Annotated in this window: 116 protein-coding genes, 1 tRNA gene and 1 riboswitch (2 of these 118 cut by a window edge); of the genes, 74 read left to right on the top strand and 43 right to left on the bottom strand. The window is 51.5% G+C overall.

Annotation, left to right across the window (positions count from 1 at the left end; all coding sequences use genetic code 11):
• Positions 1 to 1438 carry the 3' portion of a murein biosynthesis integral membrane protein MurJ gene (murJ, locus tag B152_RS0101070; protein WP_020590519.1) on the top strand. It extends 194 nt beyond the left edge of the window, so only the last 1438 of its 1632 coding nucleotides appear in the window; the start codon falls outside the window, past its left edge; the stop codon is at positions 1436 to 1438.
• A 56-nt stretch (positions 1439 to 1494) separates the two neighbouring features.
• Here the strand turns inward: murJ and B152_RS0101075 are convergent, their stop codons facing one another.
• Positions 1495 to 2103: a 2-hydroxychromene-2-carboxylate isomerase gene (locus B152_RS0101075; protein WP_020590520.1), complete on the bottom strand. Its 609-nt coding sequence runs from the start codon at positions 2101 to 2103 to the stop codon at positions 1495 to 1497.
• A gap of 315 nt (positions 2104 to 2418) precedes the next feature.
• Between B152_RS0101075 and B152_RS0101080 the strand changes: the two genes are divergently transcribed.
• The 8 genes from B152_RS0101080 (at position 2419) to B152_RS0101115 (ending at position 10847) form a co-directional block, all read left to right on the top strand.
• Positions 2419 to 3189, top strand: coding sequence for a DeoR/GlpR family DNA-binding transcription regulator (locus B152_RS0101080; RefSeq protein ID WP_020590521.1), 771 nt, complete (start codon positions 2419 to 2421; stop codon positions 3187 to 3189).
• Positions 3190 to 3345: 156 nt separating this feature from the next.
• Positions 3346 to 4854, top strand: a complete 1509-nt coding sequence (gene glpD, locus B152_RS0101085) for a glycerol-3-phosphate dehydrogenase (protein ID WP_020590522.1) — start codon at positions 3346 to 3348, stop codon at positions 4852 to 4854.
• Positions 4855 to 4925: 71 nt separating this feature from the next.
• On the top strand, positions 4926 to 6017 hold the full coding sequence (locus B152_RS0101090; protein WP_020590523.1) for an ABC transporter ATP-binding protein: 1092 nt from the start codon (positions 4926 to 4928) through the stop codon (positions 6015 to 6017).
• Position 6018: 1 nt separating this feature from the next.
• Entirely contained in the window at positions 6019 to 7098 is a 1080-nt protein-coding gene (locus B152_RS0101095; RefSeq protein ID WP_026261170.1) for an ABC transporter ATP-binding protein, read from the top strand.
• Positions 7099 to 7100: 2 nt separating this feature from the next.
• On the top strand, positions 7101 to 7970 hold the full coding sequence (locus B152_RS0101100) for a carbohydrate ABC transporter permease (RefSeq protein ID WP_020590525.1): 870 nt from the start codon (positions 7101 to 7103) through the stop codon (positions 7968 to 7970).
• A 3-nt stretch (positions 7971 to 7973) separates the two neighbouring features.
• Complete coding sequence (locus B152_RS0101105) at positions 7974 to 8771, top strand: carbohydrate ABC transporter permease (protein ID WP_020590526.1); 798 nt, start codon at positions 7974 to 7976, stop codon at positions 8769 to 8771.
• Between the two features lie 17 nt (positions 8772 to 8788).
• On the top strand, positions 8789 to 9067 hold the full coding sequence (locus B152_RS0101110; protein ID WP_020590527.1) for a DUF2160 domain-containing protein: 279 nt from the start codon (positions 8789 to 8791) through the stop codon (positions 9065 to 9067).
• Between the two features lie 70 nt (positions 9068 to 9137).
• Complete coding sequence (locus B152_RS0101115) at positions 9138 to 10847, top strand: ABC transporter substrate-binding protein (RefSeq protein ID WP_020590528.1); 1710 nt, start codon at positions 9138 to 9140, stop codon at positions 10845 to 10847.
• An 88-nt stretch (positions 10848 to 10935) separates the two neighbouring features.
• On the opposite strand, the gene B152_RS0101120 is transcribed toward B152_RS0101115, so the two are convergent.
• A complete protein-coding gene (locus B152_RS0101120) occupies positions 10936 to 12936 on the bottom strand; it encodes a bifunctional alpha/beta hydrolase/class I SAM-dependent methyltransferase (RefSeq protein ID WP_020590529.1) in 2001 nt (666 codons plus the stop codon).
• A gap of 169 nt (positions 12937 to 13105) precedes the next feature.
• Here B152_RS0101120 and B152_RS0101125 point away from each other — a divergent pair, with 169 nt between their 5' ends.
• Positions 13106 to 14515: a phosphatase PAP2/dual specificity phosphatase family protein gene (locus B152_RS0101125; RefSeq protein WP_020590530.1), complete on the top strand. Its 1410-nt coding sequence runs from the start codon at positions 13106 to 13108 to the stop codon at positions 14513 to 14515.
• Positions 14516 to 14627: 112 nt separating this feature from the next.
• Here the strand turns inward: B152_RS0101125 and B152_RS21995 are convergent, their stop codons facing one another.
• Entirely contained in the window at positions 14628 to 14936 is a 309-nt protein-coding gene (locus B152_RS21995; RefSeq protein WP_020590531.1) for a hypothetical protein, read from the bottom strand.
• A 214-nt stretch (positions 14937 to 15150) separates the two neighbouring features.
• Here B152_RS21995 and B152_RS0101135 point away from each other — a divergent pair, with 214 nt between their 5' ends.
• The 9 genes from B152_RS0101135 (at position 15151) to B152_RS22010 (ending at position 23336) form a co-directional block, all read left to right on the top strand.
• A complete protein-coding gene (locus tag B152_RS0101135) occupies positions 15151 to 15675 on the top strand; it encodes a GbsR/MarR family transcriptional regulator (RefSeq protein WP_026261173.1) in 525 nt (174 codons plus the stop codon).
• A gap of 79 nt (positions 15676 to 15754) precedes the next feature.
• Entirely contained in the window at positions 15755 to 16507 is a 753-nt protein-coding gene (locus tag B152_RS22000) for a DUF4166 domain-containing protein (RefSeq protein WP_020590533.1), read from the top strand.
• On the top strand, positions 16455 to 17945 hold the full coding sequence (locus B152_RS22005; protein ID WP_083921761.1) for a TIGR01777 family oxidoreductase: 1491 nt from the start codon (positions 16455 to 16457) through the stop codon (positions 17943 to 17945). The genes B152_RS22000 and B152_RS22005 overlap by 53 nt, the downstream gene beginning before the upstream one ends.
• Before the next feature lie 104 nt (positions 17946 to 18049).
• A complete protein-coding gene (gene trpS, locus B152_RS0101150; RefSeq protein ID WP_020590535.1) occupies positions 18050 to 19078 on the top strand; it encodes a tryptophan--tRNA ligase in 1029 nt (342 codons plus the stop codon).
• 302 nt (positions 19079 to 19380) lie between these two features.
• Complete coding sequence (locus B152_RS0101155; RefSeq protein WP_020590536.1) at positions 19381 to 20298, top strand: sulfite exporter TauE/SafE family protein; 918 nt, start codon at positions 19381 to 19383, stop codon at positions 20296 to 20298.
• Entirely contained in the window at positions 20295 to 21062 is a 768-nt protein-coding gene (locus tag B152_RS0101160) for a TIGR02186 family protein (protein WP_020590537.1), read from the top strand. The genes B152_RS0101155 and B152_RS0101160 overlap by 4 nt, the downstream gene beginning before the upstream one ends.
• A 3-nt stretch (positions 21063 to 21065) precedes the next feature.
• Complete coding sequence (locus tag B152_RS0101165; protein ID WP_020590538.1) at positions 21066 to 21590, top strand: universal stress protein; 525 nt, start codon at positions 21066 to 21068, stop codon at positions 21588 to 21590.
• 131 nt (positions 21591 to 21721) lie between these two features.
• On the top strand, positions 21722 to 22285 hold the full coding sequence (locus B152_RS0101170) for a NifU family protein (protein ID WP_020590539.1): 564 nt from the start codon (positions 21722 to 21724) through the stop codon (positions 22283 to 22285).
• 19 nt (positions 22286 to 22304) lie between these two features.
• Complete coding sequence (locus B152_RS22010) at positions 22305 to 23336, top strand: glucosaminidase domain-containing protein (protein WP_169337400.1); 1032 nt, start codon at positions 22305 to 22307, stop codon at positions 23334 to 23336.
• Between the two features lie 73 nt (positions 23337 to 23409).
• Here the strand turns inward: B152_RS22010 and B152_RS0101180 are convergent, their stop codons facing one another.
• A complete protein-coding gene (locus B152_RS0101180) occupies positions 23410 to 24486 on the bottom strand; it encodes a polysaccharide deacetylase family protein (RefSeq protein ID WP_020590541.1) in 1077 nt (358 codons plus the stop codon).
• Between the two features lie 215 nt (positions 24487 to 24701).
• Here B152_RS0101180 and tsaB point away from each other — a divergent pair, with 215 nt between their 5' ends.
• From tsaB to B152_RS0101310, 26 genes are all read left to right on the top strand, one after another.
• A complete protein-coding gene (tsaB, locus tag B152_RS22015; RefSeq protein ID WP_020590542.1) occupies positions 24702 to 25406 on the top strand; it encodes a tRNA (adenosine(37)-N6)-threonylcarbamoyltransferase complex dimerization subunit type 1 TsaB in 705 nt (234 codons plus the stop codon).
• A 1-nt stretch (position 25407) separates the two neighbouring features.
• The gene (rimI, locus tag B152_RS22020) at positions 25408 to 25899 is read left to right on the top strand and encodes a ribosomal protein S18-alanine N-acetyltransferase (protein ID WP_020590543.1); all 492 of its coding nucleotides are present in this window, start codon (positions 25408 to 25410) and stop codon (positions 25897 to 25899) included.
• A gap of 167 nt (positions 25900 to 26066) precedes the next feature.
• Positions 26067 to 26486: a Ros/MucR family transcriptional regulator gene (locus tag B152_RS0101195; RefSeq protein ID WP_020590544.1), complete on the top strand. Its 420-nt coding sequence runs from the start codon at positions 26067 to 26069 to the stop codon at positions 26484 to 26486.
• A gap of 108 nt (positions 26487 to 26594) precedes the next feature.
• Positions 26595 to 27017, top strand: a complete 423-nt coding sequence (locus tag B152_RS0101200) for a Fur family transcriptional regulator (RefSeq protein ID WP_020590545.1) — start codon at positions 26595 to 26597, stop codon at positions 27015 to 27017.
• 59 nt (positions 27018 to 27076) lie between these two features.
• Complete coding sequence (locus B152_RS0101205) at positions 27077 to 27895, top strand: GNAT family N-acetyltransferase (protein ID WP_020590546.1); 819 nt, start codon at positions 27077 to 27079, stop codon at positions 27893 to 27895.
• A gap of 1 nt (position 27896) precedes the next feature.
• Positions 27897 to 28733 carry a lysophospholipid acyltransferase family protein gene (locus tag B152_RS0101210; protein WP_020590547.1) on the top strand — a complete coding sequence of 279 codons (837 nt, stop codon included), beginning with the start codon at positions 27897 to 27899 and terminating at the stop codon, positions 28731 to 28733.
• 58 nt (positions 28734 to 28791) lie between these two features.
• On the top strand, positions 28792 to 30210 hold the full coding sequence (miaB, locus tag B152_RS0101215; protein ID WP_020590548.1) for a tRNA (N6-isopentenyl adenosine(37)-C2)-methylthiotransferase MiaB: 1419 nt from the start codon (positions 28792 to 28794) through the stop codon (positions 30208 to 30210).
• Positions 30207 to 31250, top strand: a complete 1044-nt coding sequence (locus tag B152_RS0101220) for a PhoH family protein (protein WP_026261175.1) — start codon at positions 30207 to 30209, stop codon at positions 31248 to 31250. The genes miaB and B152_RS0101220 overlap by 4 nt, the downstream gene beginning before the upstream one ends.
• 86 nt (positions 31251 to 31336) lie before the next feature.
• Positions 31337 to 31900: an rRNA maturation RNase YbeY gene (ybeY, locus tag B152_RS22025; protein ID WP_425402020.1), complete on the top strand. Its 564-nt coding sequence runs from the start codon at positions 31337 to 31339 to the stop codon at positions 31898 to 31900.
• Positions 31893 to 32834: a hemolysin family protein gene (locus B152_RS0101230; RefSeq protein ID WP_020590551.1), complete on the top strand. Its 942-nt coding sequence runs from the start codon at positions 31893 to 31895 to the stop codon at positions 32832 to 32834. The genes ybeY and B152_RS0101230 overlap by 8 nt, the downstream gene beginning before the upstream one ends.
• A 7-nt stretch (positions 32835 to 32841) precedes the next feature.
• On the top strand, positions 32842 to 34458 hold the full coding sequence (gene lnt / locus B152_RS22030; protein ID WP_020590552.1) for an apolipoprotein N-acyltransferase: 1617 nt from the start codon (positions 32842 to 32844) through the stop codon (positions 34456 to 34458).
• Between the two features lie 102 nt (positions 34459 to 34560).
• A complete protein-coding gene (locus tag B152_RS22035) occupies positions 34561 to 35043 on the top strand; it encodes a helix-turn-helix domain-containing protein (RefSeq protein ID WP_020590553.1) in 483 nt (160 codons plus the stop codon).
• Positions 35044 to 35231: 188 nt separating this feature from the next.
• A complete protein-coding gene (metK, locus tag B152_RS0101245) occupies positions 35232 to 36404 on the top strand; it encodes a methionine adenosyltransferase (RefSeq protein ID WP_020590554.1) in 1173 nt (390 codons plus the stop codon).
• Positions 36405 to 36426: 22 nt separating this feature from the next.
• Complete coding sequence (trmB, locus tag B152_RS0101250) at positions 36427 to 37134, top strand: tRNA (guanosine(46)-N7)-methyltransferase TrmB (RefSeq protein ID WP_020590555.1); 708 nt, start codon at positions 36427 to 36429, stop codon at positions 37132 to 37134.
• A gap of 284 nt (positions 37135 to 37418) precedes the next feature.
• On the top strand, positions 37419 to 37940 hold the full coding sequence (gene rimP / locus B152_RS0101255) for a ribosome maturation factor RimP (RefSeq protein ID WP_020590556.1): 522 nt from the start codon (positions 37419 to 37421) through the stop codon (positions 37938 to 37940).
• Positions 37941 to 38047: 107 nt separating this feature from the next.
• Positions 38048 to 39595, top strand: coding sequence for a transcription termination factor NusA (nusA, locus tag B152_RS0101260; protein ID WP_020590557.1), 1548 nt, complete (start codon positions 38048 to 38050; stop codon positions 39593 to 39595).
• Between the two features lie 17 nt (positions 39596 to 39612).
• Positions 39613 to 40266 carry an RNA-binding protein gene (locus B152_RS0101265; RefSeq protein ID WP_020590558.1) on the top strand — a complete coding sequence of 218 codons (654 nt, stop codon included), beginning with the start codon at positions 39613 to 39615 and terminating at the stop codon, positions 40264 to 40266.
• Positions 40267 to 40283: 17 nt separating this feature from the next.
• On the top strand, positions 40284 to 42953 hold the full coding sequence (gene infB / locus B152_RS0101270; protein ID WP_020590559.1) for a translation initiation factor IF-2: 2670 nt from the start codon (positions 40284 to 40286) through the stop codon (positions 42951 to 42953).
• 36 nt (positions 42954 to 42989) lie between these two features.
• Positions 42990 to 43442 carry a 30S ribosome-binding factor RbfA gene (gene rbfA, locus B152_RS24720; protein ID WP_083921764.1) on the top strand — a complete coding sequence of 151 codons (453 nt, stop codon included), beginning with the start codon at positions 42990 to 42992 and terminating at the stop codon, positions 43440 to 43442.
• Positions 43442 to 44371 (top strand): tRNA pseudouridine(55) synthase TruB, encoded by a 930-nt coding sequence (gene truB, locus B152_RS0101280; protein WP_020590561.1) that lies wholly within the window; start codon positions 43442 to 43444, stop codon positions 44369 to 44371. Before rbfA ends, truB begins: the two co-directional genes overlap by 1 nt.
• A 36-nt stretch (positions 44372 to 44407) precedes the next feature.
• A complete protein-coding gene (gene rpsO, locus B152_RS0101285; protein WP_020590562.1) occupies positions 44408 to 44677 on the top strand; it encodes a 30S ribosomal protein S15 in 270 nt (89 codons plus the stop codon).
• Between the two features lie 236 nt (positions 44678 to 44913).
• Positions 44914 to 47034: a polyribonucleotide nucleotidyltransferase gene (pnp, locus tag B152_RS0101290; RefSeq protein ID WP_020590563.1), complete on the top strand. Its 2121-nt coding sequence runs from the start codon at positions 44914 to 44916 to the stop codon at positions 47032 to 47034.
• 174 nt (positions 47035 to 47208) lie between these two features.
• A complete protein-coding gene (locus B152_RS0101295; protein WP_020590564.1) occupies positions 47209 to 47961 on the top strand; it encodes a glycerophosphodiester phosphodiesterase family protein in 753 nt (250 codons plus the stop codon).
• Between the two features lie 193 nt (positions 47962 to 48154).
• Positions 48155 to 48463 carry a DUF1272 domain-containing protein gene (locus B152_RS25720; protein ID WP_083921765.1) on the top strand — a complete coding sequence of 103 codons (309 nt, stop codon included), beginning with the start codon at positions 48155 to 48157 and terminating at the stop codon, positions 48461 to 48463.
• Positions 48464 to 48622: 159 nt separating this feature from the next.
• Positions 48623 to 49240 (top strand): pyridoxamine 5'-phosphate oxidase family protein, encoded by a 618-nt coding sequence (locus B152_RS0101305; protein ID WP_020590566.1) that lies wholly within the window; start codon positions 48623 to 48625, stop codon positions 49238 to 49240.
• 29 nt (positions 49241 to 49269) lie between these two features.
• Entirely contained in the window at positions 49270 to 49677 is a 408-nt protein-coding gene (locus B152_RS0101310) for a GFA family protein (RefSeq protein ID WP_020590567.1), read from the top strand.
• 95 nt (positions 49678 to 49772) lie between these two features.
• Here B152_RS0101310 and B152_RS0101315 read toward each other — a convergent pair whose 3' ends face one another.
• From B152_RS0101315 to fabA, 3 genes are all read right to left on the bottom strand, one after another.
• Positions 49773 to 50555 (bottom strand): enoyl-ACP reductase FabI, encoded by a 783-nt coding sequence (locus B152_RS0101315; protein WP_020590568.1) that lies wholly within the window; start codon positions 50553 to 50555, stop codon positions 49773 to 49775.
• Positions 50556 to 50638: 83 nt separating this feature from the next.
• The gene (fabB, locus tag B152_RS0101320; RefSeq protein WP_020590569.1) at positions 50639 to 51862 is read right to left on the bottom strand and encodes a beta-ketoacyl-ACP synthase I; all 1224 of its coding nucleotides are present in this window, start codon (positions 51860 to 51862) and stop codon (positions 50639 to 50641) included.
• Between the two features lie 75 nt (positions 51863 to 51937).
• Positions 51938 to 52450 (bottom strand): 3-hydroxyacyl-[acyl-carrier-protein] dehydratase FabA, encoded by a 513-nt coding sequence (fabA, locus tag B152_RS0101325; RefSeq protein ID WP_026261180.1) that lies wholly within the window; start codon positions 52448 to 52450, stop codon positions 51938 to 51940.
• Between the two features lie 465 nt (positions 52451 to 52915).
• Between fabA and irrA the strand changes: the two genes are divergently transcribed.
• On the top strand, positions 52916 to 53362 hold the full coding sequence (gene irrA / locus B152_RS0101335) for an iron response transcriptional regulator IrrA (protein ID WP_020590572.1): 447 nt from the start codon (positions 52916 to 52918) through the stop codon (positions 53360 to 53362).
• Positions 53363 to 53459: 97 nt separating this feature from the next.
• On the opposite strand, the gene B152_RS0101340 is transcribed toward irrA, so the two are convergent.
• Both B152_RS0101340 and B152_RS22045 read right to left on the bottom strand, forming a co-directional pair.
• A complete protein-coding gene (locus B152_RS0101340; protein ID WP_020590573.1) occupies positions 53460 to 53669 on the bottom strand; it encodes a hypothetical protein in 210 nt (69 codons plus the stop codon).
• Positions 53662 to 54204 (bottom strand): SH3 domain-containing protein, encoded by a 543-nt coding sequence (locus B152_RS22045; RefSeq protein WP_020590574.1) that lies wholly within the window; start codon positions 54202 to 54204, stop codon positions 53662 to 53664. Before B152_RS22045 ends, B152_RS0101340 begins: the two co-directional genes overlap by 8 nt.
• Positions 54205 to 54540: 336 nt before the next feature.
• Between B152_RS22045 and B152_RS0101350 the strand changes: the two genes are divergently transcribed.
• The gene (locus tag B152_RS0101350) at positions 54541 to 55527 is read left to right on the top strand and encodes a 2-hydroxyacid dehydrogenase (RefSeq protein ID WP_020590575.1); all 987 of its coding nucleotides are present in this window, start codon (positions 54541 to 54543) and stop codon (positions 55525 to 55527) included.
• Positions 55528 to 56031: 504 nt separating this feature from the next.
• Here the strand turns inward: B152_RS0101350 and B152_RS22050 are convergent.
• The 6 genes from B152_RS22050 to B152_RS24845 form a co-directional block, all read right to left on the bottom strand.
• Positions 56032 to 56679, bottom strand: coding sequence for a glutathione S-transferase family protein (locus tag B152_RS22050; protein ID WP_020590576.1), 648 nt, complete (start codon positions 56677 to 56679; stop codon positions 56032 to 56034).
• 115 nt (positions 56680 to 56794) lie between these two features.
• Positions 56795 to 57583 (bottom strand): transporter substrate-binding domain-containing protein, encoded by a 789-nt coding sequence (locus B152_RS0101360; protein ID WP_020590577.1) that lies wholly within the window; start codon positions 57581 to 57583, stop codon positions 56795 to 56797.
• Between the two features lie 158 nt (positions 57584 to 57741).
• Entirely contained in the window at positions 57742 to 58407 is a 666-nt protein-coding gene (thiQ, locus tag B152_RS22055) for a thiamine ABC transporter ATP-binding protein (RefSeq protein ID WP_020590578.1), read from the bottom strand.
• Complete coding sequence (gene thiP, locus B152_RS22060) at positions 58397 to 60094, bottom strand: thiamine/thiamine pyrophosphate ABC transporter permease (protein ID WP_020590579.1); 1698 nt, start codon at positions 60092 to 60094, stop codon at positions 58397 to 58399. Before thiP ends, thiQ begins: the two co-directional genes overlap by 11 nt.
• Positions 60095 to 60109: 15 nt before the next feature.
• Positions 60110 to 61141, bottom strand: a complete 1032-nt coding sequence (gene thiB, locus B152_RS0101375) for a thiamine ABC transporter substrate binding subunit (RefSeq protein WP_020590580.1) — start codon at positions 61139 to 61141, stop codon at positions 60110 to 60112.
• Positions 61142 to 61223: 82 nt separating this feature from the next.
• Positions 61224 to 61336, bottom strand: a riboswitch (TPP riboswitch).
• A 115-nt stretch (positions 61337 to 61451) separates the two neighbouring features.
• Complete coding sequence (locus tag B152_RS24845) at positions 61452 to 62531, bottom strand: helix-turn-helix transcriptional regulator (RefSeq protein WP_020590582.1); 1080 nt, start codon at positions 62529 to 62531, stop codon at positions 61452 to 61454.
• A gap of 87 nt (positions 62532 to 62618) precedes the next feature.
• Between B152_RS24845 and B152_RS0101390 the strand changes: the two genes are divergently transcribed.
• Positions 62619 to 63014 (top strand): hypothetical protein, encoded by a 396-nt coding sequence (locus B152_RS0101390; RefSeq protein WP_020590583.1) that lies wholly within the window; start codon positions 62619 to 62621, stop codon positions 63012 to 63014.
• A gap of 137 nt (positions 63015 to 63151) precedes the next feature.
• Here the strand turns inward: B152_RS0101390 and nhaA are convergent, their stop codons facing one another.
• Positions 63152 to 64333 carry a Na+/H+ antiporter NhaA gene (gene nhaA / locus B152_RS0101395; RefSeq protein WP_020590584.1) on the bottom strand — a complete coding sequence of 394 codons (1182 nt, stop codon included), beginning with the start codon at positions 64331 to 64333 and terminating at the stop codon, positions 63152 to 63154.
• Between the two features lie 136 nt (positions 64334 to 64469).
• Between nhaA and B152_RS22070 the strand changes: the two genes are divergently transcribed.
• Complete coding sequence (locus B152_RS22070) at positions 64470 to 65396, top strand: hydrogen peroxide-inducible genes activator (RefSeq protein ID WP_020590585.1); 927 nt, start codon at positions 64470 to 64472, stop codon at positions 65394 to 65396.
• A gap of 23 nt (positions 65397 to 65419) precedes the next feature.
• Here the strand turns inward: B152_RS22070 and B152_RS0101405 are convergent, their stop codons facing one another.
• The gene (locus B152_RS0101405; protein ID WP_020590586.1) at positions 65420 to 66304 is read right to left on the bottom strand and encodes an AraC family transcriptional regulator; all 885 of its coding nucleotides are present in this window, start codon (positions 66302 to 66304) and stop codon (positions 65420 to 65422) included.
• A 291-nt stretch (positions 66305 to 66595) separates the two neighbouring features.
• Here B152_RS0101405 and B152_RS24850 point away from each other — a divergent pair, with 291 nt between their 5' ends.
• Together B152_RS24850 and B152_RS0101415 are read left to right on the top strand one after the other, a co-directional pair.
• Positions 66596 to 68995, top strand: a complete 2400-nt coding sequence (locus B152_RS24850; protein WP_020590587.1) for a sensor histidine kinase — start codon at positions 66596 to 66598, stop codon at positions 68993 to 68995.
• A gap of 158 nt (positions 68996 to 69153) precedes the next feature.
• A complete protein-coding gene (locus B152_RS0101415) occupies positions 69154 to 69759 on the top strand; it encodes a carboxymuconolactone decarboxylase family protein (protein WP_020590588.1) in 606 nt (201 codons plus the stop codon).
• A gap of 426 nt (positions 69760 to 70185) precedes the next feature.
• On the opposite strand, the gene B152_RS0101420 is transcribed toward B152_RS0101415, so the two are convergent.
• The 5 genes from B152_RS0101420 to B152_RS0101435 all read right to left on the bottom strand — a co-directional run bounded on the left by B152_RS0101420 (position 70186) and on the right by B152_RS0101435 (position 73190).
• On the bottom strand, positions 70186 to 70923 hold the full coding sequence (locus B152_RS0101420) for a DUF2971 domain-containing protein (protein ID WP_020590589.1): 738 nt from the start codon (positions 70921 to 70923) through the stop codon (positions 70186 to 70188).
• Between the two features lie 21 nt (positions 70924 to 70944).
• Complete coding sequence (locus tag B152_RS0101425; RefSeq protein ID WP_020590590.1) at positions 70945 to 71883, bottom strand: hypothetical protein; 939 nt, start codon at positions 71881 to 71883, stop codon at positions 70945 to 70947.
• Positions 71876 to 72220, bottom strand: coding sequence for a TauD/TfdA family dioxygenase (locus tag B152_RS26590; protein ID WP_020590591.1), 345 nt, complete (start codon positions 72218 to 72220; stop codon positions 71876 to 71878). Before B152_RS26590 ends, B152_RS0101425 begins: the two co-directional genes overlap by 8 nt.
• Positions 72221 to 72620: 400 nt before the next feature.
• Positions 72621 to 72890, bottom strand: a complete 270-nt coding sequence (locus B152_RS25925; RefSeq protein WP_157230770.1) for a hypothetical protein — start codon at positions 72888 to 72890, stop codon at positions 72621 to 72623.
• A gap of 99 nt (positions 72891 to 72989) precedes the next feature.
• The gene (locus tag B152_RS0101435; RefSeq protein WP_020590592.1) at positions 72990 to 73190 is read right to left on the bottom strand and encodes a hypothetical protein; all 201 of its coding nucleotides are present in this window, start codon (positions 73188 to 73190) and stop codon (positions 72990 to 72992) included.
• 425 nt (positions 73191 to 73615) lie between these two features.
• On the opposite strand from B152_RS0101435, the gene B152_RS24855 reads away from it, so the two are divergent.
• Positions 73616 to 74794: a cupin domain-containing protein gene (locus tag B152_RS24855; protein WP_020590593.1), complete on the top strand. Its 1179-nt coding sequence runs from the start codon at positions 73616 to 73618 to the stop codon at positions 74792 to 74794.
• Between the two features lie 33 nt (positions 74795 to 74827).
• Here the strand turns inward: B152_RS24855 and B152_RS0101445 are convergent, their stop codons facing one another.
• The 10 genes from B152_RS0101445 to B152_RS0101490 form a co-directional block, all read right to left on the bottom strand.
• Entirely contained in the window at positions 74828 to 75679 is an 852-nt protein-coding gene (locus B152_RS0101445) for an ABC transporter six-transmembrane domain-containing protein (protein WP_020590594.1), read from the bottom strand.
• A 328-nt stretch (positions 75680 to 76007) separates the two neighbouring features.
• Entirely contained in the window at positions 76008 to 76676 is a 669-nt protein-coding gene (locus tag B152_RS0101450; RefSeq protein ID WP_020590595.1) for an adenylate/guanylate cyclase domain-containing protein, read from the bottom strand.
• Positions 76677 to 76840: 164 nt separating this feature from the next.
• Positions 76841 to 77209: a DUF1428 domain-containing protein gene (locus tag B152_RS0101455; RefSeq protein ID WP_020590596.1), complete on the bottom strand. Its 369-nt coding sequence runs from the start codon at positions 77207 to 77209 to the stop codon at positions 76841 to 76843.
• 22 nt (positions 77210 to 77231) lie between these two features.
• Positions 77232 to 77804 (bottom strand): VOC family protein, encoded by a 573-nt coding sequence (locus B152_RS0101460; RefSeq protein WP_020590597.1) that lies wholly within the window; start codon positions 77802 to 77804, stop codon positions 77232 to 77234.
• The gene (locus B152_RS0101465; protein ID WP_033405544.1) at positions 77779 to 78249 is read right to left on the bottom strand and encodes an SRPBCC family protein; all 471 of its coding nucleotides are present in this window, start codon (positions 78247 to 78249) and stop codon (positions 77779 to 77781) included. The genes B152_RS0101460 and B152_RS0101465 overlap by 26 nt, the downstream gene beginning before the upstream one ends.
• Positions 78250 to 78285: 36 nt before the next feature.
• Entirely contained in the window at positions 78286 to 78687 is a 402-nt protein-coding gene (locus B152_RS0101470; protein WP_020590599.1) for a VOC family protein, read from the bottom strand.
• A 16-nt stretch (positions 78688 to 78703) separates the two neighbouring features.
• The gene (locus tag B152_RS0101475; protein WP_020590600.1) at positions 78704 to 79315 is read right to left on the bottom strand and encodes a TetR/AcrR family transcriptional regulator; all 612 of its coding nucleotides are present in this window, start codon (positions 79313 to 79315) and stop codon (positions 78704 to 78706) included.
• 93 nt (positions 79316 to 79408) lie between these two features.
• A complete protein-coding gene (locus tag B152_RS0101480) occupies positions 79409 to 80218 on the bottom strand; it encodes an anti-sigma factor family protein (RefSeq protein ID WP_020590601.1) in 810 nt (269 codons plus the stop codon).
• Complete coding sequence (locus B152_RS0101485) at positions 80215 to 80820, bottom strand: RNA polymerase sigma factor (RefSeq protein ID WP_157230802.1); 606 nt, start codon at positions 80818 to 80820, stop codon at positions 80215 to 80217. The genes B152_RS0101480 and B152_RS0101485 overlap by 4 nt, the downstream gene beginning before the upstream one ends.
• A 91-nt stretch (positions 80821 to 80911) precedes the next feature.
• Positions 80912 to 81256: a COG4315 family predicted lipoprotein gene (locus tag B152_RS0101490; protein WP_020590603.1), complete on the bottom strand. Its 345-nt coding sequence runs from the start codon at positions 81254 to 81256 to the stop codon at positions 80912 to 80914.
• A 243-nt stretch (positions 81257 to 81499) separates the two neighbouring features.
• Between B152_RS0101490 and B152_RS0101500 the strand changes: the two genes are divergently transcribed.
• The 3 genes from B152_RS0101500 (at position 81500) to B152_RS0101510 (ending at position 85576) form a co-directional block, all read left to right on the top strand.
• Entirely contained in the window at positions 81500 to 82033 is a 534-nt protein-coding gene (locus tag B152_RS0101500) for a tetratricopeptide repeat protein (protein WP_020590605.1), read from the top strand.
• Between the two features lie 577 nt (positions 82034 to 82610).
• Positions 82611 to 84452 carry a DNA cytosine methyltransferase gene (locus B152_RS24860; RefSeq protein ID WP_157230771.1) on the top strand — a complete coding sequence of 614 codons (1842 nt, stop codon included), beginning with the start codon at positions 82611 to 82613 and terminating at the stop codon, positions 84450 to 84452.
• Positions 84449 to 85576: a hypothetical protein gene (locus B152_RS0101510; RefSeq protein ID WP_020590607.1), complete on the top strand. Its 1128-nt coding sequence runs from the start codon at positions 84449 to 84451 to the stop codon at positions 85574 to 85576. The genes B152_RS24860 and B152_RS0101510 overlap by 4 nt, the downstream gene beginning before the upstream one ends.
• A gap of 242 nt (positions 85577 to 85818) precedes the next feature.
• On the opposite strand, the gene B152_RS0101515 is transcribed toward B152_RS0101510, so the two are convergent.
• Positions 85819 to 85895 (bottom strand) — tRNA-Arg (locus B152_RS0101515).
• A gap of 367 nt (positions 85896 to 86262) precedes the next feature.
• Here B152_RS0101515 and B152_RS0101520 point away from each other — a divergent pair.
• Complete coding sequence (locus B152_RS0101520) at positions 86263 to 86877, top strand: septation protein A (protein ID WP_026261186.1); 615 nt, start codon at positions 86263 to 86265, stop codon at positions 86875 to 86877.
• A 130-nt stretch (positions 86878 to 87007) separates the two neighbouring features.
• Here the strand turns inward: B152_RS0101520 and msrA are convergent, their stop codons facing one another.
• From msrA to B152_RS22090, 4 genes are all read right to left on the bottom strand, one after another.
• Positions 87008 to 87535 (bottom strand): peptide-methionine (S)-S-oxide reductase MsrA, encoded by a 528-nt coding sequence (msrA, locus tag B152_RS0101525; protein WP_020590609.1) that lies wholly within the window; start codon positions 87533 to 87535, stop codon positions 87008 to 87010.
• A 4-nt stretch (positions 87536 to 87539) separates the two neighbouring features.
• Complete coding sequence (gene msrB / locus B152_RS0101530; protein ID WP_020590610.1) at positions 87540 to 88001, bottom strand: peptide-methionine (R)-S-oxide reductase MsrB; 462 nt, start codon at positions 87999 to 88001, stop codon at positions 87540 to 87542.
• A gap of 93 nt (positions 88002 to 88094) precedes the next feature.
• Positions 88095 to 89207 (bottom strand): alpha/beta hydrolase, encoded by a 1113-nt coding sequence (locus B152_RS0101535; RefSeq protein ID WP_020590611.1) that lies wholly within the window; start codon positions 89205 to 89207, stop codon positions 88095 to 88097.
• Positions 89208 to 89354: 147 nt separating this feature from the next.
• Positions 89355 to 90368: an ABC transporter ATP-binding protein gene (locus B152_RS22090; RefSeq protein ID WP_020590612.1), complete on the bottom strand. Its 1014-nt coding sequence runs from the start codon at positions 90366 to 90368 to the stop codon at positions 89355 to 89357.
• 194 nt (positions 90369 to 90562) lie between these two features.
• On the opposite strand from B152_RS22090, the gene B152_RS0101545 reads away from it, so the two are divergent.
• The 3 genes from B152_RS0101545 (at position 90563) to polA (ending at position 94768) form a co-directional block, all read left to right on the top strand.
• On the top strand, positions 90563 to 90742 hold the full coding sequence (locus tag B152_RS0101545; protein ID WP_020590613.1) for a zinc-finger domain-containing protein: 180 nt from the start codon (positions 90563 to 90565) through the stop codon (positions 90740 to 90742).
• A gap of 247 nt (positions 90743 to 90989) precedes the next feature.
• Positions 90990 to 91853, top strand: coding sequence for a DUF4344 domain-containing metallopeptidase (locus tag B152_RS0101550; protein ID WP_020590614.1), 864 nt, complete (start codon positions 90990 to 90992; stop codon positions 91851 to 91853).
• Positions 91854 to 91987: 134 nt separating this feature from the next.
• Positions 91988 to 94768: a DNA polymerase I gene (gene polA, locus B152_RS0101560; RefSeq protein ID WP_020590616.1), complete on the top strand. Its 2781-nt coding sequence runs from the start codon at positions 91988 to 91990 to the stop codon at positions 94766 to 94768.
• Positions 94769 to 94852: 84 nt separating this feature from the next.
• Here polA and B152_RS0101565 read toward each other — a convergent pair whose 3' ends face one another.
• From B152_RS0101565 to B152_RS22100, 4 genes are all read right to left on the bottom strand, one after another.
• Positions 94853 to 95620 carry an HAD-IIA family hydrolase gene (locus B152_RS0101565; protein WP_020590617.1) on the bottom strand — a complete coding sequence of 256 codons (768 nt, stop codon included), beginning with the start codon at positions 95618 to 95620 and terminating at the stop codon, positions 94853 to 94855.
• A gap of 23 nt (positions 95621 to 95643) precedes the next feature.
• A complete protein-coding gene (locus tag B152_RS0101570; protein ID WP_020590618.1) occupies positions 95644 to 96537 on the bottom strand; it encodes a phosphodiesterase in 894 nt (297 codons plus the stop codon).
• Between the two features lie 217 nt (positions 96538 to 96754).
• A complete protein-coding gene (locus B152_RS22095) occupies positions 96755 to 97195 on the bottom strand; it encodes a DoxX family protein (protein ID WP_020590619.1) in 441 nt (146 codons plus the stop codon).
• Between the two features lie 196 nt (positions 97196 to 97391).
• The gene (locus B152_RS22100) at positions 97392 to 98180 is read right to left on the bottom strand and encodes a HugZ family pyridoxamine 5'-phosphate oxidase (protein WP_020590621.1); all 789 of its coding nucleotides are present in this window, start codon (positions 98178 to 98180) and stop codon (positions 97392 to 97394) included.
• Positions 98181 to 98478: 298 nt separating this feature from the next.
• Here B152_RS22100 and B152_RS0101590 point away from each other — a divergent pair, with 298 nt between their 5' ends.
• A complete protein-coding gene (locus B152_RS0101590; RefSeq protein WP_020590622.1) occupies positions 98479 to 98691 on the top strand; it encodes a cold-shock protein in 213 nt (70 codons plus the stop codon).
• A gap of 255 nt (positions 98692 to 98946) precedes the next feature.
• Here the strand turns inward: B152_RS0101590 and B152_RS0101600 are convergent, their stop codons facing one another.
• Entirely contained in the window at positions 98947 to 99969 is a 1023-nt protein-coding gene (locus tag B152_RS0101600) for an NAD(P)/FAD-dependent oxidoreductase (protein ID WP_020590624.1), read from the bottom strand.
• A 469-nt stretch (positions 99970 to 100438) separates the two neighbouring features.
• Here B152_RS0101600 and B152_RS0101610 point away from each other — a divergent pair, with 469 nt between their 5' ends.
• The 8 genes from B152_RS0101610 (at position 100439) to ptsP (ending at position 107555) form a co-directional block, all read left to right on the top strand.
• Entirely contained in the window at positions 100439 to 101137 is a 699-nt protein-coding gene (locus B152_RS0101610; RefSeq protein WP_020590626.1) for a response regulator transcription factor, read from the top strand.
• Positions 101138 to 101209: 72 nt separating this feature from the next.
• Positions 101210 to 101710, top strand: a complete 501-nt coding sequence (locus B152_RS0101615) for a hypothetical protein (protein ID WP_020590627.1) — start codon at positions 101210 to 101212, stop codon at positions 101708 to 101710.
• A gap of 47 nt (positions 101711 to 101757) precedes the next feature.
• Positions 101758 to 103413 carry a stimulus-sensing domain-containing protein gene (locus B152_RS0101620; protein ID WP_020590628.1) on the top strand — a complete coding sequence of 552 codons (1656 nt, stop codon included), beginning with the start codon at positions 101758 to 101760 and terminating at the stop codon, positions 103411 to 103413.
• 4 nt (positions 103414 to 103417) lie between these two features.
• Complete coding sequence (locus tag B152_RS0101625) at positions 103418 to 103894, top strand: HPr kinase/phosphorylase (protein ID WP_020590629.1); 477 nt, start codon at positions 103418 to 103420, stop codon at positions 103892 to 103894.
• A 43-nt stretch (positions 103895 to 103937) separates the two neighbouring features.
• Complete coding sequence (rapZ, locus tag B152_RS0101630) at positions 103938 to 104837, top strand: RNase adapter RapZ (RefSeq protein WP_020590630.1); 900 nt, start codon at positions 103938 to 103940, stop codon at positions 104835 to 104837.
• Between the two features lie 153 nt (positions 104838 to 104990).
• The gene (locus tag B152_RS0101635; RefSeq protein ID WP_026261189.1) at positions 104991 to 105395 is read left to right on the top strand and encodes a PTS sugar transporter subunit IIA; all 405 of its coding nucleotides are present in this window, start codon (positions 104991 to 104993) and stop codon (positions 105393 to 105395) included.
• Positions 105396 to 105445: 50 nt separating this feature from the next.
• A complete protein-coding gene (locus B152_RS0101640; protein ID WP_020590632.1) occupies positions 105446 to 105712 on the top strand; it encodes an HPr family phosphocarrier protein in 267 nt (88 codons plus the stop codon).
• A gap of 76 nt (positions 105713 to 105788) precedes the next feature.
• Positions 105789 to 107555, top strand: coding sequence for a phosphoenolpyruvate--protein phosphotransferase (gene ptsP, locus B152_RS0101645; protein ID WP_020590633.1), 1767 nt, complete (start codon positions 105789 to 105791; stop codon positions 107553 to 107555).
• A 5-nt stretch (positions 107556 to 107560) separates the two neighbouring features.
• Here the strand turns inward: ptsP and B152_RS0101650 are convergent, their stop codons facing one another.
• Positions 107561 to 108253 carry an ureidoglycolate lyase gene (locus B152_RS0101650; RefSeq protein WP_020590634.1) on the bottom strand — a complete coding sequence of 231 codons (693 nt, stop codon included), beginning with the start codon at positions 108251 to 108253 and terminating at the stop codon, positions 107561 to 107563.
• 140 nt (positions 108254 to 108393) lie between these two features.
• On the opposite strand from B152_RS0101650, the gene B152_RS0101655 reads away from it, so the two are divergent.
• The 6 genes from B152_RS0101655 to addB form a co-directional block, all read left to right on the top strand.
• Positions 108394 to 109290: a LysR substrate-binding domain-containing protein gene (locus tag B152_RS0101655; protein ID WP_020590635.1), complete on the top strand. Its 897-nt coding sequence runs from the start codon at positions 108394 to 108396 to the stop codon at positions 109288 to 109290.
• Positions 109291 to 109404: 114 nt separating this feature from the next.
• Positions 109405 to 110700: an adenosylhomocysteinase gene (gene ahcY / locus B152_RS0101660; RefSeq protein WP_020590636.1), complete on the top strand. Its 1296-nt coding sequence runs from the start codon at positions 109405 to 109407 to the stop codon at positions 110698 to 110700.
• A gap of 202 nt (positions 110701 to 110902) precedes the next feature.
• Positions 110903 to 113356 (top strand): PAS domain-containing sensor histidine kinase, encoded by a 2454-nt coding sequence (locus B152_RS22105; protein ID WP_020590637.1) that lies wholly within the window; start codon positions 110903 to 110905, stop codon positions 113354 to 113356.
• Between the two features lie 40 nt (positions 113357 to 113396).
• Entirely contained in the window at positions 113397 to 113903 is a 507-nt protein-coding gene (gene tsaE, locus B152_RS0101670) for a tRNA (adenosine(37)-N6)-threonylcarbamoyltransferase complex ATPase subunit type 1 TsaE (protein WP_020590638.1), read from the top strand.
• Entirely contained in the window at positions 113904 to 114665 is a 762-nt protein-coding gene (locus tag B152_RS0101675; RefSeq protein WP_020590639.1) for a nucleotidyltransferase family protein, read from the top strand.
• 9 nt (positions 114666 to 114674) lie between these two features.
• On the top strand, positions 114675 to 114844 hold the 5' end (the start) of the coding sequence (addB, locus tag B152_RS0101680) for a double-strand break repair protein AddB (protein WP_020590640.1). It continues 2869 nt past the right edge of the window; only the first 170 of its 3039 coding nucleotides appear in the window; its start codon is at positions 114675 to 114677; the stop codon falls past the right edge of the window.

Consider the following 114844-nt stretch of genomic DNA (forward strand, 5'->3'; position numbering starts at 1 on the left):
TCCGCTTTACGCCGGAAAAATAGAAGCTGAAGGACCTGAAGCAGCCCAGACATTTGCGGAACAGGTACACGCGGTGATGTTCACCTTCATGCTGGTTTTGACGCTCGCCGCTATGGCCGCCATGCCCTGGGTGACCTATTGGCTTGCGCCGGGGTTCGAGGATTGGGCTATCAATACCGTGACTGGTGAGGGGTTCCGGGTGAGGGCAGAGGGGAGTGATGTCCTTTTGGCAGTTCCTGAGAACTTTATTCCCCTATTGGATTATGCCGAGGTTCTGAACAACATTGCTTTCCCTTATCTGTTCTTCATGGTGATCGTCGCTCTTTTCTCGGGCATGTTGAACAGTTTCGGCCGCTTTGCCGAGGCTGCGGCAGCGCCGGTGTTACTGAACGTATTTTTTATTGTTTCCCTGCTTTTGATTATTCCCAGAGTGGAAGACAGCGGAGAGGCTCTGGCCTGGACAGTGACCTCTGCCGGTTTTGGACAGTTGCTTCTTGTCTATCTGGCACTGAGGAAAGCCGGGCTGCACATGAAGTTGCGCCTTCCACGCCTGAATAGCGATGTGAAGACCCTGATGAGACGGATGGTGCCGGGGCTTTTTTCCGCAGGCGCCATGCAGATCAATGTGGTGATCGGCACGATGATATCGAGTTATCAGGAATCAGGCGTTTCCTTCCTCTATTTCGCTGATCGGGTGTATCAGTTACCACTTGGGTTGATCGGGATCGCCTTTGGCGTGGTCCTGCTGCCGGAACTTTCTCGCAAATTAAAAGCCAATGATCATGATGGCGCCATGCGCAGCATGAATCAGGGCATGGAGATGGCTCTGTTATTGACCCTGCCTGCGACCATCGCGCTGGTTGTCATTCCCTGGCCGATTATCGTAACGCTGTTTGAACATGGTGAGTTTACCCGGGAATCAACCAATGCAACCGCTCTGGCACTGATGGCCTATGCTGCAGGCCTGCCAGCTTATGTTCTGGTTAAAATTCTCCAGCCAGCGTTTTATGCACGTGAAGATACGGTAACCCCATTTCATCTGGCGATTGTGTCAATTGTNGTCAACATTGTCCTGAGTCTGGCTCTGTTCCAGGTGATGCAGCATGTTGGAATTGCCCTGGCTACGGCGATCTCTTCCTGGGTCAACGTTCTGATGCTCTGGATTGTGCTGATAAGGCGAGGCCACTTGAAACTTAATGCGCGTTTCGTCTCCCGCCTGCCAAAAATTCTTGCAGCCTCTCTTGTGATGGGCGGCGGTCTCTGGGCTGGGATGCGCTGGCTGAATCCCTGGTTTGAGGGAGTTCATTATGAGAAAATTGTCGCGCTTTCTGCTCTGATCGGGGGTGGATTTCTGCTTTATGCTCTGCTGACGGTGTTGTTCGGTATTATCCGACCTGCAGATATCAGCCGTATGTTTAGCCGTAAAAAGAAGATCTAGCCTGAAAATAGAGACCTGATCTCCAGGTGAGCAGATCTCTATTTTAGAGTGTTTGTTCAGGGTTTTTCCAGGGCCCGGTCAAGAAAGTCGATGCGGTCCTGCCCCCAGAAAATCTCGTCCTTGTAGATGTAGGTCGGGGAACCGAAGACATCCCGGGCATGAGCTTCGGCTGTGGTTTCATCGTAACTGGCGCTCAAGGCGTCGCTTTTTGCTAGGTCCATGAGGGAATCTGCATCAAAACCACAAGCCCTGGCAATTTCTGCAAGAGTTGCTTCATCAGAAATATTGCGTTCTTCGGCCCAGACAGCGGTCAGGATGGCATCGCTAAGCTTTCCTGCTCCTTGCCTGACCGCTTCTTGCTCAGCCGCTGCGAGAACCATTCGTGCCGCGAGGCTTTGGTCTGCAGGCCAGAAGGCAGGTTGAAAATTCATGGGAACATTAAGATAGTCAGACCAGCGTTTCAGCTCATCCATACGAAAGCGTTGTCGTGCTGGATGGCGTTTCGCAGGAGGTGTTCCTCCCATTTTTTCGAATGTTTCCATCACGTTGATTGGTTTGTAATTAACCTGTGCACCATGTTTGGCCACCACCTGGTTAAAGCGGCTGATTCCCAGATAGCTCCAGGGTGACAGCAGAAAGTGGTAGTAGTCGATAACCTTGTTCATGTGTTTTCCTCTCCGGCAATCCTGCACAACTGTGTGGGCATATCCAGCGATAGTCGCTCGGGATGCATGTGGTGTCCGGGACAGGCTGGATCAACAGGATAGACCTATTGGTCCAGTCTGTTTTGATCATCTTTACGTGAAAGTGGTCATTGTGTCTTTTCCTCAAATGAATTCTCCTAGGATTCGCAGGAGAAACTACAGTTAAAAGTTTCGTGTTCCGAAAAACGAAACTTTTGCTCTTTCGATTTTCCCGGGCACTACGTAAACTGAATTAGCGAGGCAGATAGCGATCTAATGGCAGCAGGAGATAACCTCATGGAGACACTTAATACCAGGCAGCGGGAAATTGTCGGTATCGCCCGTGTGGAAGGGCGTGTTCTTGTTGAGGAATTGGCCAGTCGCTTCGATGTTTCCCTGCAAACAATCCGGAAAGACCTCACTGAAATCTGTGCCAGGGCGATTCTGAAAAGAATTCATGGCGGCGCCGTTTTTGCGGCAGGGGTGGAAAATCTTCGTTATGACGCGCGAAGGTTGATCGCCCAAAATGAAAAACGCGGCATCGGCATGGCTGCGGCTGAGCTTATTCCGGATAACTGCTCGCTTTTTATCAATATAGGGACGACAACAGAAGAGGTGGCACACTGCCTGCTGCGCAAGAAAGATCTTCTGGTTATTACGAACAATATAAATGTTGCCAATATCTTGCGGCCTTCACCAGCCACCGATGTTATCATCGCCGGGGGCATGGTTCGTCGTTCTGACGGGGGAGTTGTCGGGGAAACGGCAGTGGACTTTATCAAGCAGTTCAAGGTTGATTTTGCGATTATCGGCACATCTGCTGTAGATGAAGATGGCTCTTTACTGGATTTCGATTTGCGTGAAGCGAAAGTGGCTCAGGCCATTATCGCAAATGCACACCACGTTATTCTTTGCGCCGATCAGACCAAGTTGAAACGGACCGCTCCGGTTCGTGTTGCGCACTTCGGGCAGATAAATACCTTTGTTACTGACCGTTTAGAGTCAGAAAGCCTGCGCAAAGTCTGTACAGATCACGGGGTTCGTCTGATCGAGTCCGACCTGTCATAAAACTGTCATAAAAGTTTTCGCTTGCGGTCATAAAAATCTTCGAATAGCTTTCAAAACGAAACAAAAAGAAAGAAGTTCCGAAAGGGACGAAATTTTGGCATTAAAGCCTGGTTTTGGAACATCCGGTTTTGGGATGATGCATTCGGGGAGAATTCGGTGAGCGGTCAGACGTATGACCTCGTCATTGTGGGCGGTGGCGTGAACGGTTGTGGCATTGCACGTGATGCTGCGGGTCGGGGACTGAAAGTTTGTGTTGTCGAGCAGGCAGATCTTGCCCGGGCAACCAGTTCTGCCAGTACCAAATTGATTCATGGTGGTTTGCGCTATCTGGAGCATTACGAGTTCCGTCTGGTACGCGAGGCCCTGATCGAGCGCGAAACTCTCTGGGCAATGGCTCCTCACATTATCTGGCCTTTGCGCTTTGTACTGCCGCATAACAGGGCCCAGCGCCCCGGCTGGATGATCCGGATCGGCCTGTTTCTTTATGACCATCTCGGCGGCCGCAAGAAACTCCCGGCCAGTACAGCGCTCAATCTTGACAAAGATCCAGCTGGCAGACCACTACAGCCAGGGTTTACTAAAGGTTTTGAATATTCAGACTGTTGGGTTGATGATGCCCGTCTTGTCGTTTTAAATGCGATTGATGCCCGGGAAAAAGGCGCGGATATCCACTGCCGCACCCGCTGTGTCAGCGCCAAGGTAGAGGATGGCATCTGGAAGCTTTCCTGCGAGAATGTGGACAGCGGAAAAAAGGCCGAAATCACGGGCAAGGTCATGGTCAATGCCTCTGGCCCCTGGGTTTCCAAGTTTCTTGAAGAACGGCTGGAAAGTTCGTCACATCATGCAATCCGCATGGTCAAGGGCAGCCACATTGTTGTGCCGAAGCTCTTTGATCATGACCGCTGTTATATTTTCCAGAATGATGACAAGCGTATTGTCTTTGCTATCCCCTATGAGCAGGATTTTACCCTTATCGGAACCACAGACGAGGATTTCCAAGGCGATCCTTCTGGCGTGAAGATTTCCGTTGAAGAAGTCAAATATCTCTGCCGTTTGTCGAACAGCTATTTCAAGACCAGCATTACCCCGGATGACGTGGTCCATACCTATTCCGGAGTCCGGCCGCTTTATGACGACGGTGCAAGCCAGGCGCAGGAAGCGACCCGGGATTATGTGCTCAAGGTCGATGAACAGGACGGGGCAGCTGTTCTGAACATCTTTGGTGGCAAGATCACGACCTATCGCCGTCTGGCGGAACATGCGCTGGAAAAGCTTTCGGGCTATTTCGAGAAACCCGGGGAAGCCTGGACCAAGGGCGCAACACTTCCGGGGGGGGATTTCCCTTGTGAAGAAGCTTCCACGCAGGTCAATCAGCTTCTGGGCAAATATCCGTTTATAAAAAAATCTCACGCGGAAAGATTGATCCGGAGCTATGGCACGCGCTACCTTGCGTTGCTGGGCGAGGCAAAGAAGATCGAAGATCTCGGCCAGTGCTTTGGGGCGGATCTCTATGAAGTCGAAGTACAGTATCTGATCGACCAGGAATGGGCCTACAAAGCTGATGACGTCTTGTGGCGGCGCAGCAAGTTGGGTCTCAGAATCAGGGACGACAAGGTGCAGGTGCTGGAAAAATGGATGGCGACAGCAACAAACAAAGCTGGCTGAAGCCAGAAAAATCAACGCCCTCTAAACAATTGCAAAAGAAACAAGTGCGGTTGAGTTTCGGTAGGAAATAAATGACGCTAACTCTTGAAAACGTCTGGAAGACGGTCGGGGACGAGGTGCATATCGCAGAGGCTAATCTTAGCCTGGAACGCGGGACGCTCAATACTCTCCTGGGATCGACACTGTCAGGCAAAACCAGTTTGATGCGCCTTATGGCTGGCTTGGATAAGCCGACCAGGGGGCGTGTCCTGTTTGATGGGCAGGATGTAACAGGGGTCCGGGTACAGGACCGTAATGTTGCCATGGTCTATCAGCAGTTCATCAACTATCCCGCTTTGAGCGTCTATGAGAACATTGCTTCTCCCTTGCGTATTGCGAAAGCGCCCGCTGACGAGATCGACCGCAAGGTCCGGGATGCGGCAGCGATGATGAAGCTCGAGCCGATGCTTGAGCGGACTCCCTCAGAGCTTTCCGGTGGTCAGCAGCAGCGTACCGCCCTGGCACGTGCTCTGGTCAAGGGGGCTGATCTGGTGTTGCTGGACGAACCTTTGGCAAACCTGGACTACAAGTTGCGCGAGGAACTGCGGGAAGAGCTGCCAAAGGTTTTTGCTGAATCCGGTGCTGTTTTTGTCTATGCGACAACGGAACCCACAGAAGCACTGCTGCTGGGCGGGAATACCGCGACCCTGCATGAGGGCCGGGTGACCCAGTTTGGGCCGACCCTGGATATCTATCGCAATCCGGGTAACCTGCTTACAGCTGATGTTTTCTCTGATCCTCCGATGAATACTCTTCCTGTGAGTATCCGCGGGGGTGTTGTCAGCCATGGAGAGATTCTGTCCGCGCCTGCGACAGATGTGCTCTCGAAAGTTCCCGATGGCGATTACGTTATCGGTTTCCGCCCCAACCATTTGCATCTGCATAATCGGGAAGCAGGGTTTATTGCGGTCAAGACTCGTGTTGCCGTTACTGAAATTACCGGTTCGGAATCTTTCGTTCATGTTGATTTTGGCGGCCAGCGCTGGGTGAGCCTGACCCATGGTGTGCGGGAGGTCGAGATCGACAGTAATATCGAAGTCTATCTGGAACCCTCCAAATGCTTCGTCTTTGATGCCGCTGGCAAGCTTGTCGCTGGCCCCTGGACCGCAGGTGGGGAGAACTGATATGGCGAGAATTGAACTAAACCACCTGGCACATTCCTATATGCCGACAATCCAGAGCCCGGAAGAGTTCGCCCTGAAAGAGCTGAACCACGTCTGGGAAGACGGGGGTGCCTATGCCCTTCTCGGTCCTTCCGGCTGTGGCAAGACGACTCTTCTGAACATCATTTCGGGTCTGTTGATTCCGACGCACGGTGAAATCCGCTTTGACGGAGAAGACGTTACCAGAAAAGCGACAGAAGCGCGGAACATTGCACAGGTTTTCCAGTTTCCGGTGATCTATGACACCATGAGCGTCTATGACAATCTGGCATTTCCGCTGCGCAATCGCGGGGTTGCTGCCAATGATGTCGACAGACGGGTCCGGGAGATCGCCGAATTGCTGGAATTGAGTGATACACTCAAGCACAAAGCCAGTGGTCTGACGGCGGATGCCAAGCAGAAAATCTCTTTGGGTCGCGGGCTGGTTCGGGCAGATGTTTCGGCGATCCTGTTTGATGAACCCTTGACTGTCATTGACCCACATCTGAAGTGGCAATTGCGGTCTCAGCTTAAACACCTGCACAAACGATTCAACTACACCATGGTCTATGTGACTCATGACCAGACAGAGGCCCTGACCTTTGCCGACAAGGTTGTGGTGATGTACGACGGGGCTGTGGTTCAGATGGGTACGCCTGAAGAGCTGTTCGAGCGACCGAAACACACCTTTGTGGGTTATTTTATCGGCTCCCCTGGAATGAACGTTGTGCCCTGTCATATTGATGGCGACAAAGCCATGGTTGCCGGGCATGCCTTTGCCATGGAACAGGGTTTTTCAAAAATCCCGACCGGAGCTTCACTTGAAGTTGGTATCCGTCCCGAGTTTCTTTCGCTGTCACGCGAAGGTTCGGGTCCGGAAGTTTCGATCCAGAAGGTGGAAGACCTTGGTCGTTTCAAGGTCGCCAGTGTGCGTCTGGAAGAGCATGAGTTTAAGGTTATGGTTGGCGAAGATCAGGAGGTGCCGACAGATGGCGCCCGTCTGATCGTCGATCCGACCCATGTAAACCTTTATGCCAACAGTCATCTGGTAGAGGAGGCCTGATCATGAACAAATGGTCTGATAACCGCGCCTGGTGGCTCGTGCTTCCAGTTGTCCTGATCGTCGCGTTCTCGGCAGTTATCCCGCTGATGACAGTGGTGAACTATTCTTTTCAGGATACATTCGGCAATAACGAATTCTTCTGGGAAGGGGTTGGCTGGTTCCAGGAAGTTCTGAGGTCTGAGCGTTTCCACTCTGCGATGGGTCGCCAGTTCCTGTTTTCCTTTATCATTCTCGCCATCGAAATTCCGCTTGGAATCGTGATTGCGCTGGCGATGCCGCGCAAGGGGTTCTGGGTGCCCTTCTGTCTGATTCTGATGGCACTGCCGTTGCTTATTCCCTGGAACGTTGTTGGAACAATCTGGCAGATCTTCGGGCGTATCGATATTGGTCTGCTTGGTGCTTTCCTCGACAACATCGGGGTTGAGTATAACTACACGCAGAACACCCTTGATGCCTGGGTGACCCTGGTTGTGATGGATGTGTGGCACTGGACTTCTCTGGTGGTACTGCTGTGCTACGCTGGTTTGCAGTCCATTCCTGATGCCTATTATCAGGCGGCAAGGATCGACGGCGCCAGTAAATGGGCAACCTTCCGTTATATCCAGCTGCCCAAGATGAATCGGGTGTTGCTGATCGCTGTGTTGCTCCGCTTTATGGACAGTTTCATGATCTACACCGAGCCATTTGTCGTGACAGGTGGTGGCCCGGGTAATGATACGACTTTCCTTTCGATCGATCTGGTGCAGATGGCTATTGGTCAGTTTGACCTTGGCCCGGCTGCAGCCATGTCCCTGATCTACTTCCTGATCATTCTGCTCTTCAGCTGGGTGTTTTTCACGATCATGAGCTATCTGGACAGAGTGGAGAACTAAGATATGAAAACCAAAGCTTTTGTAACCGTTCTCTATATCGTCTTTCTGCTGCTGCCGATCTACTGGCTGCTCAATATGTCTCTCAAAACCAATGAAGAGATCCTGAGCACCTTTACACTCTGGCCGCAGGATCTGACCTTTGCCAACTATATGGTGATCTTCACCGACGCCAGCTGGTACAATGGTTATATCAACTCGACGATCTATGTGGTGCTGAACACCATCATCACCCTGCTGGTGGCCTTGCCCGCGGCCTATGCTTTTTCCCGCTATAACTTTATGGGCGACAAGCATCTGTTCTTCTGGCTGTTGACCAACCGGATGGCCCCACCTGCGGTTTTTGCCCTGCCGTTCTTCCAGCTATACTCATCTGTAGGGTTGTTTGATACCCACATCGCTGTGGCGCTGGCGCACTGTCTGTTCAACATTCCACTGGCGGTCTGGATCCTTGAGGGCTTTATGTCCGGGGTACCCCGCGAGATTGATGAAACCGCCTATATTGACGGCTATTCCTTCCCGCGTTTCTTTGCCCGGATTTTCACCCCCATGATCTCTTCCGGGATCGGTGTGGCTGCGTTCTTCTGCTTTATGTTCTCCTGGGTGGAGCTTCTGCTGGCCAGAACCCTGACCTCGGTGGATGCAAAGTCGATCAGTGCGACGATGACCCGGACGGTTTCAGCATCAGGCCTGGATTGGGGGGTGCTGGCCGCGGCCGGGATCCTGACCATTATTCCGGGCATACTGGTAATTTATTTTGTTCGCAACTACATCGCCAAGGGCTTTGCCCTGGGCCGGGTATAACTCAAGGAGTCCGTATCATGGAATTGAACTGGATGGCCTGGACCTGGCCAACGGCTATTTTCTTTCTCGTTATCGCAAGCACACTGGTTGTGATGACGGTATTGGCAGTCAAGTTTCCGGAAAGAGAAAAGGTTGGAATTCTCAAAATCCCAACCACACGTGGAGACCGACTGTTTATCACTTTGCTGGGTAGCGCTTTTATCCACCTCGGCTGGCTTCTGGTTTCAGATATCCAGCTGTGGGGGGCCCTCGTCGTAAGCGCTGTCTATGCATTCATCGTGTTTCGGTGGGTGTAGGCAAAAGAGGGCATCGTGGGGAGTGAGGTTCGCCTCACTGACTTGAATGAAGCAACAGGGAGCAAAAATAATGAAATCCCGTTACATTGGTGGCGCGCTTACAGCCGTCGCTCTGGTACTTTCAGCCGGAGCAGCTCATGCCGATGCAGAAGCTGCAAAAAGCTGGGTAGATAATGAATTCCAGCCTTCAACCTTGTCTAAAGAAGACCAGATGAAGGAAATGGAATGGTTTGCCAAGGCTGCAGAGCCGTTCAAAGGCATGGAAATCAATGTGGTTTCCGAAACCATCACCACGCATGAGTACGAGTCCAAAACTCTTGCCAAGGCATTCTTTGAAATCACTGGTATCAAGGTTAACCATGACCTGATCGGTGAGGGCGATGTTGTTGAGAAACTGCAGACACAGATGCAGTCCGGCAAGAACATCTATGATGCCTATATCAACGATTCCGATCTCATCGGTACGCATTACCGCTATCAGCAGGTTGTTCCCCTGACTGACTGGGTTTCCGAAGAAGGTGCAGATGTCACCAACCCGGATCTCGACATCGGTGATTTTATCGGCACTTCCTTTACCACCGGACCTGACGGCAAGCTTTATCAGCTTCCTGACCAGCAGTTCGCCAACCTTTACTGGTTCCGGTATGACTGGTTCACCAATCCTGATCTGAAAGCCCAGTTCAAAGCCAAATATGGTTATGATCTCGGTGTTCCGGTTAACTGGTCTGCCTACGAAGATATCGCTGACTTCTTCACCAACGACGTGAAGGAAATCGACGGTGAAGCCGTTTACGGCCACATGGATTACGGTAAAAAAGATCCATCTCTCGGCTGGCGTTTTACTGATGCTTGGCTGTCTATGGCTGGTGCCGGGGATAAGGGCATTCCAAACGGTCTGCCTGTAGACGAGTGGGGCATCCGTATGGAAGGCTGCCGTCCTGTCGGGTCTTCTGTTGCCCGTGGTGGCGCGACCAACGGACCAGCTGCGGTTTATTCCGTTACCAAGTATGTTGACTGGCTGAAAAAATACGCACCTCCTTCTGCACCAGGCATGACTTTTGGTGAAGCAGGTCCGGTTCCTGCCCAAGGTGCAATTGCCCAGCAGATCTTCTGGTACACTGCTTTCACTGCAGACATGGTCAAAGAAGGTCTGCCGGTTGTGAATGCAGACGGAACACCAAAGTGGCGTATGGCTCCTTCTCCAAAGGGTCCTTACTGGGAAGAAGGCCAGAAGCTTGGCTATCAGGATGCGGGTTCCTGGACTCTGATGAAGTCCACACCGGTTGATCGTCGTAAAGCTGCCTGGCTCTATGCCCAGTTCACGGTTGCCAAGACTGTTTCCCTGAAGAAAAGCCATGTTGGTCTGACCTTCGTTCGCGAGAGCGACATCCAGCATGAGTCCTTCACTGAGCGGGCACCAAACCTTGGTGGTCTGGTCGAGTTCTATCGTTCCCCTGCACGTCTGCAGTGGACACCAACTGGTGTGAACGTTCCGGATTATCCGAAACTGGCACAGCTCTGGTGGCAGAACATTGGTGATGCGAGCTCTGGCTCCAAGACACCACAAGAAGCCATGAATGCTCTGGCTGAAGCACAGGACAAGGTTCTTTCCCGTCTTGAAAAAGCCGGTGTTCAGGGCGAGTGTGGTCCCAAGCTGAACGAAGAGCAGGCTGAAAGCTACTGGCTGGAACAGCCTGGTTCTCCAAAAGCCAAACTGGCTGACGAGAAACCACAGGGCGTTACAGTTGACTATGATGAACTGATTGCCAGCTGGAACTAATCCTTCCTCACGGTATGACGAATGAAGACGGGGCCGGAAGAAAACTTCCGGCCCCGTCTTGTTTTGTAGTGATAAAGATTTTCTGTTTTTAGTTTTCGGGAGCTGTTTTATCTGTCGTTTTGACCCCGGATTTTTTCGCGGTTGCTTTAGGACTACGCGATTTAGCAGGGGCAGATTTCTTTGCACCGGTTCCGCTGCCCGTGGGCTTGGGAGGCGTTTTCGCTTTTGTCGCCGTGCCGGGTTTGCGGCGGGGAGCAGCCTTCTTAACGGGCGTTCCTGTATCGCTTTTGAGCGCCGCCGCTTTTGTTTTGGCTTTGTTGGCGGGTGCTGATTTTGCAGCTTCTTCCCCAATTACCTTTTGGGCGAGCGAGACGGTGAAGATACCAAACTCATCCACTTTCATGTCGATCTTTTTGAAGCCAGCGGCCTCAACCAGCTGATCCATTTCCTGCTGGCTGCGGCGGCGCATAACCCAGTCGCTGTTGTTGCGATGGCTGGTCAGCACCCGGGCAATAAATTCAAGCTGTGGATGCCAGGGCTGGTTGGTATAGATCAGATACCCCCCGGACTGTATCTTTTCGGCCAGACCTTTCAGGCTCAGAAGGACAGGCTGGTTTTCAGGGAAGAGTTCATACAGACCAGAAACGATCCCGATATTGGGGCTGTTATCGATTTCTGACAGCGAGGCAGGGTCAAAGGCATCGCCCTGTTTAAAGGTGACATTGTTCAGGCCATAGGCCTTTGCCCTGTTAGAGCCTTCCTTGACATTGTCATGGCTGTAGTCGCGCAGGAGTGCGGAGATATCCTGATCTTTTCTGGTGCGAAGAACGTCGAGAACATAACGCCCCTGGCCTGTGGCAAGTTCCGTAATCCTGACGGCTTCTCCTGTTTCGCCCAGGGTGGAAATGGTCTGGTCGAGGAGCTGCTCGATGTTTTCTTTTCTTTTGCGGATGCCTTTCCAGCCGGGACTGTCGAGAAAATTCCGGTCGATCAGCTTCCCGATCGGGTTACTGCCCCTGGCCTTGTTCTGGTAGACGTAGTCCAGCATGGCACCGGAATCAAAACCTTCGCGCCAGCCAAGCTCGATGCCATAACTCATTTTCCCGAGAGATTTCATCAGGTGTTTTGTCAGAGAGAAACAGGCTTTTTTGGGTGAGTACCAGGGCAGGGGCTGCCTGAGCTGATCATATTCATCTTTGGTATAACCGGCTTTATCTGCCTCAAGCAAAACCGGGGAGGCTTCGTCCCGGGCATAGAGATCGTCGATAAACATCCGCGCCTTGTTCAGGGGCAGGTGGCTGTTCTTCTCGTTGAAGGTATCGTGCAGGAAGCCGGGAAAGCTTTGCATTTCCTTGCGCGGACTGGTCAGACCGTTATAAAACTGGCGTTGTGCGGATTGTTTGACGACAAAATCGGCTCCGGAAGAGAGGATCAGTACCGGCACTGTGATCGCCCCGGCATCCGCCAGCAGGCGGCTTCCGGCGTCATAGAGCCCCAGCAGGATGTTCACGGCGATTTTTGGTGTGATCAGGGGATCGTTGTCGTAGGAACGCTGCTTTTCCGGATCGTGCGTGAGCAAGTGCCCTTTTACATAGCTGGATATAAAGGCCTTCCCTTTGATTTTTTGCAGTAAACGCAGCCCCGGGATGGCAAAAGGAGCATAGAGGCGGACCCGCAAGGCCGGACTGCCGAGGATCAGACCACGGATAGGGGGGCTGTAGTCATGCACCCAGGTGCTGACCAGAACAGATCCGACACTGTGACCAAGGATAACCATGTCGCTGTAGGCGATACCGTGTTCAATGGAAATATGGCGCACAAAGCTGTCGACATCCTTTACCAGGGTGTCGATGCTTTTGGCATAGCCTCTTTCTCCGGGGGATTTTCCATGTCCACGGGCGTCCCAGGCAAAGAAATTGAGGTCACCCTTGTCGAGATGATCAATCACATCCTGCCAACGCCCGGAGTGTTCGTGGCCGCGATGAAAAAGAATAACCGCTTTTTTTGATTTCTTTTTTGGTTGCCATGCGCGGTAAAACAGTTCTGTCTGGTCCCAGCTTTTCATGGTGTGTTCGGTAAGATCTAGCATCTATAAACCCTGAGAAAGTTATGAAGCGGTGATAAGAATATATACCAGAAGTGGTGGTTGTGGTTAAAACAATCAAGCAGAGGGATTTGTCCGCGGTTGCTGTGCCTTGGCTGACCTGATGTGGGGTGGAGGACAGTCCAGTAATAGGCAGACTGATTGGGGGAAGCGGGTGAGGATATCAAACAAACAGGACGGTTCGGCAGGCAGTCTGGTATGTGATCCAAGGCCTGTTTTTGATGCAGGGCCTGAGGCTGTACCACTGTTGAAGGAAAAACTGCTCTGGATGGTCAATCTTGGTCTGTTCTTTTTTCTCGTCTATGGAACAGTTAATTATATCAGTTTGCTGCGAGCGCCTCATCCGGCAGTCTTTGCGGAATGGGAAAGATTTATTCCCTTTATTCCCGAATTCATCCTGCCCTATATGTCTTCGGATCTGGTTTTTGTGATCGCCTTTTTCCTCTGTCGCAATCGCCGGGAAATCCAGGTGCTGGGTCTGCGTTATGGTGCAGCGATTACAGTGTCGGCTCTGTTTTTTCTGGTCTTTCCGCTTGAGTTTTCCTTTGTTCGGCCTCCGGTAACAGGCTGGCCGACCATGCTGTTTGACTGGCTGAGTCTGGACCAGCCCTTCAATCAGTTTCCCTCGCTGCATATTTCGCTCGGGTTTCTGGCGTGGCAACAGATCTGCCGTCGGCTGAAAGGGATTGCCTTTGCCATGGTTACGCTGTGGTTTCTGTTGATCGGGGCCTCGACAGTGCTGGTTTACCAGCACCATATGATCGATATCCTTGGTGGTATTACTGTCATTCCGGTTTTGCTGTGGCTGGTGCCGGATCGGGGTGAAAAATCTTTCTTTCCCCTTAGGTTTGTGACGCCGAGGCACCTGCATATGGCCTTGCGCTATCTGGTGCTGTCGGTTGGTTTGACGATATTTGCTTTTCAACTGGAATGGTGGGGGCTGATTCCGGGGAGCGCCGCCTTGTCGTTTCTCTACGTGTCTGCCTGTTATCTGCTGGGGTTCAACGGCTTTCTGTTCAAGGGGCGAAGAGGTTATCCCGCAATCGTATGCCTCCTGCTCTGGCCTTACCTGATTGCCAGCTGGCTTAACTGGCGGTTTTGGCAGGGCCGGATTGCGGCTCTGTGTGAATTCCAGCCCGGCCTCTGGCTTGGGGGGCGGCCAGGGAAAGCGATCTGGCAGGAACTCGAGAGCCTGGGGGTGACATCGGTTGTTGATCTGGTGCCGGAACTGACTTCCGGGGCGCCGGGTTCTTTCCAGGTGGGCCATATCCCCTTGCTTGATATTGCGATTCCTGCCCCCGAAGAACTCGACAGGGCGGCGAAGCAGATTAGCGATGGTCTGAAGGGGGAAGGGGTTTATGTCCACTGTGCACTGGGCATGTCCAGATCGGTCCTGGCGATCTGTGCCTTTTTGATCAGACAGGGATATAGCCCGGCAGAAGCTATGGCTCTTGTTGATGAAAAGCGTCCTGAGAGAGTTCGGCGCCCCTATATGATGATCTCGCTGGAACTCTATCGGACTTATTTGGATAAGAATGCTTTTTCAGATCAAGAAACGGGATAGAGCTCAAAACTCAAGAACAGCTGTTCACAGAGAAACACAGCAAAGGAGGGAGCGGTAGGAGCCACTCCCTGCTTTTGTGTTATCTGGGCATCAACGGGGGGGGGGGGGNGGGTTACCGATGTTTTCTTCTGTCATCATGCCCGGACCATTTTGAATTCTTATGATTGTGATGTTTGTTGCGTTTGGTGTGATGGTGATTGTGTTTTTGGTATTCATGTTGATTTACAATAACATAACGCGGGGAAGTCTGTTTGTAATGATGGCTGTGGTGGTGTTGGTAAACCGGGATGGGTTTGACGATTATTATTTTTATACCTGGCAGTGAAAAGTTGCTGTCAGCCTGGGCAACACGGGTTGTTGTGCTGCCAAGCAGGATAAGCGCTGCGAAGCTGTAGAGAGCTTTTTTATATAACTTCATCATGATCACCTTAAGTATCGACACCCCCTGTCATGCTTCATAAACGTTCAAGGCAGAAAGTTCCGTCGCGGATACTGGATGAAATTTTTGTGATCGTTGATTTATTAAAGATTCACGGCACAGATTGTTATGCGGAAGGCGGAGCTGCTGAAAAGCACTTGATCTTCAAATAATATTCTTGTATTTCTGTAATAACAGAAATTACGGAAATTATATAATGCATCTTTCTCCTTCTATGGAACGCTATGTACTACACTGGGGAGAGATGGGATCTCGCTGGGGCGTGAACCGTTCCGTATCACAAATCCATGCCCTGTTGTATCTGTCAGCACGCCCGCTGCATGCAGAAGAGATTTCTGAAACCCTGAATATTGCCCGCTCCAATGTTAGTACCAGTTTGAAGGAGCTACAGGGCTGGGAGCTGGTACATATGGTTCATGTTCTGGGGGATCGCAGAGATCACTTTGAAGCCCCGCATGATCTTTGGGAGATGTTGCTCACCATTGCAAATGCTCGCAAACAACGGGAAATTGCGCCAACTCTGAGTACCTTGCGAAAATGTGTGCTGGACGGCTCTGAAGAAAGAGATATCCCGGCAGAAAGCTTGAAACGTATGGAAGATATGTTGGAGTTTATTGCCAATCTTACCAGTTGGTATGAGCAGGTCAGTAAATTGCCCAAAGGAACCCTGATCAAGATCATGAAACTCGGTGCAAAAGTTGCGAAATTGATCGGTAAGTAAGCCGGGCGGGCTTTTGCCCGCTTTTCTTTTATGAGGTAATTTCTGTTATGACAGAAATTACAGAAAAGGAGAATAAAAGGTGATAAAAAATGAGTTATCTGTCTCCTCTTCTGTGCTTCGGACCGCTTCGCCCCTTGAGCTTTTATTACCTCGCGCGGCAGGCGGAGAGGAGCTGGCAGATCTACGGGGCCTTGTGGGCGAACCCGGCTGGAGCAGGTTGCATCCGGCAATTCGTCAGCGCTTTGGTACCTGCAGCAATCGAGGCGAAAAACACCTTTACTGCGGCAGGATGGAAAAAGTTCAGCCGAATTGGTTTGGGGTTGTCACAGCCTGGATTTCTCGCCTCTTTGGCTCCCCGATGGCTTGGTCTCAGGGGGAGAACGTTCCCTGTGACGTCTATACCTATGATGATGAAAGTCGGCCGGGAGGAACCGTTTGGGAGCGCCATTATTTCTTCAGAGGGCAAAACAGGCAGGTCGCACGTACAACCAAGATAATCACAAATGACATGGGCTTACTGGAGTGCTTTGGCGGGGGGCTGGGCATGACCTTGAAGCTGGAGGAGAAGCGAGGGGCCTTAAGTTTTATCTCGACTGCTTTTTTTATCGAAATCAACAAGGCCAGATTTACCCTGCCCCGTTTGCTCAGTCCAGGCAGGTTAGAGGTGACGCACCGGCACGTAGGGCCGAACTGCTTTCAATTCACACTCGAAGTATTTCACCCCCTGCTTGGCCGGACGGTTTTTCAGGACGGGTATTTTTCAGAAAAGGAGATGACAGATGGAGCTTGTACTTGGCCTGCTTGTGATACAGGGGTTGATGGGCGCATTTGATAACCTCTGGCATCATGAAATTACAGAGGCCTTGCCTTCCAAGCCTGGGGCTCGCAAGGAGCTGATGTTACATTCTGCGCGGGAATTTATCTATGCAGCCCTTTTTATGATGCTGGGTTGGGCCAGCTGGCATGGATATTTGGCGTTTTTTGTCATGTTCCTGCTGTTGGTGGAAGTCGGGATCACACTGTGGGACTTTATTGAGGAAGATCTGACCCGCAAGCTGCCACCGCTTGAGCGGATATTGCATACGGTTCTGGCAATGAATTACGGAGCCGTGTTGATTCTGTTGTTGCCCCAGCTTTGGCAGTGGGGGTTGGAAAACTCTACAATCACGCCTGTTGATTATGGCTGGATTTCCTGGGTAATGAGCCTTTATGCCATTGGCGTCTTTCTCTGGGGTGTGCGGGATTTAATGGCTGTGATCAGCCTCGGGCCTCTTCAGATCCCTGAATTTATACGTAAACCAATAGTGATCGGTGAAAATAGTAACCCAAAAACCATCCTGATAACGGGTGCAACAGGTTTTATTGGCAAGGCTGTGGCTCGCCATTTGTTGTCCAGGGGGGAGAAGATTCTTGTTCTGACTCGGGATAAGGGAAAAGCAAAAGGCATCTTTGGGCCTCTGGTTGAAACCTTGAGTTCATTGGATGATATTTCCAAAAACCAAAAGATAGATTCGGTAATCAATCTTGCCGGAGAACCTATTATCGGCCTGCCCTGGACAGGGGCGCGTCGCAAGTGCCTGCTGCTCAGCCGGATTGAGACAACAAGGTCCGTCGTCGAGCTGATTCAGCGACTGGAGCATAAACCGTCGGTGCTGGTGAGTGCATCCGCGGTTGGTTATTACGGGGATGGCGGGGAGGAGCGGTTGGATGAAACCGCGCCGGGCCAAGAGGTGTTTGTGTCAAAGCTTTGTCAGCAGTGGGAAGCTGAAGCCCGGAATGTGGAAAACCTGGGCGTACGGTTAGGCCTGTTGAGATTCGGAATTGTTTTGGGAGAAGGGGGCGGGGCATTGCCCGGTTTTGCCACTCCGATCAGATTTGGCCTTGGCAGCATTTTTGGCCAAGGGCAGCAGTGGATGCCGTGGATTCATCTTGGTGATGCGATCCGTTTGATCGACTTTGTGCTTGATCGGAAGGATGTTAAGGGGGTGATCAATGCGGTGGCACCTGGTATTACCAGGCATCAGGTTTTTATGAAAACTCTGGCACGGAAACTTGGGCGTCCCCTGTTCTTTCGTGTTCCTGAATTTTTGCTTAAAGCAGGACTTGGGGAAATGTCTGTACTCTTCTTGCAGGGGCAGCAGGTCGTTCCGGTAAAAGTTCTGGAAGCTGGCTTTGTTTTTTCATATCCGACTTTATCCCAGGCTGTGGCGGATCTTTTTCCGGATAAGGCCACTGTTTTACCTGACAAGAAACTCAAGAGGGCTCTTTGACTCTTCTGGTCACTCAATTCAGGCGCTCTTGACCCGCTGCTTTTGAACGGCGATAAAGCGAGCCTTGATTTTTACAACAACCGCTATGGGAACGGATCTTCCACATGAAGCGTATTTTCTCGGGTGTTCAGCCCACCGGGAACCTGCATCTGGGCAATTATCTGGGTGCTATTCGCAACTTCGTACGTCTGCAGAATGACTATGAGTGTATTTTCTGCGTCGTCGACATGCATGCGATTACCGTCTGGCAAGATCCGAAACAGCTGGTTCTCAATACGCGGGAAGTTGCGGCTTCCTATCTGGCGGCAGGTGTTGATCCGAAACGCCACATTATCTTTAACCAGTCCCAGGTTTCGGCGCATGCCGAGCTGGGCTGGATTTTCAACTGTGTGTCGCGCATCGGCTGGCTCAACCGCATGACCCAGTTCAAGGACAAGGCAGGGAAAAACAAGGAAAAGGTTTCGACCGGGCTTTATGTTTATCCAAACCTGATGGCGGCAGATATTCTGGCCTACAAGGCAACACACGTGCCGGTGGGTGAAGATCAGAAACAGCATCTGGAACTGACACGGGACATCGCGCTGAAGTTCAACAACGACTTTAAGGTGGACCTTTTCCCCGTGCCCGAGCCTCTGATTATGGGGGCGGCAACGCGGGTGATGAGCTTGCGGGATGGTAGCAAAAAGATGAGCAAATCCGATCCGTCAGATTATAGCCGGATCACCATGATGGATGATGCCGATACCGTGGCAAAAAAAATCCGCAAGGCGACAAGTGATCCGCATTTGATCCCGGGCGTCGAGGTTTTGGGGGAAAATGGTTCCTTGCCGGATGAAATCCGTAAAGAGAGACCAGAGGCTTTTAACCTGCTCTCGATTTATGCGGCTTTGCAGGATCAGGCCCTCAAGGACGTGCTTGGGGAGTTTGAAGGCAAAGGTTTTGCCGAATTCAAGCAATCTCTTACTGATCTTGCGGTTGTGAAGCTGGGGCCGATGGGAGCCGAGATGAAGCGTCTGATGGATGACAAGTCCTATGTGGATGGCATCCTGAAAGAGGGGGCCGGGCGAGCTGCGGCCTTGGCCGAGCCTGTCATGCGCGAAGTTTATGATGCCGTCGGGTTTCTGCGTTCCTAGGAGCTCTGGTCTGGAACTCTGATTCCTGTTGAAAACAGCATTATTGTTAAAAAGGCTCCTGTGAAAGCGGGGGCCTTTTTTGCCGGGAGATCATAAAAATTCTTCCGCGATGTAATATCCGCCGCAGGAAATATGCAAAAAGTTGAAAGAACAGGGAAAAAGCAGGCCGTTCCCCCTTTTCCTTTTTGAGCTGGCGGGATAGATTTTTATTAAAGTGAACGCTTTGTAGATTCACGGGAGGCGAATTCCGCCAGGATGGGGTACGGCCATATGCTCACCACCAAGAAAAACGGCTGAGGGCGATGCAAATATATCTGCCTATCGCTGAAATTTCTGTTGATATCATTCTGTTGCTGGCAATGGGTGGTGGTGTCGGGTTTCTCTCGGGTCTTTTCGGTGTCGGTGGCGGGTTTCTGATGACCCCGATCCTCATACTGGTCGGCGTACCACCGGCAGTTGCGGTGGCGACCCAGGCAAACAATGTGATTGCCTCTTCTGTTTCCGGGGTTTTTGCCCATTGGAAACGGGGTAATGTAGACTTTCTGATGGGCTGGATTCTGCTGGCGGGTGGGTTTATTGGCTCTACTGTCGGGGTTGGGATCTTTACCCTGCTGAAAAACCTCGGGCAGATTGATCTGGTGATCAACCTCTGTTACGTGATTTTTCTGGGTACCATTGGCCTGTTGATGATGCTGGAGGGAATTAAGGCCGTATCTCACCGTAGAAAGACCGGTGGGGCTCGACGCGGCAAGCTGCACGAACACAACTGGTTTCACGGTTTGCCCCTGAAAATGCGTTTCCGGAAATCCCGCCTCTATATTTCTGCCCTTCTGCCTTTGGGAATTGGTTTTTTCGTTGGTATCCTCTCGGCGATTATGGGTGTTGGCGGTGGATTTATTCTGGTGCCCGCCATGATCTACATGCTGGGTATGCCAACGGCGATGGTCATCGGTACTTCTCTGTTCCAGATTATTTTTGTTGCGGCCAACGTCACTTTTCTTCAGGCAATGCAAAACCAGACTGTGGATATCGTTCTTGCCTTGCTGCTGTTGGTCGGCTCGGTACTTGGTGCCCAGTTTGGCACCCGGATCGGGGCCAAAATGCAAGGGGACTGGCTCCGGTTGCTTTTGGGGGTTCTGGTGGTGATGGTTTGTGGAAAACTTTTCCTCGATCTTTTGGTGACCCCTGCTGACTTCTATTCTCTGGAGATGGTGCGATGACTCCTTTCCAGCATCTCCTCTCCTTGTCGGCGCGCATTTTGTTTTTGCTGACAGTTTTGATTTTTATTGCGCATCCGAAACAGTCCCGGGCGATTGAAGTCGATTTATCCAGCCACCTCGTGGCAATTACCGCTGGTTTTTCTGGTGATAAAATCCTGCTGTTTGGCAGTATTAACTCTCCAGGCGAGGTTCTGGTGGTTGTCCGGGGACCAGACGCTGATTTTAAGATGCATCGCAAGGAGCAGGTTGCCGGGATCTGGATGAATACAGCGACCATGCGCTTTGAGAAAATACCAAGTTTCTATGCCATTGCCGGGACCGGGCCGCTTGAAGAAATTGCCAGCCCGACAACCAGGGCTTTGAATGGAATTGGTTTCGACCATATTGGCCTCGAGTTACCCGTAACCAAGGCAGCCGGAGGTATTGCCGAACAGTGGAAAGATTCTCTGCTGCGCAATCTTCTCCGGGCAGGAAATTACCAGTTGGCCAGTGCCGAGATTGTTTTTCTGGGGGAGCACCTGTTCAAGACAGAATTTGAGCTGCCGGCAAATGTCCCCACAGGAAGTTACAGTGTCAGTGTCTATCACCTGCGTGAAGGGCAGATTATTGATGCCCGGACGACACCCCTGTCGGTTTCCAAGATCGGGGTCGAGGCTGAAATTTATGACTATGCACATCATCAGGGGACAATGTATGGTATCCTCGCAATTGTTATTGCGCTTGTATCCGGGTGGATGGGCCACCTCGCGTTCCGTAAGGGATAATGCATGAGTGAAACTGAATCGCCAGACCCGTCGGCAGAAAACAAACTGCATCGCGACCATGGTTCCAAGGATCGTATCTTTCTGGTTGTTGTCGATGATAGTGACGAAATGCTGCAGGCGATGCGCTTTGCTTGCCGCCGGGCTTTGCATACTGGCGGGCGTGTGGCCTTACTTTATGTCATCGAGCCAGCTGAATTCAATCACTGGATGGCCATTGGTGATCTGATGCAGGAAGAAGCCAGGGAAGAGGCAGAAAGACGGTTGCAGGACATGGCCGAGGAAGTACAAGAATATTCCGGCCAGATGCCTGTCCTCTATGTCCGTGAAGGGGATCGCCGTGACGAGTTGCTCAAACTGGTCAATGAAGATGAACAGATTTCCATTCTGGTGTTGGGTGCAAGTTCAGGCTCAGGGGGACCGGGGCCCCTGTTGACAGCCCTTATGGGAAAACATATCGGCAAGCTGCGTGTTCCAATTACGGTCGTGCCGGATAATCTGGAACCGGCAGCAATTGACGAGATCAGTTAAGCCTTTCTTTTTCTGATCATTTGTATCTCTTGCTGTGCCGGATCCGGGCTCAATGTGAGTTCCTGCTTGAATGTCCCCTGCAAGATTACATATAAGAACGAGAACCAACCGCGTTTCAGAAGAGTTTAAACATGTTTATTCAGACCGAGCAGACCCCAAATCCCGCAACCCTGAAGTTTCTTCCAGGCTGTCCGGTGCTGTCAGAAGGGACCGCTTTTTTTGAATCCCGGGATGCAGCTTCAAGCTCGCCTCTGGCTCAGCGCTTGTTCGATGTCGAGGGCGTGACGGGTGTATTTTTCGGCGGTGATTTTATTACCATCACCAAATCCGAAGACAAGGAATGGTACATTCTCAAGCCGTCAATTCTCGGCACGATTATGGAACACTTTACGGCTGGTCGTCCGGTCATGACCGATGGTGCTACCGGGATTACTTCCCACGCCACGACCGAAAGCGGCGATGACGACGAGATCGTCTCCCAGATCAAGGAACTGCTTGATACCCGAGTGCGTCCGGCTGTTGCCCAGGACGGCGGCGATATCGTATTTCACGAGTTCACCAATGGTGTTGTCTATCTTCACATGCAGGGCGCCTGTGCCGGTTGCCCGAGTTCTACTGCGACCCTGAAGATGGGGATCGAGAACATGCTGCGCCATTATATTCCGGAAGTCAGTGAAGTCCGGGCAATTTCCTGACTTCTGACGGCTGCTTTTGTTGGATAAATCTTCAGTGGTACAACCTCCCTTGAGGAAAAAATCTCTTCTGCACCAGATTGTATTCTGGTTGCTGACGGGGGGATTTTGTTTTGTCGCTGCGGCTTTGTTGATACCGGAAGCAAGGCGGGGAGAGTTCTTCCCCGCAGGAATTTCTCCGGATAGTCGGGAGAATATGCTGAGCCTGTTTCAGGCGCATGAATATCACCTGGCGGATGTGCGAAATCAAAAGATTGCTGTTCCCCGGTTGTTTATTGATCGACTTCCGGATGATTTTGCGAAAGAGCCTGATATCGAAGTTCGCAAAAGCCTTTTTATCCGAAGCATGCTGCCTCTGGTTCTTCGGGTGAATGAAAAAGTTCTCCGGGAGAGAGAAAAGCTCATTATGTTCTCCGAACGGCTGGAGCTGGATGAGAAAAATCCTGAAACGAATGTGTTTTCTCCGAGTGAACTCGAGTGGCTGATCGAGCTGACCGAGCGATACAGGGTTACCAAGATACTGCGGGACGGGCGTGTCGATCCGGTAAAACTGACGCGCTTGACCAAGCGTGTCGATGTTGTGCCTGTCAGCCTTATTCTGGCACAGGCGATACAAGAAAGCGGTTGGGGCACATCGCGGTTTGTCCACGAGGGAAATGCTTTGTTCGGCCAGCGGATATGGGCAGTAAACGGTGCCGGTCTGGTTCCGCAGGACAGGGGAGAGGAAGAGTCTTTCCGGGTCCGAAGCTTTGGTCGTTTACTGGAGTCCGTTGAGGCCTATGTCCACAACCTGAACAGCCATGTTTCCTACAGCCAGTTCAGATCCCGCCGGGGACAGCTCAGGCGGGCTGGCACGAATCTCGACGGGGCTGCGCTGGCGATGAGTCTGACCGCCTATTCAGAAGAAGGTGGAAGGTACGTTGCTGCACTGCAGTCAGTAATGTCTTCTAACAAACTGCAGGATTTTGATCAGGCAAAACTTGTTTCCAATACTGTCGCATTGAATGGGTCTCTTGTTTTCAGCCGACTTGCCTTCCTGTATCCCAAAGGCTGATACAGCCAGCTGCGTTCTGCTTCCTCAGGGCCAATCCAGTGCTCTACTTCCGGGAGGAAATCCCGGCCTGAGATTACCTTGGTGGTTCAGGGACATAATATTGCTGGCCGAACCAGCGCCAGCGTTTGTCCGGCCCGAGCATGGTGCAGTTGAGCCGGGCCCTGCCGGGTGTGAAGGGGGCAGAAAGCCGGACTTCAACCCTTCCTCCACCCAATTGCATGAGTGATACGTCATTTTGCGAGCTGTAACAGTTCAGTCCGGCATAGCTGCCATCTTCTCGCGTCGGGATCTCGGGAGAGATGGTAAAGCCAATGTTCGGAGGATTGTTTGTGCTGTCGAGCATCGGATTTTCCGGCAACACTGCAAGTACAGGGAGTGGAAGAGTGTTAATGGCCAGCTCGAATCGTTCGATTGTTCCAAAACGTTCATTGAAGGTAAAGCGCGGGAGTTGAAACAGATCGTCGGTGCGCGAGACGGTTCCTGAATGTTGGCCAAAGGCGGCCTTGAAACCAGATTTCCTGACGACCTCTATGAGCGGGGAAGAAATTTCGCCGTAGGGATAGGAAAAGATATCTGGCTCTTTGCCCAGAGTGCGCCTGAAGAGTACGTTTGCCTGATCGATTGAAGCTTTTTGCTCCTCGGGTGTCAGGTCCGTCATGTGCTGGTGCTGATGGGCATGGTGACCGATGCTGACAAGTGGATCGGCCGTAACTTCCCGTAACTGTGCCCAGGACATATAGTCGGGCTGATTTTGTTCAATGGGCTCGGTGGAAACAAAGACCGTTACGGGCAGGCCTGCTTTCTGAAACTCTTTCCAACCTGTCTCATAAAAAGAGGCAAAGGCATCATCGACGGTAATTCCTATGGTCCGGTCGGGAAGCTGTCGCCCTTCTTTCAGGGCATCTGTGATTTCTGATAGAGACAAAACCGCGTAGGGGCCGCTTTTGAGCAACTGGATGTGGCTGCGCAATAAATCCAGCGGAATATTTGTCGTCGGGTAAGCTGCCTGATCGAAACGATGATACATAATAATGACAGCGCCGTTGAGCTGCTCTGTCTCCACGGTTTGTGCAGAAGCATTGTTGCCAGGGGAAATGAGATGAAAACTCATAAACAGGGCAAGACTTGCGAGAAAGTGGGACGAGCGCATTTACTTCCATCCGGGTGTCAGTGAGCAGAGATTCTGGATTTATGATTTTTGTAAAATTACTTGTTACAGTAAAGATACTTGCTAAAAGGTTTTAAAAGTACCGGCATTTTTACCAAATGCTTTTGATCTGTTGTCTCTGGCTGCGCCGTTTCTTTACGATAGCTTACAGAGATCAGATATCAGGTTTTAAACTAACAGAATGATGTTTACCAATCATGTGTGCAGATGATTCTATTTTCCTAGGACTGGATACAGCGGGTTCTTCCTGTTCTGTGGCCATTGTAAGAGCAGGAGTGGTCCTGGCTTCCCGGCTGGAGGAAATGCGACGTGGTCAATCAGAGCGCCTGTTGCCCATGATCAATGACGTGCTTTCGGATACGGGTCTCGACCTGTCGGACATGGCGGGTTTTGCGGTTACCACTGGGCCGGGCGGTTTTACCGGGGTCAGGATCGGGTTGGCCGCGGCACAGGGGTTTGCTCTTGCCTGTGACAAACCTCTGGTCGGGGTAAACAATTTTGAGGTTTTGGCGCGCGCAGCTCCAGCTGAGGAGAAGAGCGCAGTGGAGAGTTTGACGGTCTTGTTGGACGCAAAAAGGGCAGAGCTGTTTGTCCAGTGTTTCACACCGGAGCTGAAACCCCTGACGGCACCTTTTGCTGTAAGCCCGGACCAGCTGGCCTCGAGTTTGCCCGCCGGGAAGCATCTCCTGGTTGGTGATGCTATAGAACAGGCGGAGGAGTTCCTCTCAAAGGCAAATATCGACTATACAATTTCCAGTGCGCTTCCTCGGGCGGATGCGTCCTGCCTTTTATTGCTGGCCTTGGAAAAAGAGCTGTTCAAACAGAAATCTCAGCGGCTTCAGCCGCTTTATCTGCGTGCTCCGGATGTATCACTGCCCAAAAATCATTCGGCAGGAAATTGAGGTGCCGGGGAAACAGTCTCTATCCGCAGGGGACGTTGTCCCGGGCGAAATGCTGGGGATAGAGGCATCCCACGCTGAAGTCTTGTCGTTGCTCCATCAGAGCAGTTTCGGAGAGGGGAGCTGGAGTCGGGATTCATTTGCACGAATACTTGACTTGCCGACCAGCAGGGGGCTGATTTATTGTGTTGGAAAAGTTCCTGTCGGTTTTGTTGTATGGCAAAAATCGTTGGATGAGGCAGAGATACTGACGTTTTGTGTTGATCTGCAGTGGCGTCGAAAGGGCATTTCTCGCCTTTTGATTGCTGAAATGTTGCAAGAGGCAAGTCAACAGGAAGTATGTAATTTTTTTCTGGAAGTTGCGGCAGATAATTACCCGGCTATTTCACTCTATTTGAGCTCAGGGTTTACCGAAATTGGTCGTCGCCCCAAATATTATCAGCGCGAGGGCGGAAAATCTGTAGATGCACTTGTCATGCAACTTGAAAATTTCTGATTTTAGCCATTTTTTTTAAAATATGATTTAAATCACAATAAATAGTTGGATTTCTCCCTTGTAATTTCAGGTAAATGACTTTAATTCGCTAGGTGACAAGTTATTCGACGCACAGTAATTGCGTAAAAAACCAAGACAACCTTAGATCTGGAAAGAACAGTCATACGATGTCTGAAGATAAATCCTCAATGGAACTTGTGGAGCTGACAACACGGCTTGTGGCTGCGCATGTTACCAATAATTCTGTTGCTATGGCTGATTTACCGCAACTAATCCGCGAAGTTCACAGCACTCTTGTGTCGTTGGGTGATGAAGAACGGAAAGAGCCGGAGCGGCCAATGCCAGCAATTTCGATTAAAAAATCGATCACACCGGAATTTATCATCTGCCTTGAAGACGGTAAAAAGCTCAAAATGTTGAAACGTCATCTGAAGACCGCTTACAACATGACACCGGAAGAATATCGGGAACGTTGGGGGCTGCCGCAGGACTATCCTATGGTGGCACCGAATTATGCCAAACAGCGCAGTTCCCTGGCCAAGCAGATTGGGCTTGGTACCCGGTCTAACCGGTCTAGTGATAAATAAATCGTTCGCGATGCATTTTTCTTGAAAAAAGCGCTGCTGGGTGTTTGCCGAGTAGCGCTTTTTTATGTAATTTAGAATTATTCAAAAATTACGACATCTTGGGTTCCCATGACATCAAAACTGGAAGTTCTTTGCGCTGAAAAAGGTTTGAAGATGACGGAGCAGCGTAAGGTTATTGCGCGGGTTCTGTCAGATTCTACAGATCACCCGGATGTGGAACAAGTCTATCAGAGGGCTTCGAATCTTGATTCCAAGATCTCGATCGCGACAGTCTACCGAACAGTAAAGTTGTTTGAAGAGGCCAATATTCTTGAGCGGCATGATTTCGGAGACGGGCGCGCCCGTTATGAGGAAGTCACCGAGCAGGATCATGATCACCTGATAGACGTCAATTCCGGTGAAGTTGTTGAATTTTCTGATGTGGAAATTCATGAACTTCTGAGTAAGATGGCATCAAAGCTTGGTTATCGGCTGGTCGATCATCGGTTGGAACTGTATGCTGTGCGCGAGGGCTGTCGCGAAATAAAATAGACACAATTATCTGTCATGGTCCTTGCAATGTATAATTTGAACCATGAAAGAAATGGGACATGCTCGAGGAATTAGTGCGACCCGTTGATGTTACTGCTGGGTCTCTGACCATTCGTTTGGCAGAAACCGAGCGAGAAATTCTGGCTGCCCAAAATCTGCGCTACAATATTTTCTACAACGAGATGTCCGCGCGTCCGACTGAAGAGATGCGGGCGGCCGAAAGAGACTTTGACAGTTTTGACCCCTTCTGTGATCACCTGCTGGTCTTTGATAATGAATGCGGCTCAGGGCCTGATGCAGTTGTGGGTACCTATCGGGTGATGCGCCGGGCCGGTGCAGCGGCTCGTGGGCAATTTTATTCCATAGACGAGTTCGATATTGGCAAGCTACTGGATTTTCCCGGCGAGGTTCTTGAGCTCGGGCGGTCCTGTATCAGCATGGATTATCGCCGGGGTTCGACAATGCAGCTGCTGTGGCGTGGCATTGCCCAGTATGTTTTTGCCTATGATGTAAAATATATGTTTGGCTGTGCGAGTCTGGAGGGAACCGATCCGACAGATCTGAAACTCCCTCTTTCCTATCTTTATCACAATCACCTTGCCGATCCGGAGATTTGTCCCCGGGCCTTGCCAGAGCGATATGTCTCAATGGATCTGTTGCCGGCCCAGGATCTGGATCCCCGCCAGGCGCTGAGGACTTTACCTCCTTTGATCAAGGGGTATCTCAGGCTGGGTGGTGTTATTGGCGACGGCGCTGTTGTTGACGAGCAATTTGGCACAACGGATGTCTGCGTAATTGTTGAGACCAGCAATGTGACCGACAAATATTATAACCATTACCGTCGTGAAGCCGAAGGTGCTGCGGATCAGGTGAACTGACATGTCCGATATCGCTGTTGCTTCGGGCTTGGGATCAGGGTTCAGGGCGACGCGGCGGCTTTTCGCCTATGTCGTTTTCACTTTCAGTCTGATTCCATTGCAGGCGCTATTGCTGCTGCTCCGTCTTCCTGGTCGCTACAAACTGCCTCTCTGGTATCACAAGGCAAGCTGTCATTTGACAGGAGTTCAGGTCATTGTCCACGGGAAGCGGAGTACGCGTCGGCCAACCCTTTTTGTATCCAATCATGTCTCATATTTGGACATTTCGGTGCTGGGAAGTCTGATTGACGGGCACTTTGTTGCAAAATCAGAAGTAAGCGGCTGGCCGCTCTTCGGGCTTCTGGCAAAACTGTCCGGTACTGTCTTTATCCAGCGTCGCCGTCACAAGGCCGGAGAGAACCGGGATGACATGTTGCGCAAACTCGGGGAGGGGAGGGACTTGATCCTTTTTCCCGAGGGAACTTCCAGTGATGGTCAGCGTGTGCTCCCCTTTAAATCGGCGCTGTTTTCTGTTGCCCAGATCCTGGGGGACGATAGACCCTTGCTGGTTCAGCCAATCTCCATTACATACACCCGTTTGGATGGTATGCCGATGGGCCGGTTGTGGCGACCTTTCTATGCTTGGTATGGGGATATGGAGCTGCCGGGCCATTTATGGCATGCACTGGCCATGGGAACCCTGACTGTTGAGGTCGAGTTTCTTGAGCCGGTAGAGGTAAGTGCCTTTGCAAACCGGAAAGACCTGGCAGTGCACTGTCACGCGGCTGTTTCCCGGGGTGTATCCAGTGCCCTGACAGGGCAGCGGTTACGCATAGCTTCTGATCCGAACAAGTGGTAATCTAAACGAAGTGTTGCGCGCTGCACCAGGTACCGACAGTCGTGTAACACCAGGCTGAATGGTAACATTGGTGGCAAAAAAACTTTATATCAAGACCTATGGCTGTCAGATGAACGTCTATGACACTGTTCGGATGACAGATGTGTTGACCCCCCTGGGATACAAAACCGTGGATAGCCCCGAGGGTGCTGACATGGTGATCCTCAATACCTGCCATATTCGTGAAAAGGCTTCGGAGAAGGTGTTTTCCGAACTCGGCTTGCTGCGCCGGATGAAAGACAAGCGTGAAGCTGCGGGCGAGCGCATGCTGATCGGTGTGGCTGGTTGTGTTGCCCAGGCCGAGGGGGAGGAAATTCTGCGCCGGGTCAAGCAGGTTGATATGGTGTTTGGGCCCCAGACCTATCATCGATTGCCGGAAATGGTGACGCAGGCTCTGGGTAATACCAGTGGGCGTGGCATTTCCGATACAGATTTCCCTGTTGAGTCAAAGTTCGACTTTCTGCCCGAAGAAAGCAACCATCAAGGACCTGCTGCTTTCCTGTCGGTGCAGGAAGGCTGTGACAAATTTTGTACCTTTTGTGTCGTGCCCTATACGCGTGGTGCCGAGTTTTCCAGGCCTGTTGCCTCCATTCTTGAGGAAGCCCGGCGACTGGTTGCGAATGGAACCCGCGAGATTACTTTGCTGGGGCAAAATGTTAATGGCTTCCATGGCGAGGCCCCTGATGGCAGTAACTGGAAACTTGGCCGTTTGTTAAGAGAGCTTGCCGAGATCGATGGTCTGGGCAGGCTGCGCTATACCACCTCTCATCCGAATGATATGGATGATGAGCTGATTGCCACCCATGCTGATCTGGTGTCCTTGATGCCTTATATGCATTTGCCGATCCAGAGTGGTTCAGACCGCATACTGGAGATGATGAACCGCAAGCATACTGCAGATAAGTATCGAGGGATTATAGACAAGCTGCGTACAGCGGTGCCGGGCCTTTCTCTTTCTTCTGATTTTATCGTGGGCTTCCCCGGCGAAACGGATCAGGATTTTGCCGATACTCTGCGTCTGGTGACAGATGTCAGCTACGCCCAATCCTATTCCTTCAAATACAGCCCCCGCCCCGGAACCCCGGCTGCAGGTATCGAGGCCCAGGTTCCCGAGGATGTCAAATCAAGACGCCTTGCAATGTTGCAAGAGCTCCTGAGTGCCCAGCATCTGGCATTTAATCAGGGAACAGTCGGGAAAACACTTTCAGTTCTTCTGGAGCGTAAGGGGCGGGCGGAAAACCAGCTGGGAGGCCGCAGTCCTTACATGCAGTCAGTCTTTGTGAAGGCTCCAGAACGTCTGATGGGACAAGTTGTTGATGTAAAAATCGAAACTGCCAATCCAAACTCATTGACCGGAACGGTTGTAACAGGTGACTATGAGAGTGTAGGGGCGCAGGCCGCTAATTTGACAGGAACCGGAATGGAGGTACGCATTTGATTTCCAGAGCTCGCAACGGACAATCTAGCCGCGATCCCAGGCAGAATAAACATCTGGAATTCGCCGACAACAGTCTACTTCCCATGCTCTACGGGGAGCATGACCAGCACCTGCTCCAGCTAGAACAGCAATTGGGAGTCAGTCTCGCCTCCAGAGGCAATCAGGTTTCGATTAGTGGTGACAAGGACTCCGTAGCGACAGCCCGTGTCGTCCTGAAGGCGCTTTATGAGCGCTTGCAGAAAGGGCTTGAGGTGGGCGGTGGTGACGTTGATGCAGTGGTTCGTATGGCGCAGATGACGCCTGACGTTGAAGAGACCGAAAAGGCCGTCGAGTCTACGCATGGCGACGAACTGGCAATTATAACCCGCAAACGTCGCTTGAACCCACGATCACCGGGGCAGGCTGCCTATATTAAGGCCATGCAGCGTCATGAATTGGTTTTCGGTGTTGGTCCGGCGGGGACAGGTAAAACCTATATGGCTGTTGCCTACGGTGTTTCCTTGCTTCTCAGCGGAGAAGTCGAGCGGATCATTCTCTCCCGTCCGGCAGTTGAGGCCGGGGAGCGGTTGGGTTTTCTGCCCGGAGACATGAAAGACAAAGTGGATCCCTATCTCAGGCCTCTCTATGATGCTTTGCACGACATGTTGCCATCGGATCAGGTGAGTAGTCGCCTGGAACATGGTGAGATCGAGATCGCCCCTCTGGCCTTTATGCGAGGGCGGACCCTCTCCAATGCCTTTGTTATTTTGGATGAAGCCCAGAACACCACGCCTGTTCAGATGAAAATGTTTTTGACGCGGTTGGGTGAAAACAGCCGGATGGTTGTTACCGGGGATCTCTCCCAGGTTGACTTGCCCAAAGGACAGCCCTCAGGACTGCGGGATGCCTCAGAGACGCTTGCCAATCTTGATGAGGTTGCCTTTGTCCAGTTTGCTCATGCCGATATTGTTCGTCACAAGCTGGTGACAAAGATTGTCCGGGCTTACGACACGAGAGAAAAGACTGGTGACGTTAAAGAAAGAGACTTTTTTGATGGGTGATGTTTCCTCCCTGCAGCGCTTGTTGCGGAGATATACCGGTGCCTGACCTCGAAAGCTGTGCTGATCAGGATGAGGATCACGACAGTATTTTTACCGGAATTGATATCGGGATCAAACTGGAAGACCCGTCCTGGGCAGGTGATCTGCCACACTATCGCCCGCTTGTTCATCGTGCTGTTATGGCTGCTTATGTTCTCGGTGGGTTTTCTGCTGAGGCGAGCAGTGTAGCAACAAGTAAAATTGGCAGTGCAGAATTGTCTGTTGTTCTGTCTGATGATTGTTCTGTTCAGGTTCTGAACCGCAATTATCGTGGAAAAGACAAGGCAACCAATGTGCTTTCCTTTGCAGCGCTTGATGATCCGGATGAGGAGGCCTTGGCATTACAGCGCGGAGTGTTGTCGCTCGGGGATATTGTTTTGTCCCGCGAGACCTTGATCCGGGAAGCGCGCGACCAATCTAAGAGGCTGGAAGATCACTTTACCCATTTGCTGGTGCATGGCGTATTGCACTTGCTGGGGTATGATCATCTGTCTGAAGACGAAGCCATTGAAATGGAAGGGCTGGAGGTGGATATCCTCGGCAGGCTTGGCATTGCTGATCCTTATATGTTCGAGACACGATCCCCTCAGAGTAGAGCAATAGATGAGTGAGATATCAGGTAACGGAAAACCTGTGCGTGGCCAGGGTTCGGAGACAAGTTCGAACGGTGGCTTCCGCAACTGGGTAAGCCGTACTTTCGGTTTCAAGAATGGTGATTCATCTTTGCGGGAAACCATAGAAGAGATCATCGGCGAAATAGAAGAGAGTGAAGGGGAGACAGAATCTGCGACCCCGATTGGGGCGGATGAGCGGATGATGCTTGGTAATATCCTCAAGCTCCGCCATCTTGCCTGTTCGGATGTTATGGTTCCACGCGCTGATATTATTTCCGTAGATATTGAGACGCCGATCAACGCGCTGATCGATGTCATGAGTGCGGCAGGTCATTCACGTCTCCCGGTTTATCGCGGAACCCTGGATGATGTGGTCGGGATGGTTCATATCAAGGACGTGCTTGAGTATTCAAAAGGAACACGAAACCCGAACCTTTCCAGTATTGTACGTCGGGTTCTGATCATTGCCCCGTCCATGCGGGCGATTGATCTGTTGCTCGAGATGCGAATGTCCCGGCTTCATATGGCGCTGATTGTTGACGAATTTGGCGGGATTGATGGTCTTGTCACGATTGAAGATCTGGTTGAGGAAATCGTCGGCGAGATCGAAGACGAGCACGATACAAACGAGGGGCCGCGGTTTTATCCCCGTCCCGACGGGTCGATTATTGCTGATGCCCGTTGCGAGATCGTTGATCTTGAAGAAAAAATTGGAAATATCCTGACGGATCAAGAGCGTGAAGAAGATATCGATACACTTGGCGGGCTGGTTTTCTGGCTGGCGGATCGGATACCGGCACGGGGTGAATTGATTCTGCATGAAGAGACCGGGATCAGCTTTGAGGTCATGGAAGCGGATCCCCGGCGGATCAAACGTTTGCGTATTTGGAAAAGTGGCCCGGTTTCTGCCGGAGAAACAGCAGAGGAATAGCCCTGATATGATTTTTGCCCGGGGGTTGGCAGGCCTGTACGGCCTGAGCGCAAGAATTCAGGCACTGGCAGGTTGGCGCCGCTATTTCCTGGCTCTGGTTCTGGGAACTGCTTCGGCGACGGCTTTCGCGCCGCTTTTTCTGATTCCGCTTTTGCTTCCTGCATTTAGTGGCTTGCTCTGGTTGCTCAGGGGCGCTGAGAGCCCAAAGAAAGCTGCCCTGTTGGGCTGGGCTTTTGGTGCCGGGCATTTTGCTGTGGGGCTTTACTGGGTTGGCGCGGCTTTTCTGGTCAACACTGCGCGTCACGCCTGGATTATGCCCTTTGCCATTGTGGCCCTGGCAGTCGGTATGGGGCTGTTCCACGGGTTGGTTACCTATCTTTTGGCGAGAAGCAAAAGCCGGGGTGTGGAGCAGGTGATTGCCTTTGTGGCGATCTGGCTGTGTGTCGAGTGGCTCAGGTCCTGGATTTTCACCGGGTTTCCCTGGAATTTGCTTGGGGCTGTCTGGACCTTCTCAGATGCTATGTTGCAGCTGGCAAGTGTGACAGGGGTCTGGGGGCTAAGTGTTATCACCCTCTTGGCTGCAGCAGCTCCCGCGGTTCTTTTTGATGAAAAATCATTGAGGCTGGCCGAACTTTCCCGTCGGGTTACATTCGTCTTTATTGCCCTGCTTCTGCCGTTGGTAGCCTGGAGTGGCGGGGCTTTGCGTCTTTCTATGGCCCCGGCTGGTCCGGAAGCTTTTGTTCCCGATATCACCTTGCGGCTGGTGCAACCGAATATCAATCAGGCAGATAAATGGAAGCCGGAGCAGCGGGGAGATCATATAGTTCAGCAGATGGGACTTTCTGCCGGGGAGGGCTTCAAGGAAGTTTCGCATGTGATCTGGCCTGAAACGGCGGTGCCCTTCCTGCTTTCTTCCGATAAGGACCTGCGCACGGTTATCTCTCGTGTCGTGCCGCCGGGCGGTTTTCTTTTGACGGGTGCGCCACGCATCGAAGAGGTGAATTTGCCTGATGAAGGAGGGGTAGAGCGCCGTTTTAAAAATGCGATCCACGCGCTGGATCGGCGGGGTGAGATTGTTGCTACCTATGACAAGTTTCACCTGGTCCCCTTTGGGGAATATGTGCCTTTTAATTTTCTTTTCCGTTTTGCCAAGCTGACTGTCGGACAATCTGATTTTACGCCGGGTCCCGGTCCCCGCACGCTGACCTTGCCGGGGTTGCCACCGGTAAGTCCCCTGGTTTGTTATGAAATTATATTCCCTGGTGCTGTGGTTGATGACGAGAACCGGCCCGACTGGATTTTGAATCTCACCAATGATGGCTGGTTCGGGATTACCAGTGGGCCCTATCAACATCTGGGGATGGCACAACTCAGAGCTGTTGAGGAAGGTCTGCCGGTCATTCGCGTGGCAAATACCGGAGTCTCGGCTTCGATCGATGCATATGGAAGAATAGTTGAAAGTGTCGATTTGGGAGAGAGAGGGATTGTTGACAGTGGTTTGCCCGTAAAAACCCTCAAACGGACTGTATTTTCTCGAGTCGGCAATTTTTCGGTCTTTTTTCTGTTTGCCGCTTTGTTGCTACCATTGGTAATCAGACGCTGGAGATCACCGAATCGTAACTAATTATTCTTTTTTGCAGAAAAAGAGTTGACTGCATACGATGGTATGCATCATGATACTCGTATAGATGGTCGCTTGTGTCTGCAAAAAAGAGAGAGTTGTATAATGGGTCTAGTTCAAGAAAAGGAACCGGTACGCGGCAAGGGAAAACCAAATCCCGTTGATGTTCACGTTGGAAGCCGCGTGCGTTTACGTCGTACACTCCTGGGTATGAGCCAGGAAAAACTGGGCGAAGCAATCGGCCTAACCTTTCAGCAGGTGCAAAAATACGAACGTGGTGCGAACCGTGTTGGTGCAAGTCGTCTATATGACCTTGCCCGAGTGCTGGAAGTGCCTGTGGGGTATTTCTTTGCCGATATGCCTGATGAGGTTGCTTCGCAGTCTCCGGTTCGTCTGCGGGAGATGAGTGAAGAGAAGATCGAGACTTTTGTGCATGAAGCCGACCCGATGGCCAAGCGTGAAACTCTTGAACTGGTTCGTGCTTATTACAAGATTATTGATCCCCAAGTGCGCAAACGCCTGTTCGAGATGACCAAAGCCCTGGGTACTGCTGCCGAAGCTTCAGCAAATGAGGCTGCGGGGGCTTAATTACCCCCCTTTCAGGCAAAGATAGTTTGAAAAAACACCTCCATTCTGGGTAGTGGGGGTGTTTTTCCGTTGCGCTCTCGGGCGTGATCAGGCATGTCTGATCGCGTTTTAGCGAATGGGACATGGGTCGCATTATTTAATCCGGTGTCCTGTTTTTGTATTTACATATATTTAGTGAGGGGGTTGTCGTGCGACTTGGCAGCTATCTTTTCACAAGCGAGTCCGTGTCTGAAGGGCATCCGGACAAAGTCTGTGATCGTGTATCCGATTCTATTGTTGACCTGTATCTTTCCCATGATCCTGAATCCAGGATTGCGGTCGAAACACTGGCTACTACAAACCGTATCGTTCTGGCAGGGGAAGTTCGTGGCCCTGCGGCTGTTACCCCTGAGGTCATCGAAGAGGTGGCGCGTCAGGCAGTTCGTGAAATCGGTTATGAGCAAGAAGGTTTTCACTGGCAGAATATGGCCGTGCAAAACTTCATCCATGAACAGTCAGTTGATATTGCCCAGGGCGTAGACTCTGCGGGTAACAAGGACGAAGGCGCGGGTGACCAGGGCATTATGTTTGGTTACGCCTGCCGGGAAACCGAAGCCTTTATGCCGGCTCCGATTTTCTATTCCCACAACATTCTGCGGTCTCTCGCTGAAGTGCGCCATTCCGGGGAAGAGCCAGGACTTGGCCCTGATGCCAAAAGCCAGGTTACGCTGGAATATGTTGATGGCAAGCCGGTTCGGGCGACGTCTATTGTGGTTTCCACTCAGCATGCTGAAGGTGTTTCGCAGGATGAAATCCGCGAGATTGTCCGCCGTCATGTTGTAAAGGAAATCCCAGAAGGCTGGATGTGCCCCGAAGACGAATTTTACGTTAACCCGACCGGGCGTTTTGTTATCGGTGGTCCAGACGGGGATGCTGGCTTGACTGGGCGTAAAATCATTGTTGATACCTATGGTGGTGCTGCGCCCCATGGTGGCGGTGCCTTCTCTGGTAAAGATCCGACCAAGGTTGACCGTTCTGCGGCTTATGCTGCGCGGTATCTGGCGAAAAATGTTGTCGGTGCCGGCCTGGCCGAGCGCTGCACAATCCAGGTTTCTTATGCCATTGGTGTTTCCAAGCCTTTGTCGCTGTATGTGAATACCCATGGGACGGGTGAAGTTGACGAGCAGAAGCTCCCTGCGGTTCTGATGGATATTATGAATCTGTCACCACGGGGAATTCGCCAGCATCTTGGTTTGAACAAGCCAATTTATGCCCGCACAGCGGCCTATGGCCATTTTGGCCGTCGCCCGGAAGATGATGGAGGCTTCTCGTGGGAGCGCCTGAGTCTGGTTGACGACCTCAAGTCTGCTTTTAATCTTTAAGCAGTATTCGTAGAGACGTGAGATGAGCGATCCTGTTAAGCGTAGTACGTTCTATGGTCGACGACAGGGTCGCCCTCTGCGAAAGAAGGCGACCGAACTGGTCGAGACAGTCTTTCCGAAAATCCGTATTTCTCTTGAGGAAATACCGGAGGGAAAAAAGCTTGATCTTTCTCAGGCTTTTGCCGGGTCAAATGACCCGGTGTGGCTTGAAGTCGGGTTCGGTGGCGGTGAACATCTTGCCTGGCAGGCTGCACATAATCCTGATGCCAATATTATCGGCGCAGAATATTTCATTAATGGTGTTGCCTCTTTGCTGGGGCATCTGGATGAAAATGGTGCAGATAATGTGCGTATTTATCGTGGCGATGTCCGTGATCTTCTGCCTTTCCTGCCGGACAATTGCCTGAGCAAGGTCTTTTTACTCTTTCCTGATCCATGGCATAAGGCACGCCATAACAAACGCCGTTTCATACAAAAAGAAACGCTTGATCGGCTTGCTGAGTTGATGGTTGATGGCGGCGAGTTCCGGATGGCTACGGATGATATGGGGTATTTGCAGTGGATGCTGGAACGTACCGTGCCTCATCCGGATTTTACCTGGATAGCGGAAGGTCCCGCTGACTGGGACAGGCGAACAGAAGACTGGCCGCAGACCCGATATGAAGAAAAGGCTCTGAAAAAAGGGCTGAAGCCGGGGTATCTGCGGTTTCGCCGCAATGACAGGGTTTAATCAGGAAGTGTTGAGCAGCTTAATTAACGCCTAGTGTGTTGTTATCGCGGGTCTATTTGTGACAAACTTCACTTGCCTAGAAAAGCGCTTGCACTGATTGGGGGCTGGAGGTAAAGTGCGCCCGGGATGCAGCTAGTTGTAGCCCGCTACATAGAAGTTTTACGGCGGGCCTGAGGGCCCATTTTTTGTATCTGAAATCTGCTGCCTGTGAGGAGATATTCCTGAAACAGGTTTGTAGGTCAGTCGGACGGAGACAGTTTTTGTCAATTGCTACCGGAGGTTCAATGCCTCTTCTTGCCAAAACAAGCGAAGGAAAAGCCGCTCAGGTCGAGCAACTTATTGCACCGACTCTGGCCTCTATGGGCTTTGATATTGTTCGTGTTATGATTATGGGCGGTGAAGAGCAAAAAACTCTGCAGATTATGGCCGAGCACAGTGACCTCAAGCAGATCATGACTGTGGAAAATTGTTCGGATATAAGTCGCGCGGTAGAAGCTATTCTGGAAGTGGAAGACCCGATTACGGGTGCGTTCCGTTTGGAAATCAGCTCTCCGGGTATTGACCGTCCCTTGACGAGGCTGTCCGACTTTGATCGCTTTTCCGGTTTTCATGCGAAGATCGAAATGGCGGTAACAGTAGATGGACGCAAACGCTTTACCGGGCGGTTGCTTGGTGTTGAGGAAAATGCTGTTCATCTTGATCTTGAAGATGAAGAAGCTGAAGTTTATTTGAGCTTTCAGGATATGTCGCGAGCCAAGCTTGTGCTGACTGATGAACTGATTGCAGCCGCGCAGGCAGGTAGTTAACCGCTGCATCGAAAGATTGAAGTGTAGCGCGCTGAATAATTCGCGCTATGTAATGACCTAATAAAACTGACGTCTTGTGTCAGTACAGATTAAGGAATTCAGGGCAGATGGAAACGAGTGCTCTTTACAGGACCGAACTTCTTCAGGTTGCAGAGGCGGTTGCACGTGAGAAAAGCATTGAGCGCGATGAAGTGCTGGATGCAATGGAGCAGGCTATTTCCAAGGCAGGGCGCGCCAAATATGGGCACGAGCATGATATCCGTGCTGGTATCGACCGCAAGACAGGTGAAGTCAGGCTGCGCCGCTATATGGAAGTTGTCGAGGAGGTCGAGAATGAATTGACCCAGACAACGTTGCGTGATGCGCGTGTTCGTCAACCGGATATCGAAATTGGCGAGTTTTTCTATGATGAGCTTCCGCCGATTGACCTCGGACGTATTGCGGCGCAGACCGCGAAACAGGTTATCGTGCAGAAGGTCCGTGATGCTGAGCGTGCCCGCCAGTTCCGTGAGTATCGTGATCGTGTGGGCGAGATTATCAACGGCGTGGTCAAGCGGAACGAGTTTGGCAATGTAACGGTTGATCTGGGCAAGGCAGAAGCCATCATGCGCCGTGACGAGACACTGCCACGCGAGAATTTCCGCAATGGTGACCGTGTCCGTGCTTACATCTATGATGTCCGCGAAGAACCACGTGGGCCGCAAATTTTTGTCTCCCGTTCACACCCGCAGTTCATGGCCAAACTGTTTGCCCAGGAAGTGCCTGAAATCTACGACAGTGTTATCGAGATCAAGGCTGTGGCTCGTGATCCAGGGAGTCGGGCGAAGATCTCTGTTCTCTCGAATGATTCTTCCATTGATCCTGTCGGAGCCTGTGTTGGTTTGCGCGGAAGTCGTGTACAGGCAATTGTTACAGAATTGCAGGGCGAGAAAATTGATATTATTCCCTGGTCTCCTGATGTTGCGACCTTTGTTGTGAATGCTTTGGCTCCGGCCGAAGTTTCCAAGGTTGTTCTGGATGAAGACCAGAAGCGTATTGAAGTGGTTGTTCCGGATGAACAGCTTTCTCTGGCAATTGGCCGTCGGGGCCAGAACGTCCGTCTTGCCTCTATCCTGACAGGTTGGGATATTGATATCATGACCGACGAGGAAGAATCCCGTCGCCGTCAGGACGAGACAAAACAGCGTTCGCAGAATTTCATTGACGCGCTTGATGTTGACGACGTTATTGCCCATCTGTTGGTTGCCGAAGGTTTCGAGGATATTGAGCAGGTTGGTTATGTTCCTGTTCACGAACTCGCCTCAATCGAAGGTTTTGACGAGGATGTTGCGGAAGAGCTGCGCAACCGGGCCAGAAGTTATCTCGAAGCGCGGGATAACAAGCTGGAAGAATCCCGTAAAAACCTGGGGATTAGTGACGAACTGATGTCAGTTGAAGGCTTGTCAACAGAGCAGGTTGTCAAGCTTGGCGAACAGGGTGTTAAAACCCTTGATGACCTCGCAGATCTTGCCGGTGATGAACTGGTTGAAATGCTTGGAACTGAGCTGGCTATGTCAGAAGCTGCTGCCAATGAGATTATCATGGCTGCGCGGGCGCACTGGTTTGAAGATGAAGCAGGAGATGCGACAGAAGGCACAGGGGCTGAGGAAGCGTAACCCGGAGGAACGGGATTATGACAAAATCAGATCTATTGCCTGAAGTTGAAGGGCGGAAAAAGAACAAGGGGCGCAGCGATCCTGAGCGACGCTGCATTGCCTCGGGCGAACTTTTTCCCCAGTCGAAGTTGTTGAAATTTGTGATTAGTCCGGACGGTTTTGTGGTGCCGGACCATAGCGGAAAGTTGCCGGGACGCGGAATCTGGTTGTCTCCAAGCCGGGATATGCTAGAGAAGGCGTGTAAAAAGAATTTGTTCGCGCGGTCAGCCAAGGCGCAGGTCAAAGTATCTGAAGATCTGGTCGACCAACTTGAAGCGCAGTTAACGAAACGTTGCCTTGATGCCCTTGGTCTGGCAAAACGAGCCGGACATTTGGTTGCAGGGTTTGAAAAAACCAGAGCATGGCTTTCTGATCAGAAGGTCGGGCTGTTGGTTCAGGCCGCAGATGCGGCAGAAGATGGGCGCGGGAAAGTTCGTGCATTGGCAAAAGCGGTAAACCCCGATTTGCCAATTGACGAAAGCTTCACCGCGCAGCAGCTGGGGCAAGCGCTGGGCCGGGAATCCTGGGTCCATATCGCGCTTAGACCCGGTGGAATCGCTGATACGTTTGTCGCTGATGCGGCACGGTTGTCGGCTGTACGAGGAATTGCGGGGCAACCCGCCAAAAAGTAAGTGGACGCCTGAAGGACATGACCTCGAGCAAGGACACCAAAAGTGGCTCAACGCCGTTGACATTAAAACGGCCTAATACTCTTGAGCTGAAGAAAACTGTTGAGACCGGGCAGGTCAAGCAGAGCTTTAGCCATGGCCGGTCAAAGTCGGTAACAGTTGAAGTTAAGCGCAGTCGCACATTTGAGCGCGGCGCGAGCGGTCGCATGGCCGAAGTCAGAACGCCTCTCGGTGATCAGGCTGGACCTGCTGCGACGAGCAAACCGACGAGCAAGCCCGCTGCGATCGCACCTGCCAGCAGTCATGATGATTTGACCAATGCAGAACGTGCGAAGCGACTGCAGGTACTGGAAGCAGCACGTGAAGCAGACGAGAGAAAACGTCAGGAAGCCGAGATCGAGCGTGAGCGTCGGGTGGAAGAAGAAGCTCGCCAGGCTGAAGAAAATGCGCGTTTGAAACTTGAGGAAGAGGCGCGTGCCAAACGCGAAGCTGCCGAGGAACGTGTGAGCGAAGCCAAAGGGACTTTGAAAAAAGTCGAAGAGGAAGCTGTTGTTGCGGCACGGGCTGCGACTGAAGCACGGAAGAAACGCGAAGCTGCCGAGAGCGGCGACGTTGAGGATAGCCGCCCCAACAAACTTAAAGCCCGTCAGCGTCACGCCCAGACAGCTGTACCATCCAGTGTGGGTGAAGTTATTGCCAATGAACTGGGTGGCCGGGTCAAACAGACGAACAAGCCTGTCTTTGTACCCAAGGATGTTACTGCCAAGGCAAAAGTCGGTGATGATCGCCGCAATAAAGGTAAGTTGACGATTACACGCGCGCTTGAGGGCGGTGAAGGTGATGTACGTCAACGGTCCCTGGCGTCGGTCAAGCGTCGTCGCCAGAAAAAACTGCAGCAGGAGCGCGGTAACCAGAACATACCTGCGAAGGTTGTGCGCGAGGTTACCCTGCCGGAAACCATTACGGTTCAGGAACTTTCCAACCGTATGGCAGAACGGGCTACTGAAGTGATCAAGCAGCTGATGAAGCTGGGCGTTATGGCTACAATTAACCAGACTATCGATGCTGATACTGCTGAAGTGGTCATTCAAGAACTGGGGCATACCATCAAACGTGTAACCGATGCGGACGTTGAGATGGGCATGCTTGGTCTTGAAGGAAATGATGAAGTCAATCTGATTTCGCGTCCGCCAGTTGTCACCATCATGGGGCATGTGGATCACGGTAAAACGTCGCTTCTCGATGCGATCCGTTCAACAGATGTGGTCCGTGGCGAAGCAGGTGGTATTACCCAGCATATCGGGGCCTACCAGGTGAACCTGGCTTCAGGAAACAAGATCACTTTCCTGGATACTCCGGGCCACGCGGCCTTTACGGAAATGCGTTTACGCGGGGCAACGGTTACGGACGTTGTGGTTCTTGTGGTTGCCGCGGATGACGGAATCATGGAACAGACAATCGAAGCGATCAACCATGCCAAGGCATCACAGGTTCCGATCATTGTTGCGATCAACAAAGTTGATAAACCTGATTCCAACCCTGACCGGGTGAAGCAGGAACTGCTGCAGCATGAGCTGGTGGTTGAAGACATGGGCGGGGACATCCTCTGCATTGAAGTCTCTGCCAAGGCCCGGACCGGCCTCGACAAGCTTGAGGAAGCCATTCTGCTTCAGGCAGAGCTGCTTGAACTAAAAGCGAACCCTGATCGTAGTGCTATTGGTACGGTTATTGAATCCAAGCTGGATAAAGGCCGGGGCTCTATTGCTACGGTGCTGGTTCAGAAGGGTACGCTGAAAGTTGGCGATATCTTCGTTACCGGAAATGAATCCGGACGTGTTCGGGCGCTGATGAACGAACGTGGGCAGCAGGTTGAGTCTGCGGGACCATCACTTCCAGTCGAGGTTCTCGGTCTGAACGGCACACCAAATGCCGGTGATGACTTCGTTGTGGTCGAGTCAGAAGCAAAAGCGCGTGAGATTGCGGCATACCGTGGTCATCGTGACCGTGAGCTGGCTGTTGCCGCCGCTGGTCGTGGTTCTCTCGAGCAAATGCTGGCCAAGCTGAAAGAAGGTACGGCTGAAGAGCTGCCTGTGATCGTGAAAGCTGATGTGCACGGTTCTATGGAAGCCATTTCAACCAGCTTGCAAAAGATGAACACCGAAGAAGTGAAGGTGAGTATCCTGCATTCCGGTGTTGGTGCGATCAATGAATCCGATATTACTCTGGCCCAGTCTACCGGGGCGATGGTTATCGCCTTTAACGTTCGTGCAAACCCGCAAGCCCGTGAACTGGCTCGCCGTGAAAATATCGATATCCGGTACTATTCAATCATTTACAATGTTGTTGATGATGTGAGATCGGCAATGAGCGGCCTGCTGGAGCCAGAACAGCGTGAGAAATTCACCGGTTATGCCCAGATCCGTGAAGTCTTTAACGTTACCAAGGTTGGTAAAGTTGCGGGTTGTATGATTACCGAAGGAACGGTACAGCGTGGCTCCAAGGTTCGTTTGCTGCGTGATAACGTTGTAATTCATGACGGTGCCCTGAAAACACTCCGTCGCTTCAAGGATGAAGTGAAGGAAGTGAAAGAGGGTTACGAATGTGGTATGGCCTTTGAAAGCTACTCTGACATCCAGGTTGGTGATCAGATCGAGTGCTATATCATCGAGGAAATTGCACGAGAGCTTTAACCAGCTCTCGCGTGCAATCATAGGAATGATTTCTACGTGACATCGAATACCAAAGGTCGAAGCGGCACTCCCAGAAGCCAGCGTCAGCTGCGTGTGGGTGAGGAAATCCGGCATGCCATGTCGGAAGTCCTCCGGCGGGCCAGCTTTAATGACCCGCATCTAGAAGGCGTGGTCGTGACAATTTCAGAAGTTCGGGTGAGCCCGGATCTGAAAAATGCGACGGCTTTCATTGTGCCGCTGGGCGGCGGTGATATGACAGAAGTTGCGCGGGCTTTTAACAAGGCCAATGGCTTCTTTCGCAAGGAACTGGGGCAGATGTTACGTTTGCGCAGCTGTCCTCGCATCAGTTTTGAGCCGGATGTGTCTTTTGATGAAGCGGCCAAGATCAATTCCATTCTTCACCGGGAAACTGTTCAACAGGATCTGGGCCCCCGTGATGAGGACGAATCTGTCGAGTCGCCGGACGGACATAACGAAGCGGACGACTGATGGGCCGGAAGAAAAAGGGGCTGCCGGTCCATGGCTGGCTGGTTCTTGATAAACCGCTGGGCGTCACTTCGACCCAGATGGTGGGCCGCGCCCGCCGTATTCTCAATGCACAAAAAGTAGGGCACGGGGGGACGCTTGATCCTCTTGCCACAGGTATCTTGCCACTGGCTTTTGGTGAGGCGACCAAAACGGTCTCCTATGCCATGGATGGTCGGAAGAGTTATCGCTTCGCCGTAAGGTGGGGCGCGGCCACCTCGACTGATGATCTAGAGGGCGAGGTGATCGAAGAGTCTGCCTATCGCCCCTCGATCGATGAAATTCAAGAAGCCCTGAAGGCTTTTCAAGGTGTTATAGAACAAACGCCACCGCGATATTCTGCCATTAAAATCGACGGTAAAAGAGCCTATGATCTTGCCCGAGGCGGGGATGAGACTTTTGAGATAAAATCGAGACAGGTGCGGATTGACCGTTTCGAGCTGATTGATGCGCGTGATGGTGAAGAGGCTGTGTTTGAAGTCGATTGCGGCAAGGGGACCTATGTCCGGTCTCTTGGGCGGGATCTTGCTAAAGCCCTTGGCAGCTGCGCGCACGTCATAGAGTTGCGCCGAACGCGGGTCGGACTCTTCACTCTTGAACATGCGATTTCACTGGAAACTCTTGAAGAGATCGGGCATAGTCCCGCTGCCGGAGAGCAGTTGCTCCCGGTTGAGACCGCGCTGGACGACATCTCGGCGTTGGCCTTATCAGAAACCGAAGCAACCCGCCTGCGTCAGGGTCAGACGATTGCGATGATATCGCGCGCTGATCAGGATCGCCTTGAAGGCATTGGTAACGGGGATATCCTTCTGGCAACAGAAAAGGGGAAACCGGTTGCGCTTGCCCGCTATGAAAAAGGTGTGGTCAGTTCGGTACGTGTTTTAAACCTCTAGGGACGTTCCCTGGACAAGCTTTAAGAAGGAAAAGCGATGTCGATTACGGCTGAGCGCAAACAGGAACTCATCAAGGAGTTCGCTACTGTTNAAGGTGATACTGGTTCACCAGAAGTACAGGTTGCTATTCTTACAGAACGCATCAACAACCTGACTGAGCATCTCAAAGGACACAAAAAGGATTTCCATTCCCGTCGTGGTCTTCTGAGCATGGTTGGTCAGCGTCGTCGTCTGTTGGACTACGCAAAGAAAAAAGGTCAGGGCCGTTATGAAGCTCTGATCAGCCGTCTCGGCCTGCGCCGCTAAGGCATAGGTAGTTTCCAAGTGGCACCCGGTCAGAACGAAACTGTGTTTCGGGATGGCCGGGTGCACGGCTATTGAAGGGTTGCTATTGTAACTTTGAAATAGCTTTCAGTGATATTGTTTCGGGGGCCGGGGCAATATCAGGTCTGAGCCGGTCCTGCGTAAACTGTTCTGCAAAACGGACAGTTTACGTAGGTCCGGCAACCCTAAAGCCGGCCCACCATATTTAAGGAAAAGTGATGTTTAACATCTATAGTAAAGAGATTGAATGGGGCGGACGTACCCTCAAGTTTGAAACCGGACAGATTGCCCGTCAGGCCGATGGCGCTGTTATGGTAACCTATGGTGACACGGTTGTACTCTGTACCGCTGTTGGCGCACGTGATGTGAAGCCGGGCCAGGACTTTTTCCCCCTGACCGTAAACTATCAGGAAAAAACCTATGCTGCCGGTAAAATCCCTGGTGGTTTCTTCAAACGCGAAGCTCGTCCATCTGAAAAAGAGACCCTGGTTTCCCGCCTGATCGACCGGCCATTGCGCCCGTTGTTTGCTGATGGCTATCTGAACGAGACCCAGGTGATCTGTACTGTTGTCAGTCATGATCTGGAAAACGATCCTGATATCGTTGCGATGATCGGTGCATCTGCTGCTTTGACAATTTCAGGCTTGCCTTTCCTCGGCCCAATCGGTGGCTGTCGTGTTGGTTATAAAGATGGCGAGTACATCCTGAACCCCTATATGCAGGACTATGCCGAACTGGATCTGGATCTGGTTCTTGCCGGAACACACGAAGGTGTGTTGATGGTTGAATCCGAAGCAAAACAGCTTTCAGAAGAAGTTATGCTGGGCGCTGTGGCCTATGGTCACGAGCAGATGCAGGCTGTAATCAATGCAATTATTGATCTGGCTGAACAGTGTGCAAAAGATCCACGCGAAATTGCTCCTGCTAACCCAGCTGTTGCTGTCGTAAAAGAAAAACTGCTTGCTGGCGGCATTGTCGACAAGTTTGCAGAAGCTTACAAAGAGCAGAACAAGCTGGCTCGCCAGAACAATATTTCTGCTGTAAAAGCTGCTGCTGTTGAAGGCTTGGAAGCTGAAGAAGTTTCTATTGCAGGTGGCCTGTTCAAAAAACTCGAAGCAGAAGTCGTTCGTGGCTCGATCCTCAAGACCGGTAACCGGATTGATGGCCGAAATACCAAGCAGATCCGCCCGATTGTTGCCCAGGTTGGTCTTTTGCCACTGACGCATGGTTCATCTCTGTTTACACGCGGCGAAACCCAGGCTCTGGTTACTTCGACCCTCGGAACTGGTCAGGACGAGCAGATCGTTGACCAGCTCGACGGCAGCTATCGTGAGCACTTTATGCTGCACTATAACTTCCCGCCATACTCTGTCGGTGAAGCCGGGTTCCTGCGGGGCCCAGGTCGTCGTGAAATTGGTCACGGTAAACTGGCATGGCGTGCGATTCATCCTTTGCTGCCTACGAAAGAGGATTTCCCCTACACGCTGCGTGTTGTGTCTGAAATCACCGAATCAAACGGCTCTTCTTCTATGGCATCTGTATGTGGTGCTTCCCTCGCGTTGATGGATGCTGGTGTTCCTCTTGGTGCGCCTGTTGCCGGTATTGCCATGGGTCTGATCAAGGAGGGTGATGATTTCGCCGTTCTTTCCGACATTCTGGGTGACGAGGATCATCTGGGTGATATGGACTTCAAGGTTGCTGGTACCGAGAACGGTGTGACTGCCCTGCAGATGGATATCAAGATTACTTCCATCACTCAGGAGATCATGAAGATTGCTCTGGAGCAGGCTCGTGAAGGCCGTCTGCACATCCTCGGCGAAATGGGCCAGGCGCTGACATCCGGCCGTGAAGGTGTATCCGATCACGCACCGCGCATCACAACCTTCTCCATTCCAAAAGAGAAAATTCGTGAAGTTATCGGCACAGGCGGTAAGGTTATTCGGGAAATTACTGAAGAAACCGGCGCCAAGATCGATATCGATGATGATGGCACGATCAAGGTTGCTGCAGTGGATCAGGATCAGGCGGATGCGGCTGTAAACTGGATTAAATCCATTGTTGCTGAACCGGAAGTTGGCGTGATCTATGAAGGTAAAGTTGTACGTTGTGTTGACTTTGGTGCATTCGTGAACTTCATGGGCGCACGCGATGGTCTGGTTCATATTTCCGAACTGGAAAACCGTCGTGTTGCCACGGTGAACGAAGTGGTTAACGAAGGCGATATCGTCAAGGTCAAGTGCATCGGGATCGAACGTGGTGGCAAGGTCAAGCTTTCCATGAAGCGTGTTAATCAGGAAACCGGTGAAGACCTTGAGGCTGGCGAACAGGCTGAAGGTTAACAGAGATATCAATGTCAGTTTAATTGGTCCTACTCGACAGGCTAAACTGGTAATTGACCTGAAATAAAAAGCAGGTATTAAGAAACGGGCGCCTATAGTGGGTGTCCGTTTTTTTGTCGGCCGATTTTGCGGCCTTATGTTCGGCCCCGTGCCTTTATTTAAGGGAGTAGGAGCATGGCAAACGCCACTCCGGTTGTTACATTGCCACGGGTTCAGGCCCATCGCGGGGCTTCGGGAGTTCGCCCGGAAAATACGATGACCAGCTTTCGGGAGGCCTTGGCTCAGGGTGCGACCTGGACCGAGTTTGATGTCAAGCTTTCAAAAGATGGTGTGCCGCTGCTTTATCATGACAAGGATCTGAAACGGACTTCGGGCCGCGAGGGTTTGGTCAAGGATTTCACCTTTTCTGAGTTGCGGGAATTCGAGGCCGGATCCTGGTTTGGGGCTGAGTTCGCCGGAGAGAAAATTCCATCTTTTGAAGAAGTCATGCAGTTTCATATCGAGAACGGCATGCAGGCGAACATCGAGTTCAAGCCCTCGGATAATGAAGAAGATGAAACTGTCAAAGTTGTTGTCGAAATGCTGGAGCGTATTTGGCCAAAGGATCGCCCAAAACCGCTGTTTAGTTCTTTTAAGCACAGATGTTTGGAAGTCGCCCGGGATATTGCCCCGGCTTATCCGCGCGGACTTTTGATTTATGATGACCTTGAAAACTGGAAAGAAGATGCCGAACGGCTGGTCTGTACCACGATACATCCCTGGCACAAGACTTTGACTCCTGACCTGGTTAACAGTTTCCAGCAGGCAGGATACGGCATTGCCACCTATACTGTAAACGATCCCGCCCGGGCGCAGGAGCTGGTTGCTATGGGCGTAGATTCCATTATTACCGATAATCCTGCTGTGATGATCAAGGCACTGTCATAAGCCGCTGAAAAACTGCAGAAGCTTTCAAAGAATAAAGGCCTGTCCTGGTTTGTCTCTGGTCAGGCCTTTATTTTTTGCTGGTCTGGCAGAAACTGATGCCTTGTCGTCATTGTTGTCAGACGCAAGGACTTGCATACTCCTGTCAGGGGCAAGGGATCGCGTAATGTGTTCCCGTTCATTTCAGGAGAAGAGAATGCTGAAACTAAAACCTAATTGCGAGTTTTGTAACAGGGATTTACCTCCGGTATCGGAGGAGGCAATGATCTGTTCCTATGAGTGTACCTTCTGTCGTGATTGTACGGAAAACCTGCTTTGCAATGTGTGCCCTAACTGTGGCGGCGGGTTTGTGCCGCGCCCTGTCCGTCCAGCTACAGCGCGGCGAGAAGGGGTCAGCATTCAACACCATCCAGCTTCAGAAGAACGGGTACACAGTCGTTATAGCAAGTTAGAAATAGAAACATTCTCCCGGAAAATCAGAAATATTTCACCGGAAAACCGTTAAAAATAACCGGGTGAGATCACATAGGAATATTTCAAAGTTACTCTTGCCGGATGTTTGTCTTGACCTCGTCACCCCTGTATATTTTCCTGTGACAGCTTGTCCGAAATATCTTGTTGGTTACCTATCCGGGCCCCCATCCTCTTGCTGGCAAAGGTTCTCATGTCGCATATTCTCAAAACCGAAGCAGATCTCCGCGCACTTTATGGTGAAAAGAGCCCCCGAGCCGAGAAAAAGGTTCTGGGTCATCTTGATAAACATTGTCGCAGTTTTATCGCCCGCAGTCCCTTCCTTACCCTTGCTACGTCCAGTTCGGCGCATGGTGCAGACTGTTCTCCCAAAGGGGATGCGCCGGGATTTGTCCGGGTTCTTGATGATCAGCATCTGGCAATTCCCGATCGCCCGGGAAACAACAGGATTGATAGTCCGGTCAATATTCTCGAAAATCCCCAGGTTGGCGTTCTGTTTATTATTCCTGGGGTCAAAGAAACGCTCAGGGTTAACGGGGAAGCAGTTATCTCTGTCGATCCCGAATTGCTGGAAACAATGGCCGTTAATGGAAAACTCCCGCGTTCCGCTATCGTGATCACGGTCAGGGAAGCTTACATCCACTGTGCCAAGTCCCTGATGCGATCCGACTTGTGGAACCCGGAAAAGCACCTGGATCGGAAAGAACTGGCCTCAATGGGGCAAATACTGGCCGATCACATCGGTGATAATCTTGATGCTGAGGCCTATGACGCGACGATGGACAGCCGTTATCAGGCAACACTTTATTGACGATCTCGAATTTATATCAGGGGTTTATTATGTCTGATCTAATCAAGACGGGCGGATGTCTTTGTGGAGGCGTGCGATATGAAGTGACCGGGGCATTGCGTGATTCCGTTGCCTGTCACTGCATCCAGTGCCGTAAAACCAGCGGGCACTATGTTTCCGCGACAGCTGTCGCAAAAACAGATTTTCGCCTTCTTGAGGAGCGGGGATTGCGCTGGTATCAGTCGTCTGACACGGCAAGGAGGGGTTTTTGCCAGAACTGTGGCTCCAGCCTCTTCTGGGATCTGGATGGCCGGGACCAGATGGGAATTATGAGCGGGACGATTGATGGTAAGAGTGGAATCAAGACCCGTGAACATATCTTTGTCGAAGACAAAGGGGATTATTACGAGTTGTCTGACGGGTTGCCGACCTGTGCTGGCTATCCCAGTAAAACATAATAATTTGAGCTATGTAGCTTTTTTATTTTTAAAAAATAAGAAAAGGGCTGCCAAAATGGCAGCCCTTAGAAAACTTAAAGACCTGAGAGTGCTGGCTATTCGACGGAGCGTTTGGGGCTCGGAATGCCAATGACGTTAAAGCCGGCATCAACAAAGTGAACCTCGCCGGTAACACCCATCGACAGATCAGAGCAGAGATAAAGCCCGGCATTGCCGACTTCTTCCAGCAGCACATTTCTGCCCAGCGGAGAGTTATCCCGGGTGAAGCCGTAAGTGTACTTGGCATCGGCAATGGCAGAGCCTGCGAGGGTGCGCATGGGGCCTGCAGAGATTGCATTGACCCTGGTGCCATCGGGACCCATATCCATTGCCAGATAACGTACGGAGGCTTCCAGAGCCGCCTTGGCAACACCCATGACGTTATAGTTTGGCGTTACCCGTTCAGACCCGAGATAGGTCAGGGTAATCAGGCTGCTATTCTTGCTCAGGAAGGGAGCAGCCTTTTGAGCAACAGCGGTAAAGGAGTAGCAGGAGATTGACATGGTATTGCGGAAATTTTCCCGCGTTGTGTCAACATAACGGCCCTTCAGTTCTTCCTTGTCGGAATAAGCGATAGCATGAACGACAAAGTCCAGGCTTCCCCACTGTTCCTTCAGGGTCGAGAAGACATTTTCCAGTGCGTCCCCATCTTCAACATCGCAAGGCAGAACCAGATTGGATCCTACGGATGCAGCCAGAGGTTCTACACGCTTTTTGAAGGCGTCTCCCTGATAGGTGAAGGCCAGTTCAGCCCCCTGGTTGTGTAACGCTTGAGCAATCCCCCAGGCGATGGAGTGGTTATTGGCGACGCCCATAATCAGGCCCCGTTTTCCGTCCATCAATGCCGTTGTCCTCGTCACGATCTTACCTTTCGTCTTTTACTGCTTTCATCGAAGCTTTGTAGTTGCGTTGCGCAGGCTGATTAATCGCGTACACGCTTGAAAACGACCGAGGCATTAGTGCCTCCGAAACCAAAGCTGTTGGACATGACGCAGTCGATTGTCTCATCGTCCTTGCGTTCAATAAGGATTGGCATGCCTGCAGCTTCGGGGTCGAGCTCTTCGATGTTTGCAGATGCGCACAGGAAGTTATTTTCCATCATCAGAAGCGAGTAGATGATTTCCTGTACACCGGTGGCTCCCTGTGAGTGACCGGTAAGGGACTTGGTTGATGAAATCCATGGAATAGCCTGTCCCTCGAAGGCTTCCTTGATTGCTTTGAGCTCAGTGGTATCTCCGACGGGTGTCGAGGTTCCATGAGCATTGATATAGTTGACTTTGGTATTTCCCGCTTCGGCCAGGGCCAGTTTCATGCAGCGGACGGCACCTTCGCCAGACGGGGCGACCATATCGGCGCCATCCGAGGTTGCCCCATAGCCGACAAGCTCACCATAGATCTTGGCGCCGCGGGCTTTGGCGTGTTCGTACTCTTCAAGAACAACAACACCGGCACCACCGGAGATGACAAAACCATCCCGGTTGGCATCATAGGCCCGGGAAGCTTTGGTCGGATCATCATTATACTTGCTGGAAAGTGCCCCCATTGCATCGAACAGAACGGTCAGGGTCCAGTGAAGTTCTTCACCACCACCAGCGAATACAATGTCCTGTTTACCCATCTGAATCAGCTCTGCGCCATTGCCGACGCAGTGAGCCGAGGTCGAACAGGCAGAAGTGATGGAATAGCTGTGGCCTTTGATCTTGAAGGCGGTTCCCATGTTGGCTGAGTTAGTTGAGCCCATGCAACGCGGTACCATATAAGGACCAACACGTTTTGGCCCCTTTTCCCGGGTGATATCCGCCGCCGCAACCTGGTTTGAGGTTGAAGACCCGCCGGACCCCATCACCAGACCGGTGCGGATATTCGAAACAAGGCTGTCATCGAGGCCCGCATCTGCGATCGCCTCTTTCATTGCGACATAGTTATAGGCTGACCCGTCGCCCATGAAGCGGCGGAGTTTCCGGTCAACCAGGGCATCGAGGTCGATGTTGATCGAGCCATGAATATGACTGCGAAAACCAAGTTCGGCATAGGTTTCGCAATATTCAATGCCAGAGCGCCCTTCCTTGAGAGAAGAGATCACTTCTTGCTTGTTGTTGCCGATGCTGGAAACAATTCCAAGTCCGGTGACGACTACGCGACGCATCTACCGTGTCCTTATTACTAGTGGGGCTGCCATTACCCGGTAACGGCAGCTGGTATCAGGTTTATTCCAGAGGAATCAGGATTCTGTCTGGAACAGACCTACTTTCATATCCTTGATCTCAAAAGCAACCTCGTCATCAGCCATGATGATTCCATCAGAAACCCCCATCACCAGTTTGCGGTTGATGACCCGTTTCATGTCGACCTTGTAGGTCACTTTCTTGATTGAAGGGGTAATCATGCTTTTGAGTTTTACCTCGCCAACACCGAGCGCGCGACCGCGACCAGGAGCGCCAATCCAGCCAAGGAAAAAGCCGGTCATCTGCCAAACGGCATCCAGGCCCAGACAGCCGGGCATAACCGGGTCACCCTGGAAGTGACAGTCAAAGAACCAGAGATCCGGTTTAATGTCATACTCAGCGATGATCTGGCCTTTGCCGTGTTCCCCACCATCTTCGGTGATGGATGTGATGCGATCAAACATCAACATAGGAGGCAAGGGCAGCTGGGCATTCCCTGGACCAAAAAGTTCGCCACGCCCGCAAGAGAGAATGTCTTCGTAGGAATAGCTGTTCTGGCGTTCGCTCAAAGGTTTATCCACCGTCTTTTAAGTTGTTTTCCGAACTTCAGCTCTTAAGGGCCGAATCCGGCGTGACTATAACACAGGGACACCGGGCCATGGCAATGTTCTTAAGGCCGCAGCCAGCTGCAAGATCGTGAATTTTTTTATAAAGCTGATCTATTTTATCATCATCTACCGCTCTCCCACCAGTGATGTGTTGTTTCCAGTTAAAAAGATCAATCAAAAAGTGCAGAAGGAATTGAGAAGTACCTCTGGCAGATGCTGTTTGGACCGGGAGCTGTTATTGAGGTCAGCCAGCAGTGAGTGAGCCGCTTGATCCTGGGCATTAAATCGTTGAACAGGGGATATTTTGCTGTGGTTGGAAAAATTATAGAGGTGATACCTGCAAATAAGCGGTAAAATCAGCCTGAAAATACCAGAAATCCGCTTTTTTCTCTTTAACCCTACGTTTTCTGGCTTATATTGAGTCCTATGGAAAAGATACGCCCCTACACAGAGTTAATTGATACGCTTAAAACTGCCGGGCTCAGGCCAACACGGCAGCGTTTGGCGTTGGCCAAGCTACTCTATTCCCAGGGAGACAGGCATATCTCTGCCGAGCAGCTCCATGTCGAAGCCATGGATGCAAAGGTCAGTGTTTCTCTGGCGACGGTCTATAATACTTTGCATCAGTTTCACGATGCCGGGCTTCTGCGTGAAGTTCTCGTCGAGGCCGGGCGTTCTTATTTCGACACAAACGTGAGCGACCATCATCATCTCTATTATGAAGAAACCGGGGAGCTGATTGATATCTCCAAGGATGCGATCCAGTTCAAGAACCTGCCAAAACTTCCTGAGGGGAAAAGAATTTCGCGAGTGGAAGTCGTCGTTCATGTGGTTGATGTTGAAGAAAAAAAAGATCTTCTTGCTGCAGAATAACAGTTGAAAAACCTGAATTTAACAATCTTCTTGGACCCTGATCATAATTTCACTGACAACACCGCCTATGATGACGGTTGTTTGACGGTGCCCTGTTTTAGGGCGCTTGCAGGAAACGTTCTTCGGGCGTAGAATTTTGACTGTAGGGTGCGAAAATCCTCGTTACGTCAAAGCTCGGCAAAAAGAGCGAGAGATGAAAGAAGTCAGGCTCCGGCGAACCAGCCAGTGCCTGACTTTGTTTGCTCAGGGGATCAAAGACACAGAAGAGTATCTGCGTTTTGATTGCTTCGAGCGAAGGTTCAGTCAAAAACCTCTTCTGCATATGCGCCATAAAACGATGAACGTTCGATCCAGCCGCTGATATCCTTGATCTCGACCTGACACCAATCATCGCTATTACAAGATTCGAGTTCTCCGATGACTCCGGCTTCAACCTGGGCAATAGGGCGACTATTGCTGTCGGGATCGTCATAGAGGGTTCGCAAGGCCCCTGTGATCATGACACTGCGTTGGCCCTTGAGCATGCTTTGATGGACCCAGCCCTGGGTTCCCTGCCAGTCTTTTATCTGTCTCCAGGTATCGAACTCGTCGATAATCTCAACCGGTAACCCCCGACGATGATAGATCCAGCTGATCGGGTAACGAATACCAGGTCCCGCCCGCACGTTCACTTGTCCCGAGCGAAAACTGACAAACCGTGGCAGGGGCAAGCCACTGGAGCCGACAGTCCGCGTGACTTCTTCCTTGCTGCTGTCAGCAAAAACGGGAGACATTGTCAGTGGCATGACAAAAAACTGGCTGAAGAAAACAAGGGCGATGATAGCCGGGGTTGGAAGCTTCATGGGGAATCTTTTCTGGGAGCGCAGAATTCGCGGGCTTTTATTCATTTCTTTATATTCAACGCACTTAACAAATCAAAGATCTAACAGGTGCGAGCCTACAGTCAGCAGCCTCCGCTGGCTACTATTTATCGAATCACCTGTTTCTGGCTCTTGGCAAAGCCAATCTTCACAGCCTAAACTGGAGTGGAATCAGTTGGTCAGTCATTAAATGCCTGATGGTGTATGGTAGATCCAGAAAAGAAGAAAATACTGGGTATACGGTTAAAATACCAGAAGGCGGAAAACTGTCCATAAAGGCTGTCTGGCCAATATCAGCAACGGGGAACCCTTGAATTCATGCCACAAAAAAAACCCCTTGTGATTGTCACGCGCCGTCTTCCGGATGCAATCGAGACCCGGATGATGGAACTTTTTAACTGCCGGTTGAATCTCGACGACAAACCCTTTAGCCAAAAAGAACTTATCGCGGCAGCCAAAGAGGCTGACGTTCTTGTTCCGACGGTAACGGACCGGGTTGATGCAGGGGTTTTGGCGCAGGCAGGACCGAATCTGCGTTTGATCGCCTCTTTCGGTACCGGGGTGGATCACATTGATCTGCCAACTTGTCGCCAGCGGGGGATCACGGTCACCAACACACCGGGTGTGTTGACAGAAGATACCGCCGACATGACCATGGCCCTTATTCTGGCCGTTTCGCGCCGTCTTACCGAGGGCGTAAAGCTGATCAAGTCGGGTGAATGGAATGGCTGGAGCCCGACAGGGATGTTGGGGCACCGTATCTGGGGCAAGCGCCTCGGGATTATCGGCATGGGACGGATTGGACAGGCGGTCGCTCGGCGGGCAAGAGGTTTTGGCCTGTCGATCCACTATCACAATCGTCGCAAGGTGCATCCGGATATTGAAAACGAACTGGAAGCGACCTATTGGGAAAGCCTGGATCAGATGCTTTCGCGGATGGATGTGATTTCGGTTAACTGTCCCCATACTCCTGCAACGTTTCATCTGCTGTCGAGCCGCAGATTAAAGCTGCTCAGCGAGCGGGCGATTATTGTCAATACCAGCCGTGGTGAAGTCATTGACGAGAACGCTCTGGCGCGCCTGATTGAAGGCGGCGAAATCGCGGGAGCAGGCCTCGATGTTTTTGAACAGGAACCCGCAATTAACCCTAAACTGTTACGGCAGGATAATGTGGTTCTCTTGCCGCACATGGGGTCTGCGACGATCGAAGGTCGCCATGCCATGGGGGAAAAGGTCATTATCAATATCAAGACCTTTGCCGATGGCCATACTCCGCCTGACCGGGTTGTTGAGGCGATGTTCTAGTCCGGTAACGGCTATTCACGCTTAATAAAAACGCTGTAGAGCAATAAAAAAGGTCGGATTTCCGGCCTTTTTTATTGGGTTCGTTACGGATTTCCTGAACACAATATCCTGTGGGTCAACCGATACGCCTGGCTGTCTCGTCAAAAATTTTCAGTTTCTGCTGAAAATGCCGTGACTCTGCTGTATGGCTGGCTTGTGTTCTTTCACGTTGCCGATTCGTCACGGTGTTTCCAAGATTCAAATATAAAATGATGACGCTACAAGATGTTGTATTGACGCGGTGTCAAAATTAGGGCATTTCATTCTCGTGATTATACCAATCCTGCTTTTTGCGCTATAGTGCAGCAATTGAAATCGGGATTGGCCAAATTTAGTCAATCTTTGATTGATTCAGGCTCTTTCGTTCGATCTCCAATCTGACGAACGCTGAACAAAAAGCGGTACTGATAACATCAGCACCGCTTTTTGTTTTTTTCAGGGAGCCCGTTACAGTCTGATCGGGCTTTACTGGGACAGCTTGAAGTTTATCCAAGTCTCAACAGTTTCTGCATAGTTATCAAGAACCCCGCTGACGGCGACGTTCTTTTGCAGGGTTTCGTGCCAGATCTGCAGGGGTTTGGGAAATTCAAAAGAGAGCTCCAGTGCCCGGAACATTGCAGTGGCAAGCAGGAATGTCGGGGCAAAACCACAGTCTGCGAAAGTGATTTCAGAACCGGCAATGTATGGCCTGAAGTGTCCGAACCGGATGAGCATTTCCATATGTCTTGTGAATTCAGCGTGCTTCTCGGAAACAATCAGGGGGTCGCGGATTGAGGGTGCCATGTGTTTGAAAAGGGTCCGCAGAGAGGGTTCCAGCTTGAGGTCGTGGAAGCGAGACAACATTCTGACAGAGGCTCTGGCGGCAATGTCTTTGGGTAGCAGGGCGGGGAGAGGGTAACGTTCTTCCAGGTATTCGAGAATTGTCTCTGATTCGCTTAAGACCAGATCACCATCAACAATGGCAGGCACTGTGCCAGTGGGGATGATCTGTTTGTATTTCTCCGAGCTATAGCCATCTGGCGGAAGTCTTTGCTCTGCGTCCAGTCCTTTCAGTGCGAGAGCGACCTGAACCTTTGCACCAAAATTGCTGATCGGGACGTTGTAGAGAATCATAGGCAGGATCTCACATTGATAAAAAGACCAGTGTACTTGTTAAAGTAATATGGAAAACGGGCTGAAATAATCCAGCCCGTTTGATCAGAAAAAGATAGTGCAGATTTTATCGACGTCAGTCAGCAAGTTTCCATTTGCGGGCAAGATCGTTGAAAAATCCGCTGGATTTTTTCAATTCGATCCAGTGATTGAGATAGTTGATCCAGATCTGGTCTTCCTGTGCCACGAGCATGGCAAGCGGCGTCGGCGAACGTGGTTCGGCAACAGGGACGATGGCCATCTCGGAATATTTCTGGACTAGGGTTGCAGCCTCTACATTCGAGGTGATGTGAATCAGAGCCCGGCCTGAAAGAACTTCCTGAAAATCGCGCGCAGGGGCCTCAACAGATTTCAGGCTTGCCTGGGGAAAGTATTCTTTTGCCTGTTGTTCCTGGACTGTTCCAAGTGTTGTCGCGACCGTGATGTCCGGCTGGTTGATGTCTTCCCAGCTGTTAAAGCGCTCAAGATTTTTTTTCAGGGTCAGGGGGACAGTACCAACCTGGTAGTAACTGTCGGTGTAACCGGCAACAGCCATGCGTTTGGGATTGAGCGAGGCGCTGGTGGTGATGTCATATTTATCAGCGACCACGCCGTTGATCAGGGTTTTCCAGTCTGTAGGAACAAAGACCACTTCAACCCCCATGTCCCGGGCCAGTTCAGTGACGACATCGACATCAAAACCTTCGTAACTGTCATTGCTTGTGTTTTTGATGGACATGGGGTTCCAGTCCCCTGTCGTACCGACCCGAAGTTCACCAGAGCTGAGGATTTTGTGCAAACGGGACTGCTCAGCGGCCTGGGCGAGGGAAAAAGTTCCGGCAACCAGCAGGGCCACAAGAGAGAGGATGGCGCGAAGTTTCATCATGTATGTTCCGGGGTTACAGGGATTGAAGGAATGGGTGAAGGAGAACGAGTGTAGAACATTTTAAAACAGGGAGCCAGTTCCTCTCCAAAAAACAACTGTTACTCTGGATCAAAGATGCGTGAAGCAAACAACGGTTTGGCCACTATGGAACTCTTTTGTTATAACTGGACGACCCGATCGGCAATTTTCTCTGCATCGCTTGGCAAATGGGTAACCATCAGGGTGAGAAGGCTGTTTTCATCGTGCAGGGATCTGACCAGCGACAGCATTTCCTCGCGCAAGGCGGGATCGAGGGCGCTAAAAGGCTCATCCAGCAAGAGAATTGGACGGTGGCGAACGAGACAACGGGCAAGTGCAACCCGCTGACGCTGCCCCCCGGAAAGTTCGGCGGGATATCTCTTATTCAGGCCCTCGAGACTGACACTTGCCAGGGCGGCCTGGATTTCCCTGTGGTCCGACAGGCTCAAACGCAGTCCAGGATGTAATCCGAGGCCAATATTGTCCTCAACAGTCAGATGGGCAAAGAGATTGTGTTCCTGAAACAGCGTGGTGACGGGACGTTGCGCGGGGGGAAGGGGCAGCAGATCATCGCTGTTAAAGCGCAGTTCACCCGAGAGAGGCGTTTCAAAGCCTGAAATCAGATTGAGCAGGGTAGACTTCCCAACGCCGGAAGGGCCGGTAATGGCAACAAGTTCTCCAGGGGCCACCACAAGATTAAAAGTCAGGGGACTGTTGTCGTTACCATAACTGAATTTGACCTGATCAAGAATAAGGCCTGTCCGGGAAATTGGTTGAGAGGGCCGATCTTTGTGTTCAGATACCATGCGATACTCTCTCCGATGTCTGATGCTGTGTTCTGGAAAATGGCCGGATTGTTTTTCCAGAGACAAGTCGCTCGATCACTATAAAGAGACCAAGACTTTGCAGGCACAGGACAAAAGCGACGACTGCGGCATCTTCAAAACGATAACTCCCCATTTTCTGATACATATAAAGTGGCAAGGTGGCGAAATCCTGTGTGCCAAACAGGGCGATGACACTGAGATCACCAGTGGAGAGGGCAACCGCAAGCCCCAAGGCGAGCCCGACAGATTTCCGGTTCTGGGGCCAATCAATCAGACGCAGGCGATTAAGACCGCGGATATCCAGACTGTTGCACAGCAAATCACTTTTCTGAGCCGCAGCTTCAAAGGCCGGAGCGAGCAGACGCAAGACAAAAGGAAGAGCCATAAGGGCGTTAATTGTCACGACCAAAAGCGGAGCGAGCAATGACAGGCCACTGCTGTTTTTCAGGGTAATGAACAGACCTGTTGCCAAAACAAAAGGAGGCAGCAACAAGATCAGCGAGCCGGAGAAATCGAGCGTAGCTGATAAAATGCCGGCATAGGATTCCCCGCCCAGTCGGGAAGGCAGATATAGGCTTCGCAGGGTTAATGCGAGGCCAAGGGCAAGCAGGAGTGACAGCATTCCGGCAGACAGGGAAACCGCGAGGCTGGTCAAGGCCGCATCCCATAGTCTGCTTTCGGAGAGGGTCGTAAAAAACCGTGGCGTTATGGCTTTCCATACTGTTGCCAGCAGAGGGGGAAGAACCAGCAGGGCCATCAGGAGAAGCGCCAGCGTGTCGATGATCTTTGCGCAGGGTTTGTCGGCGTCAAAGCGCCTGATCTGGCGTTCTTCAGTCTGGCTGAGGGGCATGCGCCGTATAAATTTCCGTCCCAGCAACAGGATAGAAAAACAGAATACAAGCTGGGTCATGGCCAAAGTGGCTGCTTTTGGAATATCGAAATCAAACCGCAGGGCTTGATAAATGGCGACTTCGAGGGTGTTGGTTGAAGGGCCGCCTCCCAGTGTTAACACGATGATGAAAGAGGTAAAGCAGAGCAGAAAAACCAGACCGCAGGAGGCAGGCAGTATTTTACGCAAACCCGGCCATTCAATCAGGCGGAATATGTCCCGATCCGACAGACCAAGCTGGGCGGTGCTGCGCCAGTATTCCCGGGGCAGGCTCTCGAGGGTTTCGAGGAAAATTCTTGTCAGCAGCGGGGCATTGAAAAAAACATGGGCAATGAGAATCCCGGTCAAACCATAGAGATAGCTGTTGGTCTCGGAGTTGAAAAACCCGAGAATCTGGTTGACCCATCCCTGACGACCATGGACGGCTATGATGCCAAAAACCCCTACAATAGTCGGTACGATCAACGACAGGCTGGACAGCTGAAGGAACAGGCGTCGCCCGGGAAGCTGTGGTCGTCGAGAGAGTGCGCGGGCCACCGGGATCGCCAGGAGCGTTGCCAGAGCTGTGCTAACGATCGCCTGAAAAAAGGTAAAGGCTGTCAGCCGCCAGAGATAACTGTTGTTTAGAAAGCGAAGAGGATTCAGATCCGTGATCTGGCTGAACAGCCCGGAAAAAGCCAGCCCCAGTACTGTGCCGATAAGAACCAGACTGAGCAGGCCGGGCCATAAAAGCTCGAAAGAACGTTTCTGTCTGGAAGGCAGGGAGAACCGGGGCATGGCTGTAAACCGGAATTAACGCTCGACAGCCGAGAGCCAGCTGTCAATCCAGATCTGGCGATGGCTCTGGACGTCCTCTGGGCTGTACAACAGGGATTTTGTCGGCCTGGCGAGTTCGTTGAAAGTCCCGGGGAGCTTTTCACCGAGGTCAATCACAGGGTACATCCAGTTGCCCGTTGGAATCTGGCTCTGGAAAGCTTCGGAGCCAATGAAGTTGAGGAACTCCTGGGCAAGTTCAGGTTCGGAGGCATTTTTCAATTGTCCGGCAACCTCGACCTGCAGGTAGTGCCCCTCGTCAAAAATAGCAGCTTTATATTGATGCTTTTCCTCGGCGATGATGTGGTAGGCCGGAGAGGTGGTGTAACTGAGCACCATGTCGGCTTCCCCATCAAGAAAGAGTCCATAGGCTTCGCCCCAGCCTTTGGTGATGGTGACAATTTTGGGAGAGAGTTTTTTCCAGGCATCAGCGGCCTTCTCGCCGTAGACCTGCTGGATCCAGAGCATCAAGCCGAGACCTGGTGTTGCGCTGCGGGGGTCCTGAATGATGATTTTCAGATCCGGATTGTCATTGATCAACTGGTCCAGGCTGTCGGGAACAGTTGTCAGCTTTTCGCTGTCATAAACAAAGGCGAAATAGCCGTAGTCGAAGGGGACGAAGTGACTGTCGCTCCAGGTGACAGGCAGGGAGAGTTTTCCCTGATCAAGATTGCTGGGGGCGAACAGCCCGGTTGCGGCTGCTTCTGCTGTAAGGTTTGTGTCCAGCCCGAGAACAACATCGGCAGGACTTTCTGCTCCTTCGAGTTTCAGCCGACTGAGGAGCCCGACGGAAGAGTCAATGGCTACAAATTTGAGATCGCAATCACAGACGCCTTCGAATGCTTCTTCGACCTTGGGGCCTGCGCCCCATTCGGCGGCAAAAGAATCGTAGGTGTAGACTGTGAGAATTTTTTTTCCCTCAGTGCTTTTTTCTTCGGCGCTGGCATTCAGGCTCAGGCCAAGGGTTAGTGTGGCAGCAGTAAAAGCTGTCAGTGCTGTGCGCAGGATCATGCGACGCTCCATAGTTTTGTGGGGCGGGCAAGGACCTGAAAAATCTGGAAACACATATGAGTAATCAGCCCTTGCGGGAGATCTTCATCCAGTCTTCAATTCCCTCCGCCGGTATTAACCGGTTCAGGTTCGACGGGTTTATCTCCGTTGCTATGGAAATCTCTCAGCCCGATTTGGACACCCCGTTGAGACCGCGGAGAGCTTAGACCTTTCGTTATTGCCCAGCAAGAGGGGAAAGCCCCGGTTTTGTCTGGTACGGATGAACAGGTCAAACTGGCTAGCAAAAAACCTGTACGCTCTCGCCAAAGATTCAGGAACAGCGGGAGTGGAGGATGTCGCGATAATTTGCGGGTGTGAACCCGCCGAGATGCCTGAATTCCCGGCTGAGGTGATGGCGATCGGAATAGCCCTGCTGCCAGGCCAGCTCATCCAGCGAAAGTGGGCTTTCTGCCAGGGTCTGGCAGCTTTTCCGTAACCGGATGTAGCGCGAAATTTCACTGTAGCTGCTGTTCAGGGCCGTGAGTTTGCGAGAAAGGCTGCGGGGAGAAAAACCCAGTTGTTTTGCCGCTGATCTCAGGGTGAGATGGCCACCGTCTCTGGGTGTCGAAAGCTGGAGAAGGTGCTGGAGAAGACGCCTGTCAGGGAACATATGGGAAAGATCTGTTACCTGAGTGCTGCTCTTGCAGTTGAGTCTTAGTTTCGGTTGCCCGGATATAATCAGGGCACATTCCGGAGTGTAGTTACTGAGGTGAGCTTTGAAATTCTTTAATGTGGAAGAAGCCCATGTCATATCAAGCTGACGGGTAGTCCCAAGTGGGGGCTGATACCATAACGTTGCATCTTGTAGATCAAAAAGAGCACAGGCGACCCCACCGAGGACAATTGGTCCAAATGAAGAGCTTCTGGCCAGAGGAGAGAGAAATGGCCGGATGGTTACCTCTTCCGGGGCCGTAATTTCTATAAAATTCTCGGGCCAGTCTGCGGCGTGTTGATTCTGAGTCGTCGAGGAAAAATGCGTTTGCCGGGCAAGGGTCTGGACCTTTAGACAAAGCGACCAGCGTCTGACAAGCTGGTGAGGCGTAAGGGCATTGGAAAGTAAAAAACTGACAGGATCAAAATGTATATCTGCGGCATTCCGGATGCAGAGCTGTAAAAGACGCTCATACCCGCCCTGCTGTATCAGCTTCAATATCTCGAGATCGACTTGTTCTTTGGTTTCTATCCTTGGGGTGAGCTGGGGTTTCTGGTTGCTGCCTGCAGCCTGATTGGCAGACTGTATCCTGGCGCCCAGCTGTAGAAACCAGCTGTCCCATTGGCGCCGATAACTTTCCCCCAGGGTCGCGCGTGATTTTGCCTGTTCATCTAAGGTGTTTTTGGCGTCGATTTTCACAGCTGTTGACCATCCTTGCGATAATACTACCCCGATTGTCAGAGATATTTTCTCTGGTGACAAAGAAAATAACACAGGGAGTATAACGTGTTGGACAGAACAAAAATCGGGATATTGACGGCTCTGGCTTTTTTGACCGGGCTTTCTTCAGCCCAAGCCGAGAACTATATGAACGCGGATGAAGTCCGGACGTTGATGAGTGGCAACTCAATCTCGGGGGTCTTTGGCGATAACAAGGCTTACAAACAGCGAAATCATGCCAACGGAATTGCTGTTGTCGCGGTGAAAGGAGATCCGGTTCGCCTGATTCCCTGGTTTGTCGATGATCAGGCCCGTTATTGCGAAGATTGGTTGGATTGGGGGGTTTTCTGTTTCAAGCTTCGGCAGGGAGATACAGCAAACAAGATTATATCCTTACGCCCAAGTGGTGAAGAGCTGGGGTTCGATTGGCATGAAGGATTCATTGATATCACCCATGAGTGATCAGAGGTGAGATCTGGACAGGTTTTTGCCCGATAGGGGGGTGGTCCGGATGTCTAAAAACAAGAGGGCCGGAAGCTGTCATGAGCGCCGGCCCTCTTAACTGTCTGTGATTTGAGTATCAGTTCACGGTTTGTGTATCAATTTACGGGAGCTTTTCGATTTTTAAGGGTGAGCTTGAGGAAGAAGTACCCACTCAGCGCAGCAACCAGGGATCCGCTGAGCACGCCGATCCGTACCTGCCCGCCGAGGGCAGGGTCTTCGTAGGCCAACCCACCGATAAAGAGACTCATGGTAAACCCGATACCCGTGAGAAGGGACAGACCATAGATATGGCGCCAGTCCAGGTCTTCGGGCAGGCGACAGATTTTTGTTTTGACAGCCAGCCAGGTGAAGCCGAAGACCCCGATCTGTTTTCCGAAGAACAGCCCTGCTGCAATTCCCAGGGTCAGAGGCGTGACCGCAGACTGAAAAGTGATTCCGGCGAGAGAAACCCCGGCATTGGCAAAGGCAAAGATCGGCAGGATCATAAAGGCGACCCAGGGATGCAGGCTGTGTTCCAGATCACAGAGCGGGCTTGGACTGCCTTTGTTTTTACCTTTGAGCGGAATGGCAAAACCGATAGCTACGCCCGCAAGGGTGGCATGCACGCCTGATTTCAGTACGCAAACCCAGAGAACAATACCGACAAGGATGTAGGGCGTTTTGGCGGTAACCCCAACGCGGTTCAGAATGAAGAGGCCGATCAGGGCAACCGCAGCCAGAGCAAGCGAAACAACGGAGAGCTCTGCGGTATAGAAAAGGGCGATAATAACAATGGCCCCGAGATCGTCGATAATGGCAATGGCGGTCAGAAGAATTTTGAGCGACAGGGGAACCCGGTTGCCGAGCAGGGCCATGATGCCGAGGGCAAAGGCAATATCGGTGGCAGAAGGGATCGCCCAGCCGCTGATATTATCCGCTTCACCCCAGTTGAAACCGACAAAAATTAACGCCGGGATTGCCATGCCGCCAATCGCGGCAACGGTCGGCAGGGCGATCTGGTCTCTGGAAGAAAGCTGACCCTCCAGGATCTCGCGCTTGAGTTCAAGGCCGATCAGCAGAAAGAAGACGGCCATAAAACCGTCATTGATCCAGAGCAGCACCGGTTTGGACAGGGCCAGATCGCCGAGGGCTATGGTAAAGGGCGTGGCGAGAGAGTCCGCGTAGAGCGCCGCCAGCGGGGAGTTGGAGAAAAGTAGCGCGGCCAGCGCGGCAAGAATAAGGATTATTCCTCCGGCCGATTCCAGCTGGAGGAAACTCTTGATCATTCTTGCTGGCATGCAGCGATCTCCCGGATGTCGTTGAAGCAGGTGTCGTTAATCGTTGTGGTTTGAACTATATGGGGCCTGTTGCCTGATTACTATAATCGTTTTATTGTCGATTTGTAATAGTTTTAAACTATCAGTGACTGTTTTAATGGCAAAACCAACGATCAGACAGCTGGAATATTTCCTGGCGCTCGCCGAAGACCTGCACTTTCGCAAGGCTGCGGAGCGGCTTCATGTCAGCCAGCCGACCCTGAGCGACCAGATCCGCGAACTGGAATACCGGCTGGGGGTTGTCCTGCTGGAAAGAAGCCGTCAATCCGTGGCTTTGACCCCGGTTGGGCAGGATCTGGTTGAACGCGCCCGGTATCTGCTGCGTGATCTTGATGATTTCTGCGATGCGGCCAAATCCGCCAGCGGGATGCTTGGGGGCAAAATCCGGCTGGGTATTGCGCCAACCATTGGTCCTTACCTGATGCCCAAGGTGATCCCCCAGCTGCACAAGCGCTATCCGGATCTCAAGCTCTATATCCGCGAAGACCGTTCGAGAGTACTGGAACAGGCATTGCGGGATGGTGTGCATGACCTGGTGATGACAGCTTTACCGGTTCAGGATGACAATCTGGAAAACTTTCTGCTGTTCAAGGAACCCCTTTTGCTTGGCCTGCCCAGGGATCACCCGCTGACGAGCCGAACAGAGATCGAGCCCCAGGATCTGGCCGGAGAATCTGTTCTGTCGCTGGGGGCGGGGCACCGGCTGTTTGAGCAGGTACAGCGACTTTGTGAAGAGCTGGGAGCGGTGGTCCAGAGTGATTATGAGGGGACCAGCCTGGATGCCCTGCGCCAGATGGTCGGGATGGGCATGGGCGTTTCTTTTTTTCCCGGTCTTTATGTGCGTTCGGAAATCACCAATGACGATCAGGTGGTTGTCCGTCCGTTACAGTCTTCGGCAGCACAGCGCCAGATTGGCTTGCTCTGGCGCTGCAAGTCCCCCCGCTCAAAAGACTGTCGCACCTTTGCCGAGGACATACTTTCTGCCATTCAGCAGGGCGCGTTTCAGGATTTTTTGACCTCCTGAAAGTATGGGGCAGCGATCGGGCGTTACTTCTTTTTAACCGGAATCCAGATCTCGATTTCTCCTGTGCCTGTTTTGCCATCAAAGCCGGGACCGTAAAGTTCGAAGTCCGGTGTTTCGGCAAAGTCATATTCGGAGTTGGGTAGCCAGTCGCCCCAAATTCCCTGATAAGCATCATTGAACTGCTGATTTATCGGCGTAGCCTTGTCAATCGTAAGGTGGAAGACGGCATAATTTCCAGCCTCGACTTTAAGGCCGGTCATACCCTTGGGCACCTTCTTCAGGCTGTTCGCTGCAATAGCGGCGAGATAGGTGAAATTGTTGCCATCGCCTCTCAGGCAGACGCCGTAGTTGTAGTCTCTGTCGATGGTGGCGGGGTCAAATTCATCATAGCGGGCGTTCAGGTTCCGCCAAAGGTCGACAATTGTATTTGTGGTGTCCTTGGATGTATCCGCGGTGTCTTTGGAAAAATCTCCAGTCAGACCGATGACGTGGAAGGCTTGTCTTGTGGCAAATTCCGGAATCATTTTGGGTGCTCCTTGACGAAGGGAAAGCTGAGATGAGGTAAGGCGCAGTCTGAATTTCGTATGAAGGGAAAGCCGTTCCTTCCGGTATTTTCCCGGAGGAATCCCGAAATTGCGTTTGAAGGCACGGGTAAAGGCTTCCTGACTTTCAAAACCGTAATCCAGAGCGAGGTTTATCAAGGAGTAACCCGGGGTGTTTTCCAGCCGCAGGGCTGCCTCGGTCAAGCGCCGATGCCGAAGATAACTCATGGGGCTTTCTCCGGCGAAGATGTTGAAAAGACGGGAAAAATAATAGGTAGACAGGCCAGAGGCCTCGGCAATTTCCCCAAGTGTAATCGGATTTTCAAGATTGTCTTCCATAAAGGAAATGGCTTTTTTAATCGGCATGTCTTACTCCTCTTGAAGCGAGCATAGACAGGATGGCTCTGTGTTTCTTGATCGCAATTGCCCAGCCGATCATTTTTGGAAAGAAACATGCCTCTGGTGCTTCCGAAAGGGTGTGCACTCTCTAATCCGTCAAAAAGAAATTAATAATAAATGCAGATAAATTGTTAGCAATTTTTGCTGCATAATAAATCGCATACAATAGTATGCGGTGATTTTGCTGTTTGAGGAGGAGGAGGACAGGTTAGGCCTCGTCTGGATTTTCTGGATAACTCTGGCGCCTAAGGGAAGGCCATGTTTCAGAATATAAAAATTACAATTAAATATCCTCTGGTTATCGTTACCCTTGCCTTGTTGGCCAGTGCCATCACCGGAACGGTTGCCTATTACTCGACTTCATATGAATTGCAACTGGCTGCCGAAGAAAAACTCAATGCACTTTTGCTGGCGAGAAAAACCGCTTTGGCCGGGCACTTCGAAACTATTCGGGAAGATTTGCGTGTTCAATCGCAAAATCCCCTGGTCATTCGTGCACTTGGGGAGTTTTCAGAGGCATGGCATCAAAAAGATCAAGAACAAGGTGATCTCCAGCAACAGCGCTTTCAGGCGCTTTATATTGATAAAAATCCTTTCCCTCAGGGGGAAAAGCAAAAGCTGGATCGGGCAGCAGATGCTTCAGATTACAGTAGTCTGCACGAGAAATATCACCCGACCTTTCGCAAGCTGCTCGAAGAGCGGGGATATTATGATCTATTTCTCTTCGATAGGGATGGAGATCTGCTTTATACGGTGATGAAAGAGAGGGATTTTGCCAGTAACCTGATTTATGGTCCCTGGCGAAACACCAGTCTGGGCAAGGCTTTCCTGGCAGCACAGAAGAGTGATCCGGCTTCTCCTCAGGTGTTTTATGACTTTGCCCCCTACGAACCCAGCCATGGTGCACCAGCAGGTTTTATTGCCAGTGCTCTCTATGATGCGAAGGGACGATTCATTGGTGTACTGGCCTTTCAGCTGCCAATTGATCGGTTAAATACGGTGATGCAGGTTTCCGCAGGCATGGGTAAAAGCGGAGAAATCTATATTGTCGGGAGTGACTTTCTACGGCGAAGCGATTCCCGTCTTTCAAGCCAGCCTAAAATTCTGCAGGAGAAAATTGACAGCATAAGCGTGCGTGAAGCGCTGGCAGGCAACAGCGGTGTGACGAACAGGATAAAAGCGGCAGATCAGGAAGTCTATTCAGCCTATGATTTTTTTGAGTTCATGGGGATCCGATGGGCCATAATTGCCGAGATAGATCAAGGTGAAATTCTGGCTCCGGTAAAGCGTATGAAGCAGAATATCCTTGTCGATCTGGCTGTGCTGGGCGTTCTGATCACTCTGGTCGGGCTTTATATCTCGCGTAATCTGGCCCGTCCTATTTTAGAGCTGACAGCAGCGATGACCCGGTTTTCAGAGAGAGATTTCTCTTCTCTGCCCTCGTTTTCTGGTCGGGGGGATGAGATCGGAGGGATGGAACAGGCACTTGAGATTTTCAAGGAGAATACCCTTGCCCGTCAAGCCGCGGACGAAAGATTGATTGAGCAGTCCCTCCTTTTGAAAGTTGTCATCGAAAATGTCGTCCATGGTCTGGCTTTATTCGATGCGGACCATCGGCTTCTACTCTGGAACAGCCGATATTGTGACGTAACAGGTCTGGACCGTAGCCAGGTTTTCCGGGGTCAGAGTTTTCTGGAACTGGCAAAGGTCTTTGCTCCTGGAGGTGCTCAAGACCAAGACGGAAGGGACGGGGATGCTGGAGCGCTGAAACGTCTGGAAAATCTGGTCAACAACGAACAGACAACAAGCGAGTTGACTGTCCGGGACGGACGCATCTGTGAGGAAATTGCCAGTAAAATACCCGATGGAGGATTTGTTGTTGCCTATACCGATGTCACCGAGCACCGGACCTATCAGTCACAGATCGTCAAGCAAAGAGATGATCTTGTTCTTTTGAATCAGCAAAAAAACAGGTTCTTTTCTATTATCGCCCACGATCTCAAAAACCCCTTTAATGCTTTGCTTGGTTATACCCAGTATCTGGAAGCGGAAATCGGGGGGATGCAGCAGGAAGAGGTTATTGAAGCGGTTCGGTCACTCAACAAGGCGGGATTGCAGGCGTTTGAATTATTGGAAAACCTGTTGAAATGGTCTCGGGTACAAATGAACCAGATTGACTGTAACCCGGAAATTTTTTCTCCGGTAAAACTGGAGGAAAAGGTCATGCGTGATCTGTCTGAAGTCACAAAGGTAAAGGGCATCAGGATTATTCGGCGAGAAAGCCCGCATAGTGTCTTTGGGGACAGCAAGATGACAGAGACTATCCTCCGTAATCTCCTGGGGAACGCAATCAAGTTTACTCCCGGGGGCGGGGAAATCATTCTGGAAACCCGTCGTAAAAAGAGGGAAGTTCATATTTCGGTTCAGGACAATGGGGTGGGTATTGATGACAAGGTTATAGGCACACTGTTCAATCTGGAAAACAACCATTCCACAGCCGGAACAGCTGGAGAAGCAGGGACCGGGCTGGGGTTATTGATTTGTAAGGAATTTGCCGAAAAGCAAAATGGCAAGCTTCTGGTTAAAAGCAAGGTCGGAACGGGGTCTATCTTTACGCTGGTTCTGCCAGCTGGTGGCAAAGATCTGGAGTTGCATTGAAGATGTCTATACAAGTTGATCTTTTCTCATTATCATGCCGCCAAGGGGAAGTGATCCCTGTGATTATGATTTCGTAACTCTTTGACCGGGCTTGAAAAAGAAAACTGACAAGACTGAATAACAGTCGAGAGCTATCAACAGGAAGGCATAAGAAAACAATGAGCTGGATTAATACCGTTCCCTATGACGAAGCAACGGGTCGTCTCAAGACACTCTATGACAGGGTCAAGGGCCCTGATAATAATGTCGACAACATCATGATGGCCCACAGCCTGCGCCCGCACAGCATGGAAGGGCACATGACCCTTTACAAGTACGTCCTGCATCATACCGGAAACAAGGTGCCAAAATGGCTGTTGGAAGCCTGTGGCGTCTATACCAGCCACCTCAATGGCTGTGATTATTGTTTCGAGCACCATTTTTCCGGGATGAAGCGCTTGTTGGGCGATGATGACCGCAGTGCAAAAATTCGTGAAGCTTTTCTGCGCGATGACCCGGCACAGGCTTTTTCCGGCGAAGAACTGCAGATCATGCGCTATACCCGCAAGCTGACGCTGTCTCCGGCCAAAATGGTTCGGGAAGACGTGGCAATCCTGCGTGAAAGCGGACTTGATGATGGCAAGATCCTGGAGATCAACCAGGTGGTCAGTTACTTCAACTATGCCAACCGCACGGTGCTGGGGTTGGGTGTGAGCACTGATGGCGACATTCTGGGGCTTTCTCCGAACCAGTCAGATGATCCGGATAATTGGAACCACACCTGAGGTTCGCATAATTATTGTGTAAGGATAAAAGCCGGGCCCAATTTGTGGTCCGGCGTATATTTTTTTGGCCGAGGGTATCTTCCTGAATTCCTGTCTGTAGCTGTAACGAACTGCAATCATCCGAGCCTGAAACTGCACTTATCAGATTTTTGAAACCACCTTATTTGCATCTATCCGCAGGGTGCCAAACTACTTTAGCTGTGAATATAAATCGGGTCATGATTTTATCCGCTTAGTGCCAGAAGCAGACATTGATTAGTAAGAAGAAAGCCGTTGAGTTGAAACCTAATTAGATCTTAATCCTGTACAAGAAATCTATTTTAAGTGTTTCGTAAACCTCGTATTTCTGCGCTAGCTGAGTACAATTTTTTGGGGATTAGATTTCACTGGAAAGTTTTTCACCGCAAAGTAATATTAAGAGGTTTTTTAGGGAATTTTTATTACGAAATCATCAGGTGGCTTGTAGAGCAGTGAACGCTTGATCCTTGTTGCATCAAAGCCTGTTTTTTCTATGATTTCTTTTTTTAAGTTTGTATACCTCTTGTATGACATTCTTGGATCGATCACGAGCTGATCGAAGACTGAAAATGGATTAAATGGGTATTTGTAGACGCCTTCCTTGTTCGCGACACCGTCCGCATCAATAAAGATAAGACGGACCTCATTTTCGTGTTCAAACGCATTTCTTTTCACAAGTAAGGTTTGGGCAATGGAGCATTCGTTCAAACCATTTTTGAAGACGGTTTGAGAGAATTTTTTGAGCTCGGCATCAGTTGGGTAGGTGACTTTCCCTATGAAGCAACGATCCCTCTCAGGGCTTTTGTTCGCTGAGTAAAGACTGTCAATTAATCCTCCAACAGTTGTACGGATGCGAATAGCGTCTTTGTTGGGCGAGTATATGCGCCACATCGCATCAGAACGTTTATGCAAGGTCCAGCATTGTCCGTACAACTTATTATGTAAATGAAATTTGCGGTTTTTTCCATCAGCGGTCTGCACTTGGGCGTTCAAAATGAAATTTTCAAACGGGTCGTCCCATTTCGTCGGTAAGACAAGCGTATTTTTTCTCTCGAAGAAGAGTTCAAAAAAACGATGGCGCGGGAATATTCGATAAATCTTCGTGCGCCTATTTATATTTCCTACAATTTTTCCTTTTAAACTCATCAATGCTTCATCTATCGAATGTTAATCATTGCCGTAGTCAGGTTCGTATTCCATCTCTCGTTCTTGTTGATCCTCGTATATGTATTCTAATCCTGCTGCCTCAATCTCATCGCTGCCTATTAGCTTCAACTCGCAGGTAGGACAGCAAAATTCCTCTCCTACGAATTCTCGGTCAACTATTTCCCAGATTGCATATTCATCATGCTCTTCGCTAATGTCCTCGCCTGTTTGTTCACCCGTCATAAAGGAGCGGGATTTACAGGCAGGACAATTGCTTTCCCATATTTCGTCATACACACCCTTGAATAGGCCAGTCTGGTGCTGAGACTCTTGACGTTCAGAGTCGATGAGTAGACGTTCGCGTTCGGCTTTTTTCAATGTTTGAAATTTTTTTTCAGCTGCTTCGACACGTAGTTTTATAGCCGCTTTAAGCGCTTCAGCTGCCTGATCAAGTAACTGACGCGGAGCGGCAGCATCGGCTGCGCCAAGCCACCGTTCCAGAGAAGATCCCATCTGTTTAAGGATCGTATCGCAAGCATGCCAGTAACGTGCCTCCCATGCTTCCAGTTTCATCGTCTTGAATGGAAGATCAGCAGAGTGCAGTTCCGCATTGCGACGTTCAGCGATTTCTTTGCAAAATTTCTGAATCGCCATGTCAAATTTGGGCACGAGATGCGTTAAGCGCTCGAAAAGCGTCTTGGCTGTAATGGTCTTTACATCGGTTGTGGTATTGATACCAGCAGCCACGAACATTGATTGCCAATGATTTGGATCTACTACCAGACTTGGATGTTGACGCGCTAACGCAGCTTTGCCAAGAAGCTCAAGTGCGAGTGAAGCCCAAAGTTGGTATTCATCAAGGTCACCGACAATTTTTCTACTTATGGCGCGACTAATATATACTTTAGACTTCGCATGGAGTGCATCCCCATTGATTGCTATAAAGACGTTATCAGGCATCGATTAGAATCCTCCCTAAGCGTCGCCCTGAGCCTTGGTTAACTGACGCACGCCCATGCATGATGGTCCAATTATCTATGATTAGGATGTCACCTTTACTCCAATAGTGTACTTCCGGGACGCTGTCTTCTAGCCGTTGTTCTACAAGAGTTAACGCTGCCCTCCCGCGCTCAGTGACGGCCTCGAGGCAACCAGGATCGAACCTAAAAAACATACGATCTGACGAAAGAATAGTTGAATAGAATGACCGTTGTCCTGCGCGAACGAGAACTGGTGCAGATTCAAGAAAATCGAGCTCCTTTTGGGAGAAACGAAGTCTTCGCCAATCAACAAGCATCGTAGGTGCGTTAGGTATACCTGGATCAATGCAACCAAGTAAAAGATAGCGACATGGGTACTGGCGGTGGCTGAGCTCTGTATGAAATGGTAAGGCGTCCAAACCAAATCTTACGCTCAGGGATCGTGGGTGTGCTTCAATGATCTTACGTGGTTGAATTACCTCGACGAGCGAGCCACCGCGGCCCACTGTGCGTGTGCCAAGAGTATCTCCTATTTGTTCCAATTCTCTGAGTATAGTATCCTCAGTTGTGTCGGAAGAGACACAAGTTGCCCATCCTTGATCTGCTAATGAGCTCGCGAATTGCGGCACTTTCTATTCCTCCCGACTCATAACTAATTGAGGCTCAACATTCTATTATTGTCTGCTTTGGGTTGAAGGCAGAAGATCCAGCAACAAATCAAACATTTTTACACCCAGTAATAGCATTTACACTATGGACAAAGGCAACAAGCACTTGTTCGTCAGTTAGATCGTTAAATATAGGAAAATCTGTCGAATTTCCTGCTGGATTACGGTCGCTATTACATCTCACAACATTTATGTATCTCCGAGTATCGGCCCAATCCTTTTCGCCTGTGGCGTGGCGAACCCATGCTCGTTTCCATATATTTGGTACTTGTTCCCACTCAATATAAGGATTGCCGTTTCCGTCTTTATTAATCTCCATCAGAAGATCTCCTAAATATACGATATCTACAATTTGTGGTTATATGGCTAAAAGCAAAGACATAATAAATTTTTGAAATCAAAAGGACTTTGTCTTGCTCTATTTAAATAATTTTATCAAAAATCTTAAAAATTTCATTGGCTCAGTATAATATCCTGATTTTCGTTTAACTTTTCCATTCACGTTTTTTGAAGCATTTGTGTATTTTGTAACTTCATATATTCCCAAGTTCTTCTTGATACGTTTTTTAGCCTTGGTAATGCCAAGCGCAGTTTTAAGACTTGGCTTTCTGTATCTCATCACAATTTCCTTTTAATTAGAGATACTCAAAAAGTCCGCTTTGGGTTGGTTCCCGAAGTTCTGCTAACGAATCAAACATTATATAAAATAGCTTGATGCACAACCTTTGGTGTTGTTTGTGATGCTAAATAAACGTCGTTTTTTGGTGTTGTAGAAGTTTGAAAGCTGGCACTGAAAATATTGGAAAATTTTGTCCAATTACCAAGTCAAACTTTCAACATCAATTTTTGAGAGTCGTTGACGAGTTAGCAGACGGATCAGACGGGGTCGTCTCCGATGGTTGGACAGGGCTCCCAATGTAACCCTGACCTACATTCTCATATAAAGTGAGCCGGGACTTGTTATCCGGCACCAATCGGTGCCATAAGCGGAGAGAATTTTCCTGTTTCTGCCTCGCTTGTGAAGGCCTGTACCGGATCGGACATATGACAGACAAACTTGCTCTCCTTGATCAGCTTCCTTCTGCCGCCGATTTCTATCGGCTCTATTGGAACCGTCGTCCCTTTGTGGTGCGTGGAGCGGTCAGGGCAGAGGTGATGGAGGAGCTGATTTCAGGGGAGGAACTGGCCGGACTTGCAATGGAAGAAGCCCCGCAATCACGGATGGTCCGTACGGCGGGCGCGCAGCAGAACTGGTCCTGCGACTTCGGCCCCTTCCTTGAGGAGAGCTTCACCAAAGCCGGTGAACGGGACTGGAGCCTGCTGGTTCAGCATGTGGAACAGTTTCACCCCGAAACCTCTTTGTTGCTGCGCTCCTTCAACTTTGCTCCGCGCTGGTTGATGGATGATATCATGGTCAGCTTTTCGGCCCCTGGGGGATCCGTCGGCGGGCATATTGACAGCTACCACGTCTTTCTGGTGCAGGGGGAGGGCAAGCGGCGCTGGAAAATCGGACGTGAAGCCATCCTTGAGGAAAACTATATCGCGGATATCCCGCTGAAGGTCCTGAGCGAGGATTTTGTCGGTGACAAGGTTGAGGTGACCTGTGGCGATGTGATCTATGTTCCGCCGCGTTTTGCCCATGAGGGGACGACACTGGAAAGTGCGCTGACCTATTCGGTTGGTTTTCTCGGGCCCAAGCTGTCAGAGCTCTTTTCCGGCTATGCCCAGTACCTTGCCGAGTTTGAAGATCTGGACCAGCGCTATGTTGGTGCCGGACTGGACGAAGGCAGCGCAGGCTTTATGCTTGATAGCTCTGCGGTTGACAGCCTGCGCCAGAGCTTTGTCGAGCCGCTGACATCTGAAGATTTCCCCCAGTGGCTGGTCGAGTTTTTTACGGCCTCGTCGCACGAAGACTTCGGCCAGTACAGTGAGCGTGAGGAAATGCTCTATGATGACGAGTTTGAAGGCGAGCTGAAAGACGGGGCCAGCCTGATCAAGCCGGAGTACATCAAGTTTGCCATCACAGCGGCACCGGAGGGAGGCTTTGCCCTCGGTTTTGACAGCCAGAGTTTCTCGCTGGACGAGAAACTGTTCCCGCTGGTGCAGATGTTTATGAAGGAAGAGCTGGTCAATTCAAAAAGCTATCCCGATCTTTTCGCACACCCGGCCTATCTTGAGTTCCTGCTGGAGCTTTATAATCACCAGGCGCTGGAATTTGCCTAGGAAAAGGTGATTTCCTTGTGTGTTTCTGTATTTTCAGTCGGCGTTGTTAATACGTTGGGTGATTTCTGAGAGGCGTGACCAGCTTTGCAGGGCCATTGGTAAAACCAGTGCTGATTCCACGAATTCCCACGAATAGTTGATGATGGAAAATATTGTGCCTGCCGTGGTTTCGATGTTTGTGGCTGCAAACCAAAGATTGAAAACAATGAAGCCCAGAAACACGGTAAAAATCGCGCCATAGACCCAGGCCTCGGTATCCGACAGTTTTATTTCGATTTTGCGCAATCTGGTGAAGTGCGACAGGACGGCCTGGTCCGATTTTTCCTCCAGAATTTTCACCTGTTGCTCGACCTGCTGGTTGTGATCTGCATTCAAGCGGTAAAACCGATGATGACATAGGCCATAAAACAGGATCGCCAGGGCGGTAGCAACGAGCGCAGCACAGGAAAGGGCGGGATGAAATATGTACAGAATTATAAGGGATACCACGATCTGAACCCCGGAATTCATTATCCCGGGGATTTCCAGTTCCAGAAAATCGACCAGTTCACGGGCCATTCCCAGGCGTGCATTCAGGGTTGAGACGGGAACCTTGCGGGCACGGGCGACCTGAACCTTTCCGACCTCGACACGAATTGTTCCGTAAACGCGTGTGTCGTAGACACGGCGGGCTACAGCAACTCCCATAAGAGCCGCGAGGACCAGTGCCAGTTGCTGAAGCGCCTCCGTGTTGTTGTCTAAAAGTCCATCAATGGCAAAGCCGATAAACAGGGGGATCAAGGCGGTCAGTGCTGTCTCGCACAAGGTCAGAAGCCATGTCACCAGGATCGGGCGAAGAAACGTGGTGAGCAGCGCGGTAATGGTCAGGGTTCTGTCTTCAATCATGCTTCTTCTGCCTGGTTGGATACGGTTGTTTTTCCCCGAACTGAAGTCAAAGGAGATTTGATTAATTATTTAAATAAACGAACGATCGTTCATATGTGAATTAAATATAGAGCTTTCAAGCCCACTTGTTCTGATGGGGGGTAGGGAAAACCGGAAAAAAGGGCTTTGATAAGGTTTTGCTTCGGGAATAGCTGCAGGAATAGTTTCTGGCGCGGGGGGCGACAGCGCGTGCTTGTTCAAGCTCTTGTTTGAAAGCCGTGAACAGTCAAAGCTTTATCAGACGGCCACTACAGCAAACGCCAAAAAGAACGGGTGCGGCCTTGGCGTTTTACGTGGCAGGGGGTGTCCAGCGGAAGGCCTGGACCCGGCCAACATTTTTCAGTTTCAGGCCGGGCTGCCCGTCTTCGTCTGAAAGGTTCTCGCAAGATTTCTGAAGGGGTGGCGGCAGGAGGTTTTCAAAGCGGTTGGTCATGAACACCGTACCGGGATCGGCGCGGGCTTCCAGACGGGCGGCAAGATTGACGATCTCGCTCAGAAGACTGAAACCTGGATAGGCGGTGGGTAAAGACAACAGGGTCACCGGGCCATAGGACAAACCGATGCGGGCGCCCTGGGTTTCGATCACCCGGTCGATACTGTCCTGCCACACACTGGCAGTGTTCTGGGCCAGTGTGTGAATACGGGCGGCAACCTGGAGGATCTTGGGCGCATCAACCTTGTGGTGCACACCCCAGACGGCGAGCAGACCATCGCCCTGCACCCGGTCAACCAGTGCGCCACTTTCGATCAGGATATCACGGGCGCCATCACAGAAGGCACTGAGCATTTTGTGGGCCAGGGAAATGTCACTGGTCTCGCGGACAAAGGCGCTATAGGAACAGAAATCCATCGCCATGACACAGCAGTCTTCAATCGGTTGGTCGAGCTTTTCATCAAAAGTTTCCCAGCCGTCCAGCGAGCCAAAATGAAACTCGTACAGTTCCTTGTCGACAGCCATTTATTCTTCCACCCAATCCACGCGAATCATCACTTTTCTTTGCACGCGGCAATAGAGAGGAAGCGCTCAGTCTTCACAAGCAAAATTGCTGTGATAACGCAAAATTCATCACAGAAATTGCGCAATCCTGGGGATATAACCCGGAATGAAAGTAGATAAGAAGGTTATTCGTTTACGATCATCTTGAACCCACCAAAAATGATACGCTTGCCGTCAAAGGGCATAGGGTTGGTTTCTGAATGCATTTCAGGGTCATTCATCACCTTTTCCATACCACTGTTGCGGGTTGCGCTGTCAGGCCAGGCAATCCAGGAGAAGACAACGGTTTCATCTTCCTGGCATTTTACAGCCATGGGGAAGGAAGTCACCTTGCCTTCCGGAACATCATCGCCCCAGCATTCCACAAGACTCAAGGCCCCATATTTTTTGAAAATTTTGGCAGCGGTTTTTGAAAAATCTATATATTTCTGTTTGTTGGCTGTCGGGACGGCGGCGACAAAGCCATCGATATAGGGGAAATCAGAGGTCGGCATAGATCTATCCTTTCAAGATGAATTATTGAGGTGTGTTAAAGGCGGCCTGCAGTGCAGCACCATCAAGTTTACCCATTTGCATCATCGCATTCATTGTTCGGGCGACTGCCGCCTTGTCCGGCGACGAGAGGAGGCGGGGCATCAATTCCGGTACGATTTGCCAGGAGACACCAAAGGGGTCCTTTAGCCATCCGCAGGGACCTGCTTGCCCCCCTTTGGCGGTCAGAGCATCCCAAAGATGGTCGGTTTCTTTCTGATCCTTGGTCAAAACGCTGATCGAGGCGGCTTCGCTGGGGGTATATCGAGGGCCGGCATTGAGAACCATAAAGGGAGCGCCTGCGAGGGTGAACTCGATGACAAGCGGAGGTTCTTCCGGATTGGGACCGAAGCTGTTTTCGATATAGCTGTCTGGCAGCAGGGAAATATAAAAATCAACGGCTTCCGTACCATTGCCATTAAAACCAAGACAGGTACGAACTTTGGCGGTCTGTTCCATAAAGCTTTCCTCTCCAGAATCACGTTTGCGGGTTTCCGATTTGGGTTCCTGATGGCTTACAAAAGATTGCCGTCTAGACCAGACTTTGCGTGAGTTCATTTAACTGGTCAGCGGCTTTGTTCCAGCCGCTCTCGAAACCCATCTCAAGATGCTGCTGTTTGCTTTCAGCTGAGGCATGACGCGCGCTCCAGATCATGCGGGTCCGGTTTGTGCCTTCGTCAGAAAGTTCAACAACCCCAGTCATGAAAGAATCAGGTCGCGGCATGAACCCCTCGCTGTGGGAATCGCTGAAGACAAGCCGTTGTTGCGGGACCACTTCTAGAAAACTGCCGACAGTCTCGATCCGCTCGCCATCGGGTCCGGCCATAACAATATTCATGCGACCGCCGGGCCTTGCATCCAGATCAGCCTCTGGCACGCTCCAGGGTTTGGGGCAGTACCACTGTTTGAGCCGTTCGGCCTCAGTCCAGCAGGACCAGACGAGGCTGCGCGGGGCATCGATGATCCGGGTGATGCTGAGGGTATAATCAGGGGTGTTGCTCATGGCTGTGCTCCACTGGCTGTTTTCCATTAACGGGATCTAGGAATTGGCGGGCATGTCAAACCAGAAGGGCTCCCAGATATGTCCGTCGGGGTCGGCAAAGGCCCGTCCGTACATAAAGCCGAGATCCTGTGTGTCGCGGACCACGCTTCCGCCCTGGGCAAAGGCTGTTTCCACCATCTGGTCGACCTCTTCCCGGCTGTCGAGGGACAGGGCGACGAGGGCTTCGCTGCTGGTATGGGCGTCGGCAATCTTGCGGGGGGTGAAGCTCTGGAACTTTTCATGGCTGAGGAGCATGGCAAAGTTGTGTTCGCTGATGACCATGCAGAGTGCGGTATCGTCGGAAAAATCCGGGTTAAAGGAAAAACCCAGCTTTTCAAAAAATGCTTTCGAACGCTCAAGATTGGCAACGGGAAGATTGATAAAGAGTTTTGTGCTCATAATCGGTTCTTTCAAGTTAGAGGCGGTTGAATAACAGGCGAATATAGCGTTGCAGGTGGTCGATACTGTCCACGGCGATTTCTGCACCGCCCTGGGCTTTGGCCAGGATAAAGGCGCCCTGCAACACCGCCTGGCTGTGCAGGGCGAGACTTTTGGCGCTCCAGTCCGGCTTGAGATTTGCATGGTCCAGTGCTGCGGCGATATCGGCTTCTATCTTTGCCGCATGATCGCTGATACAGGCTTCACAGGCATCACGGATTGCCGGGGCCGTGTCATAGGTTTCCTGAACCATGGTGCCGACCAGACAGGTGAATTCCCTGACCTCGCCCTGCAGAATGGTCCGGCGAAAATCGAGATAGCCGAGCACCCGTTCCAGCGGGTCTTCATGGTCGTGGTAGGGGGCTGTGGCGAAAAAAATTCCGGTCATTTCGGCCCAGCAGTCTGCCGCGGCGACCCCGAGGTCTTCCTTGCTTTTGAAGTGATGAAAAAACGCCCCCTTGGTCACGCCTGCCGCACGGCAGAGATCATCGACACTGGTCGCGCAGTAGCCCTTGGCACGGATGACGTTAAAGGCAGCATCCAGGAGTTTTGCCCGGGCATCCGGTTTGGCGGCTTTTGGTTTGGTCATGACAAAAAAATACCAACCGGTTGGTATGTTGTCAAGAGCAAGTCTTTATAGCCTGAATCAGCAGGCGGAATTACGGCGTTTTACGTGATATATTCAGATTTCCGTTGCGGCGAAGGCGGCGATATCGCTCAGGTTGGGCAGGCCACCAGGGCCGATAACAACATAATTTGCCCCATTCGCATTCCAGGAAACAAAATCAAATCCCTTGATGGTCTGTTCCTTGAAACCTGAATTTGATGTCTTGCTGTCGGTCGTCCCCTTCTGCAGACACAAGGCGATGACTGTGCCGTCAGCTTGCCGGTACATCAGTTGTCCGACGGGTTTGCCATTGGCAACCAGAAGGCGTCCGCCCTCGAAAGTCAGGCCGAATTTTGTCAGATCAGGGATGGAGAAGCTGGCCCCGACAGTTGTGCCCAGCCATTTCTGGAGATGATCAGACTCCGTAGCTGCCACCTCAACAAGGTGACGCTTTTGTCCAGAATAAACCGCGTGATAATCTGCAATCTGGGCCAACCACCCGGCATTGGCGACCACGATATTGCTGCCAGTATTAAAAGAGGTCCTCTGGTCTTTAAGGAAGTATCCGCTGGTTCCTCCCAGAACGAACAGGGCTAGACTTGCGGCGATCATTCCCCATCTGGGGAGCGACGACGTGCGCGCGGGTAACTCGACAGCAATATCATCAATAGGGGCCGATTTGATCTTTTGTGCCAGTGCCAGTGGAATTGGCGCTTTCAGCAGGGCAGAAAACTCTTCCTGTGCGATCGTATTGGCCGCCATCAGCGCATCCAGCTCGGCCCGGGCTTCAGGATCGGAATCCAGCAATGCTTCGATCGCCAGAGCTTCAACGGCATCCAGTTCGCCATCCAGATAAGCGCTTAATCTGATCGAAAGATCTGTCATGTCGCGATACGCTCCTCTTCGCCGAGCTCGGACGCCAATAGTTTTCTCGCCCGGTGAATGCGGCTCATAACAGTTCCAATCGGAATTTCCAACAGTGCAGAGACTTCGCGGTAGCTGTAGCCTTCAGCGCAGACCAGCATCAAGGGCTGCGACAGCTCGTCCGGCAGGGCGCTGACCTTGTTCTGTAACTGTTTCTCCTTGAGAGCATCATCGGCATTTTCGGCCTGAAGCCTGGTTGCTTCTTCGGCGGGGACTTGCCCCTGACCCTGGCGAACTTTGCGCTTGCGTGTCTCGCTGATCCAGAGGTTGCGAAGGATACGGAACATCCAGCGGTCCAGCGGTTGCGCCGGGTCGAATTGATGCCATTTCTGTAACGCAGTGGTGCAGGCATCCTGTAAAAGATCATCGGCATCAGGACCTGAGCGTGTCAGGGTCAAGGCAAAGCGGTGTAACCTCGGCAAAAGTCCGATCATTTCAGTTTTGAACTGATCTGCTGCTGTCACACTGGCCTCGATCTTATGAACAGAAGGATGATCCCCGGGTCTCCAGACGTGCTGACTATGAAGATCGGCGCGCTTGGGTTGTGACCCTATGATGACCATTTCTGCCACGATTACAACCTGTCTTTACCTTTGGCTGAAGGGTTAGCGAGGGGCGGCAAGACAAGATCCTGGCGCCCCCTTAAAGGTATTATCAGTGTGCGATGTGCCAGACACCCCCCAGGCCATCACCGCTGGTATCTCCAGGTTTTGAATCACCCATCCAGAAGTAAAGCGGCTTGCCGTCTTTTGCCCATTGTTTGCTGCCATCCTGGCGTTCAATTGTCGTGAGCCCCGGAATTTCGGTGCCTTCAGCTGCAATGTAGGGCGGCCATTTATCAGCACAGCCACCATAACAGGCCGATGCACCAGCTGTGTCTTTGTCGAAAGTATAAAGCGTCATGCCGTTTTCCGCCGTCAGGTTTGCGTCGGATCCGGCATAGGCCAGGCTAGGGCCCACAGTCAGAAATGCGAGGGTAAACAGAGTAGAGACTTTCATGAGTAACTCCTGATGGGTTTTGAAAGAGTAACCATGAGCGGCACTCTTGAAAGGATTACGCTTGGGCAGGGAAAATTATTCTTGGGTGGGGGAATTTTTTTTAAAGCTCAGAAAAAACATGGGAAAATATTTATCTGGCGTTGCTGAAATTCCGGTTTTTATCAAAAAAATATGCATACGGAGAATTTTTAGCGGCACTGGGGCGTAAGTCTTTTATACACCCCAACCAAAAAGGAGTTCACCTTGCGCACTTTCATTCTTACCACCGCCCTCCTCCTTCCCATGGCTGCATTTGCTGCGGGGTCTTCCGATAACACCCCCCCTAAACCAACCGAGACCACCAAGGTTTGCGGAAACCATAAAATCTGGGACCAGAAGACAAAGACCTGTGTGGATGCACGCGACAGTCGGCTTGATGATGATACCCGTTACAACGCCGTGCGCGAACTGGCTTATGCAGGGGAATATAACGGGGCACTCTATACTCTTGCGGCAATGTCTGATCAGTCTGAAAGCCGTGTGTTGACCTATTACGGCTTTACCCATCGCAAGGTGGGCCGGACGGATGTCGGGATGCAATATTATGAAGCCGCGCTGAAGGCAGATCCGGACAACCTCCTTGCTCGTTCCTATATGGGACAGGGACTTGTCGATGCGGGCAAGATTGAAGCCGCCCGGGCTCAGTTGGTTGAAATCGAGGCGCGCGGCGGGCAGAACAGCTGGCCCGAAACCGCCCTCCGCCAGGCGATTGAGACAGGCAAGACCGACAGCTATTGATCTCTCCGTCTATATCGCCTGTGCCGGAAGTGCACGCCGTTGGTGCCCGTTCACTGGGGTGCACCAACGGCGTTGAAATAATGGAAGTTGGTCAAGACGATCAAAGATTTCGGAAAGTTCGAGTAAACGCTCTTGTTTCGATTGGCTTAAACGACTCTTTCTCTCTAAAATAACACCTATTTGGTATTATCTGATACAGCCCTTAAAATATGTCTTATTGAAAATTTGTGGTGTCTAAAGGTTAGATTTATGCTGTTATTAAAAAGCTTAAAATCGTAAATCTGGTGGAGTATTAACTTATCAACACTTAAAAAAACTATATTTTCTGTCTACCATTTTCTTGTTATCTGGGGTTGGAACATATAGCAATAACTAGTGTGAAAAATAGTTGATAATCCGAATATCCCAAAGGTACACCCTACTAAGAATAGTATTGTGTTCGAAGCGGCCAAGAGCCAAAAATACAACTTTTTACTCGTGTTTGAAATCGTCGCCACCTAAGGTCAACTAGATCTGCGAGGGTCATCAACGAATTATGAGGAATAAACTGAAAAATGCAGGGTTCGGGAGATCAGACGTGAAACCAACCCGTGTAGCAAGTTTTTTTGCCGGTGCGGGTGGCCTCGACTTGGGCTTCAAACAAGCTGGCTTCGATATAGTCTATGCCTCTGACATTGAGAGAGATTGTTGTGAAACTCTCAGGCTCAACCGCGGTTTTTCTACTTCTGATGACTCAGATATTCACTGCGGTGACATTCGTGCAATTGATTTTAATACTCTTCCAGACAATATTGACCTCGTTGTTGGTGGCCCCCCTTGTCAGAGTTTTTCAGCTTCTGGACGAAGAGCGGGGGGGGCGGCCGGACGGCTGGACGACCGAGGCAATCTCTTTGAAGCCTACCGCGACATCATTAGGCATCTACAGCCTAAGGCGTTTGTCTTTGAGAATGTACGGGGTATTTTAGCAACCAACAAAGGTCAAGATTGGGCTGCGATAGTCGCCGCTTTCAATGAACTTGGTTATTCAGTTAATTATCGGCTGTTAGACGCCGCTGATTATGGGGTTCCGCAACATCGCGAACGAATGTTCTTAGTCGGGCATCGCTCTAAAGAGCCGTTCATGTTCCCACGTCCGCTGTTTGGACCTGACTCTTGCGATGACATGCAGCACGTTTCTCCCGAGGATGCATTCAGAGGCTTGAAAGTACCAAATGCAGAGGCTGATAGTCTGAAGTTTGAGGGCGGCAAATATTCACATCTGTTGCCCGAGGTACCCGAAGGACAAAATTACCTATTCTTTACGGCCAAGCGCGGACACCCAAATCCAGTCTTTGCATATAGATCTCGGTTTTCCGATTTTCTCTATAAGGCCCATCGTGAGTATCCGATGAAAACCATCATAGCTAGCCCTGGAAAGTATACGGGGCCGCTTCATTGGGATAATCGTTACTTTTCGATTAACGAATATAAAGCGATCCAAGGATTCCCTCAGGACTATCGTTTTCATGGAGAACGAGCATCTGTCGTAAAGCAAATTGGCAATTCCGTTTCCCCAAAAATCGCTTTTCGTTTAGCCCAAGCCGTAGCACATCAGATCTTTGAAGCACCACAAAAACTGGATCTACTGGGCGAAGAAGAGCACCTAACCTTCGACAAAAGAAAAGGGGTGAAGGCTGCAAAGACGCGAAACCTTCATGGGCAGATACAGAGGAAACGTAATGGAAGCGTAATTATCGCGAAAGGTGAGAAAGATTTTCAGTTTTCACTTTCACCTCGCGGAGTTTCAGCACCCAAAGTGAATGTGAAAGGTACCGCGAGAGACGATAGGCATCATCTGGATGTCTTTTTCGAAGCTCGTGGTAAGTTAACTGCTGAAGTAGCGATTGATGTGTGGTCCTCTGCCCGTGATTTTTCAGGCACTCCAACTGCTACATTGAACCTATCACTTTATGGAACGGGGCTGAGTGCCCCGCAGCTTTTGTGGAATGCTGTTGATGAGTGGGTGCGGTCAGTGAGTTCATTTGGTTCTTTGTTCGAACTGTACGGGCATTTTACAGAGCCATATCCATTCTTTCAGATTTCAAAATTTACGGCGCCGAAGAGGGATGCAATTCTTCAGTTTGCTAGGTATGTCTCTGACTTCCGGCGTTGTTCCAAATATTTAGACAAAAGTGATCTTATGACTGAACTGGCAGATGCCTTTCAAGTGTCAACATTTGATGAATTAGCAACGCGGCTAAGAGAAATGCGATACGATGTTAGGACACGTGAGACAAATATTGCCATTCCGCATGGCAAATACATGATTGCGTACCCATTCACGTTACCTCAAAGCAAGCAAATGAATTTTTCTGTCAAACAACGTAAGAATTCAAAAATTTCTACCTCATACATTACAAAGAAACGAGTTTCCCTTTGAGCGATTACACAGAACACAATAACCTGATCTTAGAAGCACTAAATGAAGCTCTTGTTGTTGGGGATGAAGTGGGCCGCGACGATACTGTAGATAAAACCTTTGGCCTACCCGAAGGCCTGAGGGCGAGTTTAGATACGATGAACGATGAGGCGGATAGCTCGGCTACGGCAGCTTTCACTAACCTGGTTACTGGTATTGCAATTAAGATTGCTTACCCAGAAGTAGATGTTCGCTTTCACCAAATTCAGATACAGGACCCCCAACACTTTAACCATCGCGGGGTCAGTGAAAATGTCGTCTACCCTTTCCTTCGAGATCAGGACTTTGATGGTGCTAAATCCGGATGGCAAACTCGGACGTTGGAGCGTCCCAAGCCTTATATTCTGACCTATGATGAGAATATAAGAGCGGTAAAGGATGAATTTCTAGCTTGTTATCACGCACTTGAAGAAGGTGGTGCTGATGCTAAGTGCATGCTCAACTATCTTTTTCTCGGGCAAGTGGTTCGTCGGAACGCCAAAAAGATTGATTTGATCGAACCACGAATAGACGACATCAGTACTATTATGGGGCATTTTGAGGCACATTTTTTTGCTGACTATAAATCTCGAGGTCAATCAAGATTGCCGGTTCTCGCGCTGCACAGTCTTTACAAGCTCATTATGCCAGAACTTAAACGCTTTGAGGGGCTGGACTTGGCAAACCTTGAGCTTCATAGCGCCGCCGACTCGCAGACCGGTGCCACAGGCGACATCGAGATTAAGAAAAATGATGGCACAGTTTTTGAAGCAATTGAGGTTAAACACGGTATCCCCGTTTCGCTTGGCCTTGTGACTGATGCGGCAAAAAAACTGGTAACTCGTCGTGTTGATCGTTTTTATGTTCTTACAACTCATAAAAACTGCGGACAGACTGATGAAGTGGCTAAAAAGATCAAAGAGGTGAGAGAACGCACCGGCTGTCAGGTCATCGCAAATGGTGTGATACCAACTATGAGATATTACCTTCGTTTGGTGCAGAACCCTGCTGATATATTTCCACACTACACTTCGTTGCTCAAAGTTGAACCAGCTATTTCACATGAACATAGGGTGAAGTGGAACGACATCGTTTTGCCAGACTGATACTTATCTAAAGACATTAGCGTAAAAAAATTACTACCAATAACAGGTTATCGATTATTCCACTTAGTGTTTCTCGGTATTTCATATATTTCGTATTGAAAATATGCGTAAATTCCAACCAATACTAAAGGATTGGAGAAATTGCCTTATAATAGTATAGGGGGTTCTTGGGGGACATCTCATTTATAATATATGAGGATAATTCTACACTTTGATTAAGTGGCTTACATTAATCAAAAATTTGGCGCACCCGACAGGATTCGAACCTGTGACCTCTGCCTTCGGAGGGCAGCACTCTATCCAGCTGAGCTACGGGTGCTTATGATATCCCCTAGGGATATAGAGCCGATGGGGCGGACATTACTGCAAGCATCGGGGGAGGTAAAGAGGCAAAATGGCCAAGGAGCTGATTCGCTGCCCGTATTGGTCCGGTCTCTATCTTTCGGTTGGTTCGGTCAGAGTTGCTGGAAAAATCTGGGGATGATGTCGCTCTATTATTCTCTTTTGCTTACCTTTTACCTGTCAGTCAGGTCGGTCAAGGGCGCAGGGGCGGATTTTTTCTTGTCTTGTCCGGCTGCTTTGTGGCTTTCTGTGCGTCAGGGATATGAAAGATGTTTGATGGCTCTCGGGCCGTCTTCGGTTCTGTTGGTTATTCGTCCGGTTTCCGGGCACAGAGGGAGTAGAGTATGTCACGTCAAAAGCCGGGTTGGATGGGACCCGCGATTGAATATGGTCCCATCGCAGTTTTTTTCGCGATTTACTATGGGTTCGACCGCTTTATAGAGGCTTATCCGATTGAGGTGTTGGTCGGCACCAAGGCTTTTATCGCCGCAACAGCCGGTTTGATGCTGGCAACAGTGATCGGCATCGGCTTTTCGCTGTTCTATGATAAAAAAATCCCCAAGGTGCCGCTGTTTACCGCTGTGATTGTGATGATCTTTGGCGGGCTGACGGTCTATTTCGACGACGAGAGCTTTTACAAGATGAAGCCAACCATCGTGCAGGCGATCTTTGCTGTCGTGCTGCTGGGCGGGCTGTTCATTTTCAAGCGCCCGCTGATCAAGCCGCTGATGGAAAAATCCTGGAACATGACCGATGAGGGCTGGCACATTCTGACCTTCCGCTTTGGCCTTTATTTTATCGCCATGGCGGTGCTGAACGAGATCGTCTGGCGGACCCAGTCGGAAAGCTTCTGGGTGAACTTCAAGATTTTCGGCTCAATGGGTTTGATGGTTGCTTTTATCTTCAGCCAGTACCCGGTGATCCGTCGGTATCACCTGCCAGATCCGGATCAACCCTGAGCTACAAAGAGCTTTTTAGCTTTGCTATAATAATCCAAAGGGGCCTGCTCAATAGCAGCAGGCCCCTTTGTGGTTCCCTGTGTTTGTCTGGGTGTTTGTCTGGGTGTTTATCTGGGTGTTTATCTGGGTGTTATTCAGCGACCGCCCGTTTTGGCAGGCTCCACTGCGGCCGCGGGAAGTGGCAGGTATAGCCGTTGGGGATGCGTTCCAGATAGTCCTGATGTTCTGTCTCGGCTTGCCAGAAGTCACTGGCAGGTTCGACCTCGGTCACCACCTTGCCGGGCCAGAGCCCGCTGGCATTCACATCGGCGATGGTATCCAGTGCGACCTGTTGTTGCTGGTTGCTGGTGTAGTAGATCGCCGAGCGATAGGAAGGACCGCGATCATTGCCCTGACGGTTCGGGGTGGTCGGGTCGTGGATCTGGAAGAAAAACTCCAGCAGCTGCCGGAAGGAAATTTTTGCGGGATCAAACAGGATCTCGATACCTTCAGCATGGGTGCCGTGGTTACGATAGGTGGCGTTTTTGACGTCGCCACCTGTATAGCCCACCCGGGTCTGTTCCACACCGGGAAGCTTGCGGATCAGATCCTGCATACCCCAGAAACAGCCACCCGCAAGGACAGCGCGCTCTGTTATTGTATGGTCTCTGTCTGACATGCTGTTACTCCTCTACCTGATCGATATAGTCGCCATAACCTTCGGCTTCCATCTGTTCTTTGGCAATGAACCTCAACGAGGCCGAGTTGATACAATAGCGCAGTCCGCCCCTGTCCTGTGGTCCGTCGGTAAAGACATGGCCAAGGTGGCTGTCGCCGTGCTGTGAGCGCACCTCGACCCGTTCCATGCCATGGGTGGAATCGCGCAGTTCCGCAACGTTTTCTGTCACAATCGGTTTGGTGAAACTGGGCCAACCGCAGAAGCTGTCGAACTTGTCTGAAGAAGCAAAGAGCGGCTCTCCCGAGACGATATCAACGTAAATTCCGGCGTCGGTATTTTTGTAGTATTCACCAGTATAGGGGCGTTCGGTCCCGCTTTCCTGTGTGACACGGTATTGTTCCGGGGTCAGCTTCGCGAGTGCTTCCTTGGTTTTTGTATAGTTTTTCCGGGTCACAAGATCCTCCATCACCTTTGCGATATCTGAAGAACAGGATATGGGGCAGGTTTGGTAAAGACCAATAGTCAGCGCTGTAAAATCTCTGTGAACTACCGTTCGGGTTTATTGCTGAAGTTCTGGTGCTTCGCCAGTTTGAGGCACAGTATCCTCATCCTCCAGAACTTTTCGGGCTTTGCCGTCCGCAGCAGAGGGCAGGGGGGCATCGGGGTTGGCAACCCAGCTTGCAATATCCTTGAGAACGGTTTCAGCCTGCAGATCACGTAAAAGCATGTGCCAGCCCTCTTCATAGAGAGCCGCGCGTTGATCGCCCGCGATACCGTTAGGCAGACTCTGCCAGACATCCCGGGTGGGTTCCCAGGGTACGACCTCGTCTTTTTTGCCATAGAGCAACAAAGCGGGCAGGGTGAGGTTGCCGGGGGCTTCATAAGCGGCATCCATCAGGTCGGTCAGACCATAGACCGCGTCAATGCGGGTAGACTTGATGACGAGCGGGTCTTTGCCCAGACCGATCAGCATGGGGATGTTATCCGAGGCCTGGATCTTCAGACCGCTGCCGGTGAAGCTGGCCCAGGGGGTGGTGTGGGCAACCAGCCAGAGCGAGGCGCGTTGATACCAGGGCATGGTTTGCCGGGCCCAGACCGCAGGGGCAGAGAGCACGATGCCGTCAACCTCTAGAGGGAGGCTTTCCTGTAATGCGGCCATAATCAAGGCTCCCCCCATGCTTTCACCGACCAGAAACAGGGGGGTATCGGGGTGCTTGTCGTGCAGCCGGGCAATGGCGTTGCGCAGGTCGGCGATCATGCGGTCATGTCCACCCCAGAGACCGCGATGCGGGGCGGCGCCAAAACCGCGCTGGTCATAGGCGTAGGTCGCGATACCTGTTTTTGCCCAATATCTTCCCGGCGCGTCGAAGGCGTTGGAGTAATCGTTGAAGCCGTGCAGGGCAAGAATAACAGCTTTGGGTTTCGGCAAGGTCGGTTCGCTTGCTGTCTCCGGGAGGAACTTCAATTTTGTTTCGCTAGCGGATTGATTTTTCGGAAGCCAGCTGCGCAGCGGTAAAGCCAGCCCGTCATCGGTGATCAGGCTGTCCGGGGTGAGGGCTGCGGCATTGGTCATGTTGCCGGGAGGTGCAAGCCGGGGGGCGCAGGCAGACAGCAGCCCGAGCAGAAGCAGCAGCACGATCGGTCGTGACACGACCTGTCGAGAAAATAGCATGCGCAACAGTCCCTTAACCAGAATTCTGGCAAGTATCACCTGCAGGCCGGGGCAAAGCAAGCGGGTTGGAAGGGAGACACTGCAGAGGGGATGATATCACCCGATTACGTTCTGTCTCCCGGTTGCTTTCGTTCCGTTTTCTGTGGCTCAGCTTTCTGCTGCGTGGGCGCCGCGGGTCAGCTGCAGGAAGATATCTTCAAGATCGCCCTGATCCGTAGTGACATCCTCGATGACCAGACCGGCAGTGGTCGCGGCATTGAGGATGTCCGAGATCTGACCGTCCTGCGCTTTGTAGGTAAAGGTCAACTGCCGCGGGTTAACCAGATCGACGTGGAAAGCTTTCAGGTTTTCCGGGATCACAGTGAGGTCTTCGCCGAGAGAAAGTGACAGAGTTTTGCTTTCGATCCTGGCCAGCAGTGCTTTGGTGGTATCGCAGGCAATGACCTGACCATGATTGATGATCGCGATCTGGTCACAGAGCTCTTCGGCTTCTTCAAGATAGTGGGTGGTCAGCAGGATGGTGGTGCCGCGTTTGTTCAGTTCGCGCACATAGGCCCAGAGTTGCTGGCGCAATTCGATATCAACCCCGGCAGTGGGCTCATCCAGCACCAGAACAGGTGGACTGTGAACCATGGCCTTGCCGACCATCAGGCGGCGCTTCATGCCGCCGGAGAGACTGCGGGTATAGGTCTTGGCCTTGTCAGACAGCCCCATGACCTTGAGGATTTCGGCGCTGCGGCGCTCGCTTTTGGGGACACCGTAAAGTCCGGCCTGCAGTTCCAGCAGTTCCAGGGGGGTAAAGAAGGGGTCGAAGTTCAGCTCCTGGGGGACAACACCAATGGCCATACGGGCAGGACGCATTTCCTTTTCAATATCATGACCCCAGATCCGGGCTGTTCCGCTGGTCTTGTTCACCAGCCCTGCCAGAATATTGATCATGGTCGACTTGCCTGCGCCGTTCGGGCCGAGCAGGCCAAAGATACTGCCGCGGGGAATCTTGAGATTAATATCACTCAGCGCCCGCTTTTCACCGGCATTTCCTGCGGCTTTGTATACCTTGTTCAGACCTTCCAGTTCAACGGCATAGGTAGGCATTCCTGCAGTATCCTTTTGTGTCGCTTCGGGTGTAACCTGATGGGCAAGTGTATGATCGTCGGGCATTACGTCTTCGCTTACTTTACTATAGGGGGTTTCGGCAGAAAAAGGGGCTGGAAACTTTTCGGGTCGGGCGGTAAAAGAAATTCAGGTTCATTACATAGTGACTGTTCGTCTGTTAATAAAGACTGTCACATCAATAAAGCTGTAACTGGAGCTCCGTCAAAGGATACCAGCAACAGCAAAGTCAGGAAAAAATCATGGCCGTGAAAGATAGCATCGTTGTTGAAACCAAAGTTGTCGCCTGTGATGGCGGGAAGGGTGGCGAGGGTCATCCGCTTGTTTATCTCAACATGGATGGCAAGAACGAGATTACCTGCCCCTATTGCAGCAAGCACTTTACCCTGAAAGAGGGCGCAAGCGGGTCTGCCGGCCACTAGTGGTTCGATTCCAACATTTGCATCCCTCATCGGCAAGTTCGGGTACAAATGTTGGAAGCAAAGAACCACTAGCTTACTATTAGTTTCTAGGAGAGCTTGGGGGCTTGTCTGGCTGGTTTGCAACAGGTGTGTTTGGCCTAAAGCCCTGCGTTGATTGCCGCAGGGCTTTGTCGTTTACAGGTTTGGGATCAAGGGCCTGATGAACGGTATAATATATTAGAATTGGCAGGGTAAGGAATTGCGAGGGATGGGCTTAACAGCTTTTTGGGGCAAGAGAATACAGGGGCTCAAGGCGGCAAATATTGCGGTTCTATTGTCTTTTGCGCTTCTGGTTCTTGCAGGAGGCCCGTCAGAGGCTGCAGAGCCGGAAGCCCCCCTGAGTGAACAGGAGTTTATTGCCGGTAATGTGCTTTTGACACTGTATCATGAAGCCGGACACGCCCTGATTTCGATTTTTGACCTGCCTTTGCCCGGGCGCGAGGAAGATGCTGCCGATGCTTTTTCTGTACTGGCCCTGACCGAAGAGCTGAAGCAGGGGGAGATGAGCGAGGCGCGGGAGATCAAGCTCGATAACTATCTTTTTGCCACGGCGCTTTACTGGTTGGTTTTGAGCGAGGATGAGGAGGTCGACAGATCCGGCGAGCCCGGACCCCATTCTCTCGATTCAGAAAGATTGCTTCAGCACCTCTGTCTGGTTTATGGATCGGATAAGGAAGTCTATGTTGATCTGCCCAAAGACTTTGGTCTGGAAGACTTGATCACGACCAACTGTGAACAGACCTATCAAAAGACGATGAGGGGGTGGGAAGATCTGCTTGCACCCTATCTGCTGGGTGATTTGCTGGTGGTTGACAAACTCACCGTGATTGAAGACGAGCCAGACCCGCAATACAGAGGGTATCGGGAATGGTTGCATGTTCACGGGATTTTGGATGAGTTTGAGAACTTTGTTGAAAGCTCTTTTGATTTGCCCAAAAAAATTACCTTGCGCCTGAAGTCCTGTGGCGAAGCAAATGCTTTCTGGGATCCGCAAACCCTCGAAATCATTCTCTGCGACGAACAGGTCGCCGAATACAGCCATGTCTATGAAGAGCTTCAGATCAAACATTAGTTCTGCCTCAGGAGGAGATTTCTCATGGATCAGATTTATCCCCTGACCAGAATTTCAAACCTGTTGGCACAATCAGCTATTCCCGTTGAAGTAATAGCTCGACTTCATCTGACGGCTTGGGCATTCTGTGCCGCATGACTGATAGCGCACCTTACAAACACCTCTACCTCGTCGATGGCTCTGGTTATATTTTCCGGGCTTTCTTTGGCATTCCACGGATGAATCGTCCCGATGGCACGCCCGTCAATGCGGTTTTCGGCTTCACCAACATGTTGCTTAAGCTGCGTGATGATATGGAAGCCGACGCCATTGCCGTGATCTTTGATGCCGGGCGCGATTCGTTCCGCATGGAGATTTATGATCAGTACAAAGCCCAGCGTCCAGAGGCGCCTGAGGACCTTATTCCGCAGTTCGCCCTGATCCGGGAAGCGACGGAAGCGCTTAACCTGCCTTCGATCGAGATGCGCGGTTACGAAGCCGATGACCTGATCGCGACCTATGCGATGCAAGCCAAGGCTGCTGGAATGGAAGTGACCATTGTTTCTTCGGACAAGGATTTGATGCAGCTGGTGCAGCCGGGCATTTCCATGCTTGATCCGATGAAGAACAAGACCATCGGGCCGGATGAGGTGTTTGAAAAGTTTGGGGTCGGGCCTGACCGGGTGGTTGATGTGCAGGCCTTGGCGGGGGATTCTGTTGATAACGTCCCGGGTGTACCGGGAATTGGAATCAAGACAGCCGCCCAGTTGATCCAGGAATATGGGGATCTGGAAACTCTTTTGTCTCGCGCCGGGGAGATAAAGCAGAACAAACGCCGCGAGAAATTACTGGAAAATGCTGATTTGGCACGGATCAGTCGCCGCCTTGTCGAGCTGAAACAGGACGTGCCGGTTGAGGTGTCGCTGAACGAATTTGCGACCCGGGAATTTATCCCCGATCAACTGCGCCCATTTCTGGAGATCAATGGTTTCAAGTCACTTTTGGCCCGTCTGGCATCCCGTCTGGGCGAAGCACCGATGGAGGTGGTCAATGAGGCCGTTGCTGTGAACGCTGCGCCGGAATATGAACTGGTACAGGACGAGGCCAGGCTGATCAGCTGGATCGCCGAAGCGAAGGAAAAAGGATCCGTGGCGGTTGATACCGAAACGACTTCACTTGATCCGATGCAGGCCAATCTGGTTGGCGTCAGTCTTTCGACCGGTGGCAACCGTGCCTGTTATATTCCACTTGATCACAGTTCTATTTCTGAAGATGGCGATGGCGGGCTTGACCTGATGGGCGGATCAGCGGATCGCCCCAGGCAGATTGTTAAGGCCCGGGCGCTGGAGCTGTTGAAGCCACTGCTCGAAGATCCTTCAGTTCTGAAGATCGGTCAGAATATCAAATACGACATGGTGATTCTCTCGCGCAACGGGATCGATGTTGCCCCGATTGATGACACGATGCTGCTTTCCTATGTTCTGGAAGGCGGTCTGCATGGTCATGGCATGGATGAGCTGGCGGAACTGCATCTTGGCCATACAACGATCAAGTTCAAAGAGGTTGTCGGGACCGGGAAATCCCAGGTGACCTTTGACAAGGTGCCGCTGGACAAGGCGCTGGACTATGCCGCCGAAGACGCGCTGATTACCTATCGGCTTCATGCAGCGCTGAAAACCCGGCTGGTACCGGAAAAGATGACCACGGTTTATGAAACCATTGAACGGCCGCTCGTACCTGTTTTGGCGCGTATGGAGCAGCGTGGCATCAAGGCAGACCGTCCTTTCCTGCACCGTCTGTCCAATGATTTTGCCCAGCGTCTGGTCGCCCTGGAGAGTGAAATCCATGAAATGGCCGGAGAGCGCTTTACCATCGGATCGCCCAAGCAGCTTGGCGAATTGCTGTTTGACAAGATGGGACTGCCGGGGGGCAAAAAAGGCAAAAGCGGGTCCTATGCAACCGGGGCTGATATTCTTGAAGGACTTGCCGCTGAAGGTCATGCCCTGCCTGCCCGTGTTCTTGACTGGCGGCAGCTGGCCAAACTGAAAAGCACCTATACCGATGCGCTGCAGGAACAGATCAATCCATTGACCGGGCGGGTGCATACTTCCTATGCCCAGGCAATTGCCTCAACAGGACGCTTGTCATCTTCTGATCCCAATCTGCAGAATATTCCGGTGCGGACAGAAGAGGGCCGCAAGATCCGCGATGCCTTTATTGCTGAAGAGGGCTGCAAGCTGCTGTCCGTTGACTATTCACAGGTCGAGTTGCGGCTGGTCGCGGAAATCGCCCAGGAAGATGCCCTTCGACAGGCTTTTGCGGACGGGCAGGACATTCACGCGATCACGGCACACCAGGTGTTTAATGTTCCGATTGAGGGCATGGATCCGATGGTCCGGCGTCAGGCGAAGGCGATCAACTTTGGCATTATCTATGGCCAGTCAGCCTTTGGCCTTGCGGCAAGTCTCGGGATTTCGCGCAAGGATGCCAAGGACTATATCGATGCCTATTTCGCCCGGTTTCCCGGTATCCAGCGCTATATGGATGAAACCAAGGCTTTTGCCCATAAGTACGGTTACGTGAAAACCCTGTTTGGCCGCCATATCCATGTGCCGTCGATCAATGAAAAGAACCCGATGCGCAAGAATTTTGGCGAGAGGGCGGCGATCAATGCGCCGATCCAGGGAACCGCGGCGGATATCATCAAGCGGGCAATGATCCGGATGGAAGCGGCGTTGGGACAGACGGACCTGAAAGCCAAGATGCTGTTGCAGGTGCATGATGAACTGATTTTTGAAGTCCCGGATGCAGAAGTTGAAGAAACGTCTGCGGTGGTACGCAGAGTGATGGAGACGGCCTGCGATCCCGTCCTTCAGCTTTCGATCCCGCTGACCGCGGATGCGGGAGTTGGGCGCAGCTGGGGCGAGGCGCATTAAGACCAATTGCCTGTTGTTAAAATATTTCAGGCCCGCTTCAGAAGAGGCGGGCCTGAGTGTTTTTGAGGTATTGTGCGCAAGGCATTAACTGAAAAGAAGCTGTTCCAGTTCCTGATAGTCTTCAACAATCCAGGTGGGTTTGTGTTCTGCCGCTTCGCCTTCTGACCGAGTGGCAACCCCGGTGAGAATCAGGATGGATTTCATACCTGACTTGTGTCCGGCGAGAATGTCGGTGAAGAGATTGTCGCCGATAATAACACATTCACTGGCGGGTTTATCCAGTCGAGCCAGAGCGGCTTCCATAATTTGGCTTTCGGGTTTGCCAAAGACTTCCGGCTCTTTTCCCGTTGCGGCCTGAACTGCTGCAACCAGGGGGCCTGCTTCAGGCAGGATACCGTCTTCAACGGTGATCAGGCGGTCGGTATTGGTGGCGATAAAACGGGCGCCGCCATCTATCAGGCGCAGGGCTTTGCTGAGCTTTTCGTAGTTCATGCCCCGGTCATAACTGACCACAACGACATCTGCATTTTCATCGGTGATCGTGATGCCAGCCTCTTCAAGAATGGAGGTGAGTCCTTCTTCGCCGAGACAGTAGGCACGTGTGCCGGCTTTCAGCTGCATTGCAACAGCCTGTGCCGAGGTCAGGACATCATCCGCTGAGCAGGGAATTCCCATATCTTGAAGTTGCTGTGCAACCTCTTCCGGACGCCGATTGCCCCGGTTGGTGACAAAAAGAAAGGGGATGTTCCGTGCTTTCAGACTCTGGATGAAGTCACTGGCGCCTGGAATGGCGTTCCCGCCGCGATAAACGGTTCCGTCGAGATCAAAAAGCAGTGCGGAAATCTGTTGCATGGTCTTCCTTGTAAGCGAGGTTATTATCGGCTGGCAAAACCAGCATCATGGGTAGGGTAAACAAAGGCGCCGCTGTTATATTCCAGATTAACCGTATGGGAAATAAAGTTATCCCTGTCGTTCCACAGATGAAGTTCATATTTGGGGGCTTCCAGAATAAACCCCTGGGCACCATCAGGGCCAAGCCCGAGGGCCTGGGTAAAGGCACAGGCCGGAGCAACGGATGTGAGAACCCCGGCAAAGACGGTCTGGATTGAGCGGTGAACATGGCCACAGATAATCCGGACGACCTGTTTGTGTCGCTGTAACAGATCGGCGAAGGCCTCGGTCCCGGCCAGATTGTAATAGTCCATCTCGTCAATGCCGGTCAGGAAAGGGGGGTGGTGCATGAAAATCAGGGTTGGCTTGTCGGGTTGTTCGCTGAGCGTCTCTTCCAGCCAGGCCAGCTTTTCTGCGGAGAGGTCCCCTTTGTCATTGTCCGGGCGGTGGGTGTCGAGCCCGATCAGCCGTACGGGAAAATCTTCGTCAATGGCGTACTGGATAAAGTCTTCTCCGGTTCTTGCCGACATGCCGGGATGATCGGGAAAAGCCGCGCGCAGCATCGCCCGGTCATCGTGATTACCGGGAATAAGATAGCAGGGGATACCGATTCCTGTGATCATCCTGCGGAATTTTTCATAAGCTACGGGCTGTTTGTTATCAGCGATATCGCCAGTGAAAAGCAGCACATCCGGTTGCGGCTTAAGCTGTTTGATAGCGGCAAGGACCTGTGCGAACTGCTCTTCGGTCTGGATTTTTCCCTGGGCAAAAACGCCGTCCGGGGTGAGGTGTATATCTGTGATCTGGGCGATAAGCATGGTCAGCCTTCGAGGTTGTTTCATCAGCGCATGACAGGCGCTTTCGTTGATCTGTCCCACTCTAGCAGCTTCATATGACAGACAGCTATCCTCCTGCGGCAAGGGATAGTGAAAATCGTCGTTCCGGGACAAATTGATTATTATTCTGGTTTGATTATCCTGGCTTGATTATTTTGGCTTGATTATTTTGGCGATACTTTGTTGCTGGATCACGGAAAGAAAAAAGCCCGGTGTTGAACCGGGCTTTTGAGGGGCTGTGAATGATTTTGGAGATCGATCACATCATTTCTTTACTGAATTTAGGGTCTGAGAGCAGAAACTTCAATAAGGAGATATACTCATCCCGACGCAGGAAGATAATGATCAGGCCAGAAAACCAGACCCCAACAGCCTGCGTGAAAAGCTTGCCGCCATCATTGTAGGGATCAATTCCCAGAGGGGTGAACACATGAAAGAAGATGGCACCAGTCATCAGGGCGAGTGACAGGAGGCCACCCAAAGCCTGCAGGCGAGGGATAAAGAGTAAAATACAGGCGAGCAGTTCTGCGCCACCGGTCAGATAACGACCATGGGGTTCAAACCAGGCAAGCCCGCTCCAGTCTTCGAGAACCTGAAAGAGGTGGCTGCCTGAAGCAAACTTGAAGGGCAGATAACGCAAAAAAACATAGGCGATAAAGATTGCCAGGAGATAAGGCAGGATCTTCTTGATGCTAGACATGATGTTCCCCGTGCTGTGTGTCTCTGAGAAGGATATGTCTTTTATTCTGATCAAGAGCCAGTAACGTTTTTGGCACCAGAAAGTTACCAGTCAGCTTGGTGTGCTGGATGATATCCTGCTCTGTCATTCAATATAAACACTTTCGGGACAGAAAAGGTTAATGGTTACGGGGAGGCCGGTGTGGACGAAGGATGTTTCAGCTTCGTGCAGCTTTGGCCTGAATCACCAGGGCTTGTCTGGCCTCATCTGCATTGTGGATCGGGGCAACAAACTGGCACCGGGCATGGGTCCGTCCGTCGTGAAGATCCCAGCCCTCGGGATCAATGCCGGTCATTTTCCATTTGGTGGCAGGTAAGCCAAGTGTCCGGGTGGCGATGGCAAGAATTGCATCGCTGTGATCTGTGTTCATATGCTCGACGATTGAGGTTTCGGCTTTTGACAGTTCGGCTGCATCCCGGCAGTCAAGCTTGAGGACTTCCGGTGTTACCCAGATTGCTTTGGCAAAACCCCCGATCAGGTGTGCCGCTTCAATTTCATAGCGATAGAGGCTAAAATCCTTGAAGCCAGCATAGAGTGCAGACCGGGGGTGGCGGGATAAAAACCGCTGCAGCATGCGTGGGTCATCTGTTTTTGTCAGGGTTCCAACCAGGGTCACCCGCCCGCCAGCAAGTGGATCACGATAGCCAGCGGTTCCGTCAAACAGCATGCCGGCTCTGGGGTTTGCAGCCACATTTTGGCTGTGATCGGCCAGATCAGAGAGCAGCATATAGGGCGTGGCATCGTGATCAAGCGCGACAAGGGAAAGGGATGCATAGGGAAAGTTACCAGAAACTTTCTCGACCCGGCCCCCGGGACTGTCCGGGGTTTTCAGCTCCGGCTGCAGCTCGGTTGCGAGATAGGCTTTGCTTGCCCAGCGCATGAGATGACGGGCTTTTTCCGCTTCGGTCATCTCGGGCGTGTGTCGCAGTTTGCTGTCGTTATTCATCACTTGTTCTTTAAATCTTGTATCAGGAGAGCAAAATGTTTTCCCCGGAGGCTCCTCTCAATTGTCAGAATTGTAAAGGGGCCAGCTGTTAGCAAGGGGAGGAGATTCCACTGATAAGGTAGAAAACGGGTATAACTACGTAAATATACCTATTGGTTTTGCAATAAAAATCCCGAAAATACAACAACCTATTATTGATTTTTCATTATCTTTTGCGTACCGTATCTTATGGTTAATTTTTGTTAACTATACTCTGTAGTATGCAAACTAGAGTGCTTGAAAAAAAATCGGGGGGGTAATGCAAAAGGGTGTCGTGCGCTGGTTTAACAGCCAGAAAGGCTATGGGTTTATTACCCCGGATGCGGGAGGAGAGGACGCCTTCGTTCACTTTTCCGCAATTCAAAAGTCCGGATTGCCGGGACTGGTTGAAGGGCAGCAGGTCGAATACGAACTGGTGGAAAGCAGAAAGGGGCGCTATAGCGCCGACAATCTGAAACTGGCGGGCAGATAATCGCTAACTCAGTGAAGGGGGCGGGCAGAAACAGCTATTCTGTCTATGGGGTGATTTTTGGGACCCTGTCATTTTTTGACGGAGCTATTGCCGTCATCCGTTTCTGAACTTGTGAAAAGACATAGGGGCAAAAGCAGGGGTGTTAAAACCCACCGGCTTTTGCCCCTTTTGTATTTTTCCCTTTGGAATAGGGATTTGCAGCAATCTTAATCTCTTGATCAGAAAACAGGGTCTGGCAGGGAAAAAAAGATACTGTCAGGGTTCGCCGGGCACACCCTTTGAGGTGGAGTACTGGAAATGGAGTTCCTGTTCCGGGAAGACGAGACTGTGGATCGCGTGCGCCGCCATCGCAGCTTCGGAAAAGCCACAAAGAATAAGCTTGAGCTTGTTTTTATAGGTCGCGATATCGCCGATGGCGAAAATTCCCTGCTGCCGGGTTTCGCAGGTGGTCGGGTCAACAAGAATATGCCCGCGTTCCAGAGTGAAGCCCCAATTGGCAATCGGTCCGAGATCCGTTGCCAGGCCATAAAACGGGAGCAGGACATCGGCGTCCAGTATCCGTTCATTGTCTTCCATGTCCTTGACGATAACCGCATCGAGCTGGCCATCTTTCCCGGAAAGACCGTGAAGCTGGTAAGGGACAATCATCTCGACCTTGCCACTGTCGGCCAGCGCTCGCATGCGGGCAACGGATTCAGGGGCTGCCCGGAACTTGTCCCGGCGGTGGACAACATAGACTTTTTTTGCCACCTGCGGCAGGGACATGGCCCAGTCAACAGCGCTGTCTCCGCCCCCGGCGATGACAACGGATTTGTCTCTGAAATCCTCGCGCCTTTTCACCAGATAAAAAACCGATTTGCCTTCATAGCTCTCGAGGCCAGCCAGAGGGGGGCGGTTGGGGCCAAAAGCACCAGCACCGGCGGCGAGGATAACAGCCTTGCTTGTGATGCTGTGGCCTTTGCTGGTGGTGACTTTCCAGCCTTGAGCAGCTGTAGATTCCAGTGCCGTGACCTGCTGGTCAAGATGATAGACCGGGTCAAAAGGAGCTGCCTGCTGTTCAAGCTGTTCGATCAGTTCAGCAGCAGCGACAGAAGGAAAACCGGGGATGTCATAGATCGGTTTTTCCGGGTAGAGCGCTGTGCATTGCCCCCCGGTTGCTTCCAGAGCATCGACCACATGGGTTTTCATACCGAGCATGCCACATTGAAAGACTGCAAAAAGCCCGGTTGGTCCTGCACCGATGATGGTTACATCAGTCTGATGGTTCTTTTCGCTCACGCAGTCTTTCCTTTTATTTTCCTTATTCCCGATCAGAGTACCATTAGTTTTTCAGATGAATCAGGTCTGAAAGATGGCCAAAATCTGGATCACTTCCGATTCTGTTCCGGGAGTCTTTGCTGGCGCATTGTATTTAAGGTCCGGGGTGTTTCAATAGCCGAAAAGCGGCAGAATTGTGCTTTTTGTCCTCAAAGCCAGGATTTTATTGGAAATAGTTTATATTCTTTCTGTTCAAAGATAGAGAGAACAGCAGGAGGTTTCAGGGCAATGTCTCAATCAAAAACAACAGGGGCAGGGGACAAAGCCGCTCCTAATCTGGCCCTGCGATGGACAATTCCCGAACAAAATACTGCCACAGTCACTCTCCACATTGCTTAATACGACAAGATACTTACTATTTGATTCGCTTGAGCGATATGATCGGGCGCCCCTATAGGGACGGCAGCCCCGCAACAAAATGAGGAATGGCATGGAAGGCAATATTGTTCTCGTGGATGATGACCGCAATATTTTAACATCGGTCTCTATCGCACTTGAGGCAGAAGGCTTTAAGGTACGAACCTATACCGACGGCTCAGAAGCCTTGCGCGGGATGTCTTCCAGTCCTGCTGATCTGGCTGTGCTGGATATCAAGATGCCCCGTATGGATGGCATGGAACTTTTGCGCCGCATTCGTGAAGGAAACCCGATCCCGGTGATCTTTCTGACGTCAAAGGATGACGAGATTGACGAGGTTCTGGGGCTGCGCATGGGCGCGGATGATTACATCACCAAGCCCTTTTCCCAGCGTCTTCTGGTCGAGCGGATCCGGGCCTTGCTGCGACGGGAGAAAGCCAAGCAGGACGCCAGCGAAGGAAAAGAAGGCGACAAGCCGATCCAGCGTGGTCATATGATGCTTGATGCTTCGCGGCATCTCTGCACCTGGAAAGGCAAACATATCAACCTGACTGTGACCGAATTCCTGATTCTCAAAGCCCTGGCGCAGCGACCGGGACATGTCAAAAACCGCGACCAGCTGATGGATGCAGCCTATGGGGATGCGGTCTATGTAGATGATCGCACGATAGATAGCCATATCAAACGGTTACGGAAAAAATTCAAGGAAAGTGATGACGATTTTGGCCAAATCGAAACCCTTTATGGCGTGGGTTACCGGTACCGTGACTGATCGTTTGTTGCTGGCTTTCCCAAGCTGCAAGATCAGTTGTTTTTCCTCCCGATACTGCAGGGGGGGAAGCCTGTGAAATCCGGCATCAAATTCCTGGAGAAGTTGCTTTTTGTTCTGGCCATGTCTCTGGTTGTGTTTGGCCTGATGCAGCTTTTTTCCCCAAGCGGAAAGCCTTTGCAAAAACAGGGAGAAGTCGTCATGGCCTCCCGGTCACTGGTTGAAGCCTTGGGGCCCGAGTTGCCCGCCTATGATATTATTCTTTTTAATGATGCCGGGCAGGAGGAAGGTCAGCTCGATCGCTCTTTGTCCGGGCTTCAGCAAGAAGCTCTCCGGGCAGGGCTTTATCAGAATGGGGCAGAAACCGTTTGTGATCTGCAGGGGAAACGCCCTGACAAGGTTCTCTGGGGGCAACGTGCAGGGCTGGAGCACCCCGATAGTTTATCCGTTTATATTTCGGAGAAACTGATTTATCTGGGTAACTACCTCGAAGCCTGGAAAATCCAGGCGCAGGGCGGGACTGTGAATTGTCACGTTCTGGATGAGGCAACAGCCCGGCTGTTGGCCGAGTTGTAAAAGATATAAAATTCAAAAAGTTGAACGTGTGATAATCGGGGGCAACGGTGGCAGATCAAAGCCATAAGCAGCAGGTAGAGATTGCCCAAGCGGTAAAAAAACATCGCAAGGGGCGCAAGCGTGGCTGGCGATCCTCTCTGACACGGAAGATCCTGTTGATCAATTCGCTTGTCTTGTTGATCCCGGTCGTCGGCTTGATGCACCTGGAACAATATCGGCTCAGCCTGATTGCCTCAGAACTTGATGCCCTTTCCATTCAGGGGCGGGCTTTCTCGCTCAGTCTGGGATCGACAGCTGTCGTTGCCAGCAAAGTCGGGGATGAAAAGCTTGTTCCTGAACTGACAAGAAGCCTGATGCGAGGCATGCTGAACGATATTGGTGTGCGTGCCAGAATTTTTGCAACATCCGGCGAGATGCTGGCGGACAGCCTTTATCTGGCAGGTGTTGGCGGGCCGGTGGAAATCGGTGAATTACCGCCCCCGGGTGGTATGAGTCTGGATGATAGAATCATTGAGTATTATGAAAAAATCATCACCTGGTTACCGGGTCGTGACGACTGGCCGCTCTATCGGGAGTCCCAGAGACAGAGTGCCGAGGACTACAAGGAAGTTCTGATTGCCATGAAGGGAGAGCCCGCCGGAATGGTTCGGGCCGATACTTCCGGGCGCCTGGTTTTGTCCATGGCGGTACCGATCCAGCGCTATCGTCAGGTGTTGGGAACACTGATGCTGTCAAAAGACGCTCAGGTTGTGACCGAAGCTGTACAGGCCCGAAGACGGGATATTCTTGCCGTCTGCGGGATTGCGCTGGGGGTTACGGTGCTGCTGTCACTTTATCTGGCGGGAACAATCGGGCGTCCGTTACGGCGGCTTGCTGATGCCGCTGACTTTGTCCGTTATGGCAAGGGGCGGCAGTACGAGATTCCGGACTTTACCCGTCGCCGGGATGAAATCGGAGATCTTTCAGGTGCTTTGCGGGCCATGACAGAAGCACTTTGGGCCCGAATGGATGCTATTGAGGGTTTTGCTGCGGATGTGGCGCATGAAATCAAAAACCCTCTGACGTCCCTCAGGTCTGCTGTCGAGACGGTGGCGCGGGTTTCTGACCCGGACCAACAAAAACGCCTCATGGCAATTATTCTGGATGATGTGCAGCGGCTGGATCGCCTGATCAGTGATATTTCGGATGCGTCGCGTCTGGATGCGGAACTGTCCCGGGCGAATATGGAAGATGTCGATGTTCGCAAGCTGCTGGAAACCCTGGTGGAAATACAGCGGGTTGGTCTGGACGGCAAGGAAGGGCCAAGCTTTGAGCTTCGTCAGGATGAGACTGCGGATCTTTGTGTTCCCGGTCTTGAAGGACGCCTGGGCCAGGTCCTGCGCAACCTGATGAGCAATGCCCAGACTTTCAGTCCGCCAGACGGAAAAATCACCCTGATTGCCAGAAGGGATGAGAACGAGGTTGTTATCACGGTTGAAGATGAAGGACCGGGGATTATTCCGGGCAAACTGGAAGCTATTTTCGACCGCTTTTATACCGAGCGTCCGGAAGGGGAGAAGTTCGGGACACATTCAGGTCTTGGCCTGAGTATTTCCAAGCAGATTATTGAAGCCCACAATGGTACAATAACGGCAGAAAACCGGGAAGGTGCCGGCGGCAAGATCCGCGGTGCCCGATTTATTATTACCTTGCCAGTGGGATAGGACTATGGCCTCTCAGCCGTTGATTCATGCGACTTGCCTTGCTTTTGAAGGGGCTGGTGAAAGTGCTGGCGATCCTGCCGGACAAAGGTTCGGGGTTTTGTTGCGTGGTCCTTCGGGCAGTGGCAAATCAGATCTGGCCCTTCGGGCCTTGCATGAAGGCTGTGCCAGACTGGTCTCGGATGACCAGACCCTGCTGGTGGTCAGGGATGAGCAGTTACTGGCCAGTCCACCTCCGACCATTGCCGGGTTGCTTGAAGTCCGGGGGCTTGGGCTGGTTTCGTTTCCTTTTTGCGAGCAGGTGCCTGTTACACTTGTCGTTGATCTGGTCCGACAAGGAGAGGTTGAGCGTCTGCCGGAACCAGCGCAGGTTGATATTTTGGGCGTTACTTTGCCAAAGATATCTCTCTACAGCTTTGAAGCTTCGACCCTTGCCAAGCTGGTACTTGCCATGACCCGACCAGATAGTGATATAGATAGATAACTATCTGTTCTTTTAGCTGATTATCAAATGAGGGCCATCTGTCATGCCGGACAACAACAATGTGCAGACAAAAGATCCCCTTCGTGTCGTCCTGGTAACGGGGCTTTCAGGTGCTGGCCGTTCAACAGCAATGAAGGTTCTGGAAGATCACGGGTTCGAAGCGATTGATAATCTGCCTCTGGACCTGCTGGATGTGGTTATTGGCGACAAGCGTCGTCAACGCCCGTTGGCGGTCGGGATTGATATCCGTTCCCGGAATTTTTCTGCCAGCCCGCTTTTGCAGCATATCGAAAAGCTGCACAACGATGCGGAGCTGGATGTTTCTCTGGTTTTTCTTGATTGCTCTGTCGATGTGCTGGAACGGCGTTTCAAAGAAACCCGCCGCCGTCATCCGCTTGCTGCAGACCGGCCCTTGAAAGACGGCATCCTTGCCGAGCGCAGGCTGGTTGCCCCGCTTCAGGCCCGGGCCAACTACGTGATTGACAGCTCGGATACCACCACGGCTGATTTTCGCCAGAATCTGACCGCCCTTCTCGGACTGGAAGAGAGCGGGATCATGACCATCCAGGTAATGTCTTTTTCCTATCGCTTCGGTGTGCCACGTGAAGCTGACCTGATGTTCGATGTCAGATTCTTGCGCAATCCCCACTATGACCCGGATTTGCGCCGGTTGACCGGGCGGGACAAGGCCGTAGCTGATTATGTCCGGGAAGATCCGGACTATGCCGAATTTGCAGAGAGTCTCAAAAAACTGCTCCTGCCGCTGTTGCCGCGTTATCAACAGGAAGGCAAAAACTATCTGACCATTGCCATCGGTTGTACAGGGGGGCGACATCGATCTGTTGCGCTGACGGAATGGCTGGGGCGTCATCTGGGTAAAATATGGTCCCAGGTCATTATTGCTCATCGCGACATTGATCGTGAACCCGATCGCTATCGTTAAGGTCTGACGGGCAGGGAAAAAGCGGTGCCCCGGGAGTTCCCGTGAACCGGGATACGGTCTTGTTGACGAGATCCGAGGCTTTATCTTGTATGATGACCGGGAAAGCTGCTAGTTTTCCGGAATAAAAGGAAAGCGCCTGCGGAAAGGGAAGGCATGATAGGGATGGTTTTGGTTACCCATGGTAACCTGGCGATCGAATTCGTGGCGGCATTACAACATGTCGTGGGCGAACAGAGCCATATTGCGACGGTTTGTATCGGACCGGATGATGATATGGAACAACGCCGCAAGGATATCCTCAGTTCTGTAAAGCAGGTGGACGACGGCCAAGGTGTTGTGATCCTGACAGACATGTTTGGAGGCACACCATCCAATCTGGCGATCTCGGTGATGGATCAGGCCAATGTCGAGGTGGTTGCAGGGGTGAACTTGCCCTTGTTGATCAAGCTTGCCGGATTGCGCGAGTGTAAAAAAATGAAGGCTGCAGTTCTTGAAGCGCAGGAAGCGGGACGGAAATATATCCATGTTGCTTCAGAGCTTCTCGGGGACAAGGCCTAGGCCTCGGTTGCCGGCAGGTAAGGCCGGATGTTTGCGGCGGGGGAACAAGAGTGCTGACGCAGAAAGTTACCATTCTCAATAAACGGGGGCTGCATGCCCGGGCTTCGGCCAAATTTGTCAAACTGGCAGAGAGCTTTGAGGCGGATGTCACGGTTCGTAAAGACGATACCGCCGTTTCAGGTTGTTCGATTATGGGGCTGATGATGCTGGCGGCAGCGCCAGGCTGTGAAATCGAATTGACGGCAGCGGGGCCTTCCGCCGAGAGCGCCATGGCAGCGCTGGTCGAACTGGTTGCCAACAAGTTTGATGAGGATTGAACCGGGGAGATAACCTCCTGTCCGCTATCTGGTCGGGGGATGTGTTTTAATAGTGGCAAGAAGTTAGGGAAACTACGTGAAAGAGAATCAGGGCGAAAGGATTTTTGAAGGTCTCGCTGTTTCTCCGGGCGTGGTCATTGGACCTGCCTACGTTAGTGAAGCCAGCGACATCCAGATTCAGGAATACCGGGTTCCGACGGCAAAAATTCCCGCTGAACTGATCCGGTTTGCCGACGCGGTAGAACGCGCGCTTGATCAGGTTTCCAAGCTGCAGGGACAGGCCCAGGATTTCCATGGAACTGCCGCTGAAGAGCTTGGCTATCTGCTGGATGCCCATGTCCAGATGCTGAAAAGCAGCAGTTTGATCGGGGGTATCAAAGCCCGGATTCAGACAGGGCAGAAAAACGCCGAAGCAGCTGTGATGGCCGAGGTGGGACAGATCGCCCGCAAGTTCACCTCGATCAAGGACCCCTATCTGCGAACCAAAGCTCATGAAGTCCGGGAAGTGGGACACCGCATTGTGCGGAACCTGAGCAAGATAGAAACTGACTCCTATTCCGGCCTCAACGAGAATTCGGTGATTCTGGCAGAAGAAATCACCCCGGCAGATACCGCCATGATGGATCCTGCCTGGATCGGTGGATTTGCGACGGTGCTTGGCGGACCGGAAGGTCATACCGCGATCATGGCCCGTTCTCTTGGTCTTCCGGCGGTTCTGGGGGTTCCCGGACTTTTGGCCGGGATTGAAAGCGGTCAGATTATTATTGTTGATGGCACCAATGGTCTGGTTTTTGTCAATCCGACCGAGGCGCGAATCAAGGATTACAAACGCCGCCAGAAAGATATTGAGCGGGAAGTCCGCTCGCTGGCACGCCTGCGCGATGTTCCTGCCCTTACCAAGGATGATCACCGGGTTGCCCTGCAGGCCAATGTGGAGCTGCCGAGAGAGACCGGACAGGCCGTGGCCAACGGGGCCGAAGGTGTCGGGCTGTTGCGGACTGAGTTTCTGTTCATGAACCGGGATGAACTGCCCACAGAACAAGAGCAGTATGAAGCGCTTGCTGAAATCATCGATGGCATGTCCGGGCGTCCGGTGACGGTCCGTACCCTTGATGCAGGGGGGGAAAAACTGGTTTCCGCTCTGGGAACAGCCCCGAGCGAATCACTGAACCCGGCTCTGGGACTAAGAGCGATCCGATTGTCGCTAAAACATCGGGATTTGCTGGAGACACAGTTGCGGGCGATCCTGCGGGCCAGCGCGCATGGGCCGTTACGAATTTTGCTGCCGATGGTGACGCATCCGGGCGAGGTGCGCGAAGTGCGCCGCTGCCTGATGGAAGTGGCTGAAGAACTCAAACAGCGAGACGTGAGGATTGCAGATCCTCTGCCGCCTCTCGGCATTATGATCGAGGTGCCGGGGGCGGCCCTTCTGGCAGACGGTTTGGCCAAAGTTGCCGATTTTTTTGCCATCGGCACCAACGACCTGACCATGTATACCCTGGCGATTGACCGTGCCGAGGAACAGGTGGCCTATCTCTATAATCCGCTGCATCCGGCGGTGCTCAAACTGATTTCCCTGACTGTAGAGGCCGCGCGACGGGCACATATTCCCGTGTCTGTCTGTGGCGAGGTCGCTGGGGATGTTAACTTCGCCCCGCTGTTGCTGGGACTGGGGGTCCGTGATCTTTCCATGAGTTCCAATGCCCTGCCCCGGGTGAAAAACCGTATTTTGCAGCTGGATATGGCAGAAGCAGTTCGCCGGGCAGAAACCATTATGACGCAGCATGATCCAGGCCGTATCGCCATGCTTCTGCAGGACTATAACGAACGCTTCACCAGTTAATCATTTTAGTCCTGCTTCTGGATATCGTCAGGTGTGAGCGGTATCCGCAGAAAGACGCCGAATTCTTCGGTAAAGTTGCAGCTGACCCGGGCATGAACGGCGCCCTGTTTGTCGTAGAAGCGTGACCTTGGCGAAAGTGGTGTGATGGCTTCGTGCCAGATTCCCGGATGAATACAGATCCCGAAACTGCCGTCACAATAGAAGGCGACCCAGTCCTTGGGGTGCATGTCGTCTCCTGTTTTAGCCAGGGCAGTGATGAAGGGGCGGTTATCCAGCGGGTAAAACAGCTGTGCGCCGTCAGGATGGTAATTGGCGTGCCAGATCAGGAGCTGGTCACGTTTTGCCTCCGGGTTGTCTCTTCTGGCCTTTGCCGGAAGTTCCGACCAACCCAGAATATAGCGGTCCTTGACGGCCATGTTTTCCCCGAGCAGGAAATCACCTTCCCACCAGAACTCGAAAATGCCTTCAAGGTGCCCTGCTTCATCGCCTGTACCTTCGTCAATGGAACGCCAGCCCAATGCTGGCCAGCGGACGATCTCGACCGGGTGGGCCATGTAATCAGTAACAAGAGTGCCAAATCCTTTGAGGCTTTCTGCTGTTGCCCGAACCAGCGGAATGTCGAACAGAGGCAATTCGCCAGGTACGGGTGGTGCCATGTAATCGAAGCTTTTTTTCCGGCCTGAATCTTTTGTTGCCATGACGGTCCCTCTGTTTCCTGATGATGCGCCCTGTAGTGAGTTTGCAGCTTGCAAAGAGCAGGGGCGACAATCAAATTAAATAAGCTGTAACATAAATTTAAAAAAATTTAACTCGCGTTATTATCCGGGGAGAGATCGGTATGCGGCACAGTCAGCTTCGGGCGTTTGATGCTGTGGCAAGGGAGGGGAGCTTTTCCCGGGCGGCCCAGCTTTTGAAATTAACTCCGCCTGCCGTGACAATACAGGTGCGCAGTCTTGAGGAAAGTTATGGTCTGACCCTGTTTCACCGCAGTGGCGGGCAGGCCCTGCTGACAAAAGATGGACAGGAACTGTTTAACAAGACCCGGCAGTTCTTTCTGGAGGAGGAGCAAATTCAGGAGCATCTCTCGGCTTCGTCTGCTCTGGAGCGGGGGCATTTGAAGATTGCAGCTGATGGCCCCCATGTTGCCTTGCCTTTGATCGCGGCCTTCCGCGAGCGTTATCCGGGGGTGACGCTTTCTGTCAGTCTGGGGAATGCCGAGTCTGTACGGCAGGATATTCTTGCGCAGAGAGGCGATGTGGGGATTACAGCGAACTGTGCCGGAGACGATCGCCTGATCCTTGATAATCTCTCGCTTCAGTCCATGGTCGCCCTGGTGCCTGTCGAGCATTCCCTGGCAGAACGCCAGCAGATCAGGCTGGCTGAATTGATGGCCGAGCAATTGATCCTGCGCGAACGCGGGTCCAATACACGCCGGGTTCTGGATCTGGCGGTGAAACAACAGGGGCTTGCCTATGAAGAGGTACTTGAACTCGGCAGCCGCGAAGCCGTCCGCGAAGCTGTGGCGGTGGGACTGGGGGTCGGGTTTCTTTTTGAACATGAGGTCTGGGGAGACAACCGAACCCATGCATTACTGATTGATGAATTGCGCGACAGCAACAGGGATATGGTTATCTGCCTGAAAAGTCAGATCAAGCGACGTTCGGTCGAGGCTTTTGTTTTGCTGGCACGGGAAATGGCGGGAGCAGCTCTGTCAGGACAAAAGGTCCCCGTATAGGTGAAGAGAGGCAAAACGGGTTGCCATTTGCCCTCAAGGCTGCTATTCATTCCCTCAAATTACAACATAAAGAATTCTTTATGTGAAGTTATTTTCTTTGATGAGAGTGATAGAATGACTGAATTTACGGATTACAAAGTTGCCGACATGTCCCTGGCTGACTGGGGCCGCAAGGAAATTGCCATTGCTGAAACTGAAATGCCGGGCCTGATGGCGCTGCGTGAAGAGTTCGGCGCGAGCAAACCTTTGGCTGGTGCACGTATCGCCGGTTGCCTGCACATGACCATTCAGACTGCTGTTCTGATTGAGACACTGACGGCGCTTGGTGCTGAAGTCCGCTGGTCTTCCTGTAACATTTTCTCGACCCAGGATCAGGCTGCTGCTGCGATTGCGGCAACGGGTGTTCCTGTTTTTGCCTGGAAAAAAGAAACCGAAGAAGAATTCGTCTGGTGTATCGAGCAGACAATCGAAGGTCCAAACGGCTGGCGTCCAAACATGATTCTGGATGATGGCGGCGATCTCACCGTAATGATGCATGATCAATATCCCGAGCTTCTGAAAGATGTGCGTGGCCTTTCCGAAGAAACCACCACAGGTGTGCACCGTCTTTATGAAATGGTGAAAAAGGGCACACTTGCTGTTCCCGCCATCAACGTGAACGATTCAGTAACCAAGTCAAAATTTGACAACCTCTATGGCTGCCGTGAGTCACTGGTTGACGGTATCAAGCGTGCAACCGATGTGATGATTGCCGGTAAAATCGCCGTTGTCTGTGGTTTTGGTGATGTGGGCAAAGGCTCTGCCGCGTCCCTGCGTACACAGGGTGCCCGGGTTCTGGTGACAGAAATTGATCCGATCTGTGCTTTGCAGGCTGCCATGGAAGGCTACGAAGTTACGACACTGGAAGATGCCGCTGCGCTGGGTGATATTTTTGTAACCACCACAGGAAACAAGGACATCATCACCATCGACCACATGCGGGCGATGAAAGACCGTGCGATTGTGTGTAACATCGGTCACTTTGATTCCGAAATCCAAATCGCTGCACTGCGCAATCTGACCTGGCACAATGTCAAGGATCAGGTAGACGAAGTCGAGTTCCCTGACGGCAAACGCCTGATCGTTCTGGCTGAAGGCCGCCTGGTGAACCTGGGCTGTGCAACAGGTCACCCGAGCTTTGTGATGTCTGCTTCTTTCACCAACCAAGTGCTGGCGCAGATCGAGCTGTGGAATAATGCGGCGGATTACGAACGCAAGGTATATGTTCTGCCGAAACACCTTGATGAAAAGGTTGCTGCACTGCATCTCGCGAAACTTGGCGTGAAGCTGACCAAGCTGAGCCAAGAGCAGTCAGAATACATCGGTGTTCCTGTTGAAGGGCCGTTCAAACCGGATCATTATCGCTACTAAGCTGGTCGATAACCGAACAAGACAAGGGGGCGCAGATTTTTCTGTGCCCCCTTGTTGTTTCAACGCCTTGTTCCATCTGAATAAAATCTTTACACTTGGTTAAGTTGTATCGGCTGTTGGCCGGACAGGTCTTTAAGGGAATGTTCTGCTGGTCGGGGTTGTCGGCTGGAATGTTCCCTCCGGATTTACTGAGGGGAACGCGGTGTCGTCATTTTCGGCTTATCTGCCGGGTCTGTTTTTTGCCTTTATGATCTTGATCGGGGCAGCAGTTCTCGTCTTTGCCTATCGTTATCGCTGGATGATGGCGCAACAGAAATTTCAGGAACTTCAGTCCCGGGCTGGTCTTGACCGCGCGGCCCTGCTGGCGGCCCCGCTGGGCTGTCTGACCTTTTCACACAAGGACCAAAAACCCCGGGCAAGTGCCGGATTGATCCGTGAATTCGGTCTTGATCATGGCGAGATTGATTTTAACGCCGTTTCTATTCTTTTTCAGCGCGGGGGCACCAAACCAAACGCGCTTATCGAAGCTGTTGAATCTCTACGCGGGGCAGGGAAGTCCTTTATTCTGACCTTGCCAGCCAAAGGCAGAACCTATCGCATTTCCGGCCAGAGGATTGAACCCTTTACCGGCCAGCCTGTGGCGGATGTGGTGTGGTTTTCGGACATCAGTGATCTGGAGAGACAGATTCATGCTGCGCATGAAAATTCACGGCATTCGGGTGACTTGCTCGACAATCTGCCTTTGCCGGTATGGATGCGGGATGGCAACCTTTCCCTGACCTATTGCAACAAATATTATGCCGCAATCGTCGAAGTTGATGCCGCGGAAGCGGTCAAAAACAATATGGAATTGCTTGATCGTTCCAAAGCAGGGCAGGCCCTTGACCTGGCCCGGAGAGCCCTGGCGACAAAAGAGCTGGTTTCGCAAAGACAGCATGCAATTATCGGTGGCGAACGGCGTCTGCTGGAAATTTGCGAGAAGGCTTTGGATGACACTTCGCTCATTGGTTTTGCTTTGGATAAAACCGGGTTGGAAGAAGCTGAAGGTGAGTTGAGCCGACATATCAATGCTCATGCCCAGGTGTTGGAAAATCTGGGGATTGCTATTTCAATCTACGGGCCGGACCAGCGGCTGAAGTTTTTTAACTCTGCCTATGCCACTCTTTTCAAACTCAATGATGAGTTCCTGCGGTCTGAACCGATGCTCAGCGAGATTCTTGACAGCCTGAGGGAAAACCGCCGCCTTCCTGAATATGCCAACTTCCCTGAATTTAAACAGCAGCGCCTGCGGGAATACCGGACCATGATCGAGCCGGTCGAGGAGTTGATGCATCTGACCGATGGCACAACCCTGCGTTCGGTTGCCACGGCCCATCCCTTTGGCGGTGTGTTGGAAACAGTTGAAGATGTGACGGACCGGCTGGCGCTGGAGCGTTCCTATAACACCCTGACAGCCGTCCAGCGCGAAACGCTGAACAAGCTTTATGAAGCTGTTGCGGTTTATGGTGCGGATGGTCGGCTGAAACTGTTTAATCCTACCTTTGCCCAGATCTGGAAACAGCCGGAAGAGTTCCTCAAAACCGAGCCCCATGTGCGGGATGTGGTTGCGCGGGGGCGGGAACTGTTTGATGTTACTGACGAGCAATGGGAAGCCCAGCAGGAATTTATGGTCGCCCGCGTCTGTGAGCCCGAGCCGAGAAGCGGACGGAAGGTTCGGGCAGACGGTGTCGTGCTGGACTGGGCACAGGTCCTGCTGCCTGACGGTGCTTCCTTGCTGACATTCCTGGACGTGACGGACTCTTTTACTGTTGAGCGGGCTCTGTTGGAGAAGAACGAGGCGCTCGAGACAGCAGATCGTCTCAAGACCGAGTTTATCGCCAATGTGTCCTATGAACTGCGGACACCTCTGAATGCGATTGTCGGCTTTGCCGAAATACTGGAAAACCAGTTCTTTGGTGAACTGAACGAGCGTCAGAAGGAATACAGCCAGGCGATCGTGGAATCCTCTCACCGCCTGATGGCCCTGATCAACGACATTCTTGATCTGGCGACGATCGAGGCCGGATATCTCTATCTCGATCTGGCTGAGGTCAAGGTCGATCAGATGTTGCAGCATCTGCACACAATCGGGCATGAGCGCGCCCGCCACCGCAATGTCGAGATCGACATCGACTGCAGTGATGACATCGGTTCGGTTCTTGTTGATGAACGCCGCTTGACCCAAGCGCTTTTCAACCTGCTTATCAATGCCGTGAAGTTCTCCCCCGAAGGCGCAACGGTCGCCATTACAGCCCGCAAGGATACCGAGCTGCGTCTGTCGGTTTCAGATAGCGGTGTGGGGATTGGCCGCGCGGATCAAAAAAGGGTTTTTGACCGTTTTGAACGGGGTGAAGGCCATGCCAAGCAGGCAGGGGCCGGCCTTGGGCTTTCTTTGGTGAAAAGCCTGGTCGAGTTGCATGGCGGATGGGTTGAACTGGAGTCCGAGATTAATGAAGGAACCACAGTCACCTGTCATATTCCTTTGCTGGATGACAAGGATATAAAGAAAAAAAATATCGAGCCGCCAGAGCAGGAAATTACTTCGGGAAATATCCGCAATATCACCAGTACTCTGGATAAACCTGTTGCGAACGACCCGCCTTCAAATGAGCCATAACAGCAGTCAAAGTTTTCCGGAATTATTATAAGGGTGTGACATGGCGGGAGATCAGGAAATCGGGCAGGTCATTTGTCAGAATGAAATGGCAACCCAGGCCTTTGCTGCGCGTCTGGCCCCCATGCTCAGGGCGGGGGATGTTCTGGCGCTTGATGGAGATCTTGGCGCAGGAAAGACGGCATTTTCCCGGGCTCTGATCAATGCGTTTCCTGCCTGTGCAGGCCAGGAGGAAATTGAAGAGGTCCCCAGTCCGACTTTCACGCTGGTTCAGGTTTATGACCGGGGCGAGGAGCAGATCTGGCATTTTGATCTCTATCGACTGGAAGATCCGGAAGAAGCTTTTGAACTTGGTATTGAAGAAGCTTTTGCCGAGGCGATCTGCTTGATTGAATGGCCTGAAAAGCTGGGGCGATTCCTGCCGCGAAACCGTTTGCTGGTAAAGCTGAGTTACGGGGAAGGGGAAACCAGTCGTAAAATATCCCTCCATGGTGAGGCAGGCTGGTTATCACGTCTGTCCCCGCTTTTTTCAGAAGATGGTAAGCAGTAAATGACGAAGACGCAGGTTTCCCACAACAAAGGCCAGAGGATCAAGACCGCGATGGTGTTGGCCGCCGGGCTCGGCAAACGCATGCGCCCGATCACGGACAGTTTGCCCAAACCCCTGGTGCCGGTTCTGGGGACGCCAATGTTGGAGACAATTATTTCCCGGTTGAAAGCCGCGCAGATCACATCCCTTGTCGTCAATGCCTTTTACCTCAAAGAACAGATCCGGGATTTTATCACTGCTAAAAATGATCCAAGCCTTACTGTTTCTGAAGAAGATGTTCTGCTGGAGACCGGCGGGGGGGTGGCCCTGGCGTTGCCGAAACTGGGGCAAGAACCCTTTATTGTCGTTAACGGGGATGTTTGCTGGCTCGAGGGGGCCGAACCTGCTTTTGAAAGGCTGATGGCAGCCTGGGACCCCGAGGTGATGGATGCGCTGCTGTTGCTGCATCCGACCTGTCGGGCCGTGGGGTACGAAGGCAATGGTGATTTCTCTATGGAACCGTCTGGTCGACTGATTCGCCGACAAGAGCAGCAGCAGGCTCCTTTTGTTTTTGCGGGTATCCAGATCCTGCATCCAAAGCTGTTTGAAAAGGTTCCTGCCGGGGCGTTTTCACTGAATCTGATTTATAACAAGGCGTTGGAAAGTGAGCGGCTGTACGGGTTGCGCCACGAAGGTGAATGGTTCCACGTTGGAACGCCAGAAGGTCTGGCCGAGGTAGAAGAGAGACTGAAAGACAGAAGCAACCCCTCTGACTTCTTCTAGGAAGTAAATATGATGGCCGGTCAGATCTATACCATCCCCTCGAATGTATCCTTTGTCGATGCCTTGGCCGAAGGTGTGCTTGAACGCTGGGGAAATGATCCGCTTGAGCTGTCCCGGGTGATGATCCTCTTGCCGACACGCCGGGCCTGTCGCAGTTTGCAGCTTGCTTTCCTGAGAGC

Origin of the sequence: Kiloniella laminariae DSM 19542 (genome assembly GCF_000374005.1) — a bacterium.
Classification (GTDB): Bacteria; Pseudomonadota; Alphaproteobacteria; order Kiloniellales; family Kiloniellaceae; genus Kiloniella; species Kiloniella laminariae.

Bases quoted from the DNA above. Each gene is read 5' to 3' on its own strand.
- B152_RS0101195 (WP_020590544.1), top strand. From the start codon at position 26,067: ATGTCTGAAGATAAATCCTCAATGGAACTTGTGGAGCTGACAACACGG.
- B152_RS0101105 (WP_020590526.1), top strand. From the start codon at position 7,974: ATGAAAACCAAAGCTTTTGTAACCGTTCTCTATATCGTCTTTCTGCTG.
- B152_RS0101135 (WP_026261173.1), top strand. From the start codon at position 15,151: ATGCATCTTTCTCCTTCTATGGAACGCTATGTACTACACTGGGGAGAG.
- B152_RS22100 (WP_020590621.1), bottom strand. From the start codon at position 98,180: ATGAATAACGACAGCAAACTGCGACACACGCCCGAGATGACCGAAGCG.
- B152_RS22050 (WP_020590576.1), bottom strand. From the start codon at position 56,679: ATGATTCTCTACAACGTCCCGATCAGCAATTTTGGTGCAAAGGTTCAG.
- fabB (WP_020590569.1), bottom strand. From the start codon at position 51,862: ATGCGTCGCGTAGTCGTCACCGGACTTGGAATTGTTTCCAGCATCGGC.
- B152_RS0101445 (WP_020590594.1), bottom strand. From the start codon at position 75,679: ATGATTGAAGACAGAACCCTGACCATTACCGCGCTGCTCACCACGTTT.
- B152_RS22070 (WP_020590585.1), top strand. From the start codon at position 64,470: ATGGCAAAACCAACGATCAGACAGCTGGAATATTTCCTGGCGCTCGCC.
- B152_RS0101230 (WP_020590551.1), top strand. From the start codon at position 31,893: ATGAGTGAGATATCAGGTAACGGAAAACCTGTGCGTGGCCAGGGTTCG.
- B152_RS22045 (WP_020590574.1), bottom strand. From the start codon at position 54,204: ATGAAGCTTCCAACCCCGGCTATCATCGCCCTTGTTTTCTTCAGCCAG.
- B152_RS0101650 (WP_020590634.1), bottom strand. From the start codon at position 108,253: ATGGCAACAAAAGATTCAGGCCGGAAAAAAAGCTTCGATTACATGGCA.
- B152_RS0101210 (WP_020590547.1), top strand. From the start codon at position 27,897: ATGTCCGATATCGCTGTTGCTTCGGGCTTGGGATCAGGGTTCAGGGCG.
- nusA (WP_020590557.1), top strand. From the start codon at position 38,048: ATGGAAACGAGTGCTCTTTACAGGACCGAACTTCTTCAGGTTGCAGAG.
- B152_RS0101310 (WP_020590567.1), top strand. From the start codon at position 49,270: ATGTCTGATCTAATCAAGACGGGCGGATGTCTTTGTGGAGGCGTGCGA.
- B152_RS0101180 (WP_020590541.1), bottom strand. From the start codon at position 24,486: ATGCGCTCGTCCCACTTTCTCGCAAGTCTTGCCCTGTTTATGAGTTTT.
- B152_RS0101160 (WP_020590537.1), top strand. From the start codon at position 20,295: ATGACTCCTTTCCAGCATCTCCTCTCCTTGTCGGCGCGCATTTTGTTT.
- B152_RS26590 (WP_020590591.1), bottom strand. From the start codon at position 72,220: ATGCTTGTTGATTGGCGAAGACTTCGTTTCTCCCAAAAGGAGCTCGAT.
- trmB (WP_020590555.1), top strand. From the start codon at position 36,427: ATGAGCGATCCTGTTAAGCGTAGTACGTTCTATGGTCGACGACAGGGT.
- B152_RS0101550 (WP_020590614.1), top strand. From the start codon at position 90,990: ATGGGCTTAACAGCTTTTTGGGGCAAGAGAATACAGGGGCTCAAGGCG.
- B152_RS0101420 (WP_020590589.1), bottom strand. From the start codon at position 70,923: ATGAGTTTAAAAGGAAAAATTGTAGGAAATATAAATAGGCGCACGAAG.
- B152_RS0101100 (WP_020590525.1), top strand. From the start codon at position 7,101: ATGAACAAATGGTCTGATAACCGCGCCTGGTGGCTCGTGCTTCCAGTT.
- B152_RS0101090 (WP_020590523.1), top strand. From the start codon at position 4,926: ATGACGCTAACTCTTGAAAACGTCTGGAAGACGGTCGGGGACGAGGTG.
- trpS (WP_020590535.1), top strand. From the start codon at position 18,050: ATGAAGCGTATTTTCTCGGGTGTTCAGCCCACCGGGAACCTGCATCTG.
- B152_RS0101165 (WP_020590538.1), top strand. From the start codon at position 21,066: ATGAGTGAAACTGAATCGCCAGACCCGTCGGCAGAAAACAAACTGCAT.
- tsaB (WP_020590542.1), top strand. From the start codon at position 24,702: ATGTGTGCAGATGATTCTATTTTCCTAGGACTGGATACAGCGGGTTCT.
- nhaA (WP_020590584.1), bottom strand. From the start codon at position 64,333: ATGCCAGCAAGAATGATCAAGAGTTTCCTCCAGCTGGAATCGGCCGGA.
- B152_RS0101315 (WP_020590568.1), bottom strand. From the start codon at position 50,555: ATGGACGGAAAACGGGGCCTGATTATGGGCGTCGCCAATAACCACTCC.
- B152_RS24855 (WP_020590593.1), top strand. From the start codon at position 73,616: ATGACAGACAAACTTGCTCTCCTTGATCAGCTTCCTTCTGCCGCCGAT.
- B152_RS22090 (WP_020590612.1), bottom strand. From the start codon at position 90,368: ATGCCCGACGATCATACACTTGCCCATCAGGTTACACCCGAAGCGACA.
- B152_RS0101075 (WP_020590520.1), bottom strand. From the start codon at position 2,103: ATGAACAAGGTTATCGACTACTACCACTTTCTGCTGTCACCCTGGAGC.
- B152_RS0101545 (WP_020590613.1), top strand. From the start codon at position 90,563: ATGGCCGTGAAAGATAGCATCGTTGTTGAAACCAAAGTTGTCGCCTGT.
- thiQ (WP_020590578.1), bottom strand. From the start codon at position 58,407: ATGGTATCTGAACACAAAGATCGGCCCTCTCAACCAATTTCCCGGACA.
- B152_RS0101485 (WP_157230802.1), bottom strand. From the start codon at position 80,820: ATGGTCATCATAGGGTCACAACCCAAGCGCGCCGATCTTCATAGTCAG.
- B152_RS0101590 (WP_020590622.1), top strand. From the start codon at position 98,479: ATGCAAAAGGGTGTCGTGCGCTGGTTTAACAGCCAGAAAGGCTATGGG.
- irrA (WP_020590572.1), top strand. From the start codon at position 52,916: ATGGAAAAGATACGCCCCTACACAGAGTTAATTGATACGCTTAAAACT.
- polA (WP_020590616.1), top strand. From the start codon at position 91,988: ATGACTGATAGCGCACCTTACAAACACCTCTACCTCGTCGATGGCTCT.
- B152_RS0101425 (WP_020590590.1), bottom strand. From the start codon at position 71,883: ATGCCTGATAACGTCTTTATAGCAATCAATGGGGATGCACTCCATGCG.
- B152_RS0101460 (WP_020590597.1), bottom strand. From the start codon at position 77,804: ATGAACTCACGCAAAGTCTGGTCTAGACGGCAATCTTTTGTAAGCCAT.
- B152_RS0101415 (WP_020590588.1), top strand. From the start codon at position 69,154: ATGAGCTGGATTAATACCGTTCCCTATGACGAAGCAACGGGTCGTCTC.
- ahcY (WP_020590636.1), top strand. From the start codon at position 109,405: ATGACTGAATTTACGGATTACAAAGTTGCCGACATGTCCCTGGCTGAC.
- B152_RS25720 (WP_083921765.1), top strand. From the start codon at position 48,155: ATGCTGAAACTAAAACCTAATTGCGAGTTTTGTAACAGGGATTTACCT.
- B152_RS0101535 (WP_020590611.1), bottom strand. From the start codon at position 89,207: ATGCTATTTTCTCGACAGGTCGTGTCACGACCGATCGTGCTGCTGCTT.
- B152_RS0101305 (WP_020590566.1), top strand. From the start codon at position 48,623: ATGTCGCATATTCTCAAAACCGAAGCAGATCTCCGCGCACTTTATGGT.
- B152_RS0101115 (WP_020590528.1), top strand. From the start codon at position 9,138: ATGAAATCCCGTTACATTGGTGGCGCGCTTACAGCCGTCGCTCTGGTA.
- B152_RS0101520 (WP_026261186.1), top strand. From the start codon at position 86,263: ATGTCACGTCAAAAGCCGGGTTGGATGGGACCCGCGATTGAATATGGT.
- B152_RS0101155 (WP_020590536.1), top strand. From the start codon at position 19,381: ATGCAAATATATCTGCCTATCGCTGAAATTTCTGTTGATATCATTCTG.
- B152_RS0101405 (WP_020590586.1), bottom strand. From the start codon at position 66,304: ATGCCGATTAAAAAAGCCATTTCCTTTATGGAAGACAATCTTGAAAAT.
- B152_RS0101080 (WP_020590521.1), top strand. From the start codon at position 2,419: ATGGAGACACTTAATACCAGGCAGCGGGAAATTGTCGGTATCGCCCGT.
- thiB (WP_020590580.1), bottom strand. From the start codon at position 61,141: ATGATCCTGCGCACAGCACTGACAGCTTTTACTGCTGCCACACTAACC.
- B152_RS24850 (WP_020590587.1), top strand. From the start codon at position 66,596: ATGTTTCAGAATATAAAAATTACAATTAAATATCCTCTGGTTATCGTT.
- B152_RS0101360 (WP_020590577.1), bottom strand. From the start codon at position 57,583: ATGATGAAACTTCGCGCCATCCTCTCTCTTGTGGCCCTGCTGGTTGCC.
- lnt (WP_020590552.1), top strand. From the start codon at position 32,842: ATGATTTTTGCCCGGGGGTTGGCAGGCCTGTACGGCCTGAGCGCAAGA.
- pnp (WP_020590563.1), top strand. From the start codon at position 44,914: ATGTTTAACATCTATAGTAAAGAGATTGAATGGGGCGGACGTACCCTC.
- B152_RS25925 (WP_157230770.1), bottom strand. From the start codon at position 72,890: ATGGAGATTAATAAAGACGGAAACGGCAATCCTTATATTGAGTGGGAA.
- B152_RS0101350 (WP_020590575.1), top strand. From the start codon at position 54,541: ATGCCACAAAAAAAACCCCTTGTGATTGTCACGCGCCGTCTTCCGGAT.
- B152_RS22005 (WP_083921761.1), top strand. From the start codon at position 16,455: ATGGAGCTTGTACTTGGCCTGCTTGTGATACAGGGGTTGATGGGCGCA.
- B152_RS0101435 (WP_020590592.1), bottom strand. From the start codon at position 73,190: ATGAGATACAGAAAGCCAAGTCTTAAAACTGCGCTTGGCATTACCAAG.
- B152_RS0101470 (WP_020590599.1), bottom strand. From the start codon at position 78,687: ATGAGCACAAAACTCTTTATCAATCTTCCCGTTGCCAATCTTGAGCGT.
- B152_RS0101610 (WP_020590626.1), top strand. From the start codon at position 100,439: ATGGAAGGCAATATTGTTCTCGTGGATGATGACCGCAATATTTTAACA.
- B152_RS0101450 (WP_020590595.1), bottom strand. From the start codon at position 76,676: ATGGCTGTCGACAAGGAACTGTACGAGTTTCATTTTGGCTCGCTGGAC.
- msrA (WP_020590609.1), bottom strand. From the start codon at position 87,535: ATGTCAGACAGAGACCATACAATAACAGAGCGCGCTGTCCTTGCGGGT.
- B152_RS0101455 (WP_020590596.1), bottom strand. From the start codon at position 77,209: ATGCCGACCTCTGATTTCCCCTATATCGATGGCTTTGTCGCCGCCGTC.
- B152_RS0101565 (WP_020590617.1), bottom strand. From the start codon at position 95,620: ATGCAACAGATTTCCGCACTGCTTTTTGATCTCGACGGAACCGTTTAT.
- B152_RS0101295 (WP_020590564.1), top strand. From the start codon at position 47,209: ATGGCAAACGCCACTCCGGTTGTTACATTGCCACGGGTTCAGGCCCAT.
- B152_RS0101120 (WP_020590529.1), bottom strand. From the start codon at position 12,936: ATGCTAGATCTTACCGAACACACCATGAAAAGCTGGGACCAGACAGAA.
- rimP (WP_020590556.1), top strand. From the start codon at position 37,419: ATGCCTCTTCTTGCCAAAACAAGCGAAGGAAAAGCCGCTCAGGTCGAG.
- B152_RS0101635 (WP_026261189.1), top strand. From the start codon at position 104,991: ATGATAGGGATGGTTTTGGTTACCCATGGTAACCTGGCGATCGAATTC.
- B152_RS22035 (WP_020590553.1), top strand. From the start codon at position 34,561: ATGGGTCTAGTTCAAGAAAAGGAACCGGTACGCGGCAAGGGAAAACCA.
- B152_RS0101655 (WP_020590635.1), top strand. From the start codon at position 108,394: ATGCGGCACAGTCAGCTTCGGGCGTTTGATGCTGTGGCAAGGGAGGGG.
- B152_RS0101095 (WP_026261170.1), top strand. From the start codon at position 6,019: ATGGCGAGAATTGAACTAAACCACCTGGCACATTCCTATATGCCGACA.
- tsaE (WP_020590638.1), top strand. From the start codon at position 113,397: ATGGCGGGAGATCAGGAAATCGGGCAGGTCATTTGTCAGAATGAAATG.
- B152_RS21995 (WP_020590531.1), bottom strand. From the start codon at position 14,936: ATGATGAAGTTATATAAAAAAGCTCTCTACAGCTTCGCAGCGCTTATC.
- B152_RS0101265 (WP_020590558.1), top strand. From the start codon at position 39,613: ATGACAAAATCAGATCTATTGCCTGAAGTTGAAGGGCGGAAAAAGAAC.
- B152_RS0101625 (WP_020590629.1), top strand. From the start codon at position 103,418: ATGGCCTCTCAGCCGTTGATTCATGCGACTTGCCTTGCTTTTGAAGGG.
- B152_RS0101110 (WP_020590527.1), top strand. From the start codon at position 8,789: ATGGAATTGAACTGGATGGCCTGGACCTGGCCAACGGCTATTTTCTTT.
- B152_RS0101205 (WP_020590546.1), top strand. From the start codon at position 27,077: ATGCTCGAGGAATTAGTGCGACCCGTTGATGTTACTGCTGGGTCTCTG.
- B152_RS0101200 (WP_020590545.1), top strand. From the start codon at position 26,595: ATGACATCAAAACTGGAAGTTCTTTGCGCTGAAAAAGGTTTGAAGATG.
- msrB (WP_020590610.1), bottom strand. From the start codon at position 88,001: ATGGAGGATCTTGTGACCCGGAAAAACTATACAAAAACCAAGGAAGCA.
- B152_RS0101675 (WP_020590639.1), top strand. From the start codon at position 113,904: ATGACGAAGACGCAGGTTTCCCACAACAAAGGCCAGAGGATCAAGACC.
- B152_RS0101465 (WP_033405544.1), bottom strand. From the start codon at position 78,249: ATGAGCAACACCCCTGATTATACCCTCAGCATCACCCGGATCATCGAT.
- rapZ (WP_020590630.1), top strand. From the start codon at position 103,938: ATGCCGGACAACAACAATGTGCAGACAAAAGATCCCCTTCGTGTCGTC.
- infB (WP_020590559.1), top strand. From the start codon at position 40,284: ATGACCTCGAGCAAGGACACCAAAAGTGGCTCAACGCCGTTGACATTA.
- thiP (WP_020590579.1), bottom strand. From the start codon at position 60,094: ATGCCCCGGTTCTCCCTGCCTTCCAGACAGAAACGTTCTTTCGAGCTT.
- B152_RS0101170 (WP_020590539.1), top strand. From the start codon at position 21,722: ATGTTTATTCAGACCGAGCAGACCCCAAATCCCGCAACCCTGAAGTTT.
- truB (WP_020590561.1), top strand. From the start codon at position 43,442: ATGGGCCGGAAGAAAAAGGGGCTGCCGGTCCATGGCTGGCTGGTTCTT.
- B152_RS22095 (WP_020590619.1), bottom strand. From the start codon at position 97,195: ATGTCTAGCATCAAGAAGATCCTGCCTTATCTCCTGGCAATCTTTATC.
- B152_RS0101490 (WP_020590603.1), bottom strand. From the start codon at position 81,256: ATGAAAGTCTCTACTCTGTTTACCCTCGCATTTCTGACTGTGGGCCCT.
- B152_RS0101480 (WP_020590601.1), bottom strand. From the start codon at position 80,218: ATGACAGATCTTTCGATCAGATTAAGCGCTTATCTGGATGGCGAACTG.
- miaB (WP_020590548.1), top strand. From the start codon at position 28,792: ATGGTAACATTGGTGGCAAAAAAACTTTATATCAAGACCTATGGCTGT.
- B152_RS0101475 (WP_020590600.1), bottom strand. From the start codon at position 79,315: ATGACCAAACCAAAAGCCGCCAAACCGGATGCCCGGGCAAAACTCCTG.